The sequence below is a fragment of the Pseudomonas sp. P20 genome, from assembly GCF_016463925.1.
GTDB classification, from domain to species: Bacteria; Pseudomonadota; Gammaproteobacteria; order Pseudomonadales; family Pseudomonadaceae; genus Pseudomonas; species Pseudomonas aeruginosa.
Window position 1 is genome coordinate 1 of the sequence record NZ_JAEMVM010000014.1, and the last position, 111,156, is coordinate 111,156.

General features: G+C 67.9%; 106 protein-coding genes and 1 pseudogene (1 of these 107 only partly in view). 41 read left to right on the plus strand and 66 right to left on the minus strand.

Features of this window, described 5'->3' with window-relative positions; translation table 11 throughout:
* The 10 genes from JHD77_RS19090 to JHD77_RS19135 form a co-directional block, all read right to left on the minus strand.
* Positions 1-913, minus strand: a 913-nt coding sequence (locus tag JHD77_RS19090) for a PqiB family protein (RefSeq protein WP_033942860.1), incomplete at its 3' end; no start/stop codon positions are given.
* Positions 906-1,526: a paraquat-inducible protein A gene (locus JHD77_RS19095; protein WP_003089139.1), complete on the minus strand. Its 621-nt coding sequence runs from the start codon at positions 1,524-1,526 to the stop codon at positions 906-908. The genes JHD77_RS19090 and JHD77_RS19095, both read right to left, overlap by 8 nt.
* A gap of 648 nt (positions 1,527-2,174) precedes the next feature.
* Positions 2,175-3,758 carry an aldehyde dehydrogenase (NADP(+)) gene (locus JHD77_RS19100; RefSeq protein ID WP_023116127.1) on the minus strand — a complete coding sequence of 528 codons (1,584 nt, stop codon included), beginning with the start codon at positions 3,756-3,758 and terminating at the stop codon, positions 2,175-2,177.
* Positions 3,759-3,886: 128 nt separating this feature from the next.
* Complete coding sequence (gene araD1, locus JHD77_RS19105; RefSeq protein ID WP_023087527.1) at positions 3,887-4,882, minus strand: AraD1 family protein; 996 nt, start codon at positions 4,880-4,882, stop codon at positions 3,887-3,889.
* 27 nt (positions 4,883-4,909) lie between these two features.
* Positions 4,910-6,085 (minus strand): L-lyxonate dehydratase, encoded by a 1,176-nt coding sequence (locus tag JHD77_RS19110; protein WP_003113703.1) that lies wholly within the window; start codon positions 6,083-6,085, stop codon positions 4,910-4,912.
* A 30-nt stretch (positions 6,086-6,115) separates the two neighbouring features.
* Complete coding sequence (locus JHD77_RS19115) at positions 6,116-7,438, minus strand: MFS transporter (RefSeq protein WP_010794168.1); 1,323 nt, start codon at positions 7,436-7,438, stop codon at positions 6,116-6,118.
* Between the two features lie 185 nt (positions 7,439-7,623).
* Positions 7,624-8,874, minus strand: coding sequence for an OprD family porin (locus JHD77_RS19120; protein ID WP_003115516.1), 1,251 nt, complete (start codon positions 8,872-8,874; stop codon positions 7,624-7,626).
* Between the two features lie 172 nt (positions 8,875-9,046).
* Entirely contained in the window at positions 9,047-10,060 is a 1,014-nt protein-coding gene (locus JHD77_RS19125) for a 4-hydroxythreonine-4-phosphate dehydrogenase PdxA (RefSeq protein WP_003123450.1), read from the minus strand.
* Positions 10,057-11,016 carry an amidohydrolase family protein gene (locus tag JHD77_RS19130; protein WP_003113699.1) on the minus strand — a complete coding sequence of 320 codons (960 nt, stop codon included), beginning with the start codon at positions 11,014-11,016 and terminating at the stop codon, positions 10,057-10,059. The genes JHD77_RS19125 and JHD77_RS19130 overlap by 4 nt, the downstream gene beginning before the upstream one ends.
* Positions 11,009-12,334, minus strand: a complete 1,326-nt coding sequence (locus tag JHD77_RS19135; protein WP_003117133.1) for an MFS transporter — start codon at positions 12,332-12,334, stop codon at positions 11,009-11,011. The genes JHD77_RS19130 and JHD77_RS19135 overlap by 8 nt, the downstream gene beginning before the upstream one ends.
* A 266-nt stretch (positions 12,335-12,600) precedes the next feature.
* On the opposite strand from JHD77_RS19135, the gene JHD77_RS19140 reads away from it, so the two are divergent.
* The 8 genes from JHD77_RS19140 to JHD77_RS19175 all read left to right on the plus strand — a co-directional run bounded on the left by JHD77_RS19140 (position 12,601) and on the right by JHD77_RS19175 (position 19,843).
* Positions 12,601-13,614 carry a Bug family tripartite tricarboxylate transporter substrate binding protein gene (locus JHD77_RS19140; RefSeq protein ID WP_017001613.1) on the plus strand — a complete coding sequence of 338 codons (1,014 nt, stop codon included), beginning with the start codon at positions 12,601-12,603 and terminating at the stop codon, positions 13,612-13,614.
* Between the two features lie 27 nt (positions 13,615-13,641).
* Complete coding sequence (locus JHD77_RS19145) at positions 13,642-14,172, plus strand: tripartite tricarboxylate transporter TctB family protein (RefSeq protein WP_010794162.1); 531 nt, start codon at positions 13,642-13,644, stop codon at positions 14,170-14,172.
* A complete protein-coding gene (locus tag JHD77_RS19150) occupies positions 14,169-15,689 on the plus strand; it encodes a tripartite tricarboxylate transporter permease (protein WP_023128079.1) in 1,521 nt (506 codons plus the stop codon). The genes JHD77_RS19145 and JHD77_RS19150 overlap by 4 nt, the downstream gene beginning before the upstream one ends.
* Positions 15,690-15,756: 67 nt before the next feature.
* A complete protein-coding gene (locus JHD77_RS19155; RefSeq protein ID WP_003089050.1) occupies positions 15,757-16,704 on the plus strand; it encodes a LysR family transcriptional regulator in 948 nt (315 codons plus the stop codon).
* Positions 16,705-16,785: 81 nt separating this feature from the next.
* Positions 16,786-17,262, plus strand: coding sequence for a hypothetical protein (locus JHD77_RS19160; RefSeq protein WP_003089049.1), 477 nt, complete (start codon positions 16,786-16,788; stop codon positions 17,260-17,262).
* A 298-nt stretch (positions 17,263-17,560) separates the two neighbouring features.
* On the plus strand, positions 17,561-18,367 hold the full coding sequence (locus tag JHD77_RS19165) for an ABC transporter substrate-binding protein (RefSeq protein WP_003089047.1): 807 nt from the start codon (positions 17,561-17,563) through the stop codon (positions 18,365-18,367).
* A gap of 80 nt (positions 18,368-18,447) precedes the next feature.
* Positions 18,448-19,164 (plus strand): amino acid ABC transporter permease, encoded by a 717-nt coding sequence (locus JHD77_RS19170; protein WP_003089046.1) that lies wholly within the window; start codon positions 18,448-18,450, stop codon positions 19,162-19,164.
* A gap of 1 nt (position 19,165) precedes the next feature.
* Positions 19,166-19,843, plus strand: coding sequence for an amino acid ABC transporter permease (locus JHD77_RS19175; RefSeq protein WP_003113694.1), 678 nt, complete (start codon positions 19,166-19,168; stop codon positions 19,841-19,843).
* 15 nt (positions 19,844-19,858) lie between these two features.
* Here the strand turns inward: JHD77_RS19175 and JHD77_RS19180 are convergent, their stop codons facing one another.
* The 9 genes from JHD77_RS19180 to hcnA form a co-directional block, all read right to left on the minus strand.
* A complete protein-coding gene (locus JHD77_RS19180) occupies positions 19,859-20,743 on the minus strand; it encodes a DUF1911 domain-containing protein (RefSeq protein ID WP_003159111.1) in 885 nt (294 codons plus the stop codon).
* 124 nt (positions 20,744-20,867) lie between these two features.
* Complete coding sequence (locus tag JHD77_RS19185; RefSeq protein ID WP_003159112.1) at positions 20,868-22,451, minus strand: EAL domain-containing protein; 1,584 nt, start codon at positions 22,449-22,451, stop codon at positions 20,868-20,870.
* An 87-nt stretch (positions 22,452-22,538) separates the two neighbouring features.
* Positions 22,539-23,414: an NAD(P)-dependent oxidoreductase gene (locus tag JHD77_RS19190; RefSeq protein WP_003113691.1), complete on the minus strand. Its 876-nt coding sequence runs from the start codon at positions 23,412-23,414 to the stop codon at positions 22,539-22,541.
* Between the two features lie 5 nt (positions 23,415-23,419).
* Positions 23,420-23,764 (minus strand): putative quinol monooxygenase, encoded by a 345-nt coding sequence (locus JHD77_RS19195; RefSeq protein ID WP_003113690.1) that lies wholly within the window; start codon positions 23,762-23,764, stop codon positions 23,420-23,422.
* Positions 23,761-24,798, minus strand: coding sequence for an NADP-dependent oxidoreductase (locus JHD77_RS19200; RefSeq protein ID WP_003113689.1), 1,038 nt, complete (start codon positions 24,796-24,798; stop codon positions 23,761-23,763). The genes JHD77_RS19195 and JHD77_RS19200 overlap by 4 nt, the downstream gene beginning before the upstream one ends.
* A gap of 130 nt (positions 24,799-24,928) precedes the next feature.
* Complete coding sequence (locus JHD77_RS19205; protein ID WP_003158714.1) at positions 24,929-25,513, minus strand: TetR/AcrR family transcriptional regulator; 585 nt, start codon at positions 25,511-25,513, stop codon at positions 24,929-24,931.
* A 153-nt stretch (positions 25,514-25,666) separates the two neighbouring features.
* Positions 25,667-26,920: a cyanide-forming glycine dehydrogenase subunit HcnC gene (gene hcnC, locus JHD77_RS19210; protein ID WP_003113686.1), complete on the minus strand. Its 1,254-nt coding sequence runs from the start codon at positions 26,918-26,920 to the stop codon at positions 25,667-25,669.
* 2 nt (positions 26,921-26,922) lie between these two features.
* Positions 26,923-28,317, minus strand: coding sequence for a cyanide-forming glycine dehydrogenase subunit HcnB (gene hcnB / locus JHD77_RS19215; protein ID WP_023116130.1), 1,395 nt, complete (start codon positions 28,315-28,317; stop codon positions 26,923-26,925).
* Positions 28,314-28,628: a cyanide-forming glycine dehydrogenase subunit HcnA gene (hcnA, locus tag JHD77_RS19220; RefSeq protein ID WP_003113684.1), complete on the minus strand. Its 315-nt coding sequence runs from the start codon at positions 28,626-28,628 to the stop codon at positions 28,314-28,316. Before hcnA ends, hcnB begins: the two co-directional genes overlap by 4 nt.
* Positions 28,629-28,825: 197 nt before the next feature.
* Here hcnA and JHD77_RS32875 point away from each other — a divergent pair, with 197 nt between their 5' ends.
* Complete coding sequence (locus JHD77_RS32875) at positions 28,826-29,092, plus strand: alpha-amylase family glycosyl hydrolase (RefSeq protein WP_003147575.1); 267 nt, start codon at positions 28,826-28,828, stop codon at positions 29,090-29,092.
* Here the strand turns inward: JHD77_RS32875 and JHD77_RS19230 are convergent.
* On the minus strand, positions 29,052-29,465 hold the full coding sequence (locus tag JHD77_RS19230; protein WP_003158711.1) for a CBS domain-containing protein: 414 nt from the start codon (positions 29,463-29,465) through the stop codon (positions 29,052-29,054). The genes JHD77_RS32875 and JHD77_RS19230 overlap by 41 nt on opposite strands.
* A gap of 228 nt (positions 29,466-29,693) precedes the next feature.
* On the opposite strand from JHD77_RS19230, the gene exoY reads away from it, so the two are divergent.
* Positions 29,694-30,830 carry a type III secretion system adenylate cyclase effector ExoY gene (gene exoY / locus JHD77_RS19235; protein WP_003158710.1) on the plus strand — a complete coding sequence of 379 codons (1,137 nt, stop codon included), beginning with the start codon at positions 29,694-29,696 and terminating at the stop codon, positions 30,828-30,830.
* Between the two features lie 104 nt (positions 30,831-30,934).
* On the opposite strand, the gene JHD77_RS19240 is transcribed toward exoY, so the two are convergent.
* The 3 genes from JHD77_RS19240 to JHD77_RS19250 all read right to left on the minus strand — a co-directional run bounded on the left by JHD77_RS19240 (position 30,935) and on the right by JHD77_RS19250 (position 33,310).
* Positions 30,935-31,489, minus strand: coding sequence for a ClpP family protease (locus JHD77_RS19240; RefSeq protein ID WP_003158709.1), 555 nt, complete (start codon positions 31,487-31,489; stop codon positions 30,935-30,937).
* Between the two features lie 156 nt (positions 31,490-31,645).
* Positions 31,646-32,068 carry a low affinity iron permease family protein gene (locus JHD77_RS19245; protein ID WP_003158708.1) on the minus strand — a complete coding sequence of 141 codons (423 nt, stop codon included), beginning with the start codon at positions 32,066-32,068 and terminating at the stop codon, positions 31,646-31,648.
* Positions 32,069-32,095: 27 nt separating this feature from the next.
* Positions 32,096-33,310, minus strand: coding sequence for a carboxylate-amine ligase (locus JHD77_RS19250; protein WP_003158707.1), 1,215 nt, complete (start codon positions 33,308-33,310; stop codon positions 32,096-32,098).
* A 185-nt stretch (positions 33,311-33,495) separates the two neighbouring features.
* Here JHD77_RS19250 and JHD77_RS19255 point away from each other — a divergent pair, with 185 nt between their 5' ends.
* Both JHD77_RS19255 and JHD77_RS19260 read left to right on the plus strand, forming a co-directional pair.
* Positions 33,496-34,872, plus strand: coding sequence for an iron-containing redox enzyme family protein (locus tag JHD77_RS19255; RefSeq protein ID WP_003158706.1), 1,377 nt, complete (start codon positions 33,496-33,498; stop codon positions 34,870-34,872).
* The gene (locus tag JHD77_RS19260; protein ID WP_003144272.1) at positions 34,856-35,806 is read left to right on the plus strand and encodes a methyltransferase; all 951 of its coding nucleotides are present in this window, start codon (positions 34,856-34,858) and stop codon (positions 35,804-35,806) included. The genes JHD77_RS19255 and JHD77_RS19260 overlap by 17 nt, the downstream gene beginning before the upstream one ends.
* Here JHD77_RS19260 and JHD77_RS19265 read toward each other — a convergent pair.
* Positions 35,790-36,011: a hypothetical protein gene (locus tag JHD77_RS19265; RefSeq protein WP_019726163.1), complete on the minus strand. Its 222-nt coding sequence runs from the start codon at positions 36,009-36,011 to the stop codon at positions 35,790-35,792. The genes JHD77_RS19260 and JHD77_RS19265 overlap by 17 nt on opposite strands.
* Positions 36,012-36,171: 160 nt before the next feature.
* Between JHD77_RS19265 and JHD77_RS19270 the strand changes: the two genes are divergently transcribed.
* The gene (locus tag JHD77_RS19270; protein ID WP_033994517.1) at positions 36,172-36,780 is read left to right on the plus strand and encodes a Yip1 family protein; all 609 of its coding nucleotides are present in this window, start codon (positions 36,172-36,174) and stop codon (positions 36,778-36,780) included.
* Between the two features lie 3 nt (positions 36,781-36,783).
* Here JHD77_RS19270 and JHD77_RS19275 read toward each other — a convergent pair whose 3' ends face one another.
* Positions 36,784-38,736, minus strand: coding sequence for a hybrid sensor histidine kinase/response regulator (locus JHD77_RS19275; RefSeq protein ID WP_003162797.1), 1,953 nt, complete (start codon positions 38,734-38,736; stop codon positions 36,784-36,786).
* Between the two features lie 229 nt (positions 38,737-38,965).
* Between JHD77_RS19275 and JHD77_RS19280 the strand changes: the two genes are divergently transcribed.
* The 3 genes from JHD77_RS19280 (at position 38,966) to JHD77_RS19290 (ending at position 40,508) form a co-directional block, all read left to right on the plus strand.
* Positions 38,966-39,556, plus strand: coding sequence for a hypothetical protein (locus JHD77_RS19280; RefSeq protein ID WP_003088985.1), 591 nt, complete (start codon positions 38,966-38,968; stop codon positions 39,554-39,556).
* Positions 39,557-39,568: 12 nt separating this feature from the next.
* Positions 39,569-39,916, plus strand: coding sequence for a hypothetical protein (locus JHD77_RS19285; protein WP_003088982.1), 348 nt, complete (start codon positions 39,569-39,571; stop codon positions 39,914-39,916).
* Between the two features lie 283 nt (positions 39,917-40,199).
* A complete protein-coding gene (locus JHD77_RS19290) occupies positions 40,200-40,508 on the plus strand; it encodes a hypothetical protein (protein ID WP_003144276.1) in 309 nt (102 codons plus the stop codon).
* Positions 40,509-40,541: 33 nt separating this feature from the next.
* Here JHD77_RS19290 and JHD77_RS19295 read toward each other — a convergent pair whose 3' ends face one another.
* The 9 genes from JHD77_RS19295 to JHD77_RS19335 form a co-directional block, all read right to left on the minus strand.
* Entirely contained in the window at positions 40,542-40,763 is a 222-nt protein-coding gene (locus JHD77_RS19295) for a hypothetical protein (RefSeq protein ID WP_003113664.1), read from the minus strand.
* Between the two features lie 55 nt (positions 40,764-40,818).
* Positions 40,819-41,169 carry a YgaP family membrane protein gene (locus JHD77_RS19300; RefSeq protein WP_003088973.1) on the minus strand — a complete coding sequence of 117 codons (351 nt, stop codon included), beginning with the start codon at positions 41,167-41,169 and terminating at the stop codon, positions 40,819-40,821.
* A 26-nt stretch (positions 41,170-41,195) separates the two neighbouring features.
* Positions 41,196-42,272 (minus strand): M42 family metallopeptidase, encoded by a 1,077-nt coding sequence (locus JHD77_RS19305; protein ID WP_003088971.1) that lies wholly within the window; start codon positions 42,270-42,272, stop codon positions 41,196-41,198.
* A 3-nt stretch (positions 42,273-42,275) separates the two neighbouring features.
* On the minus strand, positions 42,276-42,746 hold the full coding sequence (locus JHD77_RS19310; RefSeq protein WP_003113663.1) for a hemerythrin domain-containing protein: 471 nt from the start codon (positions 42,744-42,746) through the stop codon (positions 42,276-42,278).
* Positions 42,747-42,820: 74 nt separating this feature from the next.
* Positions 42,821-43,030: a PLD nuclease N-terminal domain-containing protein gene (locus tag JHD77_RS19315; RefSeq protein WP_033994515.1), complete on the minus strand. Its 210-nt coding sequence runs from the start codon at positions 43,028-43,030 to the stop codon at positions 42,821-42,823.
* A 26-nt stretch (positions 43,031-43,056) separates the two neighbouring features.
* Positions 43,057-43,509, minus strand: coding sequence for a PA2169 family four-helix-bundle protein (locus JHD77_RS19320; RefSeq protein WP_003113661.1), 453 nt, complete (start codon positions 43,507-43,509; stop codon positions 43,057-43,059).
* A gap of 125 nt (positions 43,510-43,634) precedes the next feature.
* The gene (locus JHD77_RS19325) at positions 43,635-44,411 is read right to left on the minus strand and encodes an alpha/beta hydrolase family protein (protein ID WP_003113660.1); all 777 of its coding nucleotides are present in this window, start codon (positions 44,409-44,411) and stop codon (positions 43,635-43,637) included.
* On the minus strand, positions 44,408-45,505 hold the full coding sequence (locus JHD77_RS19330; RefSeq protein WP_025324920.1) for a DUF3182 family protein: 1,098 nt from the start codon (positions 45,503-45,505) through the stop codon (positions 44,408-44,410). Before JHD77_RS19330 ends, JHD77_RS19325 begins: the two co-directional genes overlap by 4 nt.
* A 328-nt stretch (positions 45,506-45,833) precedes the next feature.
* Positions 45,834-46,199: a DUF3509 domain-containing protein gene (locus JHD77_RS19335; RefSeq protein WP_003113659.1), complete on the minus strand. Its 366-nt coding sequence runs from the start codon at positions 46,197-46,199 to the stop codon at positions 45,834-45,836.
* Between the two features lie 367 nt (positions 46,200-46,566).
* Between JHD77_RS19335 and glgA the strand changes: the two genes are divergently transcribed.
* The 12 genes from glgA (at position 46,567) to JHD77_RS19395 (ending at position 62,844) form a co-directional block, all read left to right on the plus strand.
* Complete coding sequence (gene glgA, locus JHD77_RS19340) at positions 46,567-48,108, plus strand: glycogen synthase GlgA (protein WP_003115521.1); 1,542 nt, start codon at positions 46,567-46,569, stop codon at positions 48,106-48,108.
* Positions 48,108-49,859 (plus strand): malto-oligosyltrehalose trehalohydrolase, encoded by a 1,752-nt coding sequence (treZ, locus tag JHD77_RS19345; protein WP_033994511.1) that lies wholly within the window; start codon positions 48,108-48,110, stop codon positions 49,857-49,859. The genes glgA and treZ overlap by 1 nt, the downstream gene beginning before the upstream one ends.
* A complete protein-coding gene (malQ, locus tag JHD77_RS19350) occupies positions 49,852-51,906 on the plus strand; it encodes a 4-alpha-glucanotransferase (RefSeq protein ID WP_003120183.1) in 2,055 nt (684 codons plus the stop codon). Before treZ ends, malQ begins: the two co-directional genes overlap by 8 nt.
* Complete coding sequence (locus tag JHD77_RS19355) at positions 51,899-54,679, plus strand: malto-oligosyltrehalose synthase (protein WP_003158703.1); 2,781 nt, start codon at positions 51,899-51,901, stop codon at positions 54,677-54,679. Before malQ ends, JHD77_RS19355 begins: the two co-directional genes overlap by 8 nt.
* Positions 54,676-54,981 carry a DUF2934 domain-containing protein gene (locus JHD77_RS19360; RefSeq protein ID WP_003113653.1) on the plus strand — a complete coding sequence of 102 codons (306 nt, stop codon included), beginning with the start codon at positions 54,676-54,678 and terminating at the stop codon, positions 54,979-54,981. Before JHD77_RS19355 ends, JHD77_RS19360 begins: the two co-directional genes overlap by 4 nt.
* Before the next feature lie 12 nt (positions 54,982-54,993).
* On the plus strand, positions 54,994-57,144 hold the full coding sequence (gene glgX / locus JHD77_RS19365) for a glycogen debranching protein GlgX (protein WP_003113651.1): 2,151 nt from the start codon (positions 54,994-54,996) through the stop codon (positions 57,142-57,144).
* Between the two features lie 99 nt (positions 57,145-57,243).
* Positions 57,244-57,660: a CBS domain-containing protein gene (locus JHD77_RS19370; protein WP_003088942.1), complete on the plus strand. Its 417-nt coding sequence runs from the start codon at positions 57,244-57,246 to the stop codon at positions 57,658-57,660.
* 66 nt (positions 57,661-57,726) lie between these two features.
* On the plus strand, positions 57,727-58,974 hold the full coding sequence (locus JHD77_RS19375; protein WP_003088939.1) for a zinc-dependent alcohol dehydrogenase: 1,248 nt from the start codon (positions 57,727-57,729) through the stop codon (positions 58,972-58,974).
* Positions 58,975-58,977: 3 nt separating this feature from the next.
* Positions 58,978-59,916 (plus strand): DUF72 domain-containing protein, encoded by a 939-nt coding sequence (locus JHD77_RS19380; protein ID WP_003113650.1) that lies wholly within the window; start codon positions 58,978-58,980, stop codon positions 59,914-59,916.
* Complete coding sequence (locus JHD77_RS19385) at positions 59,913-60,650, plus strand: endonuclease/exonuclease/phosphatase family protein (protein WP_003118105.1); 738 nt, start codon at positions 59,913-59,915, stop codon at positions 60,648-60,650. The genes JHD77_RS19380 and JHD77_RS19385 overlap by 4 nt, the downstream gene beginning before the upstream one ends.
* Positions 60,647-61,852, plus strand: coding sequence for a cardiolipin synthase ClsB (gene clsB, locus JHD77_RS19390; protein ID WP_003132149.1), 1,206 nt, complete (start codon positions 60,647-60,649; stop codon positions 61,850-61,852). Before JHD77_RS19385 ends, clsB begins: the two co-directional genes overlap by 4 nt.
* Positions 61,849-62,844 (plus strand): lysylphosphatidylglycerol synthase domain-containing protein, encoded by a 996-nt coding sequence (locus JHD77_RS19395; protein ID WP_023082926.1) that lies wholly within the window; start codon positions 61,849-61,851, stop codon positions 62,842-62,844. Before clsB ends, JHD77_RS19395 begins: the two co-directional genes overlap by 4 nt.
* 1 nt (position 62,845) lies before the next feature.
* Here the strand turns inward: JHD77_RS19395 and glgB are convergent, their stop codons facing one another.
* From glgB to JHD77_RS19435, 9 genes are all read right to left on the minus strand, one after another.
* Positions 62,846-65,044 (minus strand): 1,4-alpha-glucan branching protein GlgB, encoded by a 2,199-nt coding sequence (gene glgB / locus JHD77_RS19400; RefSeq protein ID WP_003139561.1) that lies wholly within the window; start codon positions 65,042-65,044, stop codon positions 62,846-62,848.
* A complete protein-coding gene (treS, locus tag JHD77_RS19405; RefSeq protein ID WP_003088929.1) occupies positions 65,041-68,343 on the minus strand; it encodes a maltose alpha-D-glucosyltransferase in 3,303 nt (1,100 codons plus the stop codon). The genes glgB and treS overlap by 4 nt, the downstream gene beginning before the upstream one ends.
* Positions 68,344-68,353: 10 nt before the next feature.
* Positions 68,354-70,348: an alpha-1,4-glucan--maltose-1-phosphate maltosyltransferase gene (locus JHD77_RS19410; RefSeq protein ID WP_003113645.1), complete on the minus strand. Its 1,995-nt coding sequence runs from the start codon at positions 70,346-70,348 to the stop codon at positions 68,354-68,356.
* Positions 70,349-70,491: 143 nt separating this feature from the next.
* Positions 70,492-71,373 (minus strand): non-homologous end joining protein Ku, encoded by an 882-nt coding sequence (gene ku / locus JHD77_RS19415; RefSeq protein WP_003100825.1) that lies wholly within the window; start codon positions 71,371-71,373, stop codon positions 70,492-70,494.
* Between the two features lie 22 nt (positions 71,374-71,395).
* On the minus strand, positions 71,396-71,638 hold the full coding sequence (locus tag JHD77_RS19420; RefSeq protein WP_003088922.1) for a hypothetical protein: 243 nt from the start codon (positions 71,636-71,638) through the stop codon (positions 71,396-71,398).
* Between the two features lie 13 nt (positions 71,639-71,651).
* The gene (locus JHD77_RS19425; protein WP_003100824.1) at positions 71,652-72,143 is read right to left on the minus strand and encodes an MgtC/SapB family protein; all 492 of its coding nucleotides are present in this window, start codon (positions 72,141-72,143) and stop codon (positions 71,652-71,654) included.
* Positions 72,140-72,274: a PSPA7_2676 family Cys-rich small protein gene (locus tag JHD77_RS32670; protein WP_003160215.1), complete on the minus strand. Its 135-nt coding sequence runs from the start codon at positions 72,272-72,274 to the stop codon at positions 72,140-72,142. Before JHD77_RS32670 ends, JHD77_RS19425 begins: the two co-directional genes overlap by 4 nt.
* A 96-nt stretch (positions 72,275-72,370) precedes the next feature.
* Entirely contained in the window at positions 72,371-74,500 is a 2,130-nt protein-coding gene (gene katE / locus JHD77_RS19430) for a catalase HPII (RefSeq protein WP_004343460.1), read from the minus strand.
* Positions 74,501-74,580: 80 nt separating this feature from the next.
* On the minus strand, positions 74,581-74,748 hold the full coding sequence (locus tag JHD77_RS19435; protein WP_003088912.1) for a general stress protein: 168 nt from the start codon (positions 74,746-74,748) through the stop codon (positions 74,581-74,583).
* Between the two features lie 498 nt (positions 74,749-75,246).
* On the opposite strand from JHD77_RS19435, the gene JHD77_RS19440 reads away from it, so the two are divergent.
* Positions 75,247-75,645 (plus strand): hypothetical protein, encoded by a 399-nt coding sequence (locus tag JHD77_RS19440; RefSeq protein ID WP_003100818.1) that lies wholly within the window; start codon positions 75,247-75,249, stop codon positions 75,643-75,645.
* Between the two features lie 6 nt (positions 75,646-75,651).
* Here the strand turns inward: JHD77_RS19440 and JHD77_RS19445 are convergent, their stop codons facing one another.
* Entirely contained in the window at positions 75,652-78,090 is a 2,439-nt protein-coding gene (locus JHD77_RS19445; RefSeq protein ID WP_003100816.1) for a glycogen/starch/alpha-glucan phosphorylase, read from the minus strand.
* A 52-nt stretch (positions 78,091-78,142) separates the two neighbouring features.
* Positions 78,143-78,430, minus strand: a complete 288-nt coding sequence (locus JHD77_RS19450; protein ID WP_003100808.1) for a DUF2513 domain-containing protein — start codon at positions 78,428-78,430, stop codon at positions 78,143-78,145.
* A gap of 242 nt (positions 78,431-78,672) precedes the next feature.
* On the opposite strand from JHD77_RS19450, the gene JHD77_RS19455 reads away from it, so the two are divergent.
* Positions 78,673-78,861: a hypothetical protein gene (locus JHD77_RS19455; protein WP_003088902.1), complete on the plus strand. Its 189-nt coding sequence runs from the start codon at positions 78,673-78,675 to the stop codon at positions 78,859-78,861.
* Between the two features lie 19 nt (positions 78,862-78,880).
* On the opposite strand, the gene JHD77_RS19460 is transcribed toward JHD77_RS19455, so the two are convergent.
* From JHD77_RS19460 to JHD77_RS19485, 6 genes and pseudogenes are all read right to left on the minus strand, one after another.
* Positions 78,881-79,741, minus strand: a complete 861-nt coding sequence (locus tag JHD77_RS19460) for an SDR family oxidoreductase (RefSeq protein ID WP_003100806.1) — start codon at positions 79,739-79,741, stop codon at positions 78,881-78,883.
* Positions 79,738-80,285: pseudogene (locus JHD77_RS19465) on the minus strand (CinA family protein). Before JHD77_RS19465 ends, JHD77_RS19460 begins: the two are co-directional and overlap by 4 nt.
* 10 nt (positions 80,286-80,295) lie before the next feature.
* Positions 80,296-80,535, minus strand: coding sequence for a metallothionein (locus JHD77_RS19470; protein ID WP_003088895.1), 240 nt, complete (start codon positions 80,533-80,535; stop codon positions 80,296-80,298).
* Positions 80,536-80,554: 19 nt separating this feature from the next.
* Positions 80,555-80,770 (minus strand): PLDc N-terminal domain-containing protein, encoded by a 216-nt coding sequence (locus JHD77_RS19475; protein WP_003088893.1) that lies wholly within the window; start codon positions 80,768-80,770, stop codon positions 80,555-80,557.
* 75 nt (positions 80,771-80,845) lie between these two features.
* Entirely contained in the window at positions 80,846-83,368 is a 2,523-nt protein-coding gene (gene ligD, locus JHD77_RS19480; RefSeq protein ID WP_033994508.1) for a DNA ligase D, read from the minus strand.
* Positions 83,369-83,385: 17 nt separating this feature from the next.
* On the minus strand, positions 83,386-83,775 hold the full coding sequence (locus JHD77_RS19485) for a response regulator (RefSeq protein ID WP_033994505.1): 390 nt from the start codon (positions 83,773-83,775) through the stop codon (positions 83,386-83,388).
* 248 nt (positions 83,776-84,023) lie between these two features.
* On the opposite strand from JHD77_RS19485, the gene JHD77_RS19490 reads away from it, so the two are divergent.
* A complete protein-coding gene (locus JHD77_RS19490; RefSeq protein ID WP_003088874.1) occupies positions 84,024-84,548 on the plus strand; it encodes a hypothetical protein in 525 nt (174 codons plus the stop codon).
* 25 nt (positions 84,549-84,573) lie between these two features.
* Positions 84,574-85,023 carry a DUF421 domain-containing protein gene (locus JHD77_RS19495; RefSeq protein WP_003088873.1) on the plus strand — a complete coding sequence of 150 codons (450 nt, stop codon included), beginning with the start codon at positions 84,574-84,576 and terminating at the stop codon, positions 85,021-85,023.
* Here JHD77_RS19495 and JHD77_RS19500 read toward each other — a convergent pair.
* The 8 genes from JHD77_RS19500 to JHD77_RS19535 form a co-directional block, all read right to left on the minus strand.
* On the minus strand, positions 85,001-86,365 hold the full coding sequence (locus JHD77_RS19500; protein ID WP_003113638.1) for a cation:proton antiporter: 1,365 nt from the start codon (positions 86,363-86,365) through the stop codon (positions 85,001-85,003). The two genes, JHD77_RS19495 and JHD77_RS19500, sit on opposite strands and share 23 nt — an antisense overlap.
* A 28-nt stretch (positions 86,366-86,393) precedes the next feature.
* Positions 86,394-86,918 carry a DUF4142 domain-containing protein gene (locus JHD77_RS19505; RefSeq protein ID WP_003088871.1) on the minus strand — a complete coding sequence of 175 codons (525 nt, stop codon included), beginning with the start codon at positions 86,916-86,918 and terminating at the stop codon, positions 86,394-86,396.
* Between the two features lie 140 nt (positions 86,919-87,058).
* Positions 87,059-87,916, minus strand: a complete 858-nt coding sequence (locus JHD77_RS19510; RefSeq protein WP_003088869.1) for an EAL domain-containing protein — start codon at positions 87,914-87,916, stop codon at positions 87,059-87,061.
* Positions 87,913-88,626, minus strand: coding sequence for a fimbrial biogenesis chaperone (locus tag JHD77_RS19515; protein WP_003102165.1), 714 nt, complete (start codon positions 88,624-88,626; stop codon positions 87,913-87,915). The genes JHD77_RS19510 and JHD77_RS19515 overlap by 4 nt, the downstream gene beginning before the upstream one ends.
* Entirely contained in the window at positions 88,616-89,977 is a 1,362-nt protein-coding gene (locus JHD77_RS19520; protein WP_003102161.1) for a fimbrial protein, read from the minus strand. Before JHD77_RS19520 ends, JHD77_RS19515 begins: the two co-directional genes overlap by 11 nt.
* Positions 89,974-92,592, minus strand: coding sequence for a fimbria/pilus outer membrane usher protein (locus JHD77_RS19525; RefSeq protein ID WP_003102159.1), 2,619 nt, complete (start codon positions 92,590-92,592; stop codon positions 89,974-89,976). Before JHD77_RS19525 ends, JHD77_RS19520 begins: the two co-directional genes overlap by 4 nt.
* Positions 92,576-93,322 (minus strand): fimbrial biogenesis chaperone, encoded by a 747-nt coding sequence (locus tag JHD77_RS19530; RefSeq protein ID WP_003088863.1) that lies wholly within the window; start codon positions 93,320-93,322, stop codon positions 92,576-92,578. Before JHD77_RS19530 ends, JHD77_RS19525 begins: the two co-directional genes overlap by 17 nt.
* Before the next feature lie 87 nt (positions 93,323-93,409).
* On the minus strand, positions 93,410-93,961 hold the full coding sequence (locus JHD77_RS19535; protein WP_003120281.1) for a fimbrial protein: 552 nt from the start codon (positions 93,959-93,961) through the stop codon (positions 93,410-93,412).
* Between the two features lie 853 nt (positions 93,962-94,814).
* On the opposite strand from JHD77_RS19535, the gene JHD77_RS19540 reads away from it, so the two are divergent.
* From JHD77_RS19540 to JHD77_RS19550, 3 genes are read left to right on the plus strand one after another with little or no spacing between them, the layout of a single operon-like run.
* The gene (locus JHD77_RS19540) at positions 94,815-96,041 is read left to right on the plus strand and encodes a phosphoadenosine phosphosulfate reductase (RefSeq protein WP_014602965.1); all 1,227 of its coding nucleotides are present in this window, start codon (positions 94,815-94,817) and stop codon (positions 96,039-96,041) included.
* On the plus strand, positions 96,038-96,550 hold the full coding sequence (locus tag JHD77_RS19545) for a GNAT family N-acetyltransferase (RefSeq protein WP_003088854.1): 513 nt from the start codon (positions 96,038-96,040) through the stop codon (positions 96,548-96,550). Before JHD77_RS19540 ends, JHD77_RS19545 begins: the two co-directional genes overlap by 4 nt.
* Complete coding sequence (locus JHD77_RS19550; protein ID WP_003088853.1) at positions 96,468-97,103, plus strand: IbrB-like domain-containing protein; 636 nt, start codon at positions 96,468-96,470, stop codon at positions 97,101-97,103. Before JHD77_RS19545 ends, JHD77_RS19550 begins: the two co-directional genes overlap by 83 nt.
* A 35-nt stretch (positions 97,104-97,138) precedes the next feature.
* Here the strand turns inward: JHD77_RS19550 and JHD77_RS19555 are convergent, their stop codons facing one another.
* From JHD77_RS19555 to JHD77_RS19570, 4 genes are all read right to left on the minus strand, one after another.
* A complete protein-coding gene (locus JHD77_RS19555; protein ID WP_031756551.1) occupies positions 97,139-98,587 on the minus strand; it encodes an aldehyde dehydrogenase family protein in 1,449 nt (482 codons plus the stop codon).
* Positions 98,588-98,608: 21 nt separating this feature from the next.
* Positions 98,609-100,246, minus strand: a complete 1,638-nt coding sequence (locus JHD77_RS19560; protein ID WP_003102147.1) for a GMC family oxidoreductase — start codon at positions 100,244-100,246, stop codon at positions 98,609-98,611.
* Between the two features lie 104 nt (positions 100,247-100,350).
* Entirely contained in the window at positions 100,351-101,283 is a 933-nt protein-coding gene (locus JHD77_RS19565; RefSeq protein WP_191519451.1) for a LysR family transcriptional regulator, read from the minus strand.
* A gap of 36 nt (positions 101,284-101,319) precedes the next feature.
* Positions 101,320-102,456: an SRPBCC family protein gene (locus tag JHD77_RS19570; RefSeq protein ID WP_003102143.1), complete on the minus strand. Its 1,137-nt coding sequence runs from the start codon at positions 102,454-102,456 to the stop codon at positions 101,320-101,322.
* A gap of 125 nt (positions 102,457-102,581) precedes the next feature.
* Between JHD77_RS19570 and bsrA the strand changes: the two genes are divergently transcribed.
* The 4 genes from bsrA (at position 102,582) to JHD77_RS19590 (ending at position 105,860) form a co-directional block, all read left to right on the plus strand.
* Complete coding sequence (bsrA, locus tag JHD77_RS19575) at positions 102,582-103,487, plus strand: LysR family transcriptional regulator BsrA (protein ID WP_003102141.1); 906 nt, start codon at positions 102,582-102,584, stop codon at positions 103,485-103,487.
* Between the two features lie 147 nt (positions 103,488-103,634).
* Positions 103,635-104,063, plus strand: coding sequence for a nuclear transport factor 2 family protein (locus tag JHD77_RS19580; RefSeq protein WP_003102139.1), 429 nt, complete (start codon positions 103,635-103,637; stop codon positions 104,061-104,063).
* 331 nt (positions 104,064-104,394) lie between these two features.
* Complete coding sequence (locus JHD77_RS19585) at positions 104,395-105,495, plus strand: NAD(P)-dependent alcohol dehydrogenase (RefSeq protein WP_031690087.1); 1,101 nt, start codon at positions 104,395-104,397, stop codon at positions 105,493-105,495.
* 125 nt (positions 105,496-105,620) lie between these two features.
* Entirely contained in the window at positions 105,621-105,860 is a 240-nt protein-coding gene (locus JHD77_RS19590) for a DUF2790 domain-containing protein (RefSeq protein WP_003102137.1), read from the plus strand.
* A 167-nt stretch (positions 105,861-106,027) separates the two neighbouring features.
* Here the strand turns inward: JHD77_RS19590 and ada are convergent, their stop codons facing one another.
* The gene (gene ada / locus JHD77_RS19595) at positions 106,028-107,104 is read right to left on the minus strand and encodes a bifunctional DNA-binding transcriptional regulator/O6-methylguanine-DNA methyltransferase Ada (RefSeq protein ID WP_031756549.1); all 1,077 of its coding nucleotides are present in this window, start codon (positions 107,102-107,104) and stop codon (positions 106,028-106,030) included.
* A 191-nt stretch (positions 107,105-107,295) separates the two neighbouring features.
* Here ada and JHD77_RS19600 point away from each other — a divergent pair, with 191 nt between their 5' ends.
* Positions 107,296-108,276, plus strand: coding sequence for a hypothetical protein (locus JHD77_RS19600; RefSeq protein WP_031756547.1), 981 nt, complete (start codon positions 107,296-107,298; stop codon positions 108,274-108,276).
* Here the strand turns inward: JHD77_RS19600 and JHD77_RS19605 are convergent.
* Positions 108,261-109,058, minus strand: coding sequence for a putative hydro-lyase (locus tag JHD77_RS19605; RefSeq protein ID WP_009876362.1), 798 nt, complete (start codon positions 109,056-109,058; stop codon positions 108,261-108,263). The two genes, JHD77_RS19600 and JHD77_RS19605, sit on opposite strands and share 16 nt — an antisense overlap.
* Before the next feature lie 106 nt (positions 109,059-109,164).
* A complete protein-coding gene (locus JHD77_RS19610; protein WP_003102114.1) occupies positions 109,165-110,118 on the minus strand; it encodes a LysR family transcriptional regulator in 954 nt (317 codons plus the stop codon).
* A 254-nt stretch (positions 110,119-110,372) separates the two neighbouring features.
* Here JHD77_RS19610 and JHD77_RS19615 point away from each other — a divergent pair, with 254 nt between their 5' ends.
* Positions 110,373-111,156, plus strand: partial view of an MFS transporter gene (locus JHD77_RS19615; protein WP_031690089.1) — the 5' portion only. It continues 488 nt past the right edge of the window; 784 of the gene's 1,272 nt are visible here — the first part of the coding sequence; its start codon is at positions 110,373-110,375; its stop codon lies beyond the right edge, outside the window.

Consider the following 111,156-nt stretch of genomic DNA (forward strand, 5'->3'; position numbering starts at 1 on the left):
GCACGCCGTTGAACATCACCGGGGTGCGGCCCGGATCGATACCACTGACGTCGTTCATCTTCAGCTTCACGCGCAGACCGGCCTGGGCCGCGTCGTAGTCGTCGTACAGACGGAACGGCTTGCTCGGATCGGTCGGCGGGCTGTCGCCTCGACTATCGGAAGTAGCGAAAGCGATGCCGCCGGCCGCCAGGGTCAGCAACGATTCGCTACGCACCTTGAAGCCGGACAGGCCGCCGGAAATGGAGATGCCGCTGGCGTTCCAGAATCGCGTGTGCTTGCGCACCAGGTCGGCGTAGGCCGGCTCGATGTGCACCTTGATCTCGATGGTCCTCTGGTCATCGCCCAGCTGGAAGCTCTTCACCTGGCCGACCTGGATCTGCCGGTAGAACACCGGGCTGCCCTGCTCCAGGGAGCCCAGGCGATCGGCCTTGAGGGTCAGGTGCAGGCCGGGCAGCCTGTCGGAAAGGGGGGGCGGCTGCTTCAGCGCGGTGAAGTTGCGTTCTTCCTTCTCGCCCTTCACCGGATCGACCGCGATGTAGACTCCAGAGACCAGGGTTTCCAGGCCGGTGACGCCAGCCAGGGAAACCCGCGGCTTGACCAGCCAGAAGCGGGTACCCTTGCTCAGGTACTGGCGCGCCTCCTTGTCCATTTCGATGGTGGCCACCACGCCCTTGATATCTTCGCTGACATCCAGCGCGACGACCTTGCCGACCGCGATGCCCTTGTACAGCACCTCGGTCTTCTTCGCCTGGATGCCATCGCTGCTCTCGAAGCGCACCTGGATCAGCACCCCTGCCTGGTCGTAGGCGCGCCAGCCCAGCCAGGCCCCGATAGCCAGGGCCACCAGCGGCAGCACCCAGATCGCCGACCAGTTCGAGGTCTTGTGTTTCTTCGGGCTTGGCAAATCACTCATTCTCGTCGTCCAGATTGGTGTTGTCCCAGATAAGCCGGGGGTCGAACGTCACGGCGGCGAGCATGGTGAGCACCACCACGCTGGCGAAGGCGGCGGCGCCGAGATTGGCCTCGATGCTCGCCAGGTTGCCGAAATTGACCAGCGCCACGAGGATGGCGATGACGAAGATATCGAGCATCGACCAGCGCCCGACCCATTCGATGAAGCGGTACATCATGATTCGCTGGCGGGCCGACATCGGCTGGTGCCGCTGCACCGAATAGAGCAACAGGGCGATGCCGACCAGCTTGAAGGTGGGGACGACGATACTGGCGACGAACACCACCAGAGCGATGGGAAACATGTCGGCCTGGATCAGGGTCACGACCCCGCCCATGATGGTCGCCGGGGAGCCCTTGCCGAGCATGTTGACGGTCATGATCGGCAACAGGTTGGCGGGAACGTAGAGAATCATCGCCGAGATCAGCAACGCCCAGGTACGGGCAATGCTGTTCGGCCGCCGAGGATGCAGCTTCGCGCCGCAGCGACTGCAACGCGGATGCTCGTTCCCGTCGGCGCGATTCAACTGGTGGCACTCGCCGCAGACCAGAATGCCGGCATCGATCGCACGCATTGTCGTTCTCCAGGATCTCTGCCGGGACGGTGATGGTTTGTCGTCGTCCAGCGCGGCGGCCAACCTGTGCCTTGCCCGGCAGGGAATGGGCACGGGGAAACCACCTGTCGGGGGAGGCTGCCGTCGGAAGACGATTCTGTTCGGGGCGTTACAGCGATGGCATGGGTTCGGCCACTCACGCGCATCAGTTGTCCGCTCGGCTCGATCTGGCCAGGCTGGGCCGGACTCGCTATTCATGCCGCTTGGACGACGATCGAGCGCTGGGATCGCATGATGCTTATATAGTTCACATGAGTCAATATTGTCTCATGTGTTTTTCTCCATCGCGCTATACGGAGCCAAGCGGCGATCCTGCCAGGGAGGCATCATGGCATTCGCCACGGAAGGAAGGACCCCCGGAGAGATTGTGGCGCGCCTCCTGTCTCATGCCGATGCAAGTGGCGGTATCGGCCGAGAATCCCTCGACACCGAGAAGCGGCTTTTCTGCGTCCAGGCATGGGACGATAGGAGCACTCGGGTAGCCCTGGATCGATACTCGCTTTACAGGCAGGAACACTGGCGGGCCTCTTCCGGGGCTCCTCCAGTGTCCTGCTGCACACCTCTGAGGCTCCGATATCCTCCGAACCTCGTCTTTGCCCGGTTCCTCTTTCAGTCAATCGCCGCCCGCGTCCCAACCCCGTCCACCAACCGCGCAATCCCCAATGGGTTGCCATCCTTCAGCGCTTCCGGCAGCCACGCGTCCGGGTAGTTCTGGTAGCACACCGGGCGCAGGAAACGGTCGATGGCCAGGGTGCCCACCGAGGTGCCGCGGGCGTCCGAAGTGGCCGGGTACGGGCCGCCGTGGACCATCGCGTCGCAGACTTCCACGCCGGTCGGGTAGCCGTTGAGCAGCAGGCGTCCTGCCTTCTGTTCCAGGAGCGGTACCAGGTCGGCGAAGGACGCCAGGTCTTCCCCTTCGGCGATCAGGGTCGCGGTGAGCTGCCCGTGCAGCCCATGCAGCGCGCGCTTCAGTTCGGCGTGGTCGGCGACCTCGACGACCACGCTGGCCGGGCCGAAGACTTCTTCCTGCAGCAACTCGTCGCCCTCCAGCAGCAGGCTGACGTCCGCCTGGAACAGTTGCGGCCGGGCCTGGCGGCCCTCCTGCGGTTGCCCGGCGAGATGGCGGACGCGCGGGTGGGCGTGCAGCGCCGCCAGGCCTTTTTCATAGCTGGCCAGCGTGCCGGCGTTGAGCATGGTCTGCGCCGGCTGGTCGTCCATGCGGGCGGCGAAGCGTTCGAGGAACGCCGAGAATTGCGCAGAGCGGATGCCGATGACCAGCCCGGGATTGGTACAGAACTGGCCGCAGCCGAGCACCACCGAGGCACTCAGTTCGTCGGCCACGGCCTCGCCGCGCTTCTTCAGCGCCGCCGGCAGCAGCACCACCGGGTTGATGCTGCTCATCTCGGCGAACACCGGGATCGGCTGCGCCCGGGCGGCCGCCATGTCGCAGAGGGCGCGGCCGCCCTTCAGCGAACCGGTGAAGCCGACCGCCTGGATCGCGGGGTGGCGTACCAGCCGCTCCCCTACTCCGCCGCCGTAGATCATGTTGAACACGCCCGCCGGCATGCCGGTGCGCTCGGCCGCGCGGAGGATCGCCGCGGCGACCCGTTCGGCGGTGGCCATGTGTCCGCTGTGCGCCTTGAACACCACCGGGCAGCCGGCGGCCAGGGCCGCGGCGGTATCGCCGCCGGCGGTGGAGAACGCCAGGGGGAAGTTGCTCGCGCCGAACACCGCCACCGGGCCGAGGCCGATCCGGCACTGGCGCAGGTCGACGCGTGGCAGCGGCTTGCGTTCGGGCCGGGCGCGGTCGATGCGCGCGCCATGGAAGTCGCCGCGCCGCAGGACTTCGGCGAACAGGCGCAGCTGGCCGCTGGTGCGGTTGCGTTCGCCCTGGATGCGCGTGGCCGGTAGCGCGGTTTCACGGCAGACGATGGCGACGAAATCGTCGTCCAGCGCGTCGAGTTCGGCGGCGATGGTATCGAGGAATTCCGCGCGGCGGCTGGCCGGCAGTTGCCGGTAGTGCGGGTAGGCGCTGGCGGCGGCTTCGGCGGCGGCGTCCACTTCTTCCGGGGTGGCTTGCACGAAGCGGTACGGCAGCGCCTCACCGCTGGCGGCGTCGAGGCTTTGCAGGAAGAGCGTGCCGGCCGCGCTGCGGGCGCCGCCGATGAAGTTGTGTCCGAGGATGGCTGTCATGTCGACCTCATACAGGGGAAGCCCCGCCGGGGATGGCCGGCGGGGTTGGAGCCAAGGCTCCGCAGGAATGAAGGAAACCGTGCCGCGGGTCTCTCGTGGAGCTCCGGCCTATGCACGGCGGTGGGGCTTCAGAGCGCTACCACCCGCCCCGGCGTCAGTGCGGTCTCGACGGCGGCGATGCCATTGCGCAGCGGCGCGCCGAACTCGGCCATGGCGATCTCGAAGACATCCCCCGGAGCAGCCTTGATCCCGTCGGCGAAGGACAGCGTGGCGGTACCGAAGTAATGCACGTGGACGTCGCCCGGACGGAGGAACTGCGCGTACTTGAAATGGTGGTACTCGAGGTTCTCCAGGCTGTGGCACATGTTGTCCTCGCCGGAAAGGAACGCCTGCTGCCAGAGCACTTCGCCGTCGCGCAGGATCCGGCTCTCGCCCTGCAGGTGGCGCGGCAGTTCGCCGACTCGCAGCTCCGGCCCGTAGCAGCAGGCGCGTAGCTTGGAATGCGCCAGGTACAGGTAGTTGCGGCGCTCCATCAGGTGGTCGGAGAACTCGTTGCCCAGGGCGTAGCCGAGCCGGTAAGGCCGGCGGTCATCGCCGATCAGGTAGAGCCCGACCAGCTCCGGTTCCTCGCCGGCGTCCTCGGCGAAGGCCGGTAGCGGGAAGTCCGCGCCGGGGCGCACGACGATGCCGCCGTCGCCCTTGTAGAACCATTCGGGCTGCGCGCCGACCTGGCCCGCCGGTGGCTTACCGCCCTCCAGGCCCCACCTGAAGATGCGCATGGTGTCGGTCAGCGCGGTCTCGTCGCCCTGGTTCTGCTGGTGCATGCGGTCGCGCGTCGCGGCGCTACCCAGGTGGGTCAGGCCGGTGCCGCTGACCAGGCAATGGGCCGGGTCGTCATGATCCAGCGGCGGCAGCACCCTTCCCTCCTCCAGCAACCCGGCATAGTCCGGGCCTGGCTCGCTGCCTCGGCGCAGCACCTCGTCGTGCAGGCCGCTGCCCGCGCGAATCGCCGCCAGCCCCAGTTCGCGCGTGCTGCGCACGCCGCGCAGCACCTGTATCCGGGCGCCTTCGACGACGCCGACCCGGCGCTGCCCTGCCCGGTCCTCGAATTGAATCAGCCGCATCTCGGCTCCTCCTGTGGGCTCCGACTATCACTCGATGATGATGAAATCCTTGAGGTGCTCTTCGGATATCTCCAGGCCCAGGCCGGGCTTGTGGTCGTCCAGCTGGATATAGCCGTCGACCGGCTGCGGCTCGCCCTTGAACACGTAGTAGAACAGCTCGTTGCCGACCTCGACGTCGAACACCGGGAAGAACTCGGCCATCGGCGAGGCGGTGCTGGCCATGGTCAGGTGATAGTTGTGCAACTGTCCGGCGTGCGGGATCACCGGCACCGACCAGGCCTCGGCCATGGCATTGATCTTGCGCGCGGCGGTGATCCCGCCTACGCGGTTGGTGTCGTACTGGATGACGTCCACCGCGCGGCGCTCCAGCAGGTCCTTGAAGCCGTGGCCGGTGAATTCGTGCTCGCCGCCGGAGATCGGCATGATCCCCATCTTCTTCAGCTCGACGTAGCCCTCGATGTCATCGGCGATCACCGGCTCCTCCAGCCAGCGCGGTTCGAACTCGGCGAGCTTCGGCAGCATCCGCCGGGCGTATTCCAGGGTCCAGCCCATGTAGCATTCGAGCATGATGTCGATGTCCGGCCCGGCCAGTTCGCGTAGCGCGCGGACCTGCTCGATGTTCCTGCGCATGCCCGTCGGGCCGTCCTTGGGGCCATAGCCGAAGCGCATCTTCAGCGCGGTGAAGCCCTGGTTCAGGTAGCCCTGGGCCTCTTCGAGGAAGGCGTCGAGGTTGTCGTTGGCGTAGAGCTTCGAGGCGTAGGTCCAGATCTTCTCCTTGGTGCGGCCGCCGAGCAGCTTGAACACCGGCTTGTTCACCGCCTTGCCCATGATGTCCCAGATCGCCAGGTCCACCGCCGAGATGGCTGCCATGCCGATGCCCTTGCGGCCCCAGGCGTGGGTGCGGCGATACATCTTCTGCCAGATGTACTCGTTGTCGAACGGGTCTTCGCCGATGCAGATCGGCGCCAGGTAGAGGTCGACGATTTCCTTCGCCACGCGCGGCGCCAGGGCGCAGTTGCCGATGCCGACGAGGCCGTCGTCGGTCTCGATCTCCACCACCAGCCAGCCGTGGAAGCGGAACGAACCCATGGCGTCTCCCTTCTCGAACAGGATGTCGCTGGCATTGGTGCAGAAGTGCGCCTGCGGCGGGACGACCTTGCCCTTCCATTCGAAGACGCGGGTACGGACGGATTTGATTTTCATGTCGCAGCTCCTATCGGTGCGTAGTGTGGGTCAGCCGGCCTGCCGCGCTCGCAGCGGGACGGACGACGATCCGGAGGTCTTCAGCCGGGTCAGCAGGCAGGCGCCGAGCAGGCCGACGGCGGCCAGGGCGAACATGCCGGCGCGCGGGTCGGCGAACTGGCTTTCCATGAGGGTCTTGAGGTTCGGCGCGACGAAGCCGCCGAGGTTGCCCAGGGAGTTGATCAGGGCGATGCCGCTGGCCGCGGCCGCACCGCTCAGGTAGCCGGTGGGAAGGGTCCAGAACAGCGGCTGCACCGAGACGAAGCCGGACGCGGCGAAGCAGAAGGCGATCACCGCCAGGCCCAGGTTGCCGGCCAGCGCCGAGGCGGCGATACCGGCTGCGGCCATGCCCAGCATGGCCACCGCGAGCTGGCGATGCTGGCCGCTGCGGTCGGCCTGGCGGGTCACCAGGCGCGTTACCACCAGGGCGCAGACCCAGGGAATCGCGGTGATCAGGCCGACGTTCAGACCGACCTGGCCGTCGAGGAAGCTGGCGATGCGGGTCGGCAGGTAGAACACCACGCCGTACACGCTCATCTGGATGGTGAAGTAGACCAGGCAGAACTTCAGCACCTGGCCGCTGCGCAGGGCGCTGAGGAAGCCGTGCGGGCCGCGTGCCTGTTTGCGGGTGTCTTCTTCGGCCAGCTCGCCTTCCAGCGCCCGCTTCTGCTCGTCGCTCAGCCAGCCGGCATCGCGCGGGCGGTCGACCAGGTAGAAGTAGGCGGCAATGCCGACCAGCGAGGCCAGCAGGCCCTCGGTGACGAACAGCCACTGCCAGTTGGCCAGGCCGAAGATGCCGTGGAACTCCAGCAGCCAGCCGGACAGCGGACCGCCCAGCACCAGCGCCAGCGGCAGGCCGAAATAGAACAGGCCGAGCGCCTGGGCACGGCTGCGCTGCGGGAACCAGTAGGTGAGGTAGAGGATGATGCCGGGGAAGAAGCCCGCCTCGGCGACGCCCAGCAGGAAGCGCAGGACATAGAAAGTCATGGCGTCGTCGGCGAACATCATCGCCGCCGAGACCAGGCCCCAGGTGACCATGATCCTGCACAGCCAGACCCTGGCGCCGAGGCGGTGCAGCATCAGGTTGCTGGGCACCTCGAAGCAGGCATAGCCGATGAAGAAGATGCTCGCGCCGAACGCGAAGGCGGCATCGCCGAGGCCGGTGTCGGCTTGCAGGAAGGCCCGCGCGTAGCCGACGTTGGCCCGGTCGATGAAAGCCAGTACATACATCAGGACTAGGAAAGGCAGGAGCCGCAGGCGGCTGGTGGCGATCGCCGAGGACAGCAGCCTGGCGTGGTCGTTCATGGCGCTCATGGAGGGCTTCCTTCTTGTTGTTGTTCGACGCGGAGGCGGCATGGCCGCTTGCGTTGGGCCGACTGTAGCCAGGCTGCTCCCGCGCGGATAATCACTTCTGCGCATTCATCGATAACCCCAGGCAATACCTTTTCACCAATCAGACAATCGCCGGTTATCGGGCAGCAGCGAGAACGGCCCTGCGCTCAGAGCAGCGGCAGGGAATACGAGAGGATCAGGCGGTTCTCGTCGACATCGGCGGCATGGTTGGACCGCAGCATGGCGTTGCGCCAACGCAGGCCGAGGTTCTTCAGCGGGCCGCTCTGGATCACGTAGGCGACGTCCACGTCGCGTTCCCAGGCGCGGCCGTCGTCCATCGCCTTCGTCCGGGCATGGGCGCCGCTGGCGTAGCGGGCCATGGCGGTCAGCCCGGGAATGCCCAGGGCGACGAAGTCGTAGTCGTAGCGCAGTTGCCAGGAGCGCTCGCCGGCGCTGGTGAAGTTGCGCACCTGGATGTCGTTGACCAACGGGGTGCTGGTGCCGGCGATGTAGAGCATCCCGTCGTCGCCGTACATGCGCTGGTAGCCGGCGCCGAGGCTGTGGCCGCCGCGGGTCGCGCTGAAGAAACCGGTCAGCGCGCGATTCTCCAGTTCCCCGAGCTTCGCGGCACCTTCGTCGCGCGTGTCGAAGAGCCCGACGCTGGCGCCCAGGCGCCAGCCGCCGAAGCTCTGCTTGTGGCTCAAGCTGTAGTAGTCCTGCCGGTAGATGTCTTGCAGTCGCGCCTGCCACAGCCCGACCTGGCTGCGCTCGGCATTGAAGCGGTACTCCGCGCCCAGGTAGTCGAAACGGTCGGAGAACGCCCCGCCGCGCCCATCCACCGAGAGGTCCTGGTGGTCGCTGGAGTTGCGCTGGCTGAGCGAACGCATCTGCCCGCCGTGCAGGGTCAGGCCGGCGATTTCCCTGGAGGTCAGCATGCCGCCCTGGAAGGTCTGTGGCAGCAGGCGGCCGTCGTTGCGCAGGAGGATTGGCAGTTCCGGCAGCAGTTCGCCGAGCTTCAGCTCGGTATTCGACAGCTTCAGCTTCGGCGCCACGCCCAGTCGCGCGTAGTCGTCCGCTGCGCGTCCGTCGGCGTGGCGTGGCAGCAGCCCGGAGCCAGCACGATCAGGGCTGCTGTCGAGCTTCAGGCCGAGCTGGCCGATCAGCTCGACGCCGAGGCCCAGGGTGCCCTGGGTATAGCCGGACTTCGCCTGTAGGAGAAAGCCTTGGGCCCACTCCTCCTGTTTCGACTGCGCCGCGCCGGGCTGGCGGAAGTCGCGATTGAAATAGAGATTGCGCAGGCCGAGGCTGACGCTGGCGTCTTCGATAAAGCCCTCGGCGCCGGCGAGCGACGGCAGGCCGGCCAGCAGGACCGGAGCGAGCGAGGCGGATTTCAGCAGGTTCGGAGCGGAACGGGTCATTGTTGTTTTTCCTTTTCCCAGGCCGAAGCGAGCCGTGGAGCGCTGCGGCTCCAGGCGATGTGTCTCTCGTCGAAGGTGCGACGCCTCCTGCCCCGCCGCGACGGTACAGGGAGGCGCCAGGGAGCGCGTTACGAAGGGGCGGCGCTCTGGTTGTCGCGTCGCATGCAGGCGATCAGGCTTTGCGCCTGCCCATCCGGCAGGCGATCTCGAACGCCTGGCGGGTGGCGCCGACGTCGGCCCTTCCCTGCCCGGCGATATCGAAGGCGGTACCGTGGGCCGGCGTAGCGATGGGGATCGGCAGGCCGCCCTGGACGGTCACGCCGCGGGAGAAGCCCATCAGCTTGATCGCGATCTGCCCCTGGTCGTGGTACATGGTCACCACCGCGTCGAAGGCACGGGCGTCGCCCTGCACCTTGAGGAAAATGGTGTCGGCGGGATACGGGCCGTCGGCGGCGATCCCCTGTTCGCGCGCCTTCTGCACCGCCGGAGCGATGATGTCCAGCTCCTCGCGGCCGAAGCTGCCGTTGTCGCCGTTGTGCGGGTTCAGTCCGCAGACGCCGATGCGCGGCCGCGCCAGGCCGCTGCGGCGCAGCGCGTCGTCGATCAGGCGGATCGCCTCCCCTACCCGCTCCTGGCTGAGCAGGCCCGGCACCTCGGCCAGGGCTACGTGGGAGGTCACCCGCGAGGTCCAGAGGTCGTCGAGGACGTTGAACTCGCAGAACGGGCCGCCGAACCCCAGGCGCTCGGCGAACCAGTGCAACTCGTCGCTGTGGTCCATGCCGGCCATGTGCAGCGAGGTCTTGTTCAGCGGGCCGAAGAGGATCGCGTCGGTCCTGCCGCTGCGGGTCAGTTCGAGGGCCAGCGCGAGGGTCTCCAGGCTGTAGCGGCCACCGACGGCGCTCGCTTCGCTGCGTGGGAACTCGTCCCCGCCCTGGCTGAGCCAGGGATGCAGCAGTGGCGTGGCGTCGGCGAAATCCAGGGTCTCCAGCGCGTCGATGCGCCGGTAGGGGAATTCGCAGCCGGCGATGCGCATGCCGCGGCGCATTTCCGCTTCGTCGGCGATCAGCACGATGTGCGCCTTCTCGCGCACCTCGGTGTCGGCCAGCAGGCGGGCGATCAGTTCCGGGCCGATGCCGGCCGGATCGCCCAGGACCATGGCCAGTCGCGGTAGGGATGGAGCGTTCATGGGGAAGTCCTCGGGTCGGGCGACGCCTGCTGCAGGCGCACGGTGTCGGGTACGGTGCGGTAGATGCGCCGCGCGTTGCTATGGAAAAGCCGTTCCTGGTCGGCGTACGGCAGGTCGGCGACGATGCGTTTGAAACCGCCATAGATGTCGTCGAACGAGCCGCACAGGCTGTCCACCGGAAAGTTGCTGGCGAACATCGCCCGCTCGACGCCGAACAGGGCGATGCTTTCGCGGACGATCCAGGCGTTGTCCTCGACGCTCCAGCGCCGGCCGGCCTGGCCAATGCCGGAGATCTTCAACGCCACGTTGGGGCATTCGGCGAAGCGCGCCATGGCCCGTTGCCAGGCGGCCAGCCCTTCCTCGCTGCGATCGGACGGCAGGCCGGCGTGGTTGAGCACGATCAGCGTATCGGGGAAGTCGCGCGCCAGGCATGCGGCCTCGGCGAGGTTCCACCAGGGTGTCTGCAGGTCGAAGTGCAGGCCGTGCCGGGCCAGCTCGGCATAGCCGCGACGCCAGCGCTCGTCGCTCATCAGGCTGCGCAGCTCGCCGACCTGTTGCGGGCGTTGCGGACCGCCGGGCTTGTGGCGGACGCTGCGGACCCGTGCGAAGCCCGCCTGCGCCGCCAGCACCTCGGCGGCGTCCGGCGCGTCCAGCCAGGCCTGCGCCACCACCGCGTGGGGCGCGCCATGGCGTTCGGCGAGGTGATGCACGAAGCGGGTTTCGCCGAGCGGATCGCGCGGGTCCCACTCGGTTTCCACGTAGACCGTCTCGACCACCCGGTGTGCGCCGACGTCGCCGAAGTAGTCCGCCGGCAGGTAGCGGCGCTTGATCGCGCTGTAGTCGCCGTAGCGGAACGGAATCTTGGCGTCCTCCGCGAGCCAGGGGTGGTAGTTCGCCTGCGGGTCCCAGAAATGATGATGGGCGTCGACGATCGGCCCGTCGTACAGCTCAGCCATGCTTTGCCTCGGTCTTGTCCAGGGAAATCAGCAGGGTGCCGGCGATGAAGGCTGCCGAGCAGAGGGCGAAGAAGCCCAGCACCGCGGCATATCCGCCCAGGTGTTGCAGCAGCAGCCCGACCAGGATCGGCACGGCGATGCCGCCGAGGCTGCCGGCCATGTTCATCACCCCGCCGACCAGGCCGACCCGGGCCGGAGCGGCGAGCAAGGCCGGAAAGCTCCAGTACAGGCTGCCCCACATCAGGAAGAAGGCGGTCAGCGCCAGCAGGGTCACGGCGGCATAGGCATCTTCCAGGCTCGGCAACAGCAGGAAGGCGACCAGCGCCGCGAGGCCCGAGACCGTCAGCAGGCCCTTGGCCGCCAGGCCGCGGCGCACGCCCTTGCGGATCAGCAGGTCGCAGAGGAAGCCGCCGACCAGGGAACCGACGGCTCCGCAGAGGAAGATGACGAAGGTCGCGGCGCCGATACCCTTGATATCGAAGCCGCGCGCCTGCGCCAGGTAGCTAGGACCCCAGGTCAGCAGGCCGAAGAACACCATGGCCCAACTGGCGCGGCCGAGGACGATACCGACCAGGGAGCGGCCGGCGATGCCCAGTCTTCCGCCGGCCTGGCAGTCCGCTTCGGCGAGCGGGGTGGTGCGGTCGGCGTTGATCCGGCCCAGCTCGGCGGCGTTGACCCCGGGATGCTCGGCCGGGTCGTCGCGCAGGTAGTGCCAGGCCAGCCAGGCCATGGCCAGGGTGGCGATGCCGGCGATGAAGAAGGCGCTGCGCCAGGAGCCGAGCACGGCGATCAGGTAGGCGATGACCAGTCCGCCGAGAGCGACGCCCAGCGGCCCTCCGCAGTCCATCAGCACGGCGCCGCGGCTGCGTTCGCTGGAGCCCAGCCACAGCGAGTTGAGCTTGCCGCCGGAGGGGAACAGCGGCGCTTCCGCCGCGCCCAGGGCGACCCGGGCGAACATCAGCGACAGGCCGCCGCTGGCGAAGGCCGCGAGGGTCTGGAAGGCTCCCCAGAGGCCGGTGGACCAGCCGATCACCCGGCGCGGGCCGTAGCGGTCGATCAGCCAGCCGCCGGGAATCTGCAACAGCGCGTAGGCCCAGAAGAAGCTGCTGAGGATCAGCCCCTGCATGCTCGGCGTGAGCTGGAATTCACCGGCGATGGTGGGCATGGCGATGGACAGCGAGACCCGGTCGACCAGGTTGATCACCGTCAGGGCGAAGACGATGGCGAAGATGCGCCAGCGGACGTTGCTGGGTTTTGCGGCAGTGGCCTTGTCCTGGGCAGGATCAGCCTGGAGCACGGCGGTCTGTGCCTGAGCCATGGGTCGTACCTCTTTTATTGTTGTTCTTGTGCTGCGGAACTGGGTTGGCAGGTCCGGCAGGCCCACTATCCGGCTTTCCATCGATAACCGTCTAATCAAAGCTGCTCATACGGCCATTTCCTACGGTTATCGCTCCAGGTATCCGACATCCGCTTCCACTCATAACCCCAGGCTATCGGTGTATGCCTTATTTTGAGTGGACGCTTATCGGTGCGCTTCGCACACTCCGCTCTACCCATAACAACAATGACAACCAGAGGTCCTCCATGCGTACCGCATATGCGCGCTCCGTCCCCTCCTTCCTGGCCGCTTGCGCCCTGCTCTGCTGCACCACCCTGCCCGCCCTGGCGGCTGCCTGGAAACCCGAAGAGAACCTGGAGATCGTCGTCGCCGGCGGTCCCGGTGGCGGCACCGACCAACTCGCCCGCCTGGTCCAGTCGGCGATCAGCCAGAACAAGCTGCTCGACGTCAACACCGTGGTGCTGAACAAGGGCGGCGGCAACGGCGCCGAAGCCTTCCTCGACCTGAAGCTGGCCAAGGGCAACGCGCACAAGCTGGTGATCGGCACCAACAATGTCTACCTGCTGCCGCTGGTGGCCCGGCTGGGCTACCAATGGACCGACCTGACGCCGGTGGCGGCGGTGGCCGAGGACGACTTCATCCTCTGGACCTACCAGGCGGCGCCGTGGGCGGACGCCGCGGCGTTCCTCGCCGATCTGAAGAAGGACGCGACAGGCATGCGCTTCGGCGGCAGCCAGTCGAAGGACGTCGACCAGACTCTAAGCCTGCTGCTCGGCAAGCAGGTCGGCGGCAAGCTGACCTACATCCCCTTCAAGAGCGGCAGCGAGGCGTCCATCCAGTTGGCCGGCAGGCACATCGCCGCCAACCTCAACAACCCGGCGGAAAGCCTCAGCCAGTGGCGCGGCGGCCAGGTCCGGCCGCTCTGCGTGTTCAGCCACGAGCGCATGATCTACACCGCCAAGGTCGCTGCCGAGCAGTCCTGGGCGGACATCCCCACCTGCCACGAGCAGGGCCTGGGCATCGACCAGTACCGCTTCCCGCGCACCGTGTTCCTGCCCGGCGGAGTCAGCGACGAGCAGCGCGCCTTCTACGTCGAGTTGATGCGCAAGGTCAGCCAGACCGCCGAGTTCAGGGACTATGTCGAACGCTCGGCGCTGGCGCCGACCTTCCTCGCAGGCGAGGACCTGGTGAGCTACATCGAGAAGGACCGCCAGCGCGTCATCCCGCTGTTCCAGGAAGCCGGCTGGCTTCGCCAGTAACCCGCGTAGCGCGACCAGGAGACGAACATGTCCAGCTCATCCGATGCGCCGCTGGTCGCCACCCGCTGGGTGGAGATCGGCCTGGCGCTGTTCACCGCCGCGCTCGGCGCGATCGTCATGTACGGCAGCCAGGATATCGGCATCGGCTGGGGCGACAGCGGCCCCGAGGCCGGCTATTTCCCCTTCTACATCGGCCTGCTGCTGAGCGCCGCCAGCCTCGGCAACCTGCTCATGGCCCTGTGCCGCTGGCGGGCGCTGGGTACCTCGTTCGTCGCCCGCACGGCCTTTCGCCGGGTGCTTGCGGTGTTCCTGCCGATCGCCGCCTACGTGGCGGCCATGCCGTTCGCCGGGATCTACCTCGCCTCCGCGTTGTTCATCGCCTGGTTCATGTGGCGCGACCGTAGCCGCGACAAACCCTACGGCGTGCCGCTGATCGTCACGCTGTCCTGCGGTGCGGCGCTGGCCAGCTACCTGGTCTTCGCCGTCTGGTTCAAGGTCCCGCTGGATGCCGGAATACTGGTCGACCTCGCGGCCTTCGTCGGGAGCGCCAGGCCATGAGCGAATTCGATTCCCTGATGCAGGGCATGAGCCTGGTCCTCAGCGCCCATCACCTCGGCCTGATGGTGATCGGCGTGCTGCTCGGCATCCTGGTCGGCGTGCTGCCGGGCCTCGGTGCGCCGAACGGGGTGGCGCTGCTGCTGCCGCTGACCTTCAGCATGTCGCCGGTGTCGGCGATCATCCTGCTTTCCTGCATGTACTGGGGCGCGTTGTTCGGCGGCTCGATCACCTCGATCCTGTTCAACATCCCCGGCGAGCCGTCGTCGGTGGCCACCACCTTCGACGGCTACCCGATGGCGCGCAACGGCCAGGCCGGCGAAGCGCTGACCGCCGCCTTCACCTCGGCGCTCCTCGGGGCGCTGGTCGGCGTGCTGCTGCTGACCTTCCTGTCCACCCATATCGCTCGCTTCGCCCTGGCGTTCAGCTCGCCCGAGTTCTTCGCCGTCTACCTGCTGGCGTTCTGCACCTTCATCGGCATGAGCCGCAACCCGCCATTGAAGACCCTGGTGGCGATGACCATCGGCTTCGCCATGGCCGCCGTGGGCATGGATACCGTGTCCGGCGAGCTGCGCCTGACCTTCGACCAGCCCTGGCTGCTTTCCGGGCTGAGTTTCGAGGTGGCGGTGATCGGCCTGTTCGGCATCGGCGAGATCCTCTGCACGGTGGAGGAAGGCCTGGTGTTTCGCGGCGAGCGCGCACGCATCACGCCGATGGTGATCCTGCGTACCTGGGCCAGGCTGCCGCGCTACTGGCTGACCTGGCTGCGCAGCGCGCTGGTCGGCTGCTGGATGGGCGTCACTCCGGGCGGCCCCACCGCCGCCTCGTTCATGAGCTACAGCCTGGCGCGGCGCTTCTCGAAGAACCGCGAGAACTTCGGCAAGGGCGAGGTGGAAGGCGTGATCGCTCCGGAGACAGCCGACCATAGCGCCGGCACCAGCGCCCTGCTGCCGATGCTGACGCTCGGCATCCCCGGCTCGGCGACCGCCGCGGTGATGCTCGGTGGTCTGATGATCTGGGGGCTGCATCCCGGGCCGACGCTGTTCGTCGAACAGCACGACTTCGTCTGGGGCCTGATCGCCAGCATGTACCTGGGCAACGTGGTCAGCCTGATCGTGGTACTGGCGACCGTGCCGCTGTTCGCCTCGATCCTGCGGATTCCGTTCGCCATCGTCGCACCGATCATCGTCATGGTCTGCGCCATCGGCGCCTACTCGGTGCACAACGCCATGCTCGACGTGGTCCTGATGCTGCTGTTCGGCGCGCTCGGCTACCTGTTCAAGAAACTCGGCTACCCCATCGCCCCGCTGGTGCTCGCCGCGGTGCTCGGCGACAAGGCCGAGGACGCGTTCCGCCAGTCGATGCTGTTCTCCGACGGGCAACTCTCGGTGTTCTGGTCCAACCCGCTGGTGGCCGGCCTGACCGGCGCGGCGCTGGCGATGCTGCTCTGGCCGTTGCTGGCGCGGTGCGCCGGGGCGCTGTTCCGGCGTGGCCGGCGGAGTCTCCGGCATGCCGCCTGAGCCTGCGTCTGGCGGCGGGGTGGATTTCTTGTCACCCTGGGTCTCCCCGCCGCCAGCGAGATACGCCATGTCCCGGATTCCCGACGCCAGCATCATCCACAGCCGCCTGCGCCTGCGCCAGTTGCGCCTGATGCTGGCCCTGGAGGAACTCGGCTCGCTGCGCCGCGCCGCCGACGAGATCGGCATGACCCAGCCGGCGGCGACCAAGATGCTCCACGAGGCCGAAGACCTGCTCGGCGTCGAGTTGTTCGAGCGTTTGCCGCGCGGCATGCGCGCGACGCCTTTCGGCGAGACGCTGATCTATTACTCGCGGATGATCTTCGCCGAGCTGTCCGGGATGCGCGAGGAACTGGTTGCGCTGGAATCCGGCAACCTCGGCCGGGTCACCGTCGGAGCGATCCCGGCGCTGGCCTCGAGCCTGCTGACGCGCACCATCGCCACCCTGAAGCAGAGTCATCCACGGCTGTCGATGAGCATCCAGGTGGACACCAGCGACGTGCTGGTCCAGGCCCTGCAACAGGACCAGCTGGACGTGGTGCTCGGACGCATCCCCAGCGGCGCGCGCACCGACGACCTGGTGTTCGACAGCCTCGGCGAGGAAGAACTCTGCGTGGTGGTCGGCGCGCAGAACCCGTTGTCGCAGGCACGCAAGCTGGACTGGGGCGAGTTGCAGGAGCTGACCTGGGTGTTGCAGCAGCACCCCAGCCCGATGCGCGGGATCGTCAACCAGGCCTTCCACAATGCGCGCATCGACCTGCCGAGCAGTATCGTCGAGACCACCTCGATCATGACCCTGCTCTCCCTGCTGCAACAGACCGACATGATCGGCATCACTCCACGCTCGGTGATCGAGGACTACCCGGGCAAGCACCTGCTGGCGATCCTGCCGATCCAGCTGGAGCCGCGCCTGCCGCCCTACGGCCTGATCACCCGACGCAACCGGGTCCACTCCTCGGCCATGCAGACCTTCATGGCCAGCGTACATGCCGAACAGGCGCGGCACCTGGCGAAGTGAGCGGCACTAGCACAAATGAGCTAATAGCCGCGAGCCGGCTGGACCTCTAACATCCTGCGGCATTTCAACGGAGTGAATGCCATGCCCTCGATCAAGCCCTTCGGTCTCGCCCTGCTCGTCCTCGGTCTCAGCGCCTGCGCCTCCCTCGGTCAGTCGGGGAATCGCGACAACGAGGTCAAGGTCGCCGCGCAGAAGCTCATCGGCCAGCCCGCCGGCAAGGCCTTCGAACTGTTCGGCAAGCCCGACCAGGGCCTCGGCCCTTCGTCCTACGGTAGCGGCGGCTTCTACGCCTGGAACCGCGTGCGGACCCACATGGGGCCGGACAAGGTCTTCATACAGACCGGCACCGAGTACGTCGGCCAGCGCGAGACCTGGGTCGGCGTCGGTGGCCAGGGGGTGGCCGGCATGGCGCCGGTGAGTAGCGAGGCGGTCTATCGCAAGACCGGCTACTACGAGAACGAGACCATCCTCGACTATTTCTGCAGCATCACCCTGTACACCGACAGCCGGGACATCATCACCAACGCCAGCGTGATCGACTGCCGGGACAGCCGCTGACGGGGCCGCCGGGCCCCGGCCTTCCTTCTCGACGACGAACCCCCAACGCGGAAGCCCTGCGGATCATGGCGTTACGCTATCGTTTTTTATTTCCTTGAATCCTTGTTTTCATACCTCTTATTTCGTCTGGAAATAAGATAGATCGATTCATTCTTTTCTCCCGACCCTTGGCCCCTGCCAAACTCCCTTCGCCACGGGATACCCCCGCGCCGACATGGCGGCATTCCCATCCGGAATGTCCGCCCCACATTGCAAGGCCCTGATCGTCGATCGCGGCCGACAAGGAGCTGGAACTTTCATGAAGAAACTCCCCGCCATCACCGCCCTCGCCCTCGCCCTGATCTCCGGCCTGGCCCAGGCCGACCGCCTGGAGGACATCCGCAAGGCCGGCGTATTGCGCGTCGCGTCCTTCGACAGCAACCCGCCGTTCGGCTTCGTCGACGCCAAGAGCAAGCAGATCGAAGGCCTCGACGTCGACTATGCCAAGGCCCTGGCCGACAAGCTGGGCGTCCGGCTGCAAGTGCTGCCGACCAACCCGGCCAACCGCATCCCGCTGCTGACGGCGAACAAGGTCGACCTGGTCCTGGCCAACTTCACCATCACCCCGGAGCGTGCGCAGCAGGTGGACTTCAGCATCCCCTACTTCTCCTCCGGCCAGCAGTTCATCGTCAAGAAAGGCACCCTGACCTCGCCGGAAGTCCTCAACAAGTGGCGGGTCGGCGTGGACAAGGGCACGGTCAACGAAGGCGTGCTGCGCGAGAAGTTCCCCGGCGCCAAGGTCATCGCCTACGACGACACGCCCTTCGCTTTCACCGCCCTGCGCAACGGCCAGGTCCAGGCCATCACCCAGGACGGTCCGAAGCTGATCGGCCTGCTGGCCAACGTGCCCGACCGCGACAAGTACGAAGTGCCACCCTTCACCATTTCCAACGACCTGATCGGCGTCGGTATTCCCAAGGGCGAGAAGGCCCTGACCGAGTTCGTCGACAAGAGCCTGCGCGAGCTGGAGCAGGACGGCCAGGCGCAGAAGATCTACGACACCTGGTTCGGTCCGCAGACCAAGACCCCGCTGGCGCGCCTGTACAAGATCGGCGACAAGAGCTGAGCGGCCCGCTTCGCCCGCACGACCCGCGCGCCTCACTTCGCTGAGGCGCGTTTTTCGTTCTACCCGACGGAATCCCGCACATGTTCGGCGAACTTCTCGCCCCGCAGTACCTGCGCTGGTTGCTCGACGGCTTCCTGCTGACCCTCGGTCTTGCCCTGCTCAGTTGCCTGCTCGCCACCCTGATCGGCGCCCCCCTGGCCATCGCCCGGCTGTCGCGCCGGCGCCTGCTGTCCTGGCCGGCGCGCGCCTACCTGGCGCTGTTCCGCAATACCCCGCTGCTGGTGCAGCTGTTCTTCTGGTACTTCGGCGTTCCCGCGCTGCTGCCGGAGGCGCTGGTGAGCTGGCTGAACACGCCGCACGAGACGCCCTTGCTCGACTGGCCGTCCTTCGAGTTCCTCGCCGGTGCCTGGGGGCTGACCCTCTATACCTCGGCTTTCGTCGCCGAGGAGTTCCGCGCCGGCATCGCCTCGGTACGCCCCGAGCAGCGCGCCGCCGGCCTCGCCCTGGGGCTGACCCAGCGCCAGGTATGGCGCGTGGTGGTGCTGCCGCAGGCCCTGCGCACGGCCCTGCCGCCGCTGCTCGGGCAGTACATGAATGCGCTGAAGAACTCCTCGCTGGCGATGGCCATCGGCCTGGCCGAGCTGTCCTACGCTTCGCGCCAGGTGGAAACCGAGACCTTCAAGACCTTCCAGGCCTTCGGTATCGCCACCCTTCTCTACATCGGCGCCATCGCCCTGATCGAAGCTTTCGGCCAGGCGTTGCAGCAGACCCGCCGCTACCGCCAGGGAGGTGCGTGAGATGGATTTCTCGGTCATCTCGGACAACCTGTCCTACCTGCTGCTCGGCGCCTACCCGGACGGCCCGCTCGGCGGAGCGGCGCTGACCCTGCTGCTGGCGTCGCTCTCCGGACTGGCTTCGGCGGTGCTCGGCCTGGTCCTCGGCGTGGCCCTCGCGGTGCTGCCCGGCAAGCCGCGCCTGCTGCTGGTGGCGCTGCTCGGCTTCTTCCGCGCGATCCCGGTGCTGATGCTGATCTTCTGGACCTACTTCCTGCTGCCGATCGTCTTCCATGTCGACGTACCGGCGCTGGCCACCGTGGTCTGCGCGCTGTCGCTGATCGGCGGCGCCTACCTCGCCCACTCGGTGTACGCCGGCATCCACAGCCTCCCCGCCGGGCAGTGGGCGGCCGCCCGCGCGCTCGGACTGCGGCCGTGGCAGGTATTGCGCCTGGTGATCCTGCCGCAGGCGCTGCCGGTGATGCTGCCATCCTTCCTCAACCAGTGGGTGTCGCTGATCAAGGACACTTCCCTGGCCTACGTGATCGGCGTCGGCGAGCTGTCCTTCGTCGCCACCCAGGTGAGCAACCGGGTGATGGTCCACCCGACGGAGATCTTCCTGTTCGTCGCCCTGCTCTACTTCCTGCTCTGCACCAGCCTCGACCTGGCCGCCGCGTTCCTCGCCCGCCGCCGGCGGGCCTGAGCGGCGGCCGGTGGCTCAGGCGTCGCCGCGCGCCCGCGCGTAGTCGACCAGGTCGCCGAGGTAATGCGGCGAGGCGCGCAGGACGCCATCGTCCCAGCCGTAGAGCACGCCCAGCGCCGACACCTCCATGGCCCACCAGCCCCAGGCGTAGGGGCCGGTCAGGCGGCGGGTCTTCTTCTGCGCCTTGGGGGAAAGCTGGAAGAACTCCCGGTACTGGCTTTGCAGGTAAGGCGCCAGCGCCTGGGCGTCGCTGCCGTCCGCCTCTTCGAAGAACGCCCGCAACTGCCCGAACGGCCTTGGATGGAAGGTTTCCTCGCTGGCGGAAGTCAGGCCGAGGGCGGCCGCGCCGAGATAGTCGAGCAGGCGGTCGGTATCGAACTGCAGGACCTCCTCGACCAGCGCCCGGATGAGCTCCTGGGCGTCGAGCAGCACGCCCATGGCGAGCAGTTGCAGCGCGAACGGATACTGGCCTGTGCGCGGCGCCAGGGCCGGCGCCGTCTCGAAGTCGACCTCGCCCTGCTCGCGCAGGCTGTCGCGGGCGGCGCCGAGCAGCCGGCTGTAGTCCAGCCACAGCGCGGCGGTCTCCAGGTAGATGGAGCGCAGTTCGGCGCCGGCCAGGCCCCGGTCGATGGCCTTGAGCAGCAGCGTACTGGCGTTTTCCGCGGCCTGGCCCCAGGCCCAGGCGTTTTCCAGGGCTGCGTGCCCTTGCGCGGCGAACGGCTGGCGATAGCCGTGGCTCCGGGAAAACCTGTCGAGCGCGGCGATCAGTTCGCGCCAGTCGGCTTTCCAGTCGGCGAGGTCGATGTTCCTTCGCGGCGCCCGGTCGGTGCGAGCCAGGTTGCGCCATAGCGGCAGGGCTTCGGCGAGTCGGTTGTCCAGGGTGAGGGGGAATGCGTGCATGGCGGCCTGTGGTGATCGCGGCCGTTTCCGGCCGTTCCGTGCGATCCGGAGTGCGGCCGTCCAGGCCGCATCCGGTATGGACGGCCGATGCTAGCGCAGCGTGGTGCCCCGCGGAAGGTCCGTTCTAGCGGCCCGCCGGCTGGTTCCGGTAGTAGTCGAGGAAGGCCTCCAGCGGCAGTGCCTTGCCGAAATGCCAGCCCTGGCCGAGGGCCTCGGGCGAGCGGCGCAGCACGTGGTCGGCCTGGGCCTGTGTCTCGATCCCTTCGACGACCACGCCGATCTCCAGGTGCTCGGCCATCGAGCAGAGCTTGTCGAAGATCAGTTCGACGGCGCTGCTGTCGCCGATGGACTGAGTGAAGACCTTGTCGATCTTGATCGCGTCTACCGGCAGGTTGGCCAGGTAGACCAGGTTCGAATGACCGGTGCCGAAATCGTCCACGTAGATCTTCAGGCCGAGTTCGCGCAGGCGGTTCATCCCGGCCAGCAGGCAGCCCTGGGCCTCGGTGGTGCGCTCGGTCAGTTCCAGCGCGACCTGTTCCGGGCGCACGCTTTCCCTGGCCATCTGGCGCATGGCGAAATCGATGAAACCGGGGTCGGCGATGTCCTTGCCGGTGACGTTGACGCTGACGTAGAAGCTCCGCTGTTCCCTCAGCAACGGCCCGAGCTGCTTCAGGGCGCGGCGGAAGACGAAACGGGTCAGCAGTTCGATGTCGCCGCTCTCCTCCAGGGCGCCGATGAAGACATCCGGGGAAACCCGTCCCAGGCTGCTATCGGTCCAGCGCGCCAGGGCCTCGACCCCGGCGCAGCGGCCGCTGGCCAGGTGCACGATGGGCTGGTAGTGCACCTCCAGGGCCTCGCGCTTCAACGCGCGCAGCAGCCTGGCCGGCAGTTTTTCGTCGTTGAGGAAGCCGAACAGGTAGCTGAGCAGCAGCATGACGCCGAACAACAGCCCGCCGCCGATCGCCGCGGCCATGGCCGCGCGTCCGGGCTCGGTGCCAAGCAGGCCGCGTTCGCGGAGAAGGGAGACCACGCAGATGTCCTGCGTCGGGTCGCACAGGCTTATCTGCCGGGCGCCGATGAAGCGCGGCCAGCCGGGCCGGCCGAGCGCCTCGAGGGGCTGGTCGTCGTCCCAGGCGAAACGGTGGTAGATGTAGTCGCCGCCACTGCTGACCGCCGCCGCCGAGATGCCCGGGTCCGGGTGGTCGACATCGAAATAGGCGTGCGGGGCAATGAATACGACGGCGTTGCCGCGACTGACCAGCCCGGTGGGCAGCGCCTGCATGCCCTCTGTCCAGAAGCGGGTGCCGGCGGCATCTACCCGGTCGGGCGCGGACAATCCCCAGGGCGCGCGCAGCCGGCCCCGGACGCCCGTGCACATGACCCGGTCGCCGCTGATCCTGCCAACGTCGCTCATGAAGCGCGACTCGAGCACGATGGAACGCAGCATTTCCAGGTCCCGGTCGCTGCAGGCCGGCGCGCTGCCGGCGTTCATCTCGCGGAGCATCTGGTCCGCCGCGGAGGAAATCTCCAGTGCCCGCTCCAGCGCCCTCTCGGTGTACGAGCGCAGGTGCGCGCCGTCGTGCTGGCGATCCAGTTCGTTGATGACGAAGACCCCACAGACACCGCCCACCAGGGTGGTGGTGAGCAGTATCGGCAGGATGCGTCGCCAGTTGATCCGGCCTTCTGCAGCCGTTCCACGCTCGGACATACCTTCTTCCGCCTAATGAATCCATGGAAAGCACGCCAGATTGCCGAACAGCTTCACGGGCCCTGCCGGGCCGTGCGCAGAACCTTTTCAGATTTGTCCCGATCGTGACAACGCTACCTTCGCCAGCGCCGTCCAGTCCGATTCCCCGTCGCCATGGGCGATGGCTTCGAGCAACACGTCGTGCAACAGGCTGGCCAGCGGCAGCGGCACGTTGTGGCGCTTGCCGGCGGACAGCGCCAGGTCGACATCCTTCAACCCGAGGACCAGGCGGAACCTGGCCGGGGTGAAACGCTGCTCGACGATCTGCGGGCCGTAGTTGCGATAGACAGGCGCATCGAAAAGCGTCGAGGACATGAGCTCCATGAACCGGCCGGGCTCGACGCCCAGGCGCTTCACCAGGGCGACGCTTTCGCCCATGCTTTCGATGGCGCTGGCGATCATGAAGTTACCAGAGATCTTCACCGCCATTGCCCCGCGCGGGTCTTTTCCGAAAAACCATGTCTTCTGTCCCATAATTTCCAGCAGCGCCTTGACTTGCTCGATGGCTTCCTCCGGACCGCCGACGACGATGTTCAGCTTGCCGGCCTCGGCCACGTCGGTGCGGCCGAACACCGGCGCGGCGACGAACGCGAGGCCCTGGCGCTGGTGCGCCTGGTCGAGCGCCTCGACGCAATCGAGCGACAGGGTCGACATGCTCAGGTGGATGAGACCCGGCCTCGCCCGTTCGAGCGCGCCGCTGTCGAGCAGCACGCCGCGAATCGCCTGGTCGTCCGCCAGCATGCTGATGACCACGTCGAGGCCGAACAGCTCGCCGACCTCCTCCGCCCTGGCAGCGCCCAGCGCCACCAGGGGCTCGCAGGCCGCCGCGGAACGGTTCCACACCGTCACTTCGAGTCCCGCCTGCACCAGGCGGGTGGCCATGGCGGCGCCCATGCCGCCCAGGCCCAGAAATCCGACTTTCATCCGTTTCACTCCTCATGGGGTCTTGTAGGTTCCGGATCTACCGGAGACAGGCTGGCCGCTGGCAGTTCCTCGAGGAGGAACACCTGGCGGTCCGCCAGGAGATCGGCGACGGCATCGGCCATCGCCCTGTAGTGCGGCATCCGTCGGTGCCGCTCGATGGCGTCGCGGTCGGCCCAGCGCTCGACGAAGACGAAGCGCCCGGCCTCGTCGAGGCTCCGGTGCAGGACATAGGACAGGCAGCCGTCCTCGGCCCGCGACGGCTGCACGCAGGCCAGCAGCAGCCGCTCGACCTCCGCCGCCCTGCCCTCGCGCGCCTGCAACAGCGCTACCACACGGACCGCCTGGTTCATGCGTCGGCTCCGACGCGCACCACCAGCTTGCCGAAATTGCGTCCCTGGAGCAGGCCGAAGAAGGCCTCGGGGGCATTCTCCAGGCCGTCGACCCGCTCTTCGCGGTACTGGATGAGGCCGTCGGCGAACCACTTCGACATGTCGCGCTGGAATTCATCGTAGCGATGGCCGTAGTCGTCGAAGATGATGAAGCCCTGCACCTTGATGCGCTTGCGCAGGATCGTGCCCATCAGCGCCGGCAAGCGGTCCGGCCCGGGTGGCAGCTCGGTGTCGTTGTAGTGGGCGACGATGCCGCAGACCGGGATCCGGGCCTTGGCGTTGAGCAGCGGGAAGACGGCGTCGAAGACCTTGCCGCCGACGTTCTCGTAATAGATGTCGATGCCGTCCGGGCAGGCCTCGGCCAGTCGTTCGGCGAAGTCCGCGGCATGGTGGTCGAGGCAGGCATCGAAGCCGAGCACCTGCACGGCGTGGCGGCATTTTTCCGCACCGCCGGCGACGCCGACCACCCGGCAGCCCTTGAGCTTGCCGATCTGTCCGACGGTGGCGCCGACCGGCCCGGTGGCGGCGGCCACCACCAGGGTCTCGCCGGCCTGGGGCTTGCCGATGTCGAGCAGGCCCATGTAGGCGGTGAAGCCGGGCATGCCGAGCAGGCCCAGGGCGTAGGACGGATGCTCCGGCGACTCGCCCAGGCGCGCCAGGCCGCTGCCGTCGGATAGCGCGTAGTCCTGCCAGCCGTTGGCCGAGAGTACCCAGTCGCCGACCTTGAACCCGGGATGGTTCGAGGCTTCCACCCGGCTGACCGTGCCGCCGACCATGACCGCGCCGAGTTCCACCGGCGGCGCGTAGGACGGCGCGTCGCTCATCCGTCCGCGCATGTAGGGATCGAGCGACAGGTAGACGGTGCGCAGCAGCACCTGGCCCGCGCCGGGCTCAGGAAGCGGAACCTGCTCGATGCGGAAGTTATCCCGGGTCGGGGCGCCGTGGGGGCGCGAGGCGAGGACGATGCGGCGGTTGACCTGCGTGGATTGGGACATTTCCAGACTCCTCTGTCTGACGAATGTGGCGAACGGCTCATACCGTGCGCCGGGCAAATTAGACCAGTCAACTACTGACGGGTCGAAAAAATACCCGCCTCTCGCGGGGCGGGTATTTCCTGGCGGTACCTCAGATTTCCAACAGGCTCCGGGTGGTCTGCATGGCTGTCTCCAGCGGTCCCGGGCCGCGGTGCAGCTTGCTCAGCAGGCTCGCGCCGAGCCACAACTGGTACAGCGCGCTGGCCATGTGCCGGGCATCGCAGGGCGCGAGGGAGCCGTCGTCGCGGCCCTGCCCGAGGCAGCCGACCAGGCGTTCGATGATCCCGTCGGAGCCGTCGCGCAGGGTGATGCGCATGCTTTCCGAAAGGTCCGCGACCTCGGCGCTGAGCTTGACCACCAGGCAGCGCTGCTCGTCGCAGGGCGGGCAGGCGTTGTCCAGCCACTTCTGCCAGTAGCTCATCAGTCGTTCGCGGGCATTCAGCCCTGGCGCGGAGAAGCGTTGGTCCATGTCCGCCAGGTAGACGCGGAAGTAGTCCTCCAGCAGGGCCTGGCCGAACTGTTCCTTGGATTTGAAGTAATGGTAGAACGAGCCCTTGGGAACGCCCGCGCTCTGCAGGATTTCGTTGAGGCCGACTCCGGAGAAGCCTTTGACCGCCATGATCCGGTATCCGGTATCGAGCAGATGCTGGCGGGTGTCGTCGTAGCTGGTTTTCATGGGGCGCACGGTAGCTTGAATTAGACCAGTCGTCTAGAAATAATTCGAAGCCATGAGTATAGCGCCGACGGCAACTGCGCCGCTGTCGGGAACCGTGCGGAACGGACGCCGGTCCGGCGCCCGCCCCGCTCCGCGGATTTACCCCTCGCGGACCTAGCAGGCCGCGACCGCCACGGCGGCAGGCTCCGGCTGGAAGCGCGCGGCGAGGAACGGCGCGATGTCCAGCGGCAGCGTCTCTTCGTGGACCAGCCGGTCGAGCAGCACCCCGGTGATCGCCGACGTGAGGATGCCGGTGCGGAAATGCCCGCAGGCATTCAGGTAGCCCTCCACTTCAGCCACCGGACCGAGAATCGGCAGTTCGTCCGGCGAGCCCGGGCGCAGGCCGGCCCAGGTGCGCTTGAGGTTGACCTGTTGCAGCTCCGGCACGCAACGCACCGCGCCCTGCACCAGGCCGGCGATTTCCGGGAAGGTGTTGCTAACGTCGAAGCCCTTGTCCTCGGTGGTGCTGCCGATCAGGATCTCGCCATTGTCCTTCTGCGCCATGTAGCAGTCGCTGGTGGTCAGGCAACCGTTCAGCAGTCGTGGCATGCGCTCGGTGAGGACGATCTGGCCCTTCACCGGCTTCACCGGGATGCGCCGGCCGGTGGCCATTTCGCTGAGTTCCGCGGCCCAGGCGCCGGCGGCGTTGATCAGGGTCCGGCAATGCAGCACCCCGGCATTGTCCGTGCGCACCCCGCTGATCCGCCGGCCCTGGCGCAGCACGCCAGTGACGTTGGTTCCCGGCAACAGCTCGACGCCGTTCTGGCGCGCCGCCTCCAGGTAGGCGTCGGCCAGGCGGAACGGGCTGACCTGGTGGTCGCAGAGGAATTCCAGCGCGCCGTGGGCCGCGTGGCTGACCGCCGGCTCGGCACGACGCAGTTCCTCGCGGTCCAGCCAGCGCACCTGCTCGGCCAGATGCGGGATCTGCGCCACGATGTGCTCGGCGTACTGGCGATCCTCGTCGTCCTGGATCACGTATTTCAGCCCGGTGCGCTCGAACTTGAAGTCCATCCCGTGGCGTTCGATCAGTTCTCGGTGCAGTTCCGGGTACAGCGCGTTGGATTGCAGGGCGAGGTCGAAGAACGCCGGCGGCAGGATGTGCGGCGTGCTCGCGTCCACCGCCACCGCCGCGCCCTGGGCCTCGCGCCGGTTGCGGGAGGACATCATGCGGAAGAAGATCACCCCGCAGCCCAGTCCCACCGATTCGCCGATGGCCCAGAGGCCGCCGGCCGAGGCGCGGGTGGCGTTGCCCGGTCGCTTGTCGTCGACCACGGCGATGCGCAGGTTGCCGCGCCTGGACAGTTGGTAGGCGCAGGACGCGCCGATCACGCCGCCGCCGGCAATCACGATGTCATAGGTTCTGTTCATGTTCAGGCTTCCGTACCGAGGTTCTGGAATGCGGAAAACGGGATCGGATCGATCGGGAAACGCGGCCGCAGCCAGCCGACGTCGTGGCGTCCGGTGGCGCGGCGCAGGCGATCGCTGCAGTAGCCGATGCACATCCGCCCCTGGCAGTCGCCCATGCCGGCGCGGGTGCGCATCTTCAGCCCGGCGATGTCCTGCACGCCCTGTTCGAGCGCGCGCTCGATGTCGCCACGGGTGACCTGTTCGCAGCGGCAGATCACCGTATCGGCCCGCGCCAGTTCGACCTGGCGGGCGCCGCGCTGGGTGTAGCGCTCGACTCCGGCGCGGAAGCGCTTGATCGCCTCCAGGCGGGCGAGATGGGATTCTCGGCGTTCGATGGCCTCGGCGGGCGCGATGGCCTCGCGTTGCAGGAGGATCGACAAGGCCGCGATGCGCCCGCCGATCATCGCCGCCTCGCCGCCGCGGATACCCGCCATGTCGCCGGCCAGGTGGATGTGCGGTTGGCTGCTCTGCTGCCAGACGTTGCATTCCGCGCGCAGGTATCCGTCGTCGCTGAAGCCGTGCTCCAGACCCAACTGCTGGCTGAGCTGGGTGCGCGGGATGAAGCCATAGCCGACCGCCAGGGTGCTGGCCTTCACCGGTCGCGCGTTTTCCAGGTCGGGCCGCCACTCTTCGTCGTAGGGCGCTACCGTCACTTCCGTCAGTTCCCCCTCGCCGCTGGCCTCCACCACGCCCCAGCCATAGTGCAGCGGAATGCCGTTGAGCTTGAGATAGCCGAGCATGCTCAGGCCGTCGAGGAACAGTTGCGGCTTGTTCAGCAGCGCCAGGCTTTCCCTGGCCATGCGGCCGAACGCGCAGGCCTCGTAGACCCCGGCGACACGTACCCCGGCCGCATGCAGCTGGCAGGCCACCAGTGGCAGCAGCGGGCCGCTGCCGGCGATCAGGGTATCGCCCAGGGGCTTCACCACGCCGCTCTTGATCTGCAATTGCAGGCCGCCGAGGAGCATCACCCCGGGCAGGGTCCAGCCGGGGAACGGCACGCTGCGCTCATGGCAGCCGGTGGCCAGGAGCAGGTGCGAATACTCCACCTCGTGCAGCCGTTCCGCCTCGTCGAGGACCATCAGGCGCTGGCTGTCGCCACCGACCACGCGGCTGTTCAGGCGCAGGTCGATGTGCCCGGCGCAGGCGGAGAAATCGCGCCGCAGTTTTTCCAGCATCCGGGTGTAGCGCGCGCCGAGGTAGGCCGGATCGACGCCGGCCCGCAAGGGGCCGCGATAGACCACCCCGCCGGGACGCGAGGCCTCGTCGAAGAGGACGCAGGGGACCCCGCGCCTGGCCAGCTCGATGGCTGCGGCCATGCCGGCCGAGCCGCCGCCGACGATCACCGGGCGCAGGTTCATGGCCGTTCCTCCTGGTCGAAGCGGTTGCTTTCGGTTTCCACCCGCATGCCCGGCCGGACGACGGTCTGGCAGGCGCGGCGCTTGGGCCGGCCGTCGATGGCGACCAGGCAGCAGTGGCATACGCCCATGCCGCAGAAGGCGCCGCTGGCCTGGCCATGGTCGTTGCGCGCGAGCCGGCGCAGGCCCACGGCATTGAGCACGTTGAGCACGGTCTCACCGGCAGCCGCCGCGACGGGCTGGCCATTGAGGTGGATGGTCATGTCTGCCCGCGAGAGGGGCTGGATATCGTGTTGACGTTCAAGAAGGTGCATTGCCCTTTCATCCGTGAGAGAGAGTCGGGAGCCGGCGACACTAGGAGTCGGGCCGGGCGCGGACATTGATCCATGACAGGTGGGTATCTTCCCCTGCCAATTCTGGTAGGTGGGGTGCAGGCGTTCGCGCGGAAAAGTCGAACCCGCGCCTACCCCAGGGTGCCAAGCAGCAAAGCCGGCTCACCCGTGGAGGCCCCATGCTGCAATCCTTCCAGCCGCCCTGGTGGAAACGCGCGGTGATCTACCAGGTCTACCCGCGTTCGTTCACCGACAGCGACGGTGACCTGCCCGGCCTGGTCGCGCGCCTGGACCACCTGCGCCGCCTTGGCGGCGACGCCCTCTGGCCGTCACCGGTGTATCGCTCGCCCGACCCCGGCGCTGCCGCCGCAGATCGCCACCACCCGTCGTTCCGTCATGTCCGACTCAGTGCGCGCGGGCCACGCCGCGCAAGAGGTTGGCGCTGAGCTTGTCGGTGTTGCAGGTCGCGATGTTGGCCAGCGAGACGATGCCTACCAGGCGCTTGTTGCGATCCATTACCGGCAAGCGGCGCTTCTCCAGTTGCGCCATGTTCTTCGCCACATGGTCCACTTCCTCGTCCTCGAAGCAGTAGCGCAGTTCCCCGCTCATCACCTCGCGCACCGGGCGGTCGGCTCCGAGTCCATCGGCGAGGCCGCGCACCGCCAGGTCGCGGTCGGTGACCACGCCGGTCAGGCGCTCGCCCTCGTTGACCAGCAAGGCGCCGATATCGGCTTGGCGCATCAGCAGCGCCGCCTCGCCGAGGGTGGTCTGGGGGGTGACGGTACGTACTTCGCGACTCATGATTTCCCGGACTTTCATCGTTCTGTCTCCTTCTTCCGGCGCGCCGTTTTCGGCGCGGCTCTCCCTGCTTGTGAATCGCCCGCATACGGGGAGTTCGAAGTTTCTTCCCGGCGTCGCAGCCATCTACCTAGCGCTCGCGCGGGCAGCGTGCGGAAAACAAAAAATTTGCCCGCGTTTTCTGATATCTCGCCGCTGCCCGGATTCTTATTCTCGACTCCTTCTTTGGCATATGCGGGAAAACGAACCATGCGTATCGACGGTCATCGTCAGGTGGTTTCTAACGCAACGGCACAGCCCGGACCGCTACTGCGCCCTGCGGATATGCAGGCACGGGCTCTACAGGACCTGTTCGATGCGCAGGGGGTGGGGGTTCCCGTCGAACATGCCTTGCGCATGCAGGCGGTGGCCAGGCAGACGAATACCGTCTTTGGCATTCGCCCGGTTGAAAGAATCGTCACCACGCTGATCGAAGAGGGTTTCCCGACCAAGGGCTTCTCGGTGAAGGGGAAAAGCTCGAACTGGGGTCCGCAGGCGGGGTTCATCTGTGTCGACCAGCATCTCAGCAAGCGGGAAGACCGCGACACGGCGGAAATACGCAAGCTGAACCTGGCTGTGGCGAAGGGAATGGATGGCGGAGCCTATACCCAGACCGACCTGCGGATCTCTCGGCAACGCCTTGCGGAGCTGGTGCGGAATTTCGGCCTGGTGGCAGACGGTGTCGGGCCGGTTCGCCTCCTGACCGCGCAGGGCCCCAGCGGCAAACGCTATGAGTTCGAAGCCCGCCAGGAGCCGGACGGTCTCTACAGGATCAGCCGCCTGGGGCGGTCGGAAGCGGTGCAGGTACTGGCCAGCCCGGCTTGCGGGCTGGCGATGACTGCCGATTATGACCTCTTCCTGGTAGCGCCCTCGATCGAGGCGCATGGCAGTGGTGGTCTCGATGCAAGAAGGAATACCGCGGTCAGATACACCCCCCTCGGTGCAAAGGATCCCCTGAGCGAGGACGGATTCTATGGCAGGGAGGATATGGCCAGGGGAAACATCACTCCGCGCACGCGGCAACTGGTGGACGCCCTCAATGACTGCCTGGGCCGGGGGGAGCACAGGGAGATGTTTCACCACAGCGACGATGCGGGCAACCCAGGCTCCCATATGGGTGACAACTTCCCGGCCACCTTCTACCTTCCCCGGGCCATGGAGCATCGGCTCGGAGAAGAGTCCGTTCGCTTCGACGAGGTCTGCGTGGTGGCGGATCGGAAGAGCTTTTCCTTGCTGGTCGAGTGCATCAAGGGCAACGGCTATCACTTCACCGCCCATCCCGACTGGAACGTGCCGCTGCGGCCCAGCTTCCAGGAGGCGCTCGACTTTTTCCAACGTAAGGTCTGATGCGCGAAGGTCGTTGGCAAAGCCCGCTTTCCCCGGCGGCATGGGCATCCTGCCGCCTGTCCAAGGCCTTCCGCTTGCCGGAATATGCTGGGCGACGCGGGAAACTAAGAATGGATACTCCACTGGCAGGCGGCAGCGGGTATAGGCGAATCGTCCACCGTATGGATCAGTCCGCAAGCCAGGGCGTCTTCCGGACCGAGGATACGCGGATAGGCCATCAGGTAGCTCGGGATGTCCAGGCGTTCCGGCGCATCACGGGTGTTCTCGGCGACGATCCGGGCGTAAAGCTCCAGGTCGTAGTCGAGGCTCATCGCATATTCCGCCATCCGTGCATGGTCCACCGCGCCATGCAGGGTCCAGTGGAAAGGATGGAACAGGAACTTGCTGTGGGCACTGGCGCTGCGTCGCTCGCCGGCGAGGAACAGGATGTTGCCCATCGACTCGACGGTACCCAGGTTGTGGGTATGTATCGGCACCGGCAGCGCGCGCAGGAAGTTGTACAGGGTGAAGCCGTAGCTGCATTCCCCGCCCATGGTGGCGATGTTGATCCGCAACTCCTCGGCCTCCTGTTGCAGGACCTTGGCGCAAGTGTTGATCAGATTGCCGCAGGTGGACGAATTGATCGGCCCGGTGAAATGGATGATGTGCTGCTTGGACATGCTCGCCTCTCTTTCCGTATCGGTTCCTCGACGGTCTGCACGGGTTTCCCTACAGAGGATTGTCGCGCCTGCGCCGCGAGCCATCGGCGCGACGAATGGCAGTGCCGGCCAGGAACCAGGCACGATGAGCACGCGGCTGCCTTACGCAGGGAGGCTTCAGGCGTCGCGCTGTCGTTCCTCGCAGGCGCATTCGCGGGCTTCTTCGCTGGCTACGCCTTGCGGCGTATCTCCATCCCGCTCACCCATCCGCTGGTAGCGCTCACGCAGTTCGCGCAAGGTGTCGGCGTCCAGGTCGTCGAGTCCGAGCAGCGCGTTGTGGGCGCGCCGGGTGCTGCGCAGCAGTTCGTCGATCTTGATGTGCAGCGCATCGGTATCGCGGTTCTGAGTGTTCTGGATGAGGAAGACCATGAGGAAGGTAACGATGGTGGTCGAGGTATTGATCACCAGTTGCCAGGTATCGTTGAAGTCGAAGAACGGCCCGCTGATCGCCCATGCCAGGATCAATCCGAGGGCGATGACGAAGGTCGGCGGCCGGCCGCTCCAGCTGGACAGGCGTTGGGCGAATCGGGAAAAGCTCATGGTGGCGAACCCCCTGTGACGTTCTCCCTACTCCTGACCACGGATTGGCATCGGTGCTCCAGCGGCCGGACGGAATGACCGGCCGCCTTCGTTGGCGCGCTTGCCGGCCGGACCGGCCAAGGCCGGCTGGAGATTCTCCTCCAGCAGTTCTTCCACCAGCCGGCGCAGCGCCACATGCCGTTCCTGGCCCGCTGCGCGCAGTGTCTGGTAGCGCTGCAACTGGCGACTGGCGGAGGTCTCTCCGAGCAATCCACGGGCATGCTCGTAGGCCCATTCGTTGCCCTGGCGGGCCTGCGGCCGGCACTGTCGCCAGGCCATTTCCAGCCAGTCCCCGGCACCTACGCAGCGGCCATCGACGAGATAGCGGCCGGCGCAGCCGTAACGCAGCGCCTGCCAGTAGTTTTCCTCCAGGCAGGCGTCGCGCGCGACCGGCAACGCATGCAGGCCCGCGCCCAGCGCTTCGCCCACCAGCGCCCTGAACAGCCCGGCCAGGCTCAGCGCGTCGGCCAGGCGCGGGCAGGCGTCGCAGATACGCAGCTCCAGGGTCGGCACATGGGATGACGGCCGGATCATCCACCAGACCTGGCCATCCTCGCGGATGCAGCCGGTCTCGCGCAGCAGCGCCAGGTGGCGGCGATAGGCGTCCTCGTCGGGCAAGGCAGGAGGAATGTTCATCCTCGGCCACTCTCCGCAGAGTGCCCGTCGATAGCTCGCCAGGCCGCTGCGCCGGCCGCCGCGGAACGGCGAGGATGCGCTCAACGCCAGCAGCAGCGGCAGCCACGGCAACACGCGCTGGAGCACAGCCATGCGGTCGTGGCTCGGCGGTATCTCCACATGCACGTGCAGGCCGCAGACCAGGCTGCGCCGGGCCACCCGCCCCTGGTCCTCGAACAGGCGGGCGAAGTGCGCCGCCGGGTTGCTTCGCGCCCGCCGCCAGTCGGCGAAGGGGTGGGTGCCGACGCAGAGCGAGCGCAGGCCGAATTCCATGGCCAGATGCGCCAGGCGTTGCCGGGCCTGACCGTGGAAGCGCGCGGCCTCGGCCAGGGTGGAGAACACCGGGCTGGCCACCTCGACCTGGCATTCGAACATCTCCTCGGCGAAATGCTCGCCGAGCGTGTCGCGGCAGGCCGCGACGAATCCGGCGGGTGCGGAGCGGACGATGTCCAGGTCGGAGGCATCGAGCAGGAAGAATTCTTCCTCGATGCCGAAGCGAAGGCCGCTGGCGGCCAGGTCGTGGGTCATCGGCGCAGCTCCCGGGGTTTGTCTCGGGAAGACGCCGGAGTGTCGCCGAGGTTCGTTTTTTCCGCCGTGAGGTTCCCCGGCGCGCCGCCGATCCTGCCAGTGAAACCTTTTTCCCCTGGTGTCACTCGCACCCATATGTGTGGTCGCCCCGGCCGCCCCCGCAAACCCACGACAAGGAACGCGACATGAGCCTGTCTTCGCCCCTCCCTGCCTCCAGTGCAAGCCCTTCGCCCAGGGTCCGCGACCTGTACCACGCCCTGCTCGACGAGCCCCGCGAGCACCTCGAAGCCGCCGGCGAGTTCCTCGACCAGCAATTGAGCCTGGCCGCCACCCATGACGACGACCTGCCGGAGGACCCCGCCGATTGGCCGGCCTGGCTCGATGCCGGGGCCCGGCGCACCGCCGAGGCGCATGCCGAATACCTCCGGGCACGTCGGCGCGGCGAAGGGCGACGCTACTTCCAGGTTCCCTCCCAGGCGATGCACTTCATTCGCAGCGTGGCCCCGACCAAGCTGGTCGACGGCGCCTGGCTCTATGGGCTGTTGCCGCATCATGGCGAGGAACGCCTGCGGCCGCTGCTGGAGACCTTCCTCGAAGAACTCGGCGACGGCGTCCCGGCACGCAACCACGTCCTGCTCTACCGGCGCCTGCTGGCCAGCATCGGCAGCGAGGAAGTCGAAGGCCTCAGCGACCTCCACTACCTGCAGGGCACCCAGCAACTCGCCCTCGGCCACCTCGCCGCGGACTACCTGCCCGAAGTGATCGGCTACAACCTCGGCTACGAGCAACCGCCGCTGCACCTGTTGATCACCACTCAGGAGCTGCGCGAGCTGGGCTTCGACCCCTACTACTTCCAGTTGCACGTGACCATCGACAACGCCGCCAGCGGGCATGCGCGCAAGGCCCTGCGCGCGCTCTACGACAACCTGCCGCAGCTTGGCGGGCGCGCGGCCTTCCTCGAACGGGTGAGGAACGGCTACCGCCTGAACGAGGTCGGCCTGAGCACTACGCAGGTAATCGGCGGCTTCGATCTCGAGGAAGAATTGCTGGCCATGTTCGAGCGCAAGCGCCCCTACGCCGCCGGGATGCATTCGGATCGTTGCCGGATCGGCGGGCGCACGGTGAACCAGTGGCTGGCGGTGCCCGGGCGGTTCCCGGCGTTTCTCGCCTGCCTGGAGGAAGAGGGCTGGATCCGGCGCCATGCCGATCCGCGCGGCAGCCGCTTCTGGAACCTGATCGAGGGCGACCGGGCGGCAATGTTCGGAGTCTTCACTCCCTACGAGCAGCAGTTGCTGTACGACTGGATCGCTGGCGACTGGCAAGCACCCGCTCCGGCGGACAGGGACCCGCTTGCGCCGCTGGCGGAGCCGGCGACGGCGGGCGGAGACGTGGACGCCGAGCAGGTCGCGCTGCGGCGCGAGCTGCTGCGGCTATCCCCCGAGCAGGGCGTCGCACGCCTTCTCGAACTGATGGCCCCGCACCTCCACCACGGGCCCGCCGGTCTCCTTGCCACGCGGATGTTCAGCCAGCGCTGGAGGGCCGCCCATGCCCAGCCTGCATGATCCGCGCCTGGACGTCCTGGTCAGCCTCGGCAACTGGTTGCGAGGCCAGGACTACCGTTTCGTCACCGTCACCCCGGCTACCCATGAGCGCGTCAACGCCCGCCCGGAAAACCGCATGGCCCGGGACCTGGCCGGCATCTTCGGCTGGAGCCGGGCATTCGCCGGGGAAAGCCTGCCGGCCGACTGGCTGACCCTTCTTGCCGGCGCCGACCTGATCCGCCGCGAGGCGGACGGCTGGCGCAGCCAGGTGCGCGTCTCCAGCCTCGGCGAGCAACTGTTCGTCCATTCGGCCTTCCCTACCCTGGCCGCCGACGCGGTGTTCTTCGGCCCCGACACCTACCGCTTCGACCGGCTGATCCGCAGCCACCTGGCATCGTCCGATCCGGCACGCATCCGCCGTGCGGCGGATATCGGCTGCGGCGCCGGCCCCGGCGCGATCCGCATCGCCATGGCCTGCCCGGACGCCGAAGTACACGGGCTGGATATCAATCCGGCGGCGCTCGACCTGGCGCGGGTCAACGCGGCGCTGGCGGGGGTCGGTAACCTGACCCTGGCGCGTAGCGACCTGCTGAGCCAGGCGCCCGGTCGCTTCGACCTGATCGTGGCCAACCCGCCCTATCTCCTGGATGCCTCGGAGCGCGCCTACCGGCATGGTGGCGGGATGCTCGGCGCCGGGCTCTCGCTGGCAATCGTCGATGCCGCCCTCGAGCGCCTGGAAGCCGGCGGCAGCCTGCTGTTGTATACCGGGGTGGCGATGGTCGAAGGCGGCGATCCGTTCCTCGCCCGCATCCGCGAACGCCTGGCGTCTCGGGAGTGGGACTGGGACTACCAGGAACTGGACCCGGACGTGTTCGCCGAAGAGTTGGACAGCCCCGCCTACCGCGAAGCCGAGCGGATCGCCGTGGTCGGCCTGCGGGTCACTCGTCCCGCCTGAGGCGCTCCAGGCCTTCCACCAGATCCTCGTTCAGGCGCTGCCAGCGCTCGGCCACCTCGGCCTCGGCCGGAATCACCGCGAGGACCTCGTCATCCACCCACTCCCAGGGCAGGCACAGGCGTTCCGCCTCGGCCCGGCTGGCGGCGCGCACGGTGCGGGCGAAACGCCGCCAGCCGCGCATGTGCTGGATTTCGTAGGTGGTCATGGCTCCTCCGGAAGACAGGGACGTTTGTCTTTCGGCGCTCCCCGCGTCTTCCGGTTCAAGGCCCTGGATGGGCGGTCGCGGACCGCCCGGCACGCCACCTGAACCCCCTCGCGCCGGGCCGGTCCAGACTCCTGAACGCCACAGAAAAGAGGTGCCCGTCATGACCCGCGAAATGGCTCGGCTACTGATCAGTCCCTCCAATGCCTGGCCTCGTCTGCGCCAGGACTACGACCATCACCCTTTCGCCTTCCTCGTTCCGCTGTTGCTATTGCCGCTGCTGCCGGCGGCCTGCCTGTTCATCGGCACTACCCAGGTCGGCTGGTCGCTGCCGGGCAACGACAGCGTGCAACACCTCTCCAGCGGCAGCGCCCTGCTGCTGGCGACGATGTGTTACCTGGGCTTCGTCGCCGGCGTGGTGATCATGGGCTTCTTCGTACGCTGGGTGCTGTTCCGCACGCCGTCGCGCCCCAGCGTACCGGGCAGCCTGACCTTCACCACAGCGATCGCCGTGCCCTTGATGCTCGCCGGGATCGTCGCCCTGGTGCCTTGGCGGATCCTCCTGCTGCTGGCCGCGGCGGCTGCCTGCGCCTACTCGGTACGCCTGCTGTTCACCGGCCTGCCGCTGTTCATGCGCATGCAGGAGCGGCAGACATTGTTCTACGCCTTCTGCATCCTCGGCGTCGGCTTCCTGACCCTGCTGACCACCGCCTTCATCTTCATCGAGCTCTGGGGGCAAAGCCTGGCCGGCAGCGGCGAGTACCTGCGCTGAGGCTCAGCCGGCCTTCAGCGTGCCGGTCAGGAACAGGTACAACTCTTCCTGGCCGAACGGCTTGGCCAGCTTGGGCAACTGTGCCGCCGCGCCTTCGATCTTTTCCGCGAAGCCGGTGGCCAGGGCCATCTTCAGCGGCCGGCCCTGGGCCATGACCCGCTCCACCAACTGGCTGCCGTTCATCCGTGGCATCGCCTGGTCGGTCAGGAGGATGTCCAGCTCCGGCGTCGCCGTGAGAATCTCCAGGGCCAGGCTGCCGGAGTCGGCCTTGAGTACCGAGCAACCGAGGTCCTCCAGCATCGCCGCGGTGTTGTTCAACACCAGCGGGTCGTCGTCCACCACCAGTACTCGACAGGACAAGCGCACCCGCTCGCTTTCGCTGGGCGCCTGCGGCGTCGCGCCATTGCCCGTACGGGCGCTTTCCGGGGTTCGCGGGACGGCGGGTATCCAGATGTTCGCGGTGGTGCCGACGCCCGGCTGGCTCTCCAGGGTGAGCCGGCCGCCGAGCTGCTCGGCGAGGCCGTCGACGATCGACAGGCCCAGCCCGGTGCCACGCCCCACCCCCTTGGTGGTGTAGAAGGGTTCCACCGCACGGCGCAGGGTTTCCTCGTCCATGCCGCTGCCGGTGTCGCTGATGCTCAGGCAGATATAGTTGCCCGGTGCGAGGCGATGGGGATTGTCCGCCGGCACCCGCTGGTTGCTCGCGGAAAAGACGATGCGCCCGCCGTTGGGCATGGCGTCGCGGGCGTTGGTGGCAAGGTTGATGATGGACAGTTCGAGCTGGTTGGCGTCGGTCAGACCGAGGTCGAGATCCAGGGGAAAGCGCGTCTCGATCGATACGCTCGGTCCCAGGGAATGGATCAGCAGGTCGGTCATCCCGCGCAACAGGTCGGGGATCGCGCAGGGCTGCGGATCGAGACGTTGCTTGCGGGCGAAGGAAAGCATCCGCTGGGTCAGGTTGGCGCCGCGCTGGGCGGCCTCCAGGGCGTTCTGCAAGAGGTCGGCGGTGCGCTGGTCGCCGGGCAGGCGTTTCTTCAGCAGCCCGAGGCTGCCGATGATCACCGTCAGCAGGTTGTTGAAGTCGTGGGCCACGCCGCCGGTGAGGTGCCCCAGGGACTCCATCTTCTGGGCCTGGAACAGCTCCTGGCGGGCCCGTTCCAGTTCGCGTTCGGCTTCGATCCGGTGGGTGATGTCACGGGTTACCTTGGCGAAGCCGATCAGCCGGCCATCGCTGTCGCGGATCGGATCGATCACCACGTTGGCCCAGAAGCGACTGCCGTCCTTGCGCACCCGCCAGCCTTCCTTCTCGAAACGCCCTTCGCGTTCGGCGGCGGCCAGGCCGCGGGCCGGCTCGCCGGCCTCGCGGTCTTCGGGGGTGTAGAAGCAGGAGAAGTGCCGGCCGATCACCTCTTCCGGCAGGTAGCCCTTGATCCGCTGGGCGCCGAGGTTCCAGTTGGTGATCCGCCCGCGGTGGTCGAGCATGTAGATGGCGTAGTCGGTAACGCTCTGCACCAGCAGGCGGAACTGCTCCTGGCTGCGCCGCAGCGCCTCCTTGGCTGCGCGCCCTTCGCTGAGGTCGTGGATCAGCTGGGCGAAGCCGAGCAACTGGCCCTGGCTGTCGCGGATGGCGTCGATCACCACCTGCGCCCAGAAGCGCTTGCCGTTGCTGCGCACCCGCCAGCCCTCGGTCTCGAAGCGGCCCTCGGCATCCGCCTGGCGCAGCGCCTGTTGCGGAACGCCGGCGTCGCGGTCCTTGCGGGTATGAAAGCAGGCGTAGTCGCGGCCGAGGATCTCGCTCGCGTCGTGGCCGAACAGGCGCGCCGCGCCGGCGCTCCAGCTGGCGATACGGCCAGCGCTGTCCAGGGTGTGGATCGCGTAGTCGTCGACCGCTTCGTCGAGCAGGCGGTTGCGCGTGGCCTGGTTCAAGGGGACTTTCGGTTTTCTTGTGGTTTTCATGGACGTGTTCACTCGTCGGCTGCTCGACCCGGGCTGCAAGGCACACCCAGCAAGGTAGTACGAAGAACGTCTTCCGGCCGCTCGCTGGCTCGCCCCAGGAACTTGGCCGACCTTTCGGAAGACCCCGGCGCGGCCGGCGAATTCCATTCGCCGGAACCTTGTCCGGAGTATGGCTTTCGATATGCAGGTAGGGACATCTCCTTTCCACCGCACCGACCCCGGAGTTCCCATGCGCAATCTGGAAACCGCAACCCTGAAGCTGGGGATATTCCATCCCCACGACAGCCTGAGCCAGGCGCTGATCGCCGCCGCCCTGCAGCGGCAGATCGAAGTCAGCGCCTTGCAAGCCGACCTCAACAGCCTGCAGGCGCGCCCCGGGCTGCGCTGCAAGCCAGCCAGCCTGGCGTCGTCGATCGAGGTCAGCCAGGCGGCGGCCGGTCTCGACCTGCTGTTCGCGCCGTTGTCCGACTACGCCGCCGAAGCCTTGCCGCCGATCTGCGCCGCGCTGATCGATGGCGCCCTGCGCGCCGAGGTACCGCGCCTGTTCCTGCTTGGCCATTGGCAATGGCTGGTGGCGCCGCGCGATGCCGGCGAGGAGCAATTGGGTGCCGGGCTCGAGCGCAGCCTCACGGTCAGCGGCCTGGACTGGACGCTGGTGGAGGTCCCGAGCCTGCCCGCCGGCCTGCGCATCGACGATTTCAGCCGCGCCGGCGACGTCGCGGAAGTGGAGGCCGCCAGGGTGTTCGCCTGCGCCGAAGCGCTGCTCGACGAAGTCCGTCTCGGCCTGCACAAGCGCCAGTGCCTGCGCCTGGCGCCCTGAGGAGAACCCGCCATGTCCGGACCCGATACCCTCAGCCAGGCCTTCGGCACCCTGCTGCTGGCCCTGGCCTTCAGCGCCTTCATCGTTTTCGTTCGCGGCTACCGCCCGGGCGGGGTCAGCGGCGCCTGGTACGACCTGGTGCTCGCCTTCGTCGCGGTATGGCTGGCGTTCTGGCCCGAAGCCGGCGTACTCGCACGCTCGCCGAGCCTGGCCAATGCCCTGGGGTTGGTCTTGCAGGTCGGCGCTACCCTGCTCGGCTGCCTGCTTGGCTACGGGGTGGCAAGGGGATTGCGGCGGGCGATGCGGGAAACCCGGCAAAAAAGATCGGCTTCTTCGCCAACGAGCCGGCGAGGTTCCTAGAGGAAATATCGAGAAAATCCATATAACCATATGGGCGAAAAGCTCTTTCGAATGCCCATAAGGAGCGCCGAACGGGCTTTTCGCCCGTCATGATCGCACTCCGACATGAGCGTTCTGCACGACTTCTTGCATTCTGCATCCCGCGCCTCATGCGGGATACAGCTTATCCCGCAGATTCTGGATGTGGCCGGTATTTCATCGGCGCGGCGCCTATAGTTATCCCTACCGTTGTACGTATCGACGGTTTCTCTCTGATTCAGGCTAATCCCGCTCCAGGGACGGAGTGGATCTTTTTCTTGCGCTTCGCGAACTGGGGAGACCTGACCAGATGAACCTTTCCTACCTGTACCTGAAGAAGATCCTCGAGGAGGAACTGCGCGACCACGACTGCCAGTGCCAACTGAACCCCGACTTCACGGTGACCATCAGTTGCCGCGTCGACGGCCCCCACGGCGCGCTCTACATCGTGCCCAACAGCGACTTCCTGAAGAGCAGCAGCTTCAGCGACCTCAGCGCCTTCATCCTCAACCTGCGCGAGGAAATCAGGCGCTTCGGCGAGTTCGAGGCGGAACTCCAGACCGGCACCGGCTGAGCCCCTCCCCCCTTCTTTTTCCCCCTCCCGCCGTCAGGGCTGCTGGTAGTGTCCCGGCGTGGTGCCCGGTTCATGGGTACGCTCCACCTTGCTGACCTGGATATCGCTGATCGCCTCGGCGTCGTGCGGTCGATGCAGTGCCTCCAAGTGGCGGCGGGCCTCCTCGCGGCTGAGGGTATCCGCCTCGCTGTGCAATTCGCAGGTCATCGGCTGGTCGTCGAGGATGTAGCTGATCAGGAACAGATGGCTGGCCATCGTCTCGCCCTCCTCTCTTCGATGGGCCCTGCGCCAGGCGCAGGGCCCATGGCTATCACGGCAGGTTCGGCGGCAGTTCGGCGTCCAGCGCAGCGTCCTGCCGCGAGTCGTCGCGCTGGCGCTCCTGCAGGCGCTGCAGGCGGCGGGTCAGGTGCTGCACCTCTTCGCGCAGCAACTGCAACTCTTCTCGCGGTTCATTGAGCAGGCCCTTGACATGGCAATGCCCACTCAACCCGCGGCTGACCAGCAGGCCGCCGGCGACCGCCTTGCAGGCGCCGGGCAAGCCACCGCGGGCCAGGCCGAAGCCGGCCAGGACCAGTCCGGCGCCGATGGAAGCGAGTCGCTCGCCGCGCTGCAGGTTGTGCGGCAGGCCATTGGCCGTCGAAGTCGGCAGGTATTCGTTCATGGAATTCTCCTTGCTTCGGTTATCGGTCAGGCTTCGTCGTCCGGCGGTTGCACGAGGAACTCGACCAGCGTCCGCCGGCAAGCCTCGATGCCCTCTTCCAGGACGATCTCGAAACCGTGGGTGTTCTCGGTCGGAATGCCGATGCAGCCGACCTGCGCGGCCTCGCCGTGGCTCAGCAGCGCGCTGGCGTCCGAGGCGAAGTCCACCAGCAGCGCCGCCTGCGGCTGGTACTGGCAGCGTTCGGCGGCGCGCAACAGGCGGTCGGTGACATGGCGGCTGTAATAACCCTTGGAGTCGCCGCTGTTGACGATCGGGTCGCGGCACAGCCGGGTGCCGTATTCGGCTACCGTTGGGCCGACTTCCACCGCGATGCTGATGTCGCCCGGCAGTCGGCGCGCGGCGAACAGCGCGCCGGCGTTACTCTCCTCCTCCATGGTGGTGAGCACCAGGTAGAGGTCGCCGTGCAACTCATCGCGGCGCCGGGCGATCTCGCGAGCCACGCCGAGCACTGCGAGCAGCGGTGCGCGGTCGTCGAGGAAGTGCGCGGCGACGCAATCCTGGAAGTACAACGGGCGCCGCCACAGACGGTTGAGCACCACGCGGGTACCCGGTCGCACGCCCAGGTTCGCCAGCTCCTCGGCGCTGCGCCGGGTGACCACGTGTACGTCGCGCCAGTGCACCGCGCCCGAGAGCACGTCGGAGCCCTGCGGCGACTCGCCGGTAGCATGCATGCTGCCGTAGGACAGCACGCCGTCGAGTACCGCCTCGCCGGCCAGGATCTGTACCGGACAGACGCCGAAGCTCACCGGCTGGGCGCCGCCGAGCGCCACTACGCGCAGGGTACCGTCGGCCTCGACGCGCTTGACGATCATGGCGATCTCGTCGAGGTGCGCGAGCAGCCGCACCGCGGCCCGCCGCGCCTGCTCGCGCGGCAGGTGCGGCGGGCTGATGCGCGCGACCAGGTTGCCGGCGGCATCGCTGCCGACCTCGTCGCAACAGCCCTCGAGTTCCCGCTGGCAGATGGCCCTGACCTCGTCTTCCTGGCCACCGGGGCCACGTGCCAGCAGGAGTTCCTCGAGCAAGGCGCGGTCTTCTTCGCGCATGCCTCAGGCCGCCCGTTTTTCCAGGCGCGCTTTCAGCTCTTTCTTGTGCTGCTGCATGGCCTGGCCGAGTTGCTTGAGGGCGGCGGCGTCGAGCAATTGCCGGGCGCGCGGGAATAGTTCGCCCTCTTCCTCCTCGATGTGGTGTTCGAGGAGTTCCTTGAGCACCTTGACCCGGCCGGCGAACTGCACGGTATCCGGGCGGGTGCGCTTGAGGTCGGGAAGGACCAGGGAATCCACCGTGCGGTGTTCCTCCTTGGCCTCGTAGTACATTTTCAGCTCTTCCTTGCCGCCGCTTTCCCTGATCGCCGGATAGAAGATGTCTTCCTCGATGGCGGTGTGCAGCACCAGTTCCAGCTCCAGCCTGCCCAGCAGCTCGCTGCGCTTCTTCAGCGCCCGTTCGGTGGTCTCGCTGAGTTCGTTGAGCAGTTTCTTCACGGTCTCGTGGTCATGGACCAGCAATTCGATGGCGTTCATGGTCGCTCCTCATCGGTTTGTTATCCGAGTGCTCCGGCACTCTCTCTGGCTGAGCGCGCGTTCCTCCGCCGAGTTCAGTCGCGAGGACGGGCGGTCGCCGCACGCGGGCCGGCGACCGCCCAGAGCAGCACGCCGAGCACCGGCAGCACCGCGATCAGCAACGACCACAGGGCTTTCGAATTCACGCTGCGATCGCTGCGGAACACGCTGACGAGGGCCCACAGGTCGTAGAAACCCACCAGCGTGGCCAGGCCGATGAGCAGGAAAGCCAGGGACTGGCTCATGGCGCGCTCCTCCTCGCGGGGTCGGCTCAGGCGCGGGCGTCGCGCAGGGCTCGGACCCGGTCGTGGTGACGGAGTACGCCCTGGTATTGGCGCTCGATCACCTGGTGGATCTCCGCCGGCAGCGATTTTTCCAGCGCCGCCTGGTAGCGGTGCTTGGCGACATCCTCGCCGCGCTCGCATTCGTTGAGCACCGCCTCTTCGTCCTTGCCGGTGACCAGTGACTTCAGGTCGACCCAGCGCCGATGCAGGTCACCGGCGAAACTGGTGCTGTCCTTGGGTTTGCCACCCAGTTCCAGGACGATCCGCTCCAGCTCGTCGGCGGCCGCGGCGCAGTCGCGGCTCTGCTCCAGCATCGCCGCCTTCAACTGCGGGTCGCGCAGGTCCTCGGCGCAGGCGTGGAAACCGGCCTCGCCATCCTTGCTGGTTTGCAGCAGGTCGTTGAGTACGTCGAGGGTGTCGTCGAGGTTGGTCTGGTTCATTTCGCTCTCCTTGGCCCGGAGCTGTCCGGGATTTCTCGCATCTGTCGGCGCCGGCGCCTGCCGGCACGGAACGTGGGCAGCAACCAGCACCCACGGAAGGTGGGAGGCTCGCCGTCGCGGAGCGTTCAGAAAGCCGGATGGATGGTGGCGTAGGCCGGGGTGATGCTGAGACGTTCGCCGACCACCATCTCGGTGATCCAGTCCACCAGGATCGAGGTATAGGCGTCCTGCGCCGCCTCGCTGCTGAGCGCATGGTCGGCGTGGTCGATGATCCGGTGGGTCAGCGAATGGGTCTGCTGGAAGGCGGCGCGGAAACTCATGATGGTCGAGTGCGGCACATAGCTGTCGAACTCCGACTCCACCAGCAGCACATCGCCGCGGAATCCCGCGCAGGCCTGCAGGGCTCGGTTGCTGGCGGCCGGGATCAGGCTGCTGCGGTATTCGCTGAGATCCTCGCGGTCGAGCAGCAGCTTGGGCGTCAGCCAATCCTCGTCGCGGTAGATCGCCGGCACCCGCAAGGCCAGCCAGCGCACCGCGCGCAACTGGCTGAGGATCGCCGCCAGGTAGCCGCCATAGCTGGTGCCGACCACCGCGATCGCCTCGCTGTCGATGGCCGGGTGGGCCACCAGCCGGTCGTAGGCGGCGAGCAGGTCCTGCAGGTTGTCCTCGCGCGTCACCAGTGCCTGGCGCCCGCTTTCCGCGCCGTGGCCGCGCAGGTCGAAGGTCAGGCACACGCAGCCGAGCCCGGCGATGCCCTGGGCGCGCTTCAGGTCGCGCTGCTGGCTGCCGCCCCAGCCGTGCACGAAGAGCACGCCGGGAACCTTCGCCCGGGGGCTGAGGAAGGTGCCTTCGATCCGGTCGTCGCCGACCCCGATGCGGATGCGTTCGCTGTTCGCCGTCATGCCTCCCCCGTCATCGCATACTTGAGCAGGAAGTCGCCGTGTTCGTCGGGACCGCGGTAGATCACCCGGCTGTTGTCCGGCAGGCGCTTGTCTTCGTGGATCTCGAACGACGCGGCGCGCACCGCGGGCAGCCCCGGATCGGCGCGGAAGGCTTCCAGCGCGGCGATCTCGGCGCTGCTCGCGCCGCCGACCCGCCAGGACTGCTCGAGCACGCCGAAGCGCTCCCGACCGTTGCCATCCCGGCCCTGGGCAATGTCGTAGTTGCGCCGCGAGGCGAAGCAGCCGGGGAAGAAGATCGCCGCGGCGGTGTCGAAGATCCGCGCGTACTCGATGGCCTGGCGCACCTCGCGGGCCAGGTCCAGGGCCAGCAGCTCGGCGTAGCCACCGCGCGCCACCAGCAGGTCGGAGCCGGCATAGACCAGTTCGCCGCGCGCGTTGCGGGTCTGGTGCTGGTGACCGTGGTAGCTCAGCAGGAAACCGTTGACCCGGAGCTGGCCGACGCTGTGGGTGACGATGCTCTCCAGGTTGGCTTCCAGTACCAGGCCCTGCGCCAACTGACGCTCCTCCAGCTCGCCGAGCCAAGCGTCCAGTTCGTCGAGGTCGTGCGCCACGTACTGGCCGAGGCCGCCACAGGCCTCCGCCAGCTTGGCCCGCACCGGTCCTTCGGCGAGCATGCGAGCGCCGGCGCGGTGTGCGTCGGCCAGGCTGAAGACGCTGACGCCGTTGAGCACGACGTCGCGGACCTTCTCCGCGAACAGCGGGTTCCAGCCTTCCGGCGCCACGCCGCCGCGCGGCAGCGGATGGACGATGGCCTTACCGGCGATGAACGCGTGCTCGACGAAACCGCCGAGCAGATCTTCGTCACTGTTCACGCCCAGGCGCACGGCGGTCTCCCTGCCGACCAGGGTGCGGGTCGGGACCAGGTAGAGGGGGCCTCGCTGGTGCAATTCGGGTTCGTAGCGGCCGCCGAACTCCAGCTTCTGGACTTCCGCCAGCCAGCGCGCCAGGGCCAGGTTGCCCTGCACTTCGTGTTCGGCGGCCGCGGGATCGACACTATGGGCCACCACCAGTCTCTGCCGAGGGTCTGCGCTCATGTTCCGCTCCTCCTGGATGGAGACCCGGCGTTCAGGGCTCCGGTATGGGCGAGAGGGACTCTTCGTCGGGCCGTTCCATCGGAACTTCTTCCGGGAACTCCTGGGGGACGTGGCTTTCGTGGTCAGGAACCGGATATTCGTCCGGATCCCTCGAGGGGTTGCGTGGAATGGTCGCTGTCGCGCCCGATGATGCAGAAGTGGGAAAACGCATGTCCGCCTCCATCGTAGGGATGACTTCTAGATGGAGGGGGCGAAGACGGATTTGGTTCGGACCATGCGTCGGAAGGCCGGGTCGGCGTCTGACCGACCCGGAGCTGAAACAGCCTGCTCAGCGAGCCAGGCTCATGGTACGCAGCTTGCCGCCGGCGACCAGGACCTTGCGATGAGTGAGATGCTGGTTGTCGCTGTCGCGGAACGTGAGCAGGTCGATGCGCTTGCGGAAATAGTCGCTGTCGCGCGTCTGCAACGGCCCCTGGTCGATGATCAGGTCCCGGCGGATGCGTTCCAGCACCTGGTTCAGCAACAGCGGGCTGCTCTGCTCCTGGCCGGAGATCGCCCGGCTCATCAGGCGCTTGCCCTGGTTATTACGCAAGGTCACCAGCAACGCGCCGTCAGGGCGAGGTTCGCAACTGACGCGCACATCCTTGAAATGCTCTTCCAGGTACTCAACCACGTTTTCATCGGTATCTAGCATTGCTGGCCTCCTGTCTCATCAGATTCTTTGACGCCGGTAATCAGGCGCATCCCTTTCGAGCAGAAGGCGTACCAATTCTTCTTGAAAATTAATTTCTTATAAATCAATAGGTTGAAAAACAAAGCGGCGAATTGATATTTGCAATTTGCAAGAAAGCCCCTGCCGAGCCTTGCATTCGGCAACCCGTTGCGCCCGTCGTCTCGCCTGCAACCCCCTGGCGCGGCTTCTCGCAAGCCGAGCCGCCGGTAAAAAAAACTAAACTTCCGGCGCTCCCCTCCGGTCACCCCTAGCAAGGACTTCGCCCATGCCACGGCGCGACGGAGTCCGACCGACCAACGCCAAGGACAACGTACGACCGGAGGATGACATGGGACATTCTGTTGCAGGCGTTTGCCTGGAAGAACCCGCGGTACTGACCGCTTTTCCGTCGCTGCTGCACCCGCAGGACCCGCCGCAACAGAGGGATCGGATACTCTTCGTTACCGCCGAGCTCAGCGATTTCGTCAAGGTCGGCGGACTCGGCGACTTTTCCGCCGCGCTGCCGAGGGTCCTCAAGCGCGAGCATTCGGTGCGAGTCCTGCTGCCCGGCTATCGCCAGGTGCTGGAGCGCTGCCGCGACTTGCGGATCATCGGCAGCCTGCCCGGCCGGGCGGCGATCCCGCCCTGCGAGATCGGCCTGGTGACCCTCGACGACGGCCTGGAAGTCATGCTGGTGCTCTGCCCGCTGCTCTACGAGCGCGAGGGTACGCCGTACATGGACGACCAGGGCAACGACTGGCCGGACAACCACCTGCGCTTCGCCCGCCTGTGCCTGGCCGCCGCCGAGATCGCCGGTGGACGCGGCGCCCAGGGCTGGCAACCGGGCCTGGTGCACGCCAACGACTGGCCGTCGGCGCTGACGCCGGCCTACATGGCCTGGAACGGCGTGCGCACGCCGAGCCTGTTTACCATCCACAACCTCGCCTACCAGGGCCTCTGCGACCTGCAATGCAGCGCCGAACTGGGCCTCCCCGACGAAGCGCTGAGCCACGAAAGCATGGAGTTCCACGGGCGCCTGTCGTTCCTCAAGGCCGGCATCGCCCATGCCCACCACATCACCACGGTGAGCGAGACCTACGCCCAGGAAATCACTACCCCGGAATACGGCTGCGGCCTGCACGGCATCCTCAAGTACAAGGTCGAGAAGCGCCAGCTCAGCGGCATCGTCAACGGTATCGACGATAGCTGGCAGCCGCACTGCGATCCGCACCTGGTGGCCTGCTTCAGCGCCCGCCAATGGGCCGGCAAGCGCGCCAACACGCGCTACGTGGAGGAGCGTTTCGGCCTGGAGCCGGGCAAGGGGCCGCTGTTCGCGGTGGTCTCGCGCCTGGTGCAGCAGAAAGGCATCGACCTGACCCTGGAGATCAGCGATGCCCTGCTCCAGGCCGGCGGCCGTCTGGTCAGCATCGGCCGTGGCGAGCCGAACCTGGAGAAGGCCATGCTCGAACTCGCCCGGCGTCATCCCGGCCAGGTCGGCGTGCACATCGGTTTCGACGAGACCGAGGCCCGCCGTATCTACGCCGGCAGCGACTTCCTGCTCATGCCCTCGCGTTATGAGCCCTGCGGGCTCAGTCAGCTCTATGCGCAATGCTTCGGCTCGCTGCCGATCGCGCGCTGCACCGGCGGCCTCGCCGATACCATCGTCGACGGGGTCACCGGCTTCCTGTTCCGTGAGGAAACCGCGCAGAGCTACCTCGATGCGGTGATGCGCGCGATCAACGTCTACCACTGTCCCTCGCTGCTCAACGCCATGCGCTGCAAGGCGATGGCCGCGCCGATGTTCTGGAGCGACTCGGTGGAGCCTTACAACCGCCTGTACCGGCGCCTGTTGAGGAATACCGCTCCGGCCCTGCGCGGGGTACGCCAGTGATGGCGATCCGGCGCCGCTTCGGCGCCCAGTTCCAAGGCAACGGCCGGACCTGCTTCGGCCTCTGGGCTCCGGACGCCCGTGAGGTCCGGGTCGAGACCGCCGACGGCCGCGACTGGCCGCTGGAAGGCAGCGACAGCGGCTGGTTCGAGGCGACCCTGCCCTGTCCGCCCGGCACCCGCTACCGTTACCGCATCGATGGTCGCCCCGGGGTGCCGGACCCGGCCTCGCAGTTCCAGCCCGACGGCGTGCATGGCCACAGCCAGGTGCTGGACCATGGCGCCTACGCCTGGCGCGTCGACGAGTGGCACGGGCGGCCCTGGCACGAAGCGGTGATCTACGAGCTGCACGTCGGCCTGTTCGGCTCCTACGCCGAGGTCGAGCGCTTCCTTCCGCGCCTGGTGGAACTGGGCGTGACCGCCGTGGAGCTGATGCCGCTGGGCGAGTTTCCCGGTCGCCGCAACTGGGGCTACGACGGCGTGCTGCCGTTCGCCCCGGCGTCGGCCTACGGCACGCCCGAGCAACTCAAGCATCTGATCGACAGCGCTCACGGCATGGGCCTGATGGTCTTCGTCGACGTGATCTACAACCACTTCGGCCCGGACGGCAACTACCTCGCGCAGTACGCCGCCGCGTTCTTCCGCGACGACCGGCAGACGCCCTGGGGCCAGGCCATCGATTTCCGTCGCGGCGAAGTCCGCGAGTTCTTCTATGAGAACGCCCTGATGTGGCTGCTCGACTATCGCGTCGACGGCCTGCGCTTCGATGCCGTGCACGCGATTCCCGATAGCGCGTTCCTCGTCGAGATGGCCCGCCGCCTGCGCGGCGCCGCCGGCCCCGAGCGCCATGTGCACCTGGTCCTGGAGAACGACGACAACCGCGCCAGCCTGCTGCGCCAGGGCTACGACGCACAGTGGAACGACGATGGCCACCATGCGCTGCACGTCCTGCTCACCGGCGAGAACGACGGCTACTACCAGGACTACCCCGAGCCGCTGCGCTGCCTGGCGCGCTGCCTGGCCGAAGGCTTCGTCTACCAGGGCGAAGCCAACCGCCACGGCCGGCCGCGCGGCGAACCGAGTGCCGACCTGGCGCCGGACGCCTTCGTGCTGTTTCTGCAAAACCACGACCAGGTCGGCAACCGCGCCTTCGGCGAGCGTCTCAGCGTCCTCGCCGAACCCCAGACGTTGCGCCTGGCGATAGCGCTGCAACTGCTCGCGCCGATGATTCCGCTGCTGTTCATGGGCGAGGAATGCGCCGCGCGCGAACCGTTCCTGTATTTCACCGATCACCAGGGCGAACTGGCGGACGCGGTCCGCGAGGGACGACGCAAGGAGTTCGGCGAGTTCGGCCGCTTCGGCGAGGGCGCCATCCTGGCTTCGCTCCCCGACCCAAACGCGGTGGAGACCTTCGAGCGCTCGCGTCCCGGCCTGGCCGATTGCGACCCGGCCTGGCGCGGCTTCTACCGGCAACTGCTGGAAATCCGTCATGAACACCTGATCCCGCGCCTGCGCGGCGCCCGTTCGCTGGGCGTTACCACCATCGCCGGCGCCGCGCTGTCGGCGCGCTGGCGACTCGGTGACGGCAGTGACTGGCGAATCGACTTCAACCCTTCTCCGCTCGAAGCGGAAGTCGAGCCGCCGGCGGCCGCCACCTGGGTGCTGTTCCTCGACAACCTCGCCTGTGCCGAGTATCGCCGCGGCCGCCTAAGTCCCCGCAGCATCGCGGTCAGCCTGGAGCCCGCCCATGAGTGACGCACGCCTGGCCGAACTGGCCGCCGCCGTGGGCCTGCAACTCGACTGGCAGGACGCCAACGGACGGCCGCAGCGGGTCGACCCGGAGGTCCAGCGCGGCCTGCTGGAAGCACTCGGCTATCCGGCGCAGAGTCCGCAACAGATCGAACAGAGCCTGGCCGCGCTGGCCCGGCTGCGCGAGGACAGCGCCAACCTCGGACTGCTGGTCGGCGAATGCGGCCAGCCGCTGGAGCAAGCGCTCGGCCCCGCCGGCACCCCGGGCGAGCTGGTCTACGAGGACGGCACGCGGATCGCCCTGCGCCTGGATGCCGAAGGCCGCCTGCCGGCGCAGGCCCGCAGTGGCTATGCGCAGCTGTCGCTGGAGCAGCGGGAATGGGCGGTGGCGATGGCGCCGCCGAGCTGTCCGTCCCTGGCCAGCCTCGCCCCGGGTCGCTCGCGTCGCTGGGGTCTGGCCGCCCAGGTCTATGCCCTGCGCCGCCCCGGCGACGGCGGCCTGGGCGACAGCGCCGCCCTCGAGGACCTGCTGCGCAGCGCCGCGCGGCATGGCGCCGACGCGCTGGCGATCAGCCCGCTGCACGCCCTGGCCGAGGCCAACGGACATGCCTACAGCCCCTACTCGCCGTCCAGCCGGCTGTTCTTCAATGTCCTGCACGCCGCGCCGGCGACCATTCTCGGCGCGGCGGCGGTGGAACAGGCGATCCGTCGCGCCGGCCTGGCCGCGGAGATGGCCCGCCTGGAGAGCCTGGAGCTGATCGACTGGACAGCGGCGGCGGACCTGCGCATGCGCCTGCTGCGCCAACTCCACCGCGACTTCACCGAGCGCGCCAGTCCCTTGCGCCACGACCTCGCCGAATTCCGCCGCGAAGCCGGCGAGGCCCTGCTGCACCACTGCCGCTTCGAGACCCTGCAGGCGCACCTGGGCGCCGGCCCCGACTGGAGACGCTGGCCGGAGCCGCTGCGCCGCCCCGGCGAGCCGGCGGTGGCCGCGTTCTGCGCCGATCACGCCGAGGAAGTGGACTTCCGTGCCTTCGGCCAGTGGCTGACCCAACGTTGCCTGCAACATGCCCAGCGCCAGGCGCGCGAGGCCGGGATGGCCATCGGTCTGGTCGCCGACCTGGCGGTGGGCGCCGATGGCGGCGGCAGCCAGGCCTGGTCGCGGCAGGAAGAGCTGCTCGCCGAAGTGAATGTCGGCGCGCCGCCGGACATCCTCAACCAGTCCGGACAGGACTGGGGCGTTTCCGCGTTCAATCCCGAAGGCCTGCGCCGCCACGGCTACCGGGCATTCCGCGAGATGCTGCGGGCCAACCTGGCCTGGCCCGGAGGGCTACGCATCGACCATGTGATGGGCCTGCAACGTCTCTGGCTGATCCCGCGCGGCCAGCCGCCCCACGCCGGCGCCTACCTGCGCTACCCGCAACGCGAGCTGCTGCGCCTGCTGGCGCTGGAGGCCAGTCGCGCCTCGGCGCTGGTCATCGGCGAGGACCTCGGCACCGTTCCCGAAGGCCTGCGCGAGGAACTGGCACGCCGCCAAGTGCTGGGTACCCGCGTGCTGCTCTTCGAGCGGCGCGGCGAACGCTTCGTGCCCCCGGCGCAATGGCCGGCGGACGCCATGGCCACCACCAGCACCCACGACCTGCCGAGCCTGTCCGGCTGGTGGCGGGGCCAGGACATCCACTGGCGCGGCCGCGCCGGACACCGCAGCGCCGAGGAATGCGCGGCCGACCTGGAACTGCGCGCCGAGGAGCGCCGGGCGCTGGCCGCCAGCCTCGAACCGCCGGTCGATCCCGACCCCGCCGCCGAAGTGCCGCTGGACGCCTGCATCGGCTATGTCGGAGCGACCCCCGCGCCGTTGGTGCTACTGCCCCTGGAGGACGCCCTGGGCAGCCTGGAGCAGCCGAACCTGCCCGGCCCCGGCGACGCCCACCCGAACTGGCGGCGGCGCTGGCCGGAAAACGCCGCGCAGATGCTCGGAACGCCGCAGGTCGACCGGCGCCTGCGCCTGCTCGAACGCAGCCGCCGGGATGCCGAGGAGGCCGCCCATGATTGAGCCCCGCGCTACCCTGCGCCTGCAATTCCACGCCGGCTTCACCCTCGACGATGCCCTGCCCTGGCTGGACTATTTCGCCGACCTGGGCATCAGCCATCTCTACGCCTCGCCGCTGTTCCGCGCGCGGCCCGGCTCCAGCCACGGCTACGACGTGGTCGACCCGACCCGGATCAATCCGGAACTGGGCGGCGAGCCGGCGCTGCTGCGCCTGATCCAGGGGCTGCGGCAACGCGGCATGGGCCTGCTCATGGACATAGTGCCGAACCACATGGGCATCGGCGGCGGCGCCAATCCCTGGTGGCAGGACGTGCTCGAATGGGGGCGCGAGAGTCCCTACGCGAGTTTCTTCGACATTCAGTGGGAATCCCACGACGCCGCGTTGCGCGGCCAGGTGCTGCTGCCGTTCCTGCGCAGCGACTACGGCGAGGTCCTGGCTGCCGGGGAGATCGGCCTGAGCCTGGACCGCGAGGCCGGCCGCCTGCTGGCGAGCCACGGCGAGCAGCGCTTCCCCCTCTGGCCGGGCAGTTACCCGGAGCTGCTGGAAGACAGCGGCGAGCCGCGCCTGTCAGCCCTGGCCGGCGGTTTCCGCGAGTGCCGGCAGGACCGCGAGGCCTTGCGCGAGATGCAGCGTCAACTGGCGGCTGCGCTCGCCGAGAGCGCTCCGCGCGCAGCCCTCCAGCGCACGCTGGGCGAACTCCAGGAACGCCACGAGGAGGCTCGCCAACGCCTGCACCGCCTGCTCGAGGCGCAGCACTACCGCCTGGCCAGTTGGCGCACCGCGGCGGACGACATCAACTGGCGCCGTTTCTTCGACATCAGCGAACTGGTCGGCCTGCGGGTCGAGCGCGGCGAGGTGTTCGAGGCCGTGCACGGCAAGGTCTTCCAGTTGCTCGAGGACGGTCTGCTCGATGGCCTGCGCATCGATCACGTCGACGGCCTGGCCGATCCGCGCGGCTATTGCCGACGCCTGCGCCGCCGCAGCGAGCGGATCCGCGCCCATCGCGGCGGCGCGCCGATGCTGCTGTACGTTGAGAAGATCCTCGGTGGCGAGGAGCGCCTGCCCGAGGATTGGCTGTGCGACGGCACCACCGGCTACGACTTCATGAACCAGGTCAGCCTGTTGCAGCACGATCCGCGCGGCGAACGACCGTTGCGCGAACTCTGGCAGCGGGTCAGCGGACGCCCGGAGGCGTTTCTCGACGAGGTCTACCAGGCTCGCCAACTGGTCCTGGCGGGAAGCCTCGCCGGTGACCTGGAGAACCTCGCCCAGGGTCTTTTGCGGGTGGCGCGGGCCGACCTGGCCAGCCGCGACCTGACCCTGGGCGGTATCCGCCGCGCGCTGTTCCAGTTGCTCGCGCGCTTTCCGGTCTACCGTACCTACGCCGGGGCCTGCGGTCGCTCGGTGCAGGATCGCGAGGTGTTCCGCTATGCCGCAGAGGCGGCCCGCGAGGATCTCGACGAAGCCGACCGGGCGGTCCTCGACCATCTCGAACGCTGGCTCGGCGGGCAGCCGCTGCGCGAGCTGCCGCCCGGTCCGCTGCGGCGCCTGCGCGGCGAGTTGCTGGCGCGCTTCCAGCAGTTGAGTTCGCCGACCGCCGCCAAGGCCGTGGAGGATACCGCCTGCTATCGCTCGGCGGCCCTGCTCTCGCGCAACGACGTCGGCTTCGACCCGCAGCGCTTCGCCGCTTCCGCCGAGGAATTCCATGCCGCCTGCGAAGCCAGGCGCCTGGCCAGCCCGCGCGCCCTGCTGGCCACCGCCAGCCATGACCACAAGCGCGGCGAGGACGCCCGCGCCCGTCTTGCGGCGCTCAGTGAACTGGCGCCCTGGTTCGCGCGTAACGTCGAGCACTGGCAAAGCCTGGCCACGCCGTTGCGCCGCGACCTCGCCGAGGGGCCGGCGCCGAGTCCCGGCGACGAGCTGATCCTGTTCCAGGCCCTGCTCGGCAGTTGGCCGCTCGACGCGCCTTGCGACGGCGCCGCCCTGGACCAAGCGTTCCTCGCGCGGATGCGCGAATGGCAATGCAAGGCCTTGCGTGAAGCCAAGCTGCGCACGCGCTGGACCGCGCCCGACGAAGACTACGAGCGCGCCTGCGCCGACTATCTGGAACAGCTCCTGCGCGCGCCACTGGCCCAGGCCCTGCGCCAGTCGCTGGGCAACGCGGCGGCGCGACTGATGCCGGCCGGGGCCCTGAATGGCCTCGCCCAATGCCTGCTGCGCCTGACCTGCCCGGGTATCCCCGATCTCTACCAGGGGCGCGAGGATTGGGACTTCAGCCTGGTCGACCCGGACAACCGGCGGCCGGTGGACTTCGCCCGGCACGCCGCCGCCCTGGCCGCGCCGACGCCCTTCCCGGAACTGCTGGAGCACTGGCGCGACGGTCGCATCAAGCAGACCCTGATCGCCCGCGTGCTGGGGCTGCGGCGGATGCAGCCGGGCCTGTTCCGCGACGGCGACTACCTGCCCCTGGAGGTCAGCGGCGAGCATGCCGAGCGGGTCCTGGCCTTCGCCCGGCGCAGTCGTCACGGTTGCCTGCTGGTGGTGGTCCCGCGCCTGGCCTGCGCCCTGCTCGGCCACGCCACGCAGCCGCAGGTGCCGGCCGAGGCCTGGGGCGACACCTGCCTGCTGCTGCCGCCGAGTCTCTCCGAATGCACCTACAGCGGCCTGTTTTCCACCATGCCGCTGCCCAGCGACGGGCACCTGAGCCTGTCCGAAGTGCTCGCCGACTTTCCCGTCAACCTGCTTTACCGCCTCGCCCAGGAGGACACCCCATGAGCGCCGACGAAAAACGCATACGAGAGTTCGCCTACCAGATCTGGGAATCCGAGGGCTGCCCCGACGGCCAGGCCGAACGCCACTGGGCCATGGCCCGGCAACTGGCCGAAGCGGAAGCCGCCGCGGCGGCACCGAAGAAGACCCGCGGTCGGGCCAAGGCAGCCAAGGAAACCCCGGCCCTGCTGCAAGCGCCGGCCGCCAAGCCGCGCAAGCCGAGGGCCGCGTCCCCGGCGCGGCCCGCCAGCGAAAAACCGGCGGCGGCCAAGCCGCGCAGCCGCCGCAAGCCCGAAGCGGGCGAATGAGGAGTCCAGTGCATGAGCAGAAAGCGTAGCCCCGCTCCTTCGCGGATCAGCGAAGGGCACCCCTTCCCCCTTGGCGCCACCTGGGACGGCCTCGGCGTCAATTTCGCGCTGTTCTCGGCCCACGCGACCAAGGTCGAGCTGTGCCTGTTCGACGCGCGCGGGGAAAAGGAGATCGAGCGCATCGAATTGCCCGAGTACACCGACGAGATCTGGCACGGCTACCTGCCCGACGCCCACCCGGGGCAGATCTACGGCTACCGGGTGCACGGTCCCTACGAGCCGGATGCCGGCCACCGCTTCAATCCCAACAAATTGCTCCTCGATCCCTACGCCAAGCAGTTGGTTGGCCGCCTGCGCTGGTCCGAGGCGCTGTTCGGCTACACCATCGGCTCGGCCGACGCCGACCTCAGCTTCGACGAGCGCGACAGCGCGCCCTTCGTGCCCAAGTCGAAGGTCATCGATCCGGCCTTCACCTGGGCCGAGCGCCCGCCGGTACGCGTCCCCTGGGACCGCACGGTGATCTACGAAGCCCACCTGCGCGGCCTCAGCATGCGCCATCCACAGGTCCCGGAGGCGGTTCGCGGGACCTTCGCCGGGCTGATGAACGCCGACCTGCTGGCGCACATCCGCCGGCTCGGGGTGACCAGCGTCGAGCTGCTGCCGATCCACGGCTTCGTCGACGACAAGCACCTGCTGGAAAACGGCATGAGCAACTACTGGGGCTACAACAGCATCGCCTTCTTCGCCCCGCACCCGGCCTACCTCGCCAGCGGCCAGGTCAACGAGTTCAAGGAGATGGTCGCGCACCTCCACGACGCCGGGCTGGAGCTGATCCTCGACGTGGTCTACAACCACACCGCGGAAGGCAACGAGCTGGGTCCGACCCTGTGCATGCGCGGCATCGACAACGCCTCGTACTACCGCCTGATGCCCGACCAGCGCCGCTACTACATCAACGATTCCGGCACCGGCAACACCCTCGACCTCAGCCACCCCTGCGTGTTGCAGATGGTCACCGACTCGCTGCGCTACTGGGCCACGGAGATGCGCGTGGACGGCTTCCGCTTCGACCTGGCGACCATCCTCGGCCGCCATCCGGACGGTTTCGACGAGCGCCACGGCTTCCTCGTCGCCTGCCGCCAGGACCCGGTGCTGAGCAAGTGCAAGCTGATCGCCGAACCCTGGGATTGCGGCCCCGGCGGCTACCAGGTAGGCGGCTTCCCGCCCGGCTGGGCGGAATGGAACGACCGTTTCCGCGATTGCGTGCGCGCCTACTGGCGCGGCGACGACGGCATGCTGCCGGAACTGGCGCGGCGCCTAACCGCCTCCGGCGATCTCTACGACCAGCGTGGACGGCGGCCCTACGCGTCGGTGAACTTCGTCACCGCCCACGACGGTTTCACCCTGCGCGACGTGGTTTCCTACGATCACAAGCACAACGAGGCCAACGGCGAGAACAACGCCGACGGCAGCGACCACAACCTGTCCTGGAACCACGGCTGCGAGGGCCCCACCGACGACCCGGAGATCCGCGCCCTACGCCTGCGCCAGATGCGCAACCTGCTGTCCACCCTGCTGCTGTCCCAGGGCACCCCGATGCTGGTCGCCGGCGACGAGTTCAGCCGCACCCAGCAGGGCAACAACAATGTCTATTGCCAGGACAACGAACTGGGCTGGATCGACTGGCGGCTGGACGACGAGGGCCGTTCGCTGCTGGCCTTCACCCAGCGCCTGCTGGCCCTGCGCCAACGCTATCCGATCCTGCGCAGGGGGCGCTTCCTGGTCGGCGAGTACAACGAGGCGCTGGGTGTCAAGGACGTCACCTGGCTGGCGCCCGGCGGCGAGGAGATGACCGAGGAACACTGGCACGACGAGCACGCCCGCTGTCTCGGCGTGCTCCTCGATGGCCGCGCGCAACCCACCGGGATCCTGCGCAGCGGTGAGGATGCCACCCTGCTGCTGATCCTCAATGCCTACCACGACGCGGTGTCCTTCCGTCTTCCCGAGGTGGCCGAAGGCAGCGGCTGGACCTGCCTGCTGGATACCCAACGGCCGGAGGACCCGCTCGGCGAACGCTACCCGTTCGCCAGCGAGTTCCTGGTCGGCGGCCGCAGTTTCCTGCTGTTCGAGCTACAACCGCCGGGCGCCGGAGCGGAAGGATGAACGGCGGGGAAAAAAGCTGAACCGCCCCCGGCACCTCCAGTCGGAACCTGTAGGTGCCGCACGCGGCGCCCGCACATCCACCCTACACAGGAGGACAGCATGAAGATCAGCGACATCATGACCCGCAACGTCCAGGTCGCCGACCCGCAGCAGAGCATCCGCGAGGCGGCCGCCACCATGGCGAGGATCGACAGCGGCGCCCTGCTGGTCGGCGAAGGCGACCGCCTGGTCGGGATGATCACCGATCGCGACATCGCCATCCGCGCGGTAGCCGGCGGCCTGTCCGGGGATACCCCGCTGGGCCGCATCATGAGCGGCGACATCCACTATTGCTTCGAAGACGAAGACGTCCAGCACGTGGCCCGCAACATGGCCGACATCCAGATGCGCCGCCTGCCGGTGCTCAACCGCGAGAAGCGGCTGGTCGGCGTGGTTTCCCTGGGCAACATCGCCAGCTGCCGCGACCAGGCCTCCAGCGCCACCGTCCTGCAGGGCGTCGCCCAGGCCCACTACTGAGCCTTTCTTCCACCCGGCCCGCCTTTGCCGTACCGGCCGAGGCCGGGCCCCAACCGGGAGAACGCCATGAAAGCCGTGGTATTCCATGACATCGGCGACATCCGCCTGGAAGACGTGGCGGAGCCGCGCCTGCAGGAGCCCACCGACGCCATCGTGCGGCTGACCGCCTCGGCGATCTGCGGCACCGACCTGCACTTCGTCCGTGGCAGCGTCGGCGGCATGCGTCCGGGAACCATCCTCGGCCATGAGGGCGTGGGCATCGTCGAGGCGCTCGGCGACGAAGTGCGCAACCTTCAGGTCGGCGACCGGGTGGTGATTCCCTCGACCATCGCCTGCGGCAATTGCGTGTATTGCCGAGCCGGCTACTACGCCCAGTGCGACGTCGCCAACCCCGGCGGCAGCCAGGCCGGCACCGCGTTCTTCGGCGGTCCCCGGGCCAACGGCGGCTTCCATGGGCTGCAAGCCGAGAAAGCGCGGATTCCCTATGCCAACATCGGCCTGATCCGCCTGCCCAGCAGCATCAGCGACGACCAGGCGATACTCCTGTCGGACATCTTCCCCACCGGTTACTTCGGCGCCGAACTGGCCGGTATCGCCCCCGGCAACACCGTCGCCGTGTTCGGCTGCGGTCCGGTCGGCCAGTTCGCCATCGCCAGCGCGTTGCTCCTCGGCGCCGCCAGGGTGTTCGCCATCGACCGCCACCCGGACCGCCTGCACATGGCCCGCCAGCAAGGCGCCGAAGTGATCGACTTCGAGCGCGAGGATCCGGTCCAGGCCCTGCGCTGGCTGACCGCCGGGATCGGCGTGGACCGCGCCATCGACGCCGTCGGCGTGGACGCCGAGCACAGCCATGGCACCGCCACCCCGGCGCCGCGCCAGGAGGGCACCAGCTGGAGTCCCGGCAACGCCCCCGCACAGGCCCTGGAGTGGGCGGTGCAGGGCCTGGCCAAGGCCGGCACCCTGTCGATCATCGGCGTCTACGCCGAAGACTCGCGGCAGTTTCCCATCGGCCTGGCGATGAACCGCAACCTGACCATCCGCATGGGCAACTGCCACCACCGCAAGTACATTCCGCTGCTGCTCGAACATGTGCTCAGCGGACGCATCGACCCGGCGAAGATCCTCACCCAGGTGAAGCCGATCGGCGACGCCATCGAGGCCTTCGAAGCCTTCGACCGCCGCGAGACCGGCTGGATCAAGGTCGAACTGGTGCCGCAGAAGCGCCAGGTCGAGGGCAGCGAGGAACGCCTCGACGAACGCGCGGTGGACGAACTGGCGCGCCGGCCGACGCCGGAAAGCGGCGCCCGGGGGTGATGCATGAGCGCACCGGCACGCCTGCGCATCGGCATTTCCGGCTGGCGCTACGCCCCCTGGAGAGGTGACTTCTATCCCGAGGGGCTGCGCCAGAAGGACGAACTGCGCTTCGCCTCGCGGGCGGTGAACAGCATCGAGATCAACGGCACCTTCTACGCCCTGCAGACGCCCGAGCGCTTCCGCGGCTGGGCCGAGGACACCCCCGAGGACTTCGTTTTCAGCGTCAAGGCCCCGCGTTACATCACCCACGTGCGGCGCCTGCGCGAGATCGACGAGCCGCTGGCGAACTTCTTCGCCTCCGGCCCCCTCGCCCTGCGCCAGCGCCTCGGCCCGTTCCTCTGGCAGTTCCCGCCGAGCATGCGCTTCGACCGCGAGCTGTTCGCCGATTTCCTCGCCCGCCTGCCGCGCGACGGCGCCGCCGCGCAGAAGCTCGCCCGGCACAGCGCCGCGCGCCTGCACCGCGAGGGCTACCTCGACGGCGATCCGGCGCAGCGCCTGCGGCATGCCGTGGAAATCCGCCATGAGAGCTTCGTCGACCCGACGTTCATCGAGTTGCTGCGCGAATACCGGGTTGCCCTGGTGGTGGCCGATACCGCCGGCAAGTGGCCGCTGCTCGGCGACGTCTGCGCCGACTTCCTCTACCTGCGCCTGCATGGCGACAAGGAACTGTACCGCAGCGGCTACTCGGAAGCGGCCCTGGGCCAGTGGCAGGCACGGATCCGCGCCTGGGCCGGCGGCGGCCAGGCCGACGACCTGCGCCGGGCCAGCCAGGACGCACCGGCGAAGGCGACGGCGCGCGACCTGTACTGCTACTTCGACAACGACGTCAAGGTGCGCGCACCCTACGACGCCCGGCGCCTCCTGCAGCTGCTGGAACTCGACGGCGGCCTGCGCACGGTGCCCGGACAGTTGCCCGATGACCTGCGGGAGAGTGCCGCATGATCCTGCCACGCCTGCAGGTGCTGACGGTGAACACCCACAAGGGTTTCAACCCGTTCAATCGGCGCTTCATCCTGCCGGAGTTGCGCGAAGCGGTGCGCAGCGTCGGTGCCGACCTGGTGTTCCTCCAGGAGGTCCTCGGCTCCCATAGCCTGCACGCCGCGCGCCTGCCATCCTGGCCGCCGGCGCCGCAATACGAGTATCTGGCCGACAGCATGTGGCCGCAGTTCGCCTACGGGCGCAACGCGGTGTATCCCGAAGGCCACCATGGCAATGCCGTGCTCTCCAAGCATCCGATCCTCGCCCACCGCAACCTCGACGTCTCGGTGGCGGGCAACGAGGAACGCGGCCTGTTGCATGCGGTGATCGACATCGGCCGTCCGCTGCACGCGGTCTGCGTGCACCTGGGATTGCGCGAGGCGCAGCGCCAGCGCCAGTTGCAACTGCTCTGCGAACTGGTGGCGGGCCTGCCGGAGCGCGAGCCGGTGGTGGTCGCCGGCGACTTCAACGACTGGCGCCAGCGCGCTGACCAACTGCTCGCCGGTTGCGGCCTGCGCGAAGTCTTCGTCGGCGCCCAGGGCCGGCCGGCGCGCAGCTTCCCGGCGCGCTGGCCGGTGCTGCCGCTGGACCGCATTTACCTGCGCAATGCCCGCGGGCGCCAGCCGCGCATCCTCTCGCGGCGGCCCTGGTCGCACCTGTCCGACCACCTGCCGCTGGCGGTGGAGGTGGAGCCATGAACTTCCCCTGGCGCGACGGCAACCGCGTAGAACTGCTGATCAACGGCGAAGAGTACTTTCCGCGCCTGTTCCAGTGCATCGCCGAGGCGCGCCGGGAGATCCTCCTGGAAACCTTCATCATCTTCGAGGACGAGGTCGGCCGGCAGTTGCAGGAAGCCCTCAGCGCCGCCGCCGAGCGCGGTGTCGAGGTACAGGTCACGGTGGACGGCTACGGCACCGCCTCGCTCAGCCCGGACTACCTGGCCAGGCTGACCGCCGCCGGGGTTCGCGTGCACCTGTTCGACCCGCGCCCGCGCCTGCTCGGCATGCGTACCAACCTGTTTCGCCGGTTGCACCGCAAGCTGGTGGTTATCGATCGCCAGCAGGCCTTCGTCGGCGGCATCAACTACGGCGAGGACCACCTGGTGCGTCGCGGCAACATGGCTAAGCAGGACTACGCGGTGCGCGTCGAGGGCCCGGTGGTGCGCGATATCCGCCAGGCCTGCCTGGCGCTGCTCGAACCGGACGCCGACTACCCGCCGTTGCGGCCGTCGGGCGCCGGGCAGCCGGCGCGGGTGCGCCTGGTAATCCGCGACAACGACCAGTCCAGCGACGACATCGAGCGCGAGTACCTGCAGGCGATCCGCCAGGCGCGGCGACGCCTGCTGATCGCCAACGCCTATTTCTTCCCCGGCTACCGCCTGCTTCGCGAGCTGCGCGATGCGGCGCGCCGCGGCGTGCGCGTCGACCTGGTACTACAGGGCATGCCGGACATGCCGCTGGTGCGCCTGTGCAGCCGGTTGCTCTACGACTACCTGCTGCGCGAGGGCGTGCGTATCCACGAATACTGCCAGCGTCCGCTGCACGGCAAGGTCGCGGTGATCGACGACGACTGGTCGACCATCGGTTCGAGCAATCTCGATCCCCTCAGCCTGTCGCTGAACCTGGAGGCCAACCTGGTGATCCACGACGTCGCCTTCAACGGCCAGCTCTACCAGCACCTGCGCGAGCTGGCGCGCCGCCACTGCCGGCGCATCAGCCGCCGCCACGCGAGGCGCGGCTACTGGTGGCGGGCGCCGCTGATCTTCCTCGGCTTCCACTTTTCCCGGCATTTCCCGGCCATCGCCGGTTGGGTACCCGCCCATCTGCCGCGCCTGAAATCGCTGGAGCCGCGTCCGTCGCGGCGCTGGCAGGAACGCCAGGGCCAGCGGGGCAACCCATGAACGGCAGCGGTCACGAAGCCACCTCGACGCCGCCGCGCCGCTCTCACTGGCGCTGGCTGCGCAGGCTGCTGACCCTGGCGTTCTTCGTGCTGGTCCCGGTGCTGCTGTTCCTGCTGGTGAAGAATCTCGACTGGCAGGAAGTCCGCCACGCCCTCGGCGAGTATCGCCCCGCGACCCTGTTCCTCGGGCTGCTGCTGGCGGCCGCCGGCTATACGGTGTTCAGCAGCTTCGACCTGCTCAGCCGCTACTACATCGGCCACTCGCTGCCCAAGCGGCGGGTCTTCACCGTGGCCTTCGTGTGCAATGCGTTCAACCTCAACCTGAGTTCCTGGGTCGGCGCCGTGGCGCTGCGCTATCGCCTGTACAGCCGGCTCGGCCTGGGCATCGCCGATATCACTCGGATCCTCACCTTCAGCCTGGTGACCAATTGGTTCGGCTACCTGCTGCTCGCCGGCATCCTGTTCAGCTGCGGCCTGCCGGCCTTGCCGCCGGGCTGGAAGCTCGGCAGCGACGGCCTGCGCCTGATCGGCGCCCTGCTCCTGGCGCTGGCCGCCGGCTACCTGCTGGCCTGCCGTTTCGCCCGACGCCGCGCCTGGGGCTGGCGCGAGCATCGGCTGACCCTGCCGTCCTGGCGGCTGGCGGCCCTGCAAGGCCTGCTCGGAGCGAGCAACTGGTCGCTGATGGCGCTGCTGCTGTACAGCCTGCTGCCGCACGGCGTGGATTACCCGAGCGTCCTGGCGATCCTCCTGATCAGCAGCATCGCCGGGGTCATCACCCATATCCCGGCCGGGCTCGGGGTGCTCGAAGCGGTGTTCATCGCCCTGCTCCAGGGGCGCCTGTCCCAGGGCGTGCTGCTGGCCGCGTTGATCGGCTACCGGGTGCTGTATTTCCTCCTACCCCTGGCGCTGGCCTGCGTGGTCTACCTGCTGTTGGAGCGCCGGGCGATCCGCCTGCGCCGCAAACAGCGCCGCCTGCGCCAGGGCCAGGCCTGAATCAGCCGGCCGGACGCAGCAGCAGCGTGCCCAGCGGCGGCAGGTCGAGCAGCAGCGACTGCGCCTGGCCATGGGCGCCGCACGACTCGCTGGAGACGCGGCCCTGGCTGCCTGAGCCGGAACCGGCGAACGCCTGGGCGTCGCTATTGAGCAGCACGTCCCAGTCGCCGCCTTGCGGTACGCCGATCCGATAGCCCTGGCGCGGCACCGGGGTGAAATTGTGTACCGCCAGCAGCGATGGCTCGCCGGCCGCGTGGCGCAGCCAGGCGTAGACACTGTTCGCCTGGTCGTCGCCGATCAGCCATTCGAAGCCGAGCGCCTCGCCGTCGCGCGCATGCAGTGCGGGGAGATCGCGGTACAGCCGGTTGAGGGCCGCCACCAGGTCCTGTACGCCCTGATGCTCCGGATAGCGCAGCAGGTACCAGTCCAGTTCGCCGTCGTGGTTCCACTCGCGCCACTGGCCGAACTCGCATCCCATGAACAGCAGCTTCTTGCCCGGGTGCGACCACATGAAGCTCAGGTACAGGCGCAGGTTGGCGAACTTCTGCCAGCGGTCGCCGGGCATCTTGTCCAGTAGCGAGTGCTTGCCATGTACCACCTCGTCGTGGGAGATCGGCAGGATGAAATGCTCGGAGAAGGCGTAGAGCAGGCCGAAGGTCAACTGGTGGTGGTGATAGCGCCGGTGCAGCGGGTCTTCGCCGATGTACGCCAGGCTGTCGTGCATCCAGCCCATGTTCCACTTATGGCTGAAGCCCAGGCCGCCCTCCGCCACCGGACGGCTGACGCCGGGCCAGGCGGTGGATTCCTCGGCGATCACCAGCGCGCCGGGGGTCTCGCTGGCGACCACCTGGTTGAGGTGATGGAGGAAGTCGATGGCCTCCAGGTTCTCCCGGCCGCCATGGCGGTTCGGCAGCCATTCGCCTTCCTTGCGCGAATAGTCGCGGTAGAGCATCGAGGCCACCGCATCCACCCGCAGGCCGTCGACGTGGTAGGTGCGCAGCCAGTGCAGCGCCGAGGCCAGCATGAAGCCGTGCACCTCGCTGCGGCCAAGGTTGTAGATGTAGGTATCCCAGTCCTGGTGGAAGCCTTCGAAGGGATGTTCGTACTCGTACAGCGCCGTGCCGTCGAAACGGCCCAGGCCGTGGGCGTCGGTGGGAAAATGCGCCGGCACCCAGTCGAGGATCACGCCGATGCCGGCCTGGTGGCAGGCGTCGACGAACGCGGCGAAGTCCTCCGGCGTGCCGTAGCGCGCGGTGGGGGCGAACAACCCGAGCGGCTGGTAGCCCCAGGAGCCGCCGAAGGGATGTTCCATCACCGGCATCAGCTCGATATGGGTGAAGCCGAGCTGGCGCACGTAGGGAATCAGCTCCTCCGCCAGTTCCGACCAGTGCGGCGGCCGGCCGTCGCGGTGGCGCCAGGAGCCGGCGTGGACTTCGTAGATCGACAGCGGTGCCGCATAGCCCTGGCGCTCCGCGCGCCGGGCCAGCCAGTCCTGGTCGCGCCACTCGTGGCGCAACGCCGCGCAGGTCTTCGAAGCGGTTCCGGGCGGCGTCTCGCAGGCCAGCGCCAGGGGGTCGGCCTTCAGCGGCAGGAGGCCGTCGTGGCCCTGCAACTCGTACTTGTACAGTTCGCCCTCGCCGAGGCGCGGGACGAACAGTTCCCAGACGCCGGATGGATAGCGTCGTCGCATCGGGTGACGGCGCCCGTCCCAGCCGTTGAAATCGCCGACCACCGAGACGCGCACGGCGTTCGGCGCCCAGACCGCGAAGCGCACGCCCTCCACGCCTTCGTGACGGGTCAGTTGCGCGCCCAGGCAGGAGGCCAGTTGGCGGTGGTTGCCTTCGGCGAACAGGTAGAGGTCGAGTTCGCCGAGCAACGGCCCGAAGGCATAGGGGTCTTCGCTTTCCTGCACGCCGTCCGGCCAGTGCACGCGCAGGCGGTAGCGCGGCGGCAGGCGCTCCAGGCGGCGCTGGAACAAGCCGCTGCCGGGGTCGCTCTGCTCCAGTTCGGCGAGCGTCGCGCCGTCTTCGTCGAGCAGCTCGACGCGCTGCGCGCCGGGCAGGTAGGCGCGCAGCACGCCGCCTTCGCCGCCGGGGTCGCGCTGCGGGCCGAGGAAGGCGAATGGATCGCCCTGCAGGCCGCGCTGCAGCTTGTCCAGCTCCAGTTGCCAGCGTTCGCGTTCGGACATCGGTTCGCTCATCGGTTCTTGCCCTTCAGGAGGTGTTCGGTGAGTTCGGCCAGACCGGCGAGAGGCACTTCCAGCCAGTCGGGGCGGTAGTCGGCTTCGTAGAGCAGTTCGTAGGCGGCCTTTTCCAGGCAGGCCAGGGCCAGCGCCGCCCCCTCGCCTTCGCGACCGTGCCAGGCGTGCATGAGACCCGCCGCGGCGGCCCGATAGCCGGCCAGGAAGGCATCGCGGGCTTCGCTGCGATAGCGCATGGCGACCTTGCGCCGGGCGCTGTCGGCCTGTTCCGAGCTATCGGTGCTCTGCGCGTTGCGCAGGACCATCGCCGCCGCGTAGTCGAACGAGCGCAGCATGCCGCCGACGTCCTTCATCGGACTGTGGCGCTGGCGGCGCTCTTCCAGGCTGCGCGCCGGCTCGCCCTCGAAGTCGATGAAGCGTGCGTCGCCCTGGACCATCAGCACCTGGCCCAGGTGCAGGTCGCCGTGAACCCTGATCAGCAGCCCGCCGGCTGCCTGCCGGGCCAGCAGCGGCAGGCGTTCGAGCAGCGCCGGCAGGCGTTCCAGCAGGCGCCGCGCCTGTTCCGCCGCCTCGCCCTGCAACGGCCGTGGCGGCTCGCTCAGGCGTTTGCCGGCTTCGCGCAACTGTTCGGCGATGCGCAGCGCCCAGGCCTGGACGCTGGCTTCGTCGCTCTCGCGGCTGCCGAAGGCCGGATCGTCCGACTCGCCGGCCAGTACGCTGTGCATCTCGCCGAGCCGGGCGCCGAGGTTGGCGGCGAAGCCGCGCAGTTCGGCGAGGCTGTCGTATTGCCCTTCGAGCGCCTCGCTGGCCGCGGATATCTCGTCGCGCACGGCTCGCTCCAGGTTGTCCAGGGTCCAGTTCCAGGCGTCGCCCTGGTTGTTCAGGTAGCCCTGCAGGATCATCAGCGTGTGCGGCTCGCCATCCGCGCCGACCCGCCGTACCTCGCCGAGCAACGGGGCGATGCCGGGGTAGCCGTGGCGGGTCAGGTAGCCGCCGACCTCGATTTCCGGGTGCAGCCCCGGAAGGATCTTGCGCAGCACCTTGAGGACCATGCGCTCGCCGAAGCGGATCGAGCTGTTGGACTGCTCCACCGAGAACGGCAGGACGTCTTCGTCGGCGATGTCGTCCATTTCCGCCAGTCCCGCCGCCGGGATGAACTGGATCTCGCCGTCGCCGTGGGCGATCACCGCCTCGGCGCGGAGTTGCGCGAGGACCTTGCGGGCGAACAGCGGCAGGCTGGCGGCGTCGGTCAGCAGGCCGACCTTGCGACCGCGCCGCAGGCGCGCCAGGGCCAGCAACTGAGGCAGGCTGTCGCCGCGCTGGTCGGCGTCGAGGAAGCCCAACGGCAACTGGTAGCGCAGCCCGTCGATCTCCACTTCGCACAACGCACAGCGCGGCTCCGCCTCGTCCAGCGGAACGATGTAGCAGAGCCGTGGCTGGCCTTTCTCGCCGGCGAACCAGCGGCGCTTCGGCAGGTAGGCCGGCAGCGTCTCGCCTTCCAGGATGTTCCGCGATGCGCCCTGCAGCAGCTCGCCGAGGCGCTGCTTGACCACCAGGGTCGGCAGTTCCGGCAGGCGCTCGTCGGCGGCCACGTGCCAGCTCGGCATCTGCGTCGCGTCGGCCAGGTAGAACCAGTAGAAGCCGTAGGGCGGCAGGGTCAGCAGGTAGGTCAGCTCGCCGATCGGCGGGAACGACATGCCGCCGATCATCTCCACCGGCACCTTGCCGGCATGGCTGGCGAGGTCCAGTTCCACCGCCTGGGCCGCGCGCGACAGGTTGGCCACGCAGAGGATGCTGTCCTGCCGTTCGCCCTCGGCGTATTCGCGCAGGTAGGCGAGGATCCGTCGGTTGCTCGGCGCGAGCATCTTCAGGCTGCCGCGGCCGAAGGCCTTCTGCTGGCTGCGCACGGCGAGCAGGCGGCGCATCCAGTTGAGCAGCGAATGCGGGTCGCGCGCCTGCGCCTCGACGTTGATCGTCTGGTAGCCGTACAGCGGGTCGAGAATCGGCGGCAGCACCAGCTTCGCCGGGTCGGCGCGGGAGAAGCCGCCGTTGCGGTCCACCGACCACTGCATCGGGGTCCGCACGCCGTCGCGGTCGCCGAGGTAGATGTTGTCGCCCATGCCGATCTCGTCGCCGTAGTACAGGGTCGGCGTGCCCGGCATCGACAACAGCAGGCTGTGCAGCAGCTCGATGCGCCGCCGGTCACGCTCCACCAGCGGCGCCAGGCGCCGGCGGATGCCCAGGTTGAGGCGCGCGCGGCGGTCGGCGGCATAGTGGTTCCAGAGATAGTCGCGCTCGTCGTCGGTGACCATCTCCAGGGTCAGCTCGTCGTGGTTGCGCAGGAAGATCGCCCATTGGCAATTGGCCGGGATGTCCGGGGTCTGGCGCAGGATGTCGGTGATCGGATAGCGATCCTCCTGGGCGATGGCCATGTACATGCGCGGCATCAGCGGGAAGTGGAAGGCCATGTGGCATTCGTCGCCCTCGCCGCCATCCTCGCCGCCGAAGTACGGCCGGGTGTCTTCCGGCCACTGGTTGGCCTCGGCCAGCAGCATGCGGTCGGGATAGTGCGCGTCCAGCTCGGCGCGGATGCGCTTGAGCACCTGGTGGGTCTCCGGCAGGTTCTCGCTGCTGGTGCCGTCGCGTTCGATCAGGTAGGGAATCGCGTCCAGGCGCAGGCCGTCGACGCCCATGTCCAGCCAGTAGCGCATCACCCCGAGCACCTCGCGCAGGACCTGCGGGTTGTCGAAGTTCAGGTCCGGCTGGTGGGAATAGAAGCGGTGCCAGTAGTACTGTTGGGCTACCGGGTCCCAGGTCCAGTTGGACTGCTCGGTGTCGATGAAGATGATCCGCGTACCCTGGTATTTCTCGTCGCTGTCCGACCAGACGTAGTAGTCGCGGGCGCGCGACCCCTTCTTCGCGTGGCGGGCGCGGATGAACCAGGGATGCTGGTCGGAGGTGTGGTTGATCACCAGCTCGGTAATCACCCGCAGACCGCGTCGATGGGCCTCGGCGATGAACCGGCGGGCGTCGGCGAGGCTGCCGTAGTCGCTGTGCACGCCACGGTACTGGGCGATGTCGTAGCCGTCGTCGCGGCGTGGCGACGGGTAGAACGGCAGCAGCCAGAGAGTGTTCACGCCGAGGTCGGCGATGTAGTCGAGCTTCTCGATCAGCCCGGCGAAGTCGCCGATGCCATCGTTGTTGGCGTCGTAGAAGGATTTCACGTGGACCTGGTAGATCACCGCGTCCTTGTACCATTGCGGGTCGTTGAGAAAGACCGGTTTCTCGCGTCTGGCCATGGGTTTCTCCTTATGCGTCGACGCGCCGCACGCGCCAGATGCCGAACGGCAGGTGCCAGGGTTCGATGCGCATCCACTGGACCTTGCCGTGCCAGACCCAGCGATGCCCGTTCATCAGGTCCTCGCCCTGGAGGCTGGCGTCGTCGGGCAGGCCGAACTCCCACAGCGGCAGTTCGAAATGCGCCTCCTGGGCTTCGTGCGGGTCCAGGCAGACCGCCACCAGGACGAAGTTGGCGAGGTCCGCGGTGCGCTTGCCGAAATACAGGATGCGGTCGTTCCAGGCGTTGTAGGCCTGGAACCCGAGGTGCGTCTGCAATGCCGGGTTTTCCCGGCGGATGCGGTTGAGCCGGGCGATCTCGGCGACGATGTTGCCCGGCGCCTGGTAGTCGCGCGGACGCAACTGGTATTTCTCCGAGTCGAGGTACTCCTCCTTGCCCGGCAAGGCCGCCGCCTCGCACAGCTCGAAGCCGGAGTACATGCCCCACAGCCCCGACCCCATGGTCGCCAGGGCGGCACGGATGAGGAAGCCGGGGCGGCCGGAGCGTTGCAGGAACCAGGGATTGATGTCCGGGGTGTTGACGAAGAAGTTCGGCCGGTAGCAGTCGCGCCAGGGTGGCTGGTTGAGTTCGGCGAAGTACTCCGCCAGTTCCTGCTTGTCGTTGCGCCAGGTGAAATAGGTGTAGCTCTGGCTGAAGCCGACCTTGCCCAGGCGCGCCATCATCGCCGGGCGGGTGAACGCCTCGGAAAGGAAGATCACCTGCGGATGGCGGCCGCGCACCTCGGCGATCAGCCACTCCCAGAATGGCAGTGGCTTGGTGTGCGGGTTGTCGACGCGAAACAGCGTCACGCCCTGCTCGACCCAGCCCAGCACCACGTCGCGCAAGGCTTCCCACAGGCTCGGCAGGGCCTGTTCGGCGTAGAAGTCGACGTTGACGATGTCCTCGTACTTCTTCGGCGGGTTCTCCGCGTAGCGCAAGCTACCGTCCGGACGCCAGGCGAACCAGCCGGGATGCTCGCGCAGCCAGGGGTGGTCGGGGGAGCACTGGATGGCGAAGTCCAGCGCCAGTTCCATGCCGTGCTCGCGCACCGCAACGAGCAGCCGGCGGAAATCCTCGCGGTCGCCCAGTTCGGGATGGATCGCCTCGTGGCCGCCCTCCTCGCTGCCGATCGCATACGGGCTGCCGGGGTCGCCGGCCTCGGCACGCAAGGAATTGTTGCGGCCCTTGCGATGGGTGCGGCCGATGGGGTGGATCGGCGGGAAATAGAGAACGTCGAAGCCCATCGCGGCGATCTGCGGCAGACGCCGGATCACGTCGTCGAAGGTACCGTGGCGTGTCGGGTCGCCGCTTTCCGAGCGAGGGAACAGCTCGTACCAACTGGCGAAGCGCGCCAGCGGTCGCTCCACCTCCACCGGGTATTCGCGGCTGCGCACCAGGTGCTCGCGCGGGCCGACCAGACGCAACAGTTCGCCGGTCTGCGCCGCCAGCCACAGCGCCACCCGCTCCTCGACGCTCTGGCAGGCCTGCAGGCGTTCGGCCAGCGGCGCACAGGCGGCGGCGATCTCCGGACCGCCGCGCTCGGCGCAGCGCTGCAGCAGTTCGTCGCCCTCGCGCAGCTCCAGGTCCAGCGGCAGGCGTGCGCCATGCTTGGCACGCAATTCGCGGCGGTAGCCGGCAAAACGGTCGATCCAGGCCTCGATACGGAAGTACAGGCGGCCGCAGGGCGGCGTGCGCAACTGCGCGCTCCAGAAATCGTTGCCTTCGGGCAGCAGCGGCAGGCGCCGCTCCGCGGTTTCCCCGACACGCCGCCAGACCACCTCGGCACCGAGTACCTCATGGCCATCGGCGAAGATTCGCGCGGCCAGGCGCAGGTCGCGGTCGCTCTCGGTCTTCGCGGGATAGGCGCCCTCTTCCACCACAGGGCTGACCGACTCGATGGCGATACGGGGCTGCTGGATGGCGATGACCAGCGGATCATCGTCGCTGTTGCGGACAATCGAACTCATCGAGGCGCGCTCCTCCGGGACGTGGGTTCGGCGATGGGTCGCGAGGCTTCCGCCGGCCTCGAGTGGCCGGCGGCGCGGACGGTCATTGATTCCGAGCCCGCCGGCGACCGATTGGTTCAGGTTGATTTACCCAGCGGCTCGCCTCAGGCCTTGCGCCGCGAACGCGAGGCACCGGACTTGGCGCGACCCTTCGCGTCGGCCCCGGCCTTTTCGCTGCCCTTGTCCTTGCCGCCGCCGGCGCGGGAACGCAGGCTGCGCTTGAGCAGGTCGGTGAGATCGATGATGTCGGCGCCCTTGCCAGCCACCTCCTCCTCTTCCTCCACCGCGTGCAGCTGGCCCTTGGCGGCCTTTTCCTCGACCAGCTTCATGATCTTGTCGCTGAAGCTGTCCTTGTATTCGTCCGGCTCCCAGTGGGAGGCCATGTCCTCCACCAGGCGCTTGGCCATCTCCAGCTCGCGCTTGTCGAGTTTCGCCTCGGTGACGCTTTCGTCCAGCTCCAGGCCATCCAGGCTGCGCACCTGCGACGGCCAGCGCAGGGTGATCAGCACCAGGGCGTCCTGCAGAGGCCGCAGGAGCGCCAGGTGCTGGCGGGTGTGCAGGACGACGTTGGCCAGGGCGACCTTGCCGGTGCGCTCCAGGGTCTCCCGGAGCAACGCGTAGACCTTGCCTCCGCGCCGGTCGGGGGCCAGGTAGTAAGGGGTATCGAAGTGCTGCAGGGGAATTTCCTGGCTATCGACGAAAGCGAAGATCTCGATGGTCTGGGTCGACTTGGGATGCGCCGCGCGGATTTCTTCCTCGCTCAGCACCACGTAGCGACCCTTTTCGTACTCCACGCCCTTGACGATGTTCTCGCGCTCGATCTCCTTGCCGGTGACCTTGTTCACCCGTTTGTAGCCGACCGGCTCCATGCTGCGCTGGTCGAGCCAGTCGAAATCGATGCCCTGCGACGAGGTCGCCGCCGACAGGCTCACCGGTATATGCACCAGGCCGAAGCTGATCGCGCCTTTCCAGATCGCACGCGCCATGCCGGTTTCCTCCTCTTGATGGTTACAGCGTGCCGCCGTCCGCGTAACGCACGCGGCCGTCGGCGGCGATGTCGGTGATGCGCTGGAGCAGGTTGTCGGCGGCGGTCTCGGCGTCGCTCAGGCAACTGCAACCCGGGGTCACTACCCACAGCATGCGTACCGCCGCGCCACGCCGCTTGGGCTGATAGAGGATCAGGCCGACCGGCTGGCAGCGCTCCTGCATCGCGTCGGTCCAGGCGGTACAGGCGTCGAAGTCCTTGAACATGACGGAACTCTCCTCAATGGCTATCGGAAGATGGCGGCGAACGGTTCAGGCAGGCCAGGACATGCAGCACCAGTAGCGCCAGGACCGTCCCGAGCACCGCGGTACCCTGGTGACCGAGTCCGACCGCGACGCCTATGGCGGTGCTGGCCCAGAGACCCGCCGCGGTGGTCAGGCCCCTGACCCGGCTTTCCCGACCTGCCTTGAGGATGGTGCCGGCGCAGAGGAAGCCGATGCCGGCGACGGTGCCCTGGATCACCCGGCTCAGCGCGTCCGCCCCGCCACTCTGCAATTGCAGCGGCATGACGAACAGCGCCGCGCCGAGGGTTACCAGCATGTGCGTGCGCAGGCCGGCGGCCTTGCCGCTCTGCTCGCGCTCGTAGCCGAGTACCGCGCCGAGCGCCGCCGCCAGCAGCAGGCGCAACGCGGCGCGGGCGGTCTGCTCGAAGTCGGCGAGATCGGCGAACTCCTCGCCGAGGATCTTCCACAACGTCTCCCAGGCGCTCATCGGCGTTGTATCTCGCTGTAGCGCAGGGCACCGCAACGCAGGCAGCGCTCGCAGTCGAAGGTTTCCTCACCCAGTCGCAACGCCGGTTGCCGGCACCAGTCGCAACCGCCTATCAGGCAACGCAAGGTCATCCGGGTCCTCCCGCCGAATCGCTCGGCCAGCCGCCCTTTCCAGCTGTGACCGACGAGACGACGGGAAGGTGCGATCGGATTCGCCAGCGGCGCTCCTCAGGCGGGGATCGCCTTGGTCGCCGCCTCGCGCTGCCAGATCCGGTGCTGCATCAATGCCTGGCGCAGGCCGGGGAAGACATCGGTGGCCGTGGCGCCGAGCACCACGCCGGGGTCGCCAGGCAACGAAAGCTGGCTGGCCAGCGCCTGGGCATCGCCGGCGAAGGCCACTGGCTTCAGGTGCTTGTAGGCTTCCAGCAGGTAGTGCAGGCCGCGCCCGTCAGCGCCGATGGCCTGGCTGCTGGCCGCGCCGCCAGGCACGAAGACCGCGTCGAAGGCTACCGACGGCAGGCCGTCCCAGGTTCCCTCAGGGCTCAGTTCGGCGCCGTTTTCAGCCTGCACCGGCGAAGCGCTGGGCGCGATCAGCTTGGCGTCCGCGCCCTCCTGGCGGAGCGCGTCGCGCAGGTCGCTGACGTCGCTCTCGGCGACGCCGTCGGCGATCAGGATCGCCACCTTGCGCGAACGGATGTCGCCGGACAGCAGGTTCATCTGGCTCAGCGCCGGCGACGGCTTCGGCTGCGGTGCCGGGTTGGCCGGCGCGGCGAGCTGCACACCGACGTTCGCCGCGACCCTGGCGGCCAGTTGCGGATCGATGTTGAGGAGTATCTGGTTGACTTCGCGCTCACGGATCGATTGCCGCTCGACCTTGGACAGTTCGAAGCTGTAGGCGGCGACGATATGCGCCTGCTCGGCCTCGCTCATGCTGTGCCAGAACAATGCGGCCTGGCTGAAATGATCGGCGAAGGAGTCGGCGCGCTTGCGCAGCTTGCTGCCGCTGACCGGCTCGTGGTAGGTGGAGAAGCCGCCGTTGCGCGCCGCCGGCGGGGTTTCCTTCGGCCAGCCGCCGTCGATCGAGTTCGGTTCATAGGAAGCCCGGCCGCGGTTGATGGTCTGCCGGTGCGGCGCGTCGCGCTGGTTGTTGTGGAACGGACACAGCGGGCGGTTGATCGGGATTTCGTTGAAGTTCGGCCCGCTCAGGCGCAGCAGTTGGGTGTCGGTATAGGAGAACAGCCGACCCTGCAACAGCGGGTCGTTGGTGAAGTCGATTCCGGGGACCACGTGGCCGACGTGGAACGCCACCTGTTCGGTCTCGGCGAAGAAATTGTCGGGGTTGCGGTTGAGTACCATCCGCCCCACCACCCTTACCGGCACCAACTCCTCGGGCACCAGCTTGGTGGGGTCGAGCAGGTCGAAGTCGAAGCTGTCCTGCTGGTTCTCCGGGATCACCTGCAGGCCCAGCTCCCATTCGGGATAGTCGCCCTTCTCGATGTCCTCCCAGAGGGTCCGCCGGTTGAAGTCGGGGTCCTTGCCGGCGAGCTTCTGCGCCTCGTCCCAGACCAGCGAGCAGGTCCCGGACTTCGGTCGCCAGTGGAACTTGACCAGCACGCTCTCGCCGGCCGCGTTGACCAGGCGGAAGGTGTGCACGCCGAAGCCCTGCATGTTGCGGTAGGCGATCGGAATGGCGCGGTCGGACATCAGCCACATGACCATGTGCGCCGACTCCGGGGTCAGCGAAACGAAGTCCCAGAAGGTGTCGTGGGCAGACGCTCCGGTGGGAATCTCGTTGTGCGGTTCGGGTTTCACCGCATGGACGAAGTCGGGGAACTTGATCGCATCCTGGATGAAGAACACCGGCATGTTGTTGCCGACCAGGTCGAAGTTGCCTTCGTCGGTATAGAACTTCACGGCGAAGCCGCGTACGTCACGCACCGTATCCGCGGACCCGCGCGGCCCCTGCACGGTGGAGAAACGCACGAAGACCGGGGTACGCTTGCCCGCCTCGGCGAGGAAGCCGGCCTTGGTCAGGTCGCTGAGGTCCTCGTAGGCCTCGAAGTAGCCATGCGCCGCCGAGCCACGAGCGTGGACCACGCGCTCGGGAATGCGCTCGTGGTCGAAGTGGGTGATCTTCTCGCGCATGATGAAGTCTTCGAGCAACGACGGTCCGCGCTCGCCGGCCTTCAGGGTGTTCTGGTTATCGGCGATGCGGGTGCCGGTATTGGTGCTCAGGGCCTCTCCGGTGGCGTCCTCGCGATAGGCCTCCAGCTGTTCCAGCTTGGCGTTGCTGTTGCCACGGTCGACGGTGTCGGTGCCGGCCGCCTGGCTGCGCTGCTCGTTGTTCTGCTCGCTCATCGGTTTCCTCTCCTCATCCTGGGCATGAAAATGGGGCGGATGCCTCCCTGCTCCGCCCCATTCACTTCACTGCGCGGTTATCAGTTCCCGCCGTGGCTGCGCTGGCCACCTTTCTTGCCAGCCTCGGAGGCCCGCTGCGGATCGTTCTTGAAGTTGCCGCCGCTGGCCTGGCCGCCCTTCTTGCCGGCCTCCGAAGCACGTTTCGGGTCTTCCGCGAAGTTGCCTTTACCACCTTGATGCTGTGCCATTTCTATTTCCTCCGAATAATCTCTTCAGAACAGATTTCATGGACGCATGCGTTGCGCATGCCCTAACTCTGAGAGGGTGTTTCGCCAGTGGTTCAGATTATTTTCAGCGAATGAAAGCAAAGCGCTTTGCCAGCATGTTTCGAGCGCAATCCATAGGGTTCAAAGATCCTTGCCTTATTCCATTGCCAGCATTGACAGGAATCCCCGAATTGCGTCAGATGAAAGCCCGCACATCTCGGAGGAGCACCATGAAACCCTACGAGCATCCGGCCTACAGCGATCCCGTGGTAAGCAACGAAGAACCCGATCGCGATTGCCATGAATGGAATTTCGAACCGGGAGACAGTGATCAGGAACCCTACCCCGAATATCATGGAGCGAATACCGAAGAATGCCCAGGCGGAGGCACTTAATTATTCTTTTCTATTGCAACCCCTGACATTCCGATAGACCCATTCAATAATTAATCGTCGAACTTTGAAACAAATGGAACTCGCCATGGAAAACAGTGACGAAGTGCGATTCCAGCACTATTTCATTTCTCTCGTCGAACAGGTGGCGAAACCGCTTTTCGTCGACTCCTGCGAAGAGGCGCGCAGCTACGGCCTGGACTGCAACGTGGACCTCGACCTCGACGAGGACGGCCATCCTCGCCTGCGCCTGGAAGTCGGCGAGCCGGGAGGCGAGAAAAGCCACTACAGCCTGCTGGCGATTCCCGGCGAGCGGGTCATCCATCGCCAGTACCTGGCCGGGGCCCAGGAATGGCACAGCCTGCCGGCCGAGCTGGCGTCGATCAACCCGATGGTGCTGGACAGCGAGCTGGCGGTATTCTTCCGCCGCGCCTTCGACCTTCGCCTGGAGGGCCCCGAACGCCGTCATCCGGCCGGCTTCTGGTAAGGCCCTTCATAGCTTCCAGATATCCCGGGCGTATTCGCTGATCGTCCGGTCGGCGCTGAACCAGCCGATCCGCGCCACGTTGAGCAACGCCGAGCGCCACCAGCGATCGGGCTCGCGCCAGACTTCCTCGACCCGGCACTGCGCATGCCAGTAGGCCTCGAAGTCGGCGCAGAGCATGAAGCGGTCGTCGTGCACCAGGCCGTCCACCAGCCCTTCGTAGCGGCTGCGGTCGTCGGCCGAGAACAGCCCGCTGCGGATCGCCTCCAGAGCTTCCTCCAGCCGCGGCGAGGCCGCGATCACCCCGCCCATCTCCAGCTCCCCGGCCTGCCGGCGCTGCTCCACCTGCTGGGCGCTGAGGCCGAAGATGAACATGTGTTCCAGGCCGATCCGCTGGCTCATCTCAACGTTGGCGCCGTCCAGGGTGCCGATGGTCAGCGCGCCGTTGAGGGCGAACTTCATGTTGCTGGTCCCGGAGGCCTCGAGCCCGGCGGTGGAAATCTGCTCGGAGAGGTCCGCCGCGGGAATGATCGCCTCGGCCAGGCTGACGTTGTAGTTGGGCAGGAACACCAGCTTGAGCAGGCCGCGCACGGTGGGGTCGTCGTTGATGGTGCGGGCGATGTCGTTGGCCAGCTTGATGATCAGCTTGGCCTGGTGGTAGCTGGCGGCAGCCTTGCCGGCGAAGATCTTCACCCGCGGCACGCGGTCGGCGGTCGGGTCGTTGCGGATCTCCTGGTACAGCGCCACGGTGTGCAGCAGGTTGAGCAACTGCCGCTTGTATTCGTGGATACGCTTGATATGCACATCGAACAGCGCTTCCGGTTCGATCGCCACGCCGAGGCTGTCCAGCACCAGGCGCGCCAGGGCGGTCTTGTTCTGCCGACGCTGCTCGGCGAAGCGTGCCCGCAGCCTGGCGTCCTCGACGTGTTCCTCGAGGTCCGGCAGGCGCCGTTCCGGGGTGTCCAGCAGGTCGGCGCCGAGGGTCTCCACCAGCAGCTCGGTCAACCCCGGGTTGGCCTGGAACAGCCAGCGGCGGAACGACACGCCGTTGGTCTTGTTGCTGATGCGCTGCGGATAGAGGCGATGCAGGTCATGGAACACGGTTTCGCGCATCAGCTCGGTGTGCAATGCCGATACCCCGTTGATCTGGTGCGAACCGAGGAACGCCAGGTTGCCCATGCGCACCCGTCGGCCGTGGCCCTCCTCGATCAGGCTGACCGAACGCAACAGGTCGAAGTCGTGGATGTCCTGGGCACGCAGCGCGTCTATATGGAAGGCATTGATCAGGTAGATGATCTGCATGTGGCGCGGCAACAGGCGCTCCATCAGCGCCACCGGCCAGGATTCCAGGGCTTCCGGGAGCAGCGTGTGGTTGGTGTAGGACAAGGTCGCCACGCTCAGCGCCCAGGCGTCCGGCCAGGCCAGTTGGTGCACGTCCACCAGTTGCCGCATCAGCTCGGCGACGGCGATCGCCGGGTGGGTGTCGTTGAGCTGGATCGCCACCTGTTCCGGCAGGCTACGCAGGTCGTGATGATGGCGCAGGTGGCGGTCGAGCAGGTCCTGCAGCGAGGCTGAGACGAAGAAGTACTCCTGGCGCAGGCGCAGTTCCTGACCGGCCTCGGTGCTGTCTGCCGGATACAGCACCCGCGAGATGCTCTCCGCCTTGACCACGTCGACCACCGCGCCGATATGGTCGCCGGCGTTGAAACGGTCCAGTTGCAGGTCTTCCTCAGCGCGAGCGCGCCACAGGCGCAGGGTATTGACGCTGGCACGCCGCCAGCCGACGATCGGCGTGTCGTAGGCGATCGCCCGGATCCGCTCGTCCGGCCGCCAGATGGCTCGGCCACTGTGCTCGCTGTCGACCTGCACGCTGCCGCCGAAGTCGATGTAGTAGCTGACCTCGGGTCGTTCGAACTCCCAGGGATTGCCGAAATCCAGCCAGGTCTCGGTCTGCTCCTGCTGCCAGCCGTCGGTCAGCACCTGGCGGAACAGGCCATGCTCGTAGCGGATGCCATAGCCATGCGCGGGAATGTCGAGGCTGGCCATGCTTTCCATGAAGCATGCCGCCAGGCGTCCGAGGCCGCCGTTGCCGAGCGCCGCGTCCGGCTCCAGGGCAACGATCCGCTGCAGGTCGACGCCCAGCTCGGCAAGGGCCTGGCGGGTTTCCTCGAGCAGCCCGAGGTTGCCGAGGTTGTCCAGCAACAGGCGACCGATGAGGAACTCCAGGGACAGGTAGTAGACCCGCTTGCGCGCGGGCGCTTCACCTTGCGGGGTGGCCTCCTCCCAGTGGTCGATGATGTGGTCGCGCACCGCCAGGGCCACCGCTTCGAACCAGTCGTGCGGGCACGCGGTGGATGGGTCGCGGCCGACGCTGTAGCGCAGTTTGGCGAGGATGCTGGCTTTCAGGGTCTGGACCGCACTTGGGGTCTGGTCTTGGCTGTCGGGCATCGCCGGGCTTCCTTCCGGCCCGCCGCTGCAGGCCGGTGCTTGCGGGGTTTTCTCAGGCGCTCTTGCGTACCGGCACGGCGGCCGCCGCGCTTTCCTGGCGCAGGCGGTCGAGCAGGTCGTGGCCGGCCAGGGTCAGGTGGTGGACCACCCATTGCTCCTGGCCGGTCCAGGAATGCTGGACGCTGCCGCAGAGCAGTTGCGCCTGGTTGAGCAACTGCAAGTGGTAGGCCACCGCCTCGCGGCAATGACCGGGTAGCTCGCGTGCTTCCCAGTGCTGGCCGAAGCCAAGGCTTTCCAGATGCTCCAGCAGATCCCTGATCAACCCCCAGTCGCGTTTCATCGGCATGCTCCTTGTCTGCGTCGCGGCCGGCCGTTCCGGCTACCTAGAAGCGGAGTCGCGGCGGCCGCGATGGTTCATTCTTTTTCGCCGGCGGCCCGCCTGTCCGCACGACGGAACCGCCGGGCGCCGGCGTCAGTCGGGAGGAATGCCGTTGCCAACGGTCGGTGTGCGGACTGGCGCGAGAGCTGGAGCGCAGCTTCACTGAGCAGTGACCTTTCCCGTATCCCGGCAGGAGCGCTCCGATGCAGGCTTTCATGGTTCATTTCTCAGACGCCGGACAACCCGGCCGGACCGTGCTCACCACTTTCGCGCCAACCCTCAGCACTAGCGAGGCGCACGTTCGCCTGCAACTCTGCTATCCCCTGCTGTTCCCGCAGCGTCTGAGCGCGGTGCGGGTCTACCCCCTGCTGCCGGCGGCGGCACGCGAGTGAACGCGGCCGCCGGGGCGCCTCAGCCGTTGACTACCGTACCGCCGTTGACGTGCAGCACCTGGCCGCTGACGTAGGACGAGTCGTTACAGGCCAGGTAGACGTAGCTGGCGGCCAGCTCTTCCGGCTGGCCGGGCCGGCCCATCGGCGTATCCGCGCCGAAGTGGGCGACCTTCTCGGCGCTGAAGGTGGACGGGATCAGCGGCGTCCAGATCGGGCCCGGGGCCACGGCGTTGACGCGGATGCCGCGGTTGACCAGGTTCATCGACAGCGACCGGGTGAACGAGGTGATCGCGCCCTTGGTCGAGGAATAGTCGATCAGCTGGGGGTTGCCCTTGTAGGCGGTGATCGAGGTGGTGTTGATGATCGCCCCGCCCTTGCCCATCAGCGGCAGGGCCGCCTTGGTCAACTGGAACATGCCGAAGATGTTGGTGCGGAAGGTCTTCTCCCACTGCTCTTCGCTGATGTCCTCCAGGCGCGCCTGCGGATGCTGCTCGCCGGCGTTGTTGACCAGCACGTCGAGGCGCCCCCATTTCTGCCTTAGCGTGTCCACCACCTGGCGGCAGAAGCCGGCGTCGGCGACGTCGCCGGCGAACGCCAGGCACTGGCGGCCGAGCGACTCGATGATCTCGCGGGTCTTCGCCGCGTCTTCGTTCTCATCCAGGTAGACCAGCACCACATCCGCCTTCTCGCGGGCGAAAGCCACCGCCACCGCGCGGCCGATACCACTGTCGCCGCCGGTGACCAGGGCCACCTTACCCTCCAGCTTGGCCGCCGGACGGTAATCGGCGGAAACGAACTCCGGCTTCGGCTGCATCTCGCTTTCGTGGCCGGGACGTTGGTCCTGGTGCTGCGCAGGCAGGGTCTGTCGCTGTTCGCTCATGGTGGTTTCCTCTCTGTCGGACGCCTCAGGCGCGTTCGCCGCGCAAGGCGCGTTGATGGAATTCGGGCAGGCGCCGCAGCGCCCAGCGGGTGGCTTCCCGGCGCATCCGCGCGGGGTCGCCGTGGAAGCGCTCGCGGCGCGAGAACAGGGCGAGGCCGGCGGGCAACCGGAAGGCCCAGGCGAAGCACACGGTACCGGGCGGGATGCCGTCCTTCGCTTCACTGCCGAGCAACCCCGTGACCGCCAGCGCGGCGCTCGCCGGACTGCGTTGCAGGGCCGCCCTGGCCATGGCCTCGGCGACCTCCACGCTGGTCAGGTTGAAACGCTCCAGCCAGTTCGGGTCGAGCCCCAGCAGGGCAAGCTTGGCCGCCGGCGAATAGACGACGAAGCCGCCTTCCATCACCTTGCCGCTGCCGGCCACCGCCGACAGTTCGGCGCTGATCTGCCCGGCAGTACAGGATTCCGCGGTGATCAGGCTGAGGTCGGCGCTACGCAGGTAGGCCACCAGGCGAGAGGCCTCGTCCGCGAGTTGCAGGTCGGGCATGGCACGCTCCTCAGGGCGAGATCGGGTCGCTGGCGGGAAAGGTCTCCTTCAACGCATCGTCCAGCTGGCGATCCTCCGCCACCTGGGGCCGGGTGGTGCCGCCACAGGGGCAATCGGCGTCGCCACACGGCTCGCCCTGGGGGTGGCCGCTGGCGCAGGCCGCGCAGCAATAGTGCTGGCCGTCGCGTTCGACGGCATCGGCGCCGGGCTGGCAGGTGCATTTGGGACAGGCACAGGTTTCGCTGTTCATGGGCAGTCTCCAGTGGGGTTCACTTGCTGTGTTCCGGCGAGGTCACCGGGCGCAAGCCACGGGGGCCGGTCCAGCCCCAGAGGACCAGGCCGAGCACGGGCAGGAGCAGGATCAGCAGCGACCAGCCGAGCTTGCGACTGGCGGAGCTGTCGCTGCGGAGCACGCTGTTGATGGCCCAGGCATCCACCAGGAGCAACAGGACCAGCAGCGCGAGGATCAGGTAGGCGGTATCCATCGGGGGCCTCCTCGGCATCTCGTTGCACGGTGGAGGCCCTGTGCGCCGGGGGAGTTCCGCCTTTTTCGCGGACGGTCAGCCGCGCCCGAGCTGGCGCCGCATGGCCGCGCTGATGCGCTGGCGGGTGCCGGTGTAGTCGGCCCAGGGATCGTCGCCGGCGAGTTCGTCGAGGCGCTGCGGCAGACTGCGCAGGTTCCATTGGTTGGCGCCCTGCAGCGAGTCGAGTTCCTCGCGGAACACCGGTACCGACACCGGCAACCCTTCGCGGGCGCGCACCGAGTAGGCGGCCACGGTGCTGGCGCCGCGGCTGTTGCGCAGGTAGTCGACGAAGATCTTGCCGACCCGGTTGCGCGGCCCGGAAACCGCCGAGAAACGCTCCGGCATCAGGCGCGCCAAGTGCTGGGAGATGGCCTGGGCGAAATCCTTGACCTCGTCCCAGCCATGCCGGCGCTCCAGCGGCACCAGCAGGTGCATGCCCTTGCCGCCGCTGGTCTTGAGGAAGGCGCGCAGGCCCAGCTCGTCGAGCAACGTCAGGCTCAGCTGGGTCGCTTCGAGCATGCGCTTCCACGGCAGCGCCGGGTCCGGGTCGAGGTCGAGGACGAAACGGTCGGGCCGCTCCAGGTTGGCCAGGCTGGCGTTCCAGGTATGGAATTCGATGCTGCCCATCTGCACCGCGCCGACCAGCGCCTCGGCGCTGCGGATCTGCAACAGCGGCGGATGACCGGGATCGAGCGCCGGGTCGAGCTGGACGATGCCGGGGATCTTCAGGCGCGCCGCGTGCTTCTGGAAGAACAGTTCGCCGCCGATTCCGTCGGGGCCGCGCACCAGCGACACCGGGCGCTCGCGCAGGTCGCGCAGGAGCAGGTCGGCGTAGCGCGCATGGAACTCGGCGAGTTCCAGCTTGCTGGCCTGGATCGACGGGTCGATCAGCCGCTGCGGATGGCTGATGCGCACGCCGGCGGTGGCCGCCCGCGACGCACCGGCGCCGGCCTTGCGCGCGCCGCGCAGCGGCGGCGCTCCGGCGGGACGCTCGCCGGTCACCTCGCGCGCCGGCTTGTCTTCGCGCAAGCCGTGGAACACTGCCTGGCGGATGATCCCGCCACGGGTCATCTGCGCATAGGAAACCTCGCACAGCTGTTGCGGGCGCACCCACTGCACCGACCCGGTCTCGCGCGCCGGCGGCACCTTCGCCAATGGGCTGGAGCGGACCGCGAGGGGTTCCAGGCGCTCACGGACGTTCTTCAGGCTGGCCGCGGTGAAGCCGCTGCCGACCTTGCCGGCATAGCGCAGCCGGCGCTCCTCGTCAGGGCTGTAGAGGCCGAGCAGCAAGGCGCCGATATGCCGGCGAGAGCCCTTCGGCTCGGTATAGCCGACGATCACGAACTCCTGGCGCAACTGGCACTTCAGCTTGATCCAGTCGTTGCTGCGGCGCGAACGGTAGGCGCTGCCCAGACGCTTGCCGATCACGCCTTCGAGACCGAGCTTGCAGGCGCTGGCCAGCAGGTCGCGGGGGTCTTCCGCGAGCGTCGCGGAGAACCGCAGCGGGTCTTCGTCTCGCCCTTCCAGCAGCGCCTCCAGGCGCGCGCGGCGCTCCTCCAGGGCGACATCGCGCAGATCCTCGCCTTCGTGGTACGGCAGGTCGAAGAGGACGTACAGGATGTTCTCGCCGCGACCTTCCTCGAAGGCGTTCTGCAGGGCCTGGAAGTCCGGTCGACCCTCCTCGTCGAGGACGACCAGTTCGCCGTCCAGCCAACTGCGCTGCAGACCGAGCCCGGCCAAGGCCTTCTCCAGGTGTGGCAGGCGTTCGGTCCAGTCATGGCCGTTGCGGGTCAGCAGGCGCACGTGGCCGTCTTCGATGCGGCTCATCAGCCGATAGCCGTCCAGCTTGAGTTCGTAGGCCCACTCCCCTCGCGGAGGCTGCTCGACCAGGCTGGCCAGCTCGGGGGCGATCCATTCGGGCATCGGCGTCTTCCCCCCGCTCTTACCGCGTCGCGCCGGCCTGGCCGCGGGCGTGGCGGCTTCGCCATGGCGGGGCAGCAGCGTACGCTCGCTGAGCACGCTGTCGGGACGCTCCTTCAGCACGTCGAAGCGATCCAGGCTGCGCGCCTCGCCGTCCTTGGCCTTGACCAGGAACCACTGGGGCTGCTTGCCGCGCAGGTTGGTGCGGATCAGGTGCCAACGCCCGGAGAGTTTCTCGCCATCCAGGGCGAAGCTGAGATGGCCCTTTTCCAGGCCCTCGCGCGGATCGTCCAGAGGCGTCCAGGCGCCTCGGTCCCAGACGATGACATCGCCGGCGCCGTAGTGCCCCTGGGGGATGCTGCCTTCGAAATCGGCATAGTCCAGCGGATGGTCCTCAACCTGCACCGCGAGCCGCTTCACCGCCGGGTCGAGGCACGGCCCCTTGGGCACCGCCCAGCTCTTCAGGGTGCCATCCAGCTCCAGGCGGAAGTCGTAGTGCAGGCGGCTGGCGTCGTGCTTCTGGACGCAATAGCGGAGCAGCCCGGTGCTGTCCTTGCGAGGCTTGCGGCCGCTGGGCTCCGGGGTCTGGCGGAAATCGCGCTTGCGGGCGTACTCGGCGAGCGGCTTGCTGCTGGGCATGGTGGGCTCCTCGGTGCTCAGACGCCGGGGCAGACCGGCGCGCTGTGCAGGACCATGTCGATGGCTTTCCCCACTTCCTCCAGGGTCACCGGTTTGAGCAGCACCGGATAGGGTGCCGCCGGGTCGATGCCGACGCGAGCGCTGTCGCTGAGCAGGATCACCCGCATCCGCGGGCGCACCGGCAGGCTGGTTTCGATGAGCATGCTGCCGCTCAGAGGACCTTCGAGCTGCTCGCTGAGCAGGAACAGGTCGATCACCGCGTCCGAGGCCAGGTGGTCGAGGGCTTCGTCGCGACTCGCCGCGCTGAGCACCGCGTAGCCTCGATCGAGGAGGAATTCCTCGATCCGCCAGAGCTGGTCGGCGTGTTCTTCGAGGACCAGGACGATCTTGTTTTCTCCGTTCACCATGGTTCTCCCTGTCGGATTGTCAGGAAGGCTTCGCTGCAAGGTTCGCGCCGTCCGCCCCGCTTGCGCCGGAGCAGCGTGACCACGGCGATTGGGCGCGGACTGATCGCAAAGTGCGATCAGCAGAGTGCCCGGAAGGCGCCTGTTCATCATGCAGATTGCCCGACCCGCGCGGACCGCTGGTAAGCCCGCCGGCACCAACCACGTCGACCGGGGTCCAGCCTGAGAGACCGCGAGCGAAGGAGCCAGCCATGCGCCCTGCCCCAGAAGACGCCGCAGACGATGCGTTCGACCAGCGCGAGTATCCGATCCCGGAGCGCCTGGAAAGCCAGCGCCGCGCCTGGCGTTTCGAACGGGCGGGCCTGTGGGTCCTGCTCGGGGTGATCCTCCTGGCGCTGACCGGGGTGTTCGCCGGCGGGCCTCTGAGTTCGCGGACGCTGGTCAGCGACAGCGGCAGGCTGACCCTGGCCTACGAGCGTTTCGAACGCAGCGGCGCCGCCAGCCGCCTGCGCATCGATCTGCGCGGCGCGCCGGGCACCGAAGTTGGCGTGCGCCTGGGCGGCGGACTGCTACAGGCGCACAGCATTCAGAGCCTGCAACCGCAACCGCTGCGCAGTCACAGCTGGCGGGGTGGCCTGGAACTGGAGGGAAGGCTCGACGAAGACGGTCGCCTGAGCCTGTTCCTGACGTTGTTGCCGAACCAGCTCGGCGAAGTCGCCAGTCGACTGGAGTTCGCCGGCGAGAGCCTGGCCTTCGACCAGTTCATCTACCCCTGAGTCATCCGTTCCGAGGAGGCGCACGATGGATTCCGTACTGCGAGCCGCCGCGCTCTACCTGGTCCTGCTGGTACTCTTCCGCATCGCCGGGCGGCGTTCACTGACCGACATCACCACCTTCGACCTGCTGCTGCTGATGATCATCGGCGAAGCCACCCAGCAGGCGCTGCTGGGCGACGACTTCTCGCTGGTCAACGCGGTACTGGTGATCATCACCCTGATCGTCATCGACGTCGGTCTGTCCCTGCTCAAGCTGCGCCATCCGAAGCTCGACACCCTGATCGAGGGCTCGCCGACGCTCATCGTCGAGTACGGCAGGCCATTGCACGCACGCCTGGCCGAGGCCCGCCTGCGCGAGGAAGACATTCTCCTGGCCGCCCGCGAGACCCAGGGCCTGGAACGCATGGAGCAGATCCGCTTCGCCATCCTCGAGAAGAACGGCAAGATCTCGATCATTCCCGATCGCGGCGACTGACGCTGCGCGCGTGGCGCATCAGCAGCGGCTGGATGCTCAGGCCGTGCACGCAGATGCTCAGGGCGACGAGGCTCAGCACCAGGTCGCTGGCGGTATGCGCGAGCGCCGTAGGCAGCCCCTGGTTCAGCGCGTAGCTGAGGTAGTACAGGCTGCCGATGCCGCGGATGCCGAACCAGCCGAGCAGGCGCCGCTGCGCCGGGTGCATCAGCCGCCGGCCGACCAGCAGCCAGACCATCGCCGGCCGGCACACGCAGAACAGCAGCAGCGCCAGCGGCAGCGCGCGCCAGTCCCAGTGCTGGTAGAGCATGGCGCCGAGCAGGGTCACCAGCAGCACTTCCAGCGAGCGCTCCAGCAGGTTGCCGAAGGAGAGCACGTCGAGCATCACCGCGCCGGCCGCCACCTTCGGGTGTTCGCTGCGGTCGGCGCCATACTCGATGGCGCCGCTGGCCTGCCCTGCCTCGCGCACGTCGGCGGCGGCCGCCTGCGCCTCGGCCGGTGCCGAGGCGCGCCCCAGCGTCGCCACCTCGGCGTGGCGCAGGCCGATCCCGGCGGCGAAGCTGGCGAGGAAGCCCCAGCCGCCCAGTGCGTCGGCGCCGACATAGGACAGCGCGATCAGCGCCAGGGCGAGGAAGTCGTTGGCCGACACCGAGGTGTCGGTGTGCCGCGCCCGCAGGTGGATGGCCAGGCGGCCGAGACCATGGCCCAGGCAATAGCCCACCAGCAGGCCGAGCGGAATCGCCCAGAGCACGTCGCGCAGCAGCCAGTCCAGGCCGCTGCGGTCGAACTCCCCGGGCAGGCCGCCGCCCTGACCGATCAGCAGCAGGGCGGCGATGACGAAGGGAAAGGCGATGCCGTCGTTGAGTCCCGCCTCGCCGGATACGGCGTAGCGCAGGCGGTCGTCGTCGCCGGCGTGGTTGACCTGGATGTCGCTGGCCAGCACCGGATCGGTGGGCGCGAGGATCGCCGCGACCAGCAAGGCCAGCCCCCAGTCCAGGCCGAACAGGAAATGCGCGCCCAGGGTAAGGCCGAGGATACAGCCGAGCAGGACTGGTCCGGCCAGCAGCCAGGCAGCGGTCCAGGCCGGCGAGCGCAACGGCAGGCGCAGCTTGAGGCCGCCGATGAACAGCGAGATCAGCAACGCCGCCTCGCTGAGGTGTTCGAACCAGCCGCTGATGTCCGCCAGGCCGCTGCGCCAGGCGTGCAGCCCGGCCGGGCCGATGGCCAGGCCGAACAGCAGGTAGATGAACGAGGTGCTGACCGGCAGCAGGCGCAGGTAGGCCGAGGCCAGGCCGAGCGTCAGCAGGATGCAGCCCAGTACCAGCAACCACAGGCTGAAACTCATGCCTGGCCAGGCTCCGCCCGCGGGGGCGTTACTTGGATGGGTGCGCCTTGGCCAGCGCGCGGGCCATCTCCAGGTGATGCTTCAGGGCCGGCAGATGGGTCTTGGCGAATGCCTGCAGTTCCGGGTCGGTCAGGTTGTCCGCGGCCTGGGTGAACAGTTCCACGGCTTTTTCGTGAGCCGCCACCTGGTTATTGGCGTAGGCCGGGTCGAAGGAGGCGTCGCGCAGGTCGAGCAGGGTCGCCTTGGCCTTGTCGGTCAGGCTGGCGTCGTCTTCGACCTCCAGTTTCTTGCGCTCGGCCAGGCTGCGCAGTTCGGCGTTGACCTTGCCGTGGTCGTCGATCATCTGCTTGGCGAATACCTTCACATCGGCGGCGGTGCTCTTTTCCAGCGCCATCTTGCCGGCTTCGATTTCCGCTACGCCGGCCGCCGAGGCCTCGCTGACGAAGGTCTGTGGCGCGGTCTTGTTCATGTCCTGGGCGTTGGCGAAAGGCAGGGCCAGGACCAGCAGGAGCCAGGCGGCTCCCTTGAGGGGAAGGCTGATTGCTCTGTTCATGGTCGACTCCGTTGGCGTGACAGGGAAAAAATGCCGGGACTTCGGCACAACGCACCTCGGCATCGTCGCTGCTGTGACGGCGCCGCCGGCCGACCGTTCAGATTTTTCGCCGACCGTGCCAGGCCGGGCGCCCTCCCCGGTCACCCCTGGCGGCTCGCCAGCGCCTCGATCCGCGCCCGGCTCTTCGGCCGGCGTACGGACAGCGGCGGTTCGACCCGCATCGGCGGCGCGATCGCGTTGCCCTGGAGATAGACGTCCCCGGTCGGCAGCCGGGCGAACGCATCGTCCTCCTCGAGACCTTCCAGGACCACGCAGGGCGCCAGTTCGCGGCACAGGGCCAGCAGATGGCGCAGCACTTCGGCGCCCTTCGCCGAGCGACGTGCTTCGCGGGTATACCGGCAATCGATCTTGATCACATCGGGACGGGCATCGAGAACGAAGTCCAGGTTGTTGTGCGCCGCGCCGAAGTCGTCTATCGCGATGCGCACGCCATGTTCGCGCAGGCGTCGGATGAACTCCCGGGTCGCGACTCTCTCGCCCACGGCGGTCTCGGTCAGCTCCAGCGTCAGCCGCCGTGCCACCTGCGGACGGGCGGCCAGCCATCGGCAGACCGCTTCCCACCAGGCATCCATCGCCGCGCTCTGGCGCGACAGGTTGCAGGCCAGGCGCAAGGTAGGCTCGGCGTTCAGCCGGTCGAGGACCGTGCCCAGCACGCAGCGATCGAGCAGGCGTACCAGGCCGAGCCGCTCCAGCGCCAGGATCAGTTCCTGGGTCGGCAACGGCGGCTCGCCGCTGGCGGCCGTGACCCTGAGCAGGGTTTCCCGGTAGAGCGGCTCCCATTCCGGATGCCCGGCATGCCGTACGGCCTGCCAGTCCAGGCGCACCCGACCGCGCGCCAGGGCGGCCTGGAAACGCCGGGCGAGGCGCAGGTCGCCGGCCAGGGAGGCGGCAACGGCCGGCGGGTGCTCGTGCTGGCGAGCCTGTGGGGAACTGTTCACTGTAGAGCTTTCCTTTCCTGGCGGCTGACGCCGTTGTCGTCGATCCAGTCGAACGCCACCTCGCCGCGCGTCCCGCCGTCCACCCGCCGCGGCAGGCCGAGGCGTCGTTGCGAGCGCGGAGCCAGCAGCGTTCCGGGCAGATCCAGGCGCGTCTCCCCTATCTCCAGCGCCAGCCCCGCCAGGGACACGAAGTACGGCGTCGGGTTGTCCACCCGCAGGGTCTCGTCGCGCAGCGCGAAGCCCAGTTCGGCGGCCGCGTCCTCGGCGTGCGGATGCAGGCCGTGCGGGCGGTACAGCACCTTCATCTGGGTTCGCAGGGTGACCGTGAGCCGGGGCCGGCCAGCGGCCTCGGCGGTGGCTTGCGGGGGGATCTCGTAGATGTTCAGCCAGTACAGCGATTCGCGATCCCGTGCCTGGGCCTGGCCGGTAGCCAGCAGGCGCAGGCTGCGCTGGCGTCCCGGCTCCAGGCGGAATATGGGCGGCAGCGGCAGGAACGGAGCCAGCGCGGTATCCGGTTCGCCGTCGAGGGCGCCGTCATCGACCCACGCCTGCACCAGCACCGGGTAGGGATTCTGGTTGACCAGCAGCAACGAGGCCTCGCGCTGGCCCTCCACGAACACCAGGCGGGTGCGCTCCGCGGTCACTCCGGCCTCGCTCGTCGGCGCGAGGCAAAGCATGGCCAGCAGCGCGAGCGCGCGCCTACTGGACACGGATAACCACCTGCGCCGTGGCCTCGACTCGCCCCGCCGTGACGCCGGGCTGGCTGCCGAGCGCGAGTTTCTCCAGGCGCGCGCGGAAGGTTTCGCGGTACAGGTCGATGCCGCCGCTACCGCCGTTGGCCTGGGTCGCGCCACCGATGGCGGGGTACCAGCCGGTGGCCTCGGCGTTGCTGCCGCCGGCGGAGTTCTCGTTGGCCAGGAGCGTCATCGGCGTGCCGTCGCGGTAGATGCGGATGCCGACCCCACGGGCAATGCCCGGCTCCCCGTAACGGTCGGAGAGCAGGTAGGACAGTCCGCCACTGGCGTTGACCAGGCCCAGCGCCGGGCTGGCCGCCAGGGCCCCGCTGGACACGCGGATGCCCAGCGCCGTGGCGCCGGCCCCGGTGCCGTTGGTCATGCCGCTCTGGCACTTGAAGGTGAGTTCGAAGGGCGCCTCGCGCATGCCGCCGCTATCGATCTCGGCCAGGGTGATGGGCGGGAACTGCACGTGCGGGGTGACCGTCATCACCGCGCAGGTGGGATAGCGTTTCAGGGTCACGTAGCGGTACAGCCCGATGGCACCCGGCCAGTTGCTGTACCAGCCGCCCCAGTTGCCGCCCACGTGCGCCTGGCCGACGGTCGGCGCGGTCAGGCCCGGCCCCTTGATGGCGATGTAGGCCGCCGGCTGGGTGTAGGAATAGGGCTGCGAGAGGATCGTCGGCGAGTAGTAGCGGATCGCCTCCAGCGGCGCGCTGTACAGCTCGGCGCGTACCGCTGCGAGGTTCTTCGCCTTGACCAGCTGGAAGCCGCGCGAGTCGATGTCCAGCCCGGAGAGCTGGCGCTCCTTCCAGATCGGCGTGATGGTTTCCCCCGTCTCGACGTTGGTCAGGCGCAGCAGCACGTTGGGCCAGGCGGTCCGGTAGGCATCCTGCAGGCCGATGTCGTTGCCCACCGTGTCGGCGCCGGTGTAGTAGCCGCTATAGAGATCGTCGCCGTTGGTAGAAAACATCTCGTAGACGGCGTCCCCGGCGCTACAGCGGAAGAACACCCGTTCGGGGTCGTAGCCGCCGGTGGCGCCGTACTGGGTCAGCGGCGCCACCGCGCTGGCGATGAGCGTCGGATAGGGCTGGAAACTCTCGTCGCTGACGTTGACCACGCTGGGCAGGCCGAGCGAGCCATTGCAGGTGTCGCAGGCGCCGGTCCAGCTGCCGGCGGTACCTTCGCCTGGGCGGATCTGGGTGTTCGAGGTGGTCGTCTCGCTGCCTACCGAGGTGACCCGGTAGCAAGTCGCCTGGCCACTGGCGGGAAGCCCCAGCAACACGCCGAGGGCCAGCGCGGGCAGCAGGGGAAGCGTGCGGTTCATCTGGCGTTCTCCAGGTTGGAGTCGGTGGTGGCTGCCCGGCAGGTGCCGCGCAGGCGGATCAGCGCCTGGTCGCGAGACACACCGGCCAGGTCGTAGGGCAACTCGCAACGCTCCTTGCGCGCCGTTCCCCATTGCACCAGCAACCTGCCCCGCTGGTTTTCCGCGCGCGCATAGACCTGGCCGCCCTGCCCGACCATGCCGATGGCCGCCCCGCCGTCGTCGACCACCACGGCGCCGAGCGGCAGCACACTGCCGTCCTCGCGCCGCGCCTGGATCAGCAGCGGATGGCCGGTCAGCGTCCTGAACGTCACGCGCACGCTGGCACCGGCGTAGGGCGCGACCTTGCGCTCGGTTTCCAGCAGTTCGGCGTCGGGATCGATGCCAACGGGATCGAGTGAGATCGGGTTGTAGCGATAGGGCGACAGCGAGGGGGCCAGCGCATAGCCGTTGCCGTCGATGCGCGCGCCCTGCCCGCCGCGTATCGCGGCACCGCTGGCGCCCTTGGCCTCGACCAGGGCGAAGGTATCGCCGACGCTGGGGCCAAGGGTCAGCCCGTCGCGGTGGGCGACCAGCGCGCCACGGATGCCGCCGCTGTATTGCCGGTAGCGATCGCCCTGGGCATAGCCGGCATTCACGGTGGCCAGCGCCGCCTGCTTCTGCAACGTGCCGTTCCAGGTGGTGTCGGCGACCTCGCTGTCGCGGTTGGCGGACAGCGCGTAGCTCCAGGTACGCTCGTCGCCCAGCGTACCGTTCAGCCCGGTTTGCAGGCTGCCGCCACGGCTGTCGCCGGAGCGCCGGGTAGCCATGGCGCTGAGCGTCGGCGCCCGACTGGAAGAACCCAGCGGCATGGAGACGCTGAGGGTCAGGGTGTCGTTGCGCTGGCCGCTGCGCCGGTCGCGCCGGAGCAGCTCGACGCCAGGGTCCTGGTCGCCCTGCTCCTGGTAGTAGGTGGTGGTCTGCCGCGACCAGGCGAGGTTGTAGCTCAACTGCCCCCAGGTATTGGAGTAGCCGAACTGCAATTGGGTGTCGCGGCTCTTGCCGTCGTAGAAATCGCTGGAGGAGCCGGAAAGATAGAGGTTGCCGTAACCGCCGAGGGCCTGGCTCACCAGCAGGTTGAACTGGTTGCGCTGCTTGTAGCTGCCGGAATCCCAGGTGTCCCCGTGGCGCAGTGCGTCGCGCGAGCCGAGCACGTCGCCGAGTTCGCGGTAGCCTTCGGTGGAATAGCGGTAGCCGGCCAGGGTCAGGGTAGTGCCGGTGGGCTGGAAGGTCCGGCTGTAGTCGAGCCCGATGCGCCAGCCCTGCTTGCGCGCGCCATCCTCGACGCGTGCGCTGGAATAGGTGCTGTTCAGGCCGAAGGCGCCGAAGCGGGTGGCGAGGACGCCGCCGCCCAGCATGGCCAGGTAGTCGTCGGCGACACGCAGTCCCAGGTTGGCGGTCAGGGCGTTGCTCATGCCGCGCTGGTAGGTGAAGTCGGCGAACAGGTCGTCGCCGTCGCCGTACTGGCGCGCCTGGCCCAGGGTGAAGCTGTAGCGCGACAGGCCGGGACGCATGGACTCCGGGACCGAGGCGAACGGCACGCTGAAGCTCGATACGCTGCCATCGGCTTCGAACACCTGGACATCCAGATCGCCGGCATAGGCGCTGTCGTAGAGATCGTCGATGACGAACGGACCGGGGGCGACATTCACCTCGCGGATCTTCCTGCCGTTCTGGCTGATCACCACCCGCGCCGCGGTGGCCGCGGTGCCGCGCACCTGCGGCGCATAGCGGCGCAGGGACTCGGGCAGCATGCGGTCGTCGGTGGCCAGGCTCAGGCCGCGGTAGCCGATGCTGCCGAGCAGGTTGCCGGCGGTGTAGCTCTCCCCCGCCGTCAGTTCGCTGCGCCAGGCCGGCAAGGCGCGCTGGGCATAGGTGCGGATGCTGTTCCACTTGCGCCTGGCCTGCCCGTTGTAGCGGGAATAGGTGTAGTTGGACTGGTGGCGCAAACGCCACAGGCCGAGGTTGATGCCGCTGTTCAGGCCGACATAGGCGTAGTCCGATCGTCCCGATTCGCCGCCGCGGTATTCGGAGCGATAGAGGTTGGTGTCGTAGTTGACGAAGCCCATGCTGTCGCCGGCGTCCCACTCCTCGGGGCTGACGTAGCCGCGCGGCTTGAGGTCGAGCAAGGCTTGCGGCACCGAGAGATCCAGGCGCAGGCGGGCGACGTCCAGGCTGAACCGCGAGCCGGGCAGGCGTGCACCGAGAAAGGCGCAGTGGCGCCCGTCGCCGCTCTTGCGCGGATCGTCACCAGGCTTGGCGCCGAGGCGCTGGCGCAGGAAGTCTTCGTCGAGGCAGGGCTCCACCGCGCCGCTGGCGGGGTTGGCGCGGAAACTCACTTCGCTGCGGCTGGCGAAGCGCTCGTTGAGGTAGACATCGACGTGATAGCGACCCGGATCGATCCGACCGTCCTGGTTGAAGCGCGACAGGTCGCCGCCGCCCAGGGAAGAGCCGAGCAACAGGCGATCATCGAATTCGTAGCCGGGCTGGGCATGACCGAAGGCGCTCGCCGCCAGCGCCATGCCGCCCGCCATCAGGGCCGTGCCGGTGCGGCAGCGGCGTTCATGGCGATAGGTCATGACGGATATCCATATGGGCGCCGTAGTCGTTGATCAGCAGCGCGTGCAGGCGCACGCGTCCCGGCGGCAGGGCTTCTCTGGTTTCGGCCTGCCATTCGGCATGGCTGCGCGGCTCCAGCATGCCGCTGCGCAAGCGCCAGCGGCGCTGGCCGACGCTGAGCGTGGCGCTGGCGAACGAGGCGTAGTAGCCGCTCGGGTTGTCCACCCGCACCGCCCAGCCGGCGCTGCGCCGGACCAGTGCGAAACGCAGTTGCCCGGGCAGGTCCTCGGGACGGCCCTGGATGCCCGCCGGGCGGTAGAACAGCTTCAGGCGATTGCGCAGCATCAGCAGCATCTGGTTCCGATCCGCATGGCTGCTGTTGCGTGGCGGGATCTGCAGGACGTTGAGATGGAACAGCGATTCGCGATCGCCCGGCAGGCCCTGCCCGGTGTAGACGATGCGCAGCGTCTGGCCGCTGTCCGGGGCCATGCGGAATACCGCCGGGTTGACCAGGAACGGCGCGTCCGCCTGGTCCGGCGGCGCGTCCGGGGCGTCGATGTCGACCCAGGCCTGGACGACGTTGGGAAACGCATCGCGATTGCTCAGTTGCACGGTCTTCTCCCGTGCCTCGCCGGGATAGATCACCCGGGTCCCGGTCACCACCACGCTTGCCCGCGCCTGGGCGATGCTCGCCAGCAGGACGAGCAGAAGCGCCGATGTCCTGCCGGATCGGTACGAATGTCTGGGCATGCGGCTTACCTGGCCGGGCACGGTCCAGCGACCGGGCCCGGCTTTAGTGCTGGGAAAAGGAAGGGGCGGCGCATGCGCCGCCGGCATTCACTCGTAACGCAGCGTGTAGGTCACGGCGCCGAGTACCGGACCGGGCGTCACGGTCGCCGCTTCGGAGACGTACTGCACCGCGTAGTCGTAGCTGGTGCTGGTGGCTCCGTTGGCGAGCACGATGTCGCCGGCGGGCACCGCCGCGCCGCCGGCCAGGTCGACCGGGTTGCCGCCGACGCTATCGAGCAATTGCAGCGCCACGCCCGTCGCGCCGCTGGCGGCGGTGTTCACCAGGTTCCCGGCGGCGCTGGGGTTGGTGGCCTGGAACAGGGTGGTGAAATGCTCGTCGGCCGTCGGCGCGACGCAATCGGTGAGTTGCAGGGTGAAGGCGGTTTCGCCGGCGCTGCGGCCCACTGCGCCATCGAGGGCGCTCACCGGTACGCTGTCGAGGATCACCGTGGGGTCGGTGAAGCCGTTGACCGCGACCTGGCAGGTCTGGTCGGTCACTTCGCCGCTGAATGTGATAGTGTTTGCCGCCATCGCGGTTCCCGAAGCGGCAATTGCCGCAAAGGCCAATACCACTGCGCATGGGTTCGAAGTTCTGGTCATGCCTATGTTCCTTGTGTGAGGCAATAATCGTCCACCCGCCTTTTATTTCGGCCGGGAACGCGGTAAAGACTCGAACGAGTTCAAATCGATAATCAGTGGTGCGAACCACCGATATAAGTATCCCGTGCACAGGCGTCGAGGTGAACGCCGAACGGCGGACTTATAAATCCGTTCGAGTGCCCGCCATTCGGGGAATTGCCTCGTTTCGCAGGGTACCGCCGCCTCTTCGCGCTATCCGTCGACATTGCAACGCTTGTATTTCCGACTATGGAACTCTGGCATCCCGGCCTCTCTTGCTTGTCTTCGCCAGTTTGGACTTATAATAAAAACCGTCATCCGTGTAATGCATGGATGGTGCCATGCAGTTAACTTCCAAGTTGGAAGTATGCACTTCCCTGTTATTCAACGAATAATTACCGTCGACTTTTCCCGGGCAATTTCCATGTTCACCCGCAGGCGCTTCTCCTTGCGCAGCAAGCTTTTTCCGCCGCCGCTCAGAAGTCCGGTGCGCAGACGAGTGCCAACGGCGGCGTGCGCACTCTCGTTGCAAGTGGGCGCTGCGCCGATGCTGTTCGGAGAATCCGTCTTGCGACAAGTCAACAACTCGAACCACGGCTTCGCCTAGCATTGAAAAAGTTCCTGCACGACAGTTGTCGGGCCTGTTGGTCGTCGCTCTGCCAAGTGCCTGGACATATTTCCGTTATCCACTGATTCGGAGTCCAACGTCGCCGAACGTGCCGGCTGCCGCGACTCTCGAAAAAATAGCCTGGAGAAACTCCGAAACAAACATTGCACATGGACCGTCGTCGCAACGGTCTCCCTCAATAGTTATTAAAAGAAGAGGTTCGCACCCATGGCAGGCAAGCATTACCAGGATGCCGATGTGCATGCCGCAACCCTATCCCGCCTCCGACTGGTATTCCGGAACTTCGAGCGCGTCTGTGTCGCCTTCTCCGGTGGCAAGGACAGCTCGGTCACCCTGCAATTGGCGCTGGACGTGGCACGCGAGTTGGGACGCAGCCCGGTGGACGTACTGTTCATCGACCTGGAGGGGCAGTACCAGGCCACCATCGATCACGTCAGCGAGATGCTCGGGCGTCCCGACGTACGCCCCTGGTGGGTCTGCCTGCCACTCAACCTGCGCAACGCCTCCAGCCTGGAGGAACCCTACTGGTGCTGCTGGGAGCCCGGCGCCGAGGCCGACTGGGTGCGCCCGCTACCGAAGCAGCGAGGGGTGATCAGCGACCCGGCGTTCTTCCCCTTCTACCGCTACCGCATGGAGTTCGAGGAGTTCGTCGCCGGCTTCAACGCCTGGCTGGCCAGGGAAGAGCCTACCGCGTTCCTGGTCGGCATCCGTTCGGACGAATCGCTCAATCGCTACCTGGCGGTCAAGCGCAGGAGCCGGGCGAAACAATGCGCCTGGACGCCGCCGGGCGGCTGCGCGCCGCTGGCCTGGAGCGCGCGCGACCGGGCCAACCCGCAGGCGGTGAGCTTCTTCCCGATCTACGACTGGCGTTTCGAGGACCTCTGGCGTTGCGTCGCCGACCACGGCTACGCCTATAACCGCCTCTACGACCAGATGTACCGCGCCGGCGTGCCGTTCTCGCAGATGCGCATCTGCCAGCCCTATGGCGACGACCAGCGCAAGGGCCTCGACCTGTTCCACCGGATCGAGCCACGCACCTGGTTCAAGGTAGTCCGGCGCGTCGCCGGCGCCAACTATGGGGCGCGCTATTGTCGCCAGCGCTTCCTCGGCTACCGTGGCGGCCTTGGCCTGCCGCCCTCCTTCGGCACCTGGCGCGAGTACAGCCAGTTCCTCCTGCGCAGCATGCCGCCGCCTCTGCGCGGCATCTACCAGCGGCGCATCGAGCGTTTCATCCTCTGGTGGAAGCAGCACGACTATCCCCTTGCCATCTGGCCGGACGCGGGGATCCCGGCCCTGGAGAATCGTCGCAAGCAGCCGTCCTGGCGGCGTATCGCGCTATCCCTGCTGAAGCAGGACATGGCCCGCTCGCTGTCCTTCGGCTTCTCCCAGGCCGATATCGACAGACTGGTCCCCGGTCGGGAGAAGCGCTCGTGATCCGCCCGCAAGACTGCGAGATCCTGCAGTGGCGCTCGTTCGACGACGAGGCCGCCTTCTTCGCCAGCATGGGCCGCTTCTTCGCCAGCGCCCGGGTGCGCCGCGAATGCGGCGGCTACCCGCTGAGCGACGGTCCCTACCACCGCTGGTTCGTGCTCCGCCGCCAGGGGGACACGCGGATACTGGGGTTCGTCAGCCTGGAGCAACATCCCGACGTGGTTCGCCTGCGCGATGCCTACCTGCGTGCGGAAGCGCGCGGTCGCGGGCTGTTCCGCACCCTGCGCGAGCGGGTCCTCGGACATGTCGACCAACTCGGGCTGGCCTGTACCACCCGCGCGCCCCAGGCCTGCGCGCGCCTTCTCGAACCGCACGGCTTCGCCGTGCATTCCACCCGGGGTAGCTGGGTGACGCTCATGAGGAAAGCCCATGGCACAGACAAAGACACTGACGGAGCGGGCCGAGGCGCTGTTCGGCGAACTGCACGGGTTGCCGCTTGCCGAGCGGATTGAAGCCATCAACCGGATCCGCCGGCTGCTCCACGCGCACAGTCCGTTCGCCGAAGAGCCGGTCGATTGCGTGCAGTGGGTGCGTGCCGAGCGCGTCGCCGGCAACGACTACAACCCCAATACCGTCGCGCCGCCGGAGATGCGACTGCTGAGGCTGTCCATCGAGTCCGACGGATTCACCCAGCCCATCGTCGCCTATCCGCAGGCCGACGGGCGCTACGAGGTGGTCGACGGCTTCCACCGCCTGCGCGTGGGCAGCGCCAAGGGCGCGCTGCGCCAGCGTCTGCACGGCTACCTGCCGATCGCCGCGATACGCGCCGGGCGCGAAGGCGACAGCGAGCGCATCGCCGCCACCATCCGCCACAACCGAGCACGCGGCGTGCACGGCGTGTTGCCGATGACGGCGATCGTGGTGACCCTGCTCAAGGCCGGCTGGAGCGAGGCCGACGTGGCCCGCGAACTGGGCATGGACAATGACGAGGTGCTGCGTTTCAAGCAGGTTTCCGGATTGCCCGAGCTGTTCCGCGAACACGTGTATTCCCGCTCCTGGGAGTAGCGGGCGGCGCCGTCGGCCGCACCGCTCGCCCAGGCTCAGGCCGCGCCGGTGGTCAGGCTGATGTGCTTGTACTCGACGAAGTCGTCCAGGGCGGCGACCCCGTTCAGCCGGCCGAGGCCGGACTGGCGGTAGCCGCCCTCCTCGAATTCGTCGTAGACCTTGGCCCAGTCGTTGATCCACACGGTGCCGGCGCGGATCTTCCGCGCCACCCGGAAGGCACGCGCGACCTCGCGGGTCCAGACCCCGGCCGCCAGCCCGTACTCGCTGCGGTTGGCCAGGGCGACGCCCTCCTCCTCGCGGTCGAATACCTGCAGGGTCAGCACCGGTCCGAAGGTTTCCTGTTGCACGATGTCCAGGTCCGGATCATCGACCTCCAGCAGGGTCGGACGGTAGAAGGCGCCGGCCGCCAGCTCGCCCTCGGTTACCGGGCCGCCGCGGACCACCACCCGCGCGCCGGCGGCGATGGCCTGGCGTACGGCTCGCTCGACGCGCTCGACGTTGGCCTTGTCGATCAGCGGCCCCATGTCGCTGCGCGGGTCCGCCGCCGGCCCCACGCGCAGGTTTTCCAGGCGCTGCGCCAGGCGTTCGCGTAGCCGTTCGGCAACGCCGCGCTGCACCAGCAGGCGCGAACCGGTCATGCAGAACTGCCCGGCGAACACCGTCAGCGACTTCTCCAGCACGGGCAAGGCGGCGTCCAGGTCGGCGTCGTCGAACACCAGGTGCGGTGTCTTGCCGCCCAGTTCCAGGCCGAAGCGCTTCAGGTGCCGCGCGCCGGCGGCGGAAATCGCTCGGCCGGTGGCGCTCGAGCCGGTGAAGCTGATCACCGGCACCTCGGCCGCGTCGATCAATCGCCGGGCGCCTTCGGAACCCGATTCGCTGAAGATGTTCACCGCCCCGGCAGGCAGCGACGGCGCTTCGGCGATGATCCGCGCGACCATGGCGTTGGTCTGCGCGGTCTGCCCCGGCATCTTCACCACCGTGGTGGTACCGGCGGCCAGCGCCGGCGCCAGGGAGCGGATCATCAGCACCACCGGTGAATTCCACGGCACGATGATGCCGGCGACGCCCATCGGCTCGCGCAGCACCAGCGACACCACGTCGGGGCGCGGCGTGCCGCTGGCGCCCCGTTCGCTGCGCGCCAGGCCGGCGTAGTAGCGCAGCTTGCCCGGCACCATGCCGACCTCGAAGGCAGCCTCGGGCTTGATCTTGCCGTTCTCCAGGGCAAGCAGGTCGATGAGCGCATCGGCATGCCGCTCGAAGGCCGCGGCGATTTCCTCCAGGGCTTTCGCGCGCAGCGCGTGGTCGTCCTTCCAGGGACCATCTTCGAAGGCGCGCACAGCGGCGGCGATCGCCGCATCGGCCTCGGCCCGCCCGCCGTCGGCGTAGGTGCCGATCGGCTGGCCGCTGGCCGGGTCGAAGGATTGTCCCCGCTGCGCGGAATCGAGCCATGCGCCGTCGATCCAGTGTCTGGCGTGTCCGTTCATCTGCAAGTTCTCCTGGGTCGGTCAGGCGATGCGCTGCGCGAGGTGCTCGGCAACGGCGATGGTGGTGATGTTGGTGGCCACCGAAATGGCATCGGGGAAGATCGAGGCGTCGATCACCCGCAATCCTTGCAGGCCATGCACCCTGCCCTCCAGGTCGACCACCGCCCAGCGCTCGCCGGCGCGGCCCATCGGCGCGCTGGAGGTCGGGTGGTGGTAGGTATCGAGGGTGGCGCGGATCGCCGCTTCGATCTGCGCATCGCTGCGTGCCTCGGGCCCCGGCCCGAGTTCGGCGTGGATCAGCCCGGCGAGCGGTTCGCTGCGGCCTATCCGGCGCGCCAGCTTGACCCCTTCCAGCAACCGCGCGCGGTCTTCGGCCTCGGCGAGGAAGTTCAGGTCGATCAGCGGCGCGACGGCCGGGTCGCGGCTGGCCAGGCGCACACTGCCCAGCGATTGCGGCCGGGTCAGGGCCACGGCGAGGACGAAGCCGACCCCGGTCGGGCTCATCTCGGCGGGGAACAGGTGGGTGGCGGTGATGTGCAGGTCCAGCTCGCCGTTCTGCGCCCGCGAGCTATGGGTCCAGAGCTTGGCGCCGATCACCGGCGACTGCGCGCCGATGCGCTCCGGCCGGGCGGCATAGGCGTTGTAGTAGAACGGATGGTCCTTGAGCCGGCGGCCCACCGGCAAGTCGGCAAGCAACGGGATCGACAGCGCCTTCAGCTCGTCGGCCGGGCCGACACCGGAGCGCAGCAGGATCGCCGGGCTGCCGTAGGCGCCGGCGCTGAGGATCACTTCGCCGGCGTGGATTTCCTCGCCGGAGGCCAGGCGCACGCCCACCGCGCGCTTGCCTTCGAAGAGCACCCGGTCGACCAGCGCGTCGCCGCGGATCGACAGGTTGGCGCGAGCGCGCACGGCGTTGTCGAGGTAGGCCATGCCGGTGTTGACGCGCACACCGTTGACGACATTCATCGGGTACGGCCCGACGCCGTTGGCGTCGGCGCCGTCGAAATCGGCGATGGCCTTGAAACCGTTGGCCAGGGTGGCGTCGACGAAGGCCCTCTGCATCGGCGAGAGATCGGCGCGGCTCAGTTGCCGCACCGGCAGCGGTCCGTCCCCGCCGTGCAGGGCCGGGTCGCCGCCCTGGCGGGTCTCCAGGCGGCGGAACGCCGGCAGCAGGTCGTCGTAGGACCAGCCCGGCAGGTTCCAGCGGGCGAAGTCTTCGCGCCGCGCGCGGATCGCCACCGCGCCGTTGATCGCCGAGCTGCCGCCGAGGACCTTGCCGCGGATCGCATGGATCGGGTGCCCGATCGCCCCCGGTTGGGACTGGTAGCCCCAGTCGCTGGAGGGGTCGCCGCCGACGCTGTCGCTGCTGGCGATGATCCTGGGGTAGTCCCAGGCCGGATAGGCCTGGCCGGCTTCCAGCAACAGTACCCGGCGGTCGCCGCGCTCGCTCAGGCGCCGGGCGAGGACCGCGCCGGCGGAGCCGCCGCCGACGATCAGCACATCGATCCTGCCGCCATCGAAGGCCTTGCGGGGCGTTTCCGCCGTGGCGCTGGCCACGCCGGGCGCGCCGCCGAGCAGCGAGCCCAGGGCGAGCGCGGCGGAGCCGGCGACGGTCTGCGCCAGCAAGGTGCGGCGCGCCGGGTTTTCGGGTTGGTGCATGGGGTTCTCCCGTATCCAGATCGATTGACGGGAGCAACGCTATGCCCGGCGCGCCCTCGGCGACAGACAGCGGAAGGCGAACCGCTGGTTCGGTTTTTCCGAACTCAGCCCGGCGGCAACAGGCCACGCTCGATGAGCGCGCGGTCCCAGGGTGCCGGATCGCCGATTTCCTCTTCGAGGAACTGGCCGAGGACGAGGATCTTCCGGGGCGTCCGTTGGGTCTTGCGGTAGACCACGGAAACCTGCCCGCCGTCCGGCGAGTAGCCAGGCAGGACCGGCAGCAGCTCGCCGGCCAGCAAGGCATCGGCGGCCAGGAAGCTCGGCAGGATCGCCAGGCCGAGCCCGGCGCGCGCACCTTCGAGCAACTGGTGCCCGGAGTCGGTGCGCATCCTCACCCGGATGCGGAACGAGGCCGGTTCGCCGTCCACCGGCAGACAGAGCATGCCGCCGGGCTCGCGGTTGTAGTAGACCAGCCCGTCGTGCGCCTGTAATTCCTCGGGATGCTGCGGCACGCCATGCCGCGCCAGGTAGTCGGGACTGGCGCAGAGCAGGTGGCGGTTGGCGGTGATCGGCCGCGCCACCAGGCAGGAGTCGTCCAGCCGGCCCATGCGCAGGGCCATGTCGAAGCGCGGTTCCTGGAGGTTGACGAAACGATCGTCGGCCTGCACGTCCACCCGCAATTGCGGATGGCGCTCGGCGAAGCGCGCCAGCAGCGGCGCCAGGTAGCGCGGAGTGAAGGCCAGCGGCGCGGAGAGGCGCAACTGGCCGCGCAGGTCGTCATCGGCGTCGAGCACCGAGGCTTCCGCCTGCTCCAGCTCCTGTAGCAGGCGGCAGGCATGTTCGTAGTAGGTGCGACCGGGGTCGGTGAGGCTCAGCGGCCGGGTGCGGTTCAGCAGCACCCGGCTCAGGCGCCTCTCCAGTTGCTGGATACGCTGGCTGACTTGCGACTTGGTGGTGCCCAGGCGGCGGGCGGCCTCGGAGAAGCTATGGGCGTCGACCACGCTGACGAAGGTGGTCATTTCGGCAAACTTGTTCATCGGTGTCCTTCTGCGATCCGCCCCCGCGGACCCCGATCATACGCTTTCCGCCGCCGCTATCCGCGCCTCGGCGACCCGACGCAGGCGGTGCATGGACTCCTCCGACTCGCGTTCGATGCGACGGCGCAGCAGGAACAGGTTGGCCAGGCGCATCGACCAGCCGTCGAAGCGGTATTCCAGGGTGCGCACGAAGCGGGTGCCGGCCGCGCTCGGCTGGCATTCGTAGCTCAGGCGCAGGTGCAGCCCCCGGTCGCCACGGGCGTTGGCGCGCCACAGGTGTCCCGGCTGGTACTCGACCACCGTCCAGGACAAGTGCCCGGCGCGGCCGCCGGCGTGGATGTCCTCCTCGAAGCGCGCGCCGGCCGGCAGCGGGCCAGCGGCGCCGTCGACCCGCAACGACGAGGGATGCCATTCCGGCCAGAGCCCCGGGCTGGCGGCGTAGGCGAGGGTCGCCTCGGGCCCGCGGGCGATCTCGATTCGGTGCTGCATGCGGGTCATGGCGTGCTCCTCGGCGGTTTCCGCTTCCCAGTGGAGGGTACCGTAGCACCAGTCCATCAACGGGAAGACCAGGTTGAAGTTGTGCGTCTGCATCAGCTCGCGACGGTGATGCAGTTCGTGCAGGCGGCGCATGTGGCGGATCCACGGCAGACGGCTGAGCGGATGCTCCGGCGGCAGGTGTTCGCAGGAGTGGAAGATCTCGTAGCTGAGGTAGCCCAGCAGCAGGGTCGCGGCGAACAGCGCGGCGAGGTTGTCGTTCAGCAGGCCGAGCAGGCTCCAGGCGAGCAGCGCGCCGAGGCTGAAGACCACCACCAGCCAGGCCGGGAACAGGATCACTCGCCAGTCGCGGGCCTGTTCGTAGCGCATCTGGCCGGCGACGAAGAAGCTGTGGTGGTCGCCGGTATGGCGCTTGTAGAACATCCGCCCCAGCGGGTGCTTGTGGTGGCCGAGGGACTTGTGGATGCGGTACTCGCCCCAGTTGAAGAACACCAGCGCGGCCGGCACCGTCAGCCATTCCAGCAGGCTCGGCTGCTCGAGTCGGGAGAGGAAGAAGACGATCCAGGCGCCGCCGTAGGCGAGGACGAAGCCGGCGTGCAGCCAGGGGTTGTAGCCGGGCCGGATGGCCGCGCGGTACTGCTGGCGAAAGGGTTGGGGATCGAAGGACATGGTCGGCATCTCGCGTGTGATTGTTATTGGCTGGGCCGCGAACCGGGCCGATCCGCCGGGGCGGAAGGGCTTGCATTCGAGTGTAGCGATGCCAGTCTTATCAGGGTAATGGATAAATAGAATGAGGATTATTCATGAAGCTGAACTTGCAGCAGCTCGACCTCAACCTGCTTCTGGTCTTCGATGCCCTGATGCGCGAACGCAACCTGTCGCGCGCGGCGATCCGCCTGCATCGCAGCCAGCCGGCGGTGAGCAACGCCCTCGCCCGCCTGCGCGAGCAGCTCGACCAGCCGCTGTTCCGGCGCACCGCCAAGGGCCTGGAACCCACCGCCGCCGCCCTCGCCCTGTACGTGCCGGTGCGCCAGGCCCTGCATCTGCTGCAGGCCGGCCTTGGCTCCCAGGAAACCTTCGATCCGCACACTGCGCGGACCTTTCGCCTGACGATGAACGACTATGCCCAGTTGCGCCTGCTGCCGGGCCTGGTGACCCGCCTGAAGACCCTGGCCCCGCGGGTGACGCTGGAGGTACGTCCCGACGAAGGCGCCTCGATCCCGGCGCAACTGGCCAGCGGCGAACTCGACCTGGCGATCGACTACCTGTACTTCGACGAGCCCGAGCTGGCCTACCGGCCGGTCGGCGAGGAACGCCTGGTGGTGATCGCCCGGCAGGGCCATCCGGCCTTCCGCGGCGGCCTCGACCGCGCGGCCTACGAGGCCGCGCAGCACGTCTCGATCCTGCCGCGGGTCGGGCGCGGCAGTCCGCTGGAGATCGTCCTCGGCTCGGCCAGGGTACAGCGCCAGGTGCAATTGCTGGTGCCTCACTACCTGACCATCCCGGCCATCGTCGCCAGCACCGAGCTGCTCGGCACCGTGCCACGCCGCCTGGCCGAGCGCTTCGCCGGCAGCCATGGTTTGCAACTGGCGGACGTCCCCTTCGAGATGGCCCCGGTGCAGGTCAACCTGATCTGGCATCGCCAGCAGGAAGCGACGCCCGGCCTGCAATGGCTGCGCGAGCAGATCGTGCAGATCGAACAGGGCTGAGTCATAGGTTGCGCGCGAGGATCAGTCTTCCGTCACTTTCGATCATTGAGCGAGGCCTTTCCCACAACCTATGGTGAGGCTCCGCCCCGCAACCGGCCCCAGGCCGCCCCGGGGATACAGTCCAGCACCCGCCAGAGGAGCCACCGTATGACCAGCCTGCCGCTCGAAGCCAACGCCGCCGCCACCCTCGCCGAATGGCACGGGCTGATCGCCCGCCGCGACCTCTCCGGGTTGCCGCGCCTGCTGCACCCCGATGCCGTGTTCCGCTCGCCGATGGCGCACAAGCCGTATGCCGGCGCACCGGTGGTCTCGATGATCCTGAATACCGTGCTCACGGTCTTCGAGGATTTCGCCTATCACCGCCAGTTGGCCAGCGCCGACGGCCGCAGCGTGGTGCTGGAATTCAGCGCACGGGTCGGCGAACGCGAACTGAAAGGCATCGACATGATCCGCTTCGACGACGACGGCCGGATCGTCGACTTCGAAGTGATGGTCCGTCCCATGAGCGGCCTCCAGGCCCTCGGCGAGGAGATGGGCCGGCGCCTGGCCTCCTATCTGGCCGCGAGCAAGGCCTGAGGCGATAGCCTTTGGGCCAAGGCCCGACGCTGCCTTTGCCAAGAGCGCAGCGTCGGCCCGCCGCGGCGAACTCCCGACATGGGTGCAACGCCCCCGCCCTCCCGCGTTCAGCGTCGACCCAAGCCACAGCGAAGGGGCTTGGGTAGTTCCGCAGCGAACCGGGCGAGGACATTTCCCAGCAAAAACGCCAGGTCGGTACTTCGCGAACCCGCGTCCATCGCGGCCATGACCCATATCAAGGACATCGGACGGCAATTCCGCCACTGTCCTGGCATCCGTCCGTTCTTTCCCGCCCCGTGCCGCCCCAGGGCCTCCACCGTGAGGATGCTCCATGAACAAGATGATGAAAGCCGCCGTATTCATCCAGCCCGGCCGTATCGAGCTGGTCGACAAGCCGATTCCCGACGTGGGGCCGAACGATGCATTGGTGCGCATCACCACCACCACGCTCTGCGGCACCGACGTGCACATCCTCAAGGGCGAGTATCCGGTCGCGCCCGGCCTGACGGTGGGCCACGAGCCGGTCGGGATCATCGAAAAGCTCGGCAGCGCGGTGGTCGGCTACCGCGAAGGCCAACGCGTGATCGCCGGTGCCATCTGCCCCAACTTCAACTCCTATGCCGCCCAGGACGGCGTACCGTCGCAGGACGGCAGCTACCTGGTGGAATCCGGCCGTTGCGCCTGCCATGGCTACAAGGCGACCGCCGGTTGGCGCTTCGGCAACCTGATCGACGGCACCCAGGCCGAGTATGTGCTGGTTCCCGACGCTCAGGCCAACCTTGCCCCCATACCCGATGGTCTCAGCGACGAACAGGTGCTGATGTGTCCGGACATCATGTCCACGGGCTTCAAGGGCGCGGAGAACGCCAACATCCGCATCGGCGATAGCGTGGCGATCTTCGCCCAGGGTCCCATAGGCCTGTGCGCCACCGCCGGCGCCCGGCTGCTGGGCGCCAGCACGATCATCGCCATCGACGGCAACGCCCATCGCCTCGATATCGCCCGTGGAATGGGCGCCGACGTCACGCTGAACTTCAGGGAGTGCGACGTGATCGAGGAAATTCTCAAACTCACCGGCGGGCGCGGCGTGGATGCTTCGATCGAGGCACTCGGTACGCAATCGACCTTCGAGACCGCCCTGAGGGTGCTCAAGCCCGGCGGCACCCTTTCCAGCCTCGGGGTCTATTCGGAAGACCTGACGATTCCGTTGTCGGCCTTCGCCGCCGGCCTCGGCGACCACCGGATCAATACCGCGCTGTGCCCCGGCGGCAAGGAGCGCATGCGCCGACTGCTCAATATCGTGGCTTCGGGCCGGGTCAACCTCGGGCCTTTGGTCAGCCACGAATACCGCCTCGACGACATCGTCGCCGCTTACGACCTGTTCGCCAACCAGCGTGACAACGTACTGAAGGTGGCGATCAAGCCGCACTGAGACCGTCATCCTATACTGCTGGACGGAGGTGGCGAACCCGTCGCGAACGACGAAGCGGGTTCCACCCATGGCGTCGGCGGCGCCCTTGCGCCGTCGCTTCGCGGGGGAATGGAGAGAAACCGTCCATGAACCGAGCCAGGCTCTACCTCTGCTGCGTCACGCTGCTGGCGCCGGTCATCGCCGGCGCGGCGACTGCCGACTACGTCTACGGCATGCCGCTGGACGTGGCCAGGGTGCTGAGCGTCGACGAGGCGCCCAGCGATACCTGCCAGGTGGTGCGCGCCACCCTGGTATACCTGGACTCCCACGGCGAGCGCCAGGTGTTGCACTACCTGAAGCAGGCGCGTACGTGCAGCAACGAATGAAACCACGATAGGAAAGGACGAACGGTCAGGGTTGTCGTTTCATTTCACGAAATTTTCACCCCTGACATGGATACTGGAACCAGCTGAAGGACCAGCGCCCCATTGCATAGAGCCCACCATCGAGTGGGCTTTTTGCATTCCGGGCCGCGTATCGCCTGGCCTTGGGTTCAATCCCGCTCTTCCCTGCGCAGCAGTTCGCGCTTGCGCTCCACGCCCCAGCGGTAGCCGGAAATGTCGCCGTCGCGACGTACCACCCGGTGGCAGGGAATCGCCACCGCGATCCGGTTCGCCGCGCAGGCCTGCGCCACCGCGCGCCCCGCTCGCGGCGCGCCGATCCGTTCGGCGATCTGCGCGTAGCTCGCCGTGCTGCCCGGCGGTATTTCCCGCAGTGCCTGCCAGACCCGTTCCTGGAACGCCGTACCGCGTACGTCCAGCGGCAGGTCCAGTCCCAGTTGAGGCGACTCGACGAAGCCCACCACCTGCGCCACCAGCCGTTCGAAGTCGGCGTCGCCGCCGAGTAGCTGGGCGCGCGGGAACTGGTCCTGCAACTCGCGCAGCAATGGCTCCGGCTCCTCGCCGAGGAGGATCGCGCAGATGCCGCGCTGGCTCTGCGCCACCAGGATCGCGCCCAGCGAGCATTGGCCGATGGCGAAACGGATCGCCGCGCCGGCGCCGCCATCGCGGTAATCGCGCGGGCGCATGCCGAGGCGTTGCGACGAGGACTCGTAGAAGCGGCTGTTGGAGTTGAAACCGGAGTCGTAGATCGCCTCGGTCACCGAGGCGGACGCCTGGCCCAGGCGCTCGCGCAGGCGCCGGGCACGATAGGCCGAGGCGTAGGCCTTGGGCGTCAGGCCGGTTTCGGCCTTGAACAGACGATGGAAGTGGAACGGACTCATGCCCAGTCGGGCGGCCAGCGCCTCCAGTGCCGGCGGCGTCTCCGCCGTCTCGATCATCCGGCAGGCCTGCGCCACCCGCTCGGCGCGCTGCTCCGCCGCCAGGCTGCGGTCGCCGGCGGCGCGTCGGCTGGGCCGATAGCCGGCGGCCTCGGCGGCCTTGGCAGTGGCGAAGAACTCGACGTTCTCGCGCCTGGGCCGACGCGCCGAGGAACTCGGGCGGCAATAGACCCCGGTGGTCTTCACCGCATAGACGAACGCCCCGTCCGCCGCCGCGTCGCGCGCCAGCACGGCGGCCCAGCGCTGTTCGTCGGTGTGGTAGGCGTTGCAAGGATCGGGCTGCTGGCTCATGGCGTTTCCCCTGTGGGAGCGGATGATGCCCGCAGACTAATTCGCCGTTCAAGCGCAAGAACTCCGGTTCTTGCGCTTGAATTCGAGCGAGGCCGTGCGTCCGGCTTCGGCAGGCGCGGGAGGCCGCCGGCTTGCCTACCCATCGCCAGGCGCCATAATGGCCCGCTCGAACCGGCGGAAGGACTGGGAACATGGCGTTCAAACGGATAGCACTGGCCTACTGCGTGCAACTGGATCGGGTGATCTCCATCGCCAGTGCCCGCCGCGAATACTTCTCCCAGGCCGAGCCGCGCAAACGCTTCGACTTCCTCTGCTCCAGCGAAGGGTGCCGGGCACAGGGGATCAAGGTATCGGCGAGCAACTACGACAAGCTGCCGCAGGACACCCGCAAGGCCGCGCACTTCAGCAAGTTCCCGCACTCCACCCACCTGCCGAACTGCGAGTGGTTCGTCGAGGACGACGAGGACGCTCTGCGCCCGGGCGAATCCGCCGAGGAGGCCGGCCAGCGGCGCATCCGCGACAAGCTGGACGCCTACGTCAAGGAATTCGATCCGGCCATCGCCGAGGAAGCCGCGCCGCCACCAGCGGACCCGGACGCCGAGGAACAGCCGCCGGCCTCCGCCGCAGTGCGCGCCGACGCTCCCGCCGCGCCTCGGCAGAGAACGCAACGGCGGCGGCGCACCCGCGATTTCGAACAGCTCGTCGACACCTTCCGCCAGGCCCGCACCGAACTGCCGGCGGAAGAATTCAAGCAACTGGACATCCACATCAGCGGCCTCGGCCGGATAGCGCTGCGCGCCTATTTCCAGCACATCGGCTATGCCACCCCGGGCAGCGCCGGCAAGGTATTCTACGGCGGCGCCGACCTGGTCCGGCGCTACGGTGCGCCGAGCCGGCCGCAGGGCTTCCGCTTCAAGTTCCGCGACCGCATCGACGGCAAGCCGGTATTCCTCTACGTCGCCCCGGAAACCTTGCAGGGCTATCCGCATCGGCGCTACCTCGAAGACATCCTCGGTTGCGCCGAAACGGTGCGCTACTTCACCCTCTACGCCCTCGGGCGGCTCATCGAAGCGCCGAGCGGCAAGAGCTACAGCCTGGAGCCGGATGCCCTGCGCCACCTGGCGATCATCCCCGGTCCGGCGAAGGACGACGCCCCTCAGAGCTCGTCGTAGAGTCGGTCGCTGACCAGCATGTGCCCCGGCGCGTGACTGATGTACAGCTCCGGCTGAACCTCGGCGAGCACCGCCTGGGGCGTGACCCCGCAGGCCCAGAACAGCGGGATCTCGTCCGCCGCGAGCGGCACCGGGTCGCCGTAGTCGGGCCGCGCCAGGTCGCGGATGCCGATCAGCGCCGGATCGCCCAGGTGCAGCGGTGCGCCATGGGTCATAGGGAAGCGGCTGGTGACCTGGATCGCCCGGATCGTCTCGGCGGCCTTCAACGGCCGCATCGATACCACCGTGGGCCCGGCCAGGCGACCGCTCGGCCGGGTAGCGATGGAGCTGCGGTACATCGCCACGTTGCGCCCCAGCTCGAGGTGGCGCAGGCCGATGCCGGCGTCGAGCAACGCCTGTTCGAAGGAGAACGAGCAGCCAATGGCGAAGGCGACGAAATCCGCCTCCCAGAAGGTGCCGATGTCGTTCACCTCGACGGGCTCCTGACCGCGTCGATGCACCCTGTAGCGCGGCAGGTCGCTGCGCACGTCGATATCCGCGCCGAGCCTGGCGAAGTGCGGCGAGCCGGGTTCGCTGACGTCGAGCAGCGGGCAGGCCCGGGGATTCAGGGCACAGAAGCGAAGGAACTCGTCGGCCCAGGATTTCTGCAGGATCACCAGGTTGGCCTGCAGGTGGCGCTGGCCGAGGCCGCTGGTATGGCCGGTGTAGTCGCCGCGGCGGATCAGTTGGCGCAGGACCGGCGGCGGCAGTTGCGCGAGTTCGTGGAAGGTCGGTTCGGGCATGGCGGCTCCGTGCGCTGGCGGACGTCGTTGTTGGCAGGTTTGTAGAAGCGGACGGCGGTCAGCGTCCAACGAGATTTTTCCGCCGGGGGCGATCGGAAAATCCGAATCAGCGCGAACGCAGCCGCCCCACTCCTTTCTTCAGCGGCGCCAGGAGCATGCACTCCGGGCCGACGTTGGCCGCGTAGTCGGCCAGCACCGCCTTGCTCAGCTCCACCACTTCGTCCACCAGTTCCAGGCCGGTGCCGCCGCGCCAGGACACCACCACCGGCAGGTTCGGCGGCGGCGGGCCGAGGCGCAGCAGGGTCAGTTCGCCGCGTTCCAGCTCCTGGCTGACCAGCGCCGGCGGCAAGGCGCCGACGCCGAAGCCGTCGCGCAGCAGGCGGGTCATCGCCGCCACCGAGTTCACGCAGTTCAGGCGCGGCGCCGCGACGCCGTTGGCGTGCAGCAGGCCGAGCACGTCCTGGTGCGGCCGCGAGTGCTTGGAGAAGGTCACCACCCGCTCCCGCGCCAGGTCCGCCAGCGAGGCGTAGTCGCGGTGGTAGATCGAGCCGGTGGAAACGATCCAGCGCAGCGGATAGCTGCCCAGTTCGAGGTTCAGCACCGACTCGTGGCGCAGCGAGTCGGTCTGGAAGATCAGGTCCAGGTAGCCCTTCTGCAACTGCTCGGAGAGGTTGCGCGCGGTGTCCGCCATCAGCTCGATCTCCACCGCCGGGAAGGTTTCCGTGACCCTGGCCACCAACGGGCTCAGCCAGGTGTGGATGACCGTGTCCATGGCGCCGATACGAATCCGTCCCTGGGTGCTGGCGCCGGTGTCGAGCGACTGCTTCAGCGCGTGCATGGTGTCCATCATCCGCTCGGCGTAGGCCAGTACCTTGTCGCCTTCCGGGGTCAGGGTCACGCCGCGCGAGTCGCGGACGAACAGTTTCACGCCGAGTTCGTCCTCCAGCACGGCGATCCGGCTGGAAATGGAAGCCTGGGTGCTGAACAGCTTCTCCGCGGTGAGGCGGAAGCTCTTCAGGCGCGCGACCCAGACGAAGGTCTCGAGGAATTTCAGGTTCATGTGGCGGGTACCGACGGGCAAGGGACACAAGGTGGCGGGAGCGAGCAGCTTCCATGCCAGCGCCCACCTTCCGGCGGCACATGATCGACGCATGACGGCCTGCTCCGCCATCGAAATTTCTTATCCCCGGCGGCCGCATAAATTAGTTGGACGCTCGCTGGCCAGCCTCGAAGAATGCGACCACCGGGTGCGACGGCGCCCACCGAATCTTCATAACACCAATAACGACGATCGGTGCCCCCATGGAAAAACACATGACCCTCGACGCCGGCCCGGACGCTTCCCGGGACGGTCATTTCAGCTGGTATCGCGCCCTCGACAAGCAGGAACGCCGGGCTTTCTGGAGCTGCAAGATCGGCTACGGCCTGGACGGCATGGACACCCAGATGCTCAGCTTCGTGATCCCTACCCTGATCGCCCTGTGGGGGATCGGCACCGGCGAAGCCGGCTTCATCCACACCATGACCCTGCTCGCCTCCGCCGCCGGCGGCTGGATCGCCGGGATCCTCTCCGACCGCATCGGCCGGGTGCTGACCCTGCAACTGACGGTGCTCTGGTTCGCCTTCTTCACCTTCCTCTGCGGCCTCGCGCAGAACTACGAGCAGTTGCTGGTCGCACGGACCCTGATGGGCTTCGGCTTCGGTGGCGAATGGACCGCCGGCGCGGTACTCATCGGCGAAGTGATCAAGGCCCGCGACCGCGGCAAGGCGGTCGGCCTGGTGCAGTCCGGCTGGGCCATCGGCTGGGGCCTCACCGCCATCCTCTACTCGCTGATGTTCAGCCTGCTGCCTCCGGAAGAGGCCTGGCGCGCGCTATTCATGCTCGGCCTGTTGCCGGCGCTGTTCGTCCTGGTGGTACGCCGGCTGGTCAAGGAACCGGCGATCTACCGCGAGGCCAGGCAACGCAACCAGGGCGCCGACAAGGTCAGCTTCTACGAGATCTTCGCCCCCGGGATGCTCAGCATCACCCTGCGCGCCTCGCTGCTGACCACCGGCGCGCTCGGCGGCTACTACGCCATCACCGCCTGGCTGCCGACCT

Bases quoted from the DNA above. Each gene is read 5' to 3' on its own strand.
- treZ (WP_033994511.1), top strand. From the start codon at position 48,108: ATGGCGATCCGGCGCCGCTTCGGCGCCCAGTTCCAAGGCAACGGCCGG.
- JHD77_RS19185 (WP_003159112.1), bottom strand. From the start codon at position 22,451: ATGTCCGAGCGTGGAACGGCTGCAGAAGGCCGGATCAACTGGCGACGC.
- JHD77_RS19395 (WP_023082926.1), top strand. From the start codon at position 61,849: ATGAACGGCAGCGGTCACGAAGCCACCTCGACGCCGCCGCGCCGCTCT.
- JHD77_RS19435 (WP_003088912.1), bottom strand. From the start codon at position 74,748: ATGGCACAGCATCAAGGTGGTAAAGGCAACTTCGCGGAAGACCCGAAA.
- clsB (WP_003132149.1), top strand. From the start codon at position 60,647: ATGAACTTCCCCTGGCGCGACGGCAACCGCGTAGAACTGCTGATCAAC.
- JHD77_RS19360 (WP_003113653.1), top strand. From the start codon at position 54,676: ATGAGCGCCGACGAAAAACGCATACGAGAGTTCGCCTACCAGATCTGG.
- JHD77_RS19110 (WP_003113703.1), bottom strand. From the start codon at position 6,085: ATGAAAATCAAATCCGTCCGTACCCGCGTCTTCGAATGGAAGGGCAAG.
- JHD77_RS19270 (WP_033994517.1), top strand. From the start codon at position 36,172: ATGACCCGCGAAATGGCTCGGCTACTGATCAGTCCCTCCAATGCCTGG.
- JHD77_RS19245 (WP_003158708.1), bottom strand. From the start codon at position 32,068: ATGAGCTTTTCCCGATTCGCCCAACGCCTGTCCAGCTGGAGCGGCCGG.
- ada (WP_031756549.1), bottom strand. From the start codon at position 107,104: ATGAGCCAGCAGCCCGATCCTTGCAACGCCTACCACACCGACGAACAG.
- JHD77_RS19530 (WP_003088863.1), bottom strand. From the start codon at position 93,322: ATGCCCAGACATTCGTACCGATCCGGCAGGACATCGGCGCTTCTGCTC.
- JHD77_RS19165 (WP_003089047.1), top strand. From the start codon at position 17,561: ATGAAGAAACTCCCCGCCATCACCGCCCTCGCCCTCGCCCTGATCTCC.
- exoY (WP_003158710.1), top strand. From the start codon at position 29,694: ATGCGTATCGACGGTCATCGTCAGGTGGTTTCTAACGCAACGGCACAG.
- JHD77_RS19205 (WP_003158714.1), bottom strand. From the start codon at position 25,513: ATGAAAACCAGCTACGACGACACCCGCCAGCATCTGCTCGATACCGGA.
- JHD77_RS19490 (WP_003088874.1), top strand. From the start codon at position 84,024: ATGCGCCCTGCCCCAGAAGACGCCGCAGACGATGCGTTCGACCAGCGC.
- JHD77_RS19540 (WP_014602965.1), top strand. From the start codon at position 94,815: ATGGCAGGCAAGCATTACCAGGATGCCGATGTGCATGCCGCAACCCTA.
- JHD77_RS19250 (WP_003158707.1), bottom strand. From the start codon at position 33,310: ATGACCCACGACCTGGCCGCCAGCGGCCTTCGCTTCGGCATCGAGGAA.
- JHD77_RS19610 (WP_003102114.1), bottom strand. From the start codon at position 110,118: ATGAACCTGAAATTCCTCGAGACCTTCGTCTGGGTCGCGCGCCTGAAG.
- JHD77_RS19275 (WP_003162797.1), bottom strand. From the start codon at position 38,736: ATGAAAACCACAAGAAAACCGAAAGTCCCCTTGAACCAGGCCACGCGC.
- JHD77_RS19420 (WP_003088922.1), bottom strand. From the start codon at position 71,638: ATGTTCAAGGACTTCGACGCCTGTACCGCCTGGACCGACGCGATGCAG.
- JHD77_RS19580 (WP_003102139.1), top strand. From the start codon at position 103,635: ATGACCAGCCTGCCGCTCGAAGCCAACGCCGCCGCCACCCTCGCCGAA.
- JHD77_RS19325 (WP_003113660.1), bottom strand. From the start codon at position 44,411: ATGACGGCGAACAGCGAACGCATCCGCATCGGGGTCGGCGACGACCGG.
- JHD77_RS19230 (WP_003158711.1), bottom strand. From the start codon at position 29,465: ATGAAAGTCCGGGAAATCATGAGTCGCGAAGTACGTACCGTCACCCCC.
- JHD77_RS32670 (WP_003160215.1), bottom strand. From the start codon at position 72,274: ATGACCTTGCGTTGCCTGATAGGCGGTTGCGACTGGTGCCGGCAACCG.
- JHD77_RS19565 (WP_191519451.1), bottom strand. From the start codon at position 101,283: ATGAACAAGTTTGCCGAAATGACCACCTTCGTCAGCGTGGTCGACGCC.
- JHD77_RS19505 (WP_003088871.1), bottom strand. From the start codon at position 86,918: ATGAACAGAGCAATCAGCCTTCCCCTCAAGGGAGCCGCCTGGCTCCTG.
- bsrA (WP_003102141.1), top strand. From the start codon at position 102,582: ATGAAGCTGAACTTGCAGCAGCTCGACCTCAACCTGCTTCTGGTCTTC.
- JHD77_RS19160 (WP_003089049.1), top strand. From the start codon at position 16,786: ATGCCCTCGATCAAGCCCTTCGGTCTCGCCCTGCTCGTCCTCGGTCTC.
- JHD77_RS19195 (WP_003113690.1), bottom strand. From the start codon at position 23,764: ATGAACCAGGCGGTCCGTGTGGTAGCGCTGTTGCAGGCGCGCGAGGGC.
- JHD77_RS19535 (WP_003120281.1), bottom strand. From the start codon at position 93,961: ATGACCAGAACTTCGAACCCATGCGCAGTGGTATTGGCCTTTGCGGCA.
- hcnB (WP_023116130.1), bottom strand. From the start codon at position 28,317: ATGAACCTGCGCCCGGTGATCGTCGGCGGCGGCTCGGCCGGCATGGCC.
- JHD77_RS19145 (WP_010794162.1), top strand. From the start codon at position 13,642: ATGTCCAGCTCATCCGATGCGCCGCTGGTCGCCACCCGCTGGGTGGAG.
- JHD77_RS19380 (WP_003113650.1), top strand. From the start codon at position 58,978: ATGAGCGCACCGGCACGCCTGCGCATCGGCATTTCCGGCTGGCGCTAC.
- JHD77_RS19355 (WP_003158703.1), top strand. From the start codon at position 51,899: ATGATTGAGCCCCGCGCTACCCTGCGCCTGCAATTCCACGCCGGCTTC.
- JHD77_RS19280 (WP_003088985.1), top strand. From the start codon at position 38,966: ATGCGCAATCTGGAAACCGCAACCCTGAAGCTGGGGATATTCCATCCC.
- JHD77_RS19295 (WP_003113664.1), bottom strand. From the start codon at position 40,763: ATGGCCAGCCATCTGTTCCTGATCAGCTACATCCTCGACGACCAGCCG.
- JHD77_RS19285 (WP_003088982.1), top strand. From the start codon at position 39,569: ATGTCCGGACCCGATACCCTCAGCCAGGCCTTCGGCACCCTGCTGCTG.
- JHD77_RS19115 (WP_010794168.1), bottom strand. From the start codon at position 7,438: ATGAGCGCCATGAACGACCACGCCAGGCTGCTGTCCTCGGCGATCGCC.
- JHD77_RS19470 (WP_003088895.1), bottom strand. From the start codon at position 80,535: ATGAACAGCGAAACCTGTGCCTGTCCCAAATGCACCTGCCAGCCCGGC.
- araD1 (WP_023087527.1), bottom strand. From the start codon at position 4,882: ATGCGGCTGATTCAATTCGAGGACCGGGCAGGGCAGCGCCGGGTCGGC.
- JHD77_RS19335 (WP_003113659.1), bottom strand. From the start codon at position 46,199: ATGCTAGATACCGATGAAAACGTGGTTGAGTACCTGGAAGAGCATTTC.
- JHD77_RS19135 (WP_003117133.1), bottom strand. From the start codon at position 12,334: ATGGCTCAGGCACAGACCGCCGTGCTCCAGGCTGATCCTGCCCAGGAC.
- JHD77_RS19155 (WP_003089050.1), top strand. From the start codon at position 15,757: ATGTCCCGGATTCCCGACGCCAGCATCATCCACAGCCGCCTGCGCCTG.
- JHD77_RS32875 (WP_003147575.1), top strand. From the start codon at position 28,826: ATGCTGCAATCCTTCCAGCCGCCCTGGTGGAAACGCGCGGTGATCTAC.
- JHD77_RS19310 (WP_003113663.1), bottom strand. From the start codon at position 42,746: ATGAACGCCATCGAATTGCTGGTCCATGACCACGAGACCGTGAAGAAA.
- JHD77_RS19385 (WP_003118105.1), top strand. From the start codon at position 59,913: ATGATCCTGCCACGCCTGCAGGTGCTGACGGTGAACACCCACAAGGGT.
- glgB (WP_003139561.1), bottom strand. From the start codon at position 65,044: ATGAGCGAACCGATGTCCGAACGCGAACGCTGGCAACTGGAGCTGGAC.
- JHD77_RS19255 (WP_003158706.1), top strand. From the start codon at position 33,496: ATGAGCCTGTCTTCGCCCCTCCCTGCCTCCAGTGCAAGCCCTTCGCCC.
- JHD77_RS19440 (WP_003100818.1), top strand. From the start codon at position 75,247: ATGGAAAACAGTGACGAAGTGCGATTCCAGCACTATTTCATTTCTCTC.
- treS (WP_003088929.1), bottom strand. From the start codon at position 68,343: ATGGCCAGACGCGAGAAACCGGTCTTTCTCAACGACCCGCAATGGTAC.
- JHD77_RS19260 (WP_003144272.1), top strand. From the start codon at position 34,856: ATGCCCAGCCTGCATGATCCGCGCCTGGACGTCCTGGTCAGCCTCGGC.
- JHD77_RS19560 (WP_003102147.1), bottom strand. From the start codon at position 100,246: ATGCACCAACCCGAAAACCCGGCGCGCCGCACCTTGCTGGCGCAGACC.
- JHD77_RS19455 (WP_003088902.1), top strand. From the start codon at position 78,673: ATGCAGGCTTTCATGGTTCATTTCTCAGACGCCGGACAACCCGGCCGG.
- JHD77_RS19495 (WP_003088873.1), top strand. From the start codon at position 84,574: ATGGATTCCGTACTGCGAGCCGCCGCGCTCTACCTGGTCCTGCTGGTA.
- JHD77_RS19425 (WP_003100824.1), bottom strand. From the start codon at position 72,143: ATGAGCGCCTGGGAGACGTTGTGGAAGATCCTCGGCGAGGAGTTCGCC.
- JHD77_RS19140 (WP_017001613.1), top strand. From the start codon at position 12,601: ATGCGTACCGCATATGCGCGCTCCGTCCCCTCCTTCCTGGCCGCTTGC.
- JHD77_RS19125 (WP_003123450.1), bottom strand. From the start codon at position 10,060: ATGAACGCTCCATCCCTACCGCGACTGGCCATGGTCCTGGGCGATCCG.
- JHD77_RS19330 (WP_025324920.1), bottom strand. From the start codon at position 45,505: ATGAGCGCAGACCCTCGGCAGAGACTGGTGGTGGCCCATAGTGTCGAT.
- JHD77_RS19100 (WP_023116127.1), bottom strand. From the start codon at position 3,758: ATGACAGCCATCCTCGGACACAACTTCATCGGCGGCGCCCGCAGCGCG.
- JHD77_RS19300 (WP_003088973.1), bottom strand. From the start codon at position 41,169: ATGAACGAATACCTGCCGACTTCGACGGCCAATGGCCTGCCGCACAAC.
- JHD77_RS19445 (WP_003100816.1), bottom strand. From the start codon at position 78,090: ATGCCCGACAGCCAAGACCAGACCCCAAGTGCGGTCCAGACCCTGAAA.
- JHD77_RS19190 (WP_003113691.1), bottom strand. From the start codon at position 23,414: ATGAAAGTCGGATTTCTGGGCCTGGGCGGCATGGGCGCCGCCATGGCC.
- JHD77_RS19150 (WP_023128079.1), top strand. From the start codon at position 14,169: ATGAGCGAATTCGATTCCCTGATGCAGGGCATGAGCCTGGTCCTCAGC.
- JHD77_RS19520 (WP_003102161.1), bottom strand. From the start codon at position 89,977: ATGAACCGCACGCTTCCCCTGCTGCCCGCGCTGGCCCTCGGCGTGTTG.
- JHD77_RS19095 (WP_003089139.1), bottom strand. From the start codon at position 1,526: ATGCGTGCGATCGATGCCGGCATTCTGGTCTGCGGCGAGTGCCACCAG.
- ku (WP_003100825.1), bottom strand. From the start codon at position 71,373: ATGGCGCGTGCGATCTGGAAAGGCGCGATCAGCTTCGGCCTGGTGCAT.
- glgX (WP_003113651.1), top strand. From the start codon at position 54,994: ATGAGCAGAAAGCGTAGCCCCGCTCCTTCGCGGATCAGCGAAGGGCAC.
- JHD77_RS19605 (WP_009876362.1), bottom strand. From the start codon at position 109,058: ATGCCCGAACCGACCTTCCACGAACTCGCGCAACTGCCGCCGCCGGTC.
- hcnC (WP_003113686.1), bottom strand. From the start codon at position 26,920: ATGAACAGAACCTATGACATCGTGATTGCCGGCGGCGGCGTGATCGGC.
- JHD77_RS19570 (WP_003102143.1), bottom strand. From the start codon at position 102,456: ATGCCGACCATGTCCTTCGATCCCCAACCCTTTCGCCAGCAGTACCGC.
- JHD77_RS19170 (WP_003089046.1), top strand. From the start codon at position 18,448: ATGTTCGGCGAACTTCTCGCCCCGCAGTACCTGCGCTGGTTGCTCGAC.
- JHD77_RS19450 (WP_003100808.1), bottom strand. From the start codon at position 78,430: ATGAAACGCGACTGGGGGTTGATCAGGGATCTGCTGGAGCATCTGGAA.
- JHD77_RS19200 (WP_003113689.1), bottom strand. From the start codon at position 24,798: ATGTCCCAATCCACGCAGGTCAACCGCCGCATCGTCCTCGCCTCGCGC.
- JHD77_RS19305 (WP_003088971.1), bottom strand. From the start codon at position 42,272: ATGCGCGAAGAAGACCGCGCCTTGCTCGAGGAACTCCTGCTGGCACGT.
- JHD77_RS19120 (WP_003115516.1), bottom strand. From the start codon at position 8,874: ATGACCCGTTCCGCTCCGAACCTGCTGAAATCCGCCTCGCTCGCTCCG.
- JHD77_RS19460 (WP_003100806.1), bottom strand. From the start codon at position 79,741: ATGAGCGAACAGCGACAGACCCTGCCTGCGCAGCACCAGGACCAACGT.
- JHD77_RS19375 (WP_003088939.1), top strand. From the start codon at position 57,727: ATGAAAGCCGTGGTATTCCATGACATCGGCGACATCCGCCTGGAAGAC.
- JHD77_RS19180 (WP_003159111.1), bottom strand. From the start codon at position 20,743: ATGCACGCATTCCCCCTCACCCTGGACAACCGACTCGCCGAAGCCCTG.
- JHD77_RS19590 (WP_003102137.1), top strand. From the start codon at position 105,621: ATGAACCGAGCCAGGCTCTACCTCTGCTGCGTCACGCTGCTGGCGCCG.
- malQ (WP_003120183.1), top strand. From the start codon at position 49,852: ATGAGTGACGCACGCCTGGCCGAACTGGCCGCCGCCGTGGGCCTGCAA.
- JHD77_RS19315 (WP_033994515.1), bottom strand. From the start codon at position 43,030: ATGAGCCAGTCCCTGGCTTTCCTGCTCATCGGCCTGGCCACGCTGGTG.
- JHD77_RS19585 (WP_031690087.1), top strand. From the start codon at position 104,395: ATGAACAAGATGATGAAAGCCGCCGTATTCATCCAGCCCGGCCGTATC.
- JHD77_RS19485 (WP_033994505.1), bottom strand. From the start codon at position 83,775: ATGGTGAACGGAGAAAACAAGATCGTCCTGGTCCTCGAAGAACACGCC.
- JHD77_RS19320 (WP_003113661.1), bottom strand. From the start codon at position 43,509: ATGAACCAGACCAACCTCGACGACACCCTCGACGTACTCAACGACCTG.
- hcnA (WP_003113684.1), bottom strand. From the start codon at position 28,628: ATGCACCTTCTTGAACGTCAACACGATATCCAGCCCCTCTCGCGGGCA.
- JHD77_RS19600 (WP_031756547.1), top strand. From the start codon at position 107,296: ATGGCGTTCAAACGGATAGCACTGGCCTACTGCGTGCAACTGGATCGG.
- JHD77_RS19370 (WP_003088942.1), top strand. From the start codon at position 57,244: ATGAAGATCAGCGACATCATGACCCGCAACGTCCAGGTCGCCGACCCG.
- JHD77_RS19475 (WP_003088893.1), bottom strand. From the start codon at position 80,770: ATGGATACCGCCTACCTGATCCTCGCGCTGCTGGTCCTGTTGCTCCTG.
- JHD77_RS19555 (WP_031756551.1), bottom strand. From the start codon at position 98,587: ATGAACGGACACGCCAGACACTGGATCGACGGCGCATGGCTCGATTCC.
- JHD77_RS19130 (WP_003113699.1), bottom strand. From the start codon at position 11,016: ATGGCTGAGCTGTACGACGGGCCGATCGTCGACGCCCATCATCATTTC.
- katE (WP_004343460.1), bottom strand. From the start codon at position 74,500: ATGAGCGAGCAGAACAACGAGCAGCGCAGCCAGGCGGCCGGCACCGAC.
- JHD77_RS19175 (WP_003113694.1), top strand. From the start codon at position 19,166: ATGGATTTCTCGGTCATCTCGGACAACCTGTCCTACCTGCTGCTCGGC.
- ligD (WP_033994508.1), bottom strand. From the start codon at position 83,368: ATGCCCAGCAGCAAGCCGCTCGCCGAGTACGCCCGCAAGCGCGATTTC.
- JHD77_RS19240 (WP_003158709.1), bottom strand. From the start codon at position 31,489: ATGTCCAAGCAGCACATCATCCATTTCACCGGGCCGATCAATTCGTCC.
- JHD77_RS19500 (WP_003113638.1), bottom strand. From the start codon at position 86,365: ATGAGTTTCAGCCTGTGGTTGCTGGTACTGGGCTGCATCCTGCTGACG.
- JHD77_RS19410 (WP_003113645.1), bottom strand. From the start codon at position 70,348: ATGAGTTCGATTGTCCGCAACAGCGACGATGATCCGCTGGTCATCGCC.
- JHD77_RS19550 (WP_003088853.1), top strand. From the start codon at position 96,468: ATGGCACAGACAAAGACACTGACGGAGCGGGCCGAGGCGCTGTTCGGC.
- JHD77_RS19525 (WP_003102159.1), bottom strand. From the start codon at position 92,592: ATGACCTATCGCCATGAACGCCGCTGCCGCACCGGCACGGCCCTGATG.
- glgA (WP_003115521.1), top strand. From the start codon at position 46,567: ATGGGACATTCTGTTGCAGGCGTTTGCCTGGAAGAACCCGCGGTACTG.
- JHD77_RS19265 (WP_019726163.1), bottom strand. From the start codon at position 36,011: ATGACCACCTACGAAATCCAGCACATGCGCGGCTGGCGGCGTTTCGCC.